The organism is Flavobacterium sp. 140616W15 (genome assembly GCF_003668995.1).
Taxonomy (GTDB): Bacteria; Bacteroidota; Bacteroidia; order Flavobacteriales; family Flavobacteriaceae; genus Flavobacterium.
The window spans coordinates 2479870-2595212 of sequence record NZ_CP033068.1 but is presented as its reverse complement, the minus strand read 5'-3'; the positions used below and the strand labels follow the sequence as shown (position 1 = coordinate 2595212).

The window sequence follows — 115343 nt, the reverse complement described above, 5'->3', positions numbered from 1 at the left end:
CCATTTTTCTGTAAAACTGGTTCTACTACTTTTTTAATGTCAATACAATTTCCACCTGCCGAAATAATAACCGTTCCCGGTGCAATCACTTCATCATTTGGATATTTTTGTTTCATCGAAAGAGAGTCTTTTCCTGTTGGGATATTGATGCCTAATTCGATTGCAAATTCTGAACAGCCTTCAACAGCAGCGTATAAACGAGCGTCTTCACCTTCATTTTTACAAGCCCACATCCAGTTTGCAGATAATGAAATTCCTTTCATTCCATCTTTAATTGGAGCCCAAACAATGTTTGATAATGACTCGGCAATTGCATTTCTGCTTCCTGCCACAGGATCAATTAAAGCAGCAATAGGAGCGTGCCCAATAGAAGTTGCAATTCCTTCTTTACCTAAATAATCTAAAGCCATTACACCAACATTATTTAATGGTAATTGTAATGGACCAGCATTTTGTTGTTTGGCTACTTTTCCACCTACACAACGGTCTACTTTATTAGTTAACCAGTCTTTAGATGCTACAGCTTCTAAACGTAAAACGCTTTGTAGATAATTTTCAAAATCTGTTGCAGAATAAGTAACAGCAGCATAATTTCTATCGATAGTTTTATCGGTCATTATTGTTTTTGGAGAACTTCCGAAGAAATCTTCAAGAGCATAATCCATAGGTTTAGCCCCAGTCGATTTAGATTCAAAAGTAAAACGGTGATCTCCCGTTACATCTCCAACTTGATACATTGGTGAACGCTCTCTGTCAGCGATTCTTTGTAACGTATCAATATCTTTTTGACCAATTACCAATCCCATTCTTTCTTGAGATTCGTTTCCGATAATTTCTTTTGCAGAAAGCGTTGGATCTCCAACAGGTAATTTGTCTAAATCAATTAATCCACCAGTTTCTTCTACTAGTTCAGAAAGACAGTTTAGGTGTCCTCCAGCTCCGTGATCATGAATCGAAACAATTGGGTTGTTATCACTTTCTACTAACCCACGAATGGCATTGGCAGCACGTTTTTGCATTTCAGGGTTAGAACGTTGGATAGCGTTTAATTCAATTCCTGAACCAAAAGCTCCAGTATCTGCAGAAGAAACCGCAGCACCACCCATTCCTATTCTATAATTTTCTCCACCAAGAATAACAATTTTATCTCCTTCTTGTGGTTTCTTTTTTATGGCTTGATCTAATTTACCGTAACCGATTCCACCAGCTTGCATGATTACTTTATCATAACCAATTTTGCGGTTGTCTTCTTCATGTTCAAAAGTTAAAACAGAACCAGTAATTAATGGCTGACCAAATTTATTTCCAAAATCTGAAGCTCCGTTTGAAGCTTTTATCAAGATATCCATTGGAGTTTGATATAGCCATTTTCTTTCGTCCATAGCATTCTCCCATGGCCTGTCATCCTGAGCGGAGTCGAAGGATTTCAAACGAGAGTAAGATGTCATATAAACCGCAGTTCCTGCTAGAGGTAATGAACCTTGTCCTCCTGCAAGACGGTCACGAATTTCTCCTCCTGATCCTGTTGCTGCACCATTAAAAGGCTCAACAGTTGTAGGGAAATTATGTGTTTCGGCTTTTAATGAAATAACAGAATCAAATTCTTTTATTTCGTAAAAGTCTGGTTTGTCTGCTGTTTTAGGAGCAAACTGTTGTACGCGTGGTCCTTTTACAAAAGCCACATTATCTTTGTAAGCCGAAACGATGTCGTTAGGATTTTCCTGAGATGTTTTCTTGATTAATTTAAATAAAGACGTTTCTTTTTCTTCTCCGTCGATTACAAAAGTTCCGTTGAAAATTTTGTGACGACAGTGCTCTGAATTTGCTTGTGAGAAAGCAAAAATTTCAGAGTCGGTTAATTTACGTCCTAGTTTGATAGCAAGATTGTCTAGATAATCTACTTCTTCTTGGCTTAAAGCTAACCCTTCGGTTTTGTTGTAAGCAGCAATATCATCGATATCCAAAATTGCTTCTGGTTGTACGTTGATAGTAAAGATTTCTTGATTCAGTTCAGTATACTTTTGTGAAAGCATCGGGTCAAAATCTGAAAATTCAGTAGTTGCCGGATAAAATTCTTCAATTCTGATAATGCCCGAAATTCCCATATTCTGAGTAATCTCTACAGCATTTGTACTCCAAGGGGTAATCATAGTGGCACGTGGGCCAACAAAAAAATCCGTTAGTACGGATTTTTCTATTTTATTGGAGTTGGCAAAAAGCCAATTTAATTTTGAAATGTCTTGAGCCGAAATTTCGTTTTGCGTTTGTACTGCAAAAACAGTTTTGCTTTGGTTTTCAAAGAAATGAATCATTGTGTTGTGTAGTTTGTTGTATTTTAGTTGCAAATTTAGTGTAAATAAATAGTAAGCGCAAATTTGAAAACGAACTCTTTTAAAAAAAATTACAGTGATTTTTTTTCATCAGAATGACGAGAGTGGCAATGGTAATGTGTAGAGAAGCAGGATAGTACATTTTTTTTAAATTTTGCAAAGACGCAAATATTTTTGTTTCATGCAGATTTGGCTGATTGAGCAGAATTAATTGATTTGAGAATTATTAAATATCTATAAATTATTTAGAGGTTTTGTATCTGCTTTATCTGCAAAATCTGCGTGAAAAATTAATTTTAAAATCTTCAGAAACAAAAAAAAAGCGACAATTGTCGCTTTTAAATTATTGATTGTGTGAATTTTAATTAGTTGATTGCTATCTTTTTAATGAAAGTTTTTTCCTTGTTTGTTACTTTTATTATATATAATCCTTTTGGGAGATTGCTTATACTTATAGCTTCTTGTGTTGTAGCTTGTTTTTTGTATACTTTTTGACCTGATATCGAAACTATTTCAATTGTGTATGGAGTATCTGAACTATTGAAATTAATATTAAAATTTCCATTTGAAGGATTAGGGTATAGCACTATTTCATTTGAATCAGAAAGAATCTTTTCTTTTGCAACGCCAAGGAATTTACTACCTAAGTTATTGCAGGTATCTGTTGTAAATGAATCCCATTGTCCATTTAGGTTAAATGTTGCGCTAGGAGATGTTACGGTCGATTTTCTTCTTAATGTTATATCGACTGCAAAGTTTGCAGACCCGCCGTTATAGGTTCCGATAATATCGATTAGTACGCCGTTTTTGAATAAGCCTACAGGATCATTTCCATTAAAAGTAAGTTCGGCGGCAGTTGTCGAAAGATTTGCTGAGCTTGTAGGGAAACAGCTAGATGCCATTAAGTTGTTTACAATAGTGAATTTGCTTCCTGTATTTATAATGCCACTTAAAGCGAGTCCTGAACTCCATGCGCCAGCTCCATTGGTTTGTCTTTTTATGCTGTAACCAGATAAGTTAATAGCACTTCCAGTTGCATTCATGATTTCTAATGCTTTGTTATTCCCGGAACCTTCTATGTATTCAGAGAATAATAAGTCTGTAGTGGTTCCTGGATCTGGTCCAATACTTGTATCTGTTGTTACTGAGATGGTATTGCTTACTGCTGAAGTATTTCCTGCGGCATCTTTTGCACTTACAGTAATGTTGTAACTTGTTAAAGGCGTTAAGCCAGTAATTGTACCACTTAATCCTGTTACTGTAGTTTTTAAAACGCCATTTGCATAAACATTATAATTTGTTACTGCTACATTGTCTGTAGATGCAGTCCAACTTAAAGAAATAGAAGTGGCAGTTTTTGATGTACTTGCAAGATTTGTAGGTGTTGTTGGTGCTTGCGTGTCAGCAGAAGGATTCCATATCTGATTTACATATTCTGGATGGTCGATATATGGATTTCGGTTATTTTGGCGTGCATAAATAGCATTGTTTCTTGTAATCTCTCTTGGGCTTACTGGATCTTGTGCGTTCCATGCTAAAAGAATATTTAGAAATGCGGCAGAAAAAACTTTATCACCAGAGCCATCAAACATAGGATAGCTATAACCTGCAACGGTATTTTCATACCGTGTTGCAAAATAAAAATACATTCTGGCAATGTCTCCTTTGAATTCATTGATTGGTTCGAAAACAGTTCCTGAATAGCCAGATGTAGAGTTTGCCCCTAACTTTCCTCCGTTTTGAGAAATATAGGTTGGTGTGTTTACAACTCCATGAGGATAATTTGATCGCATTCCGTTTACTTTTCCATCTGTAGGTGTAATAAAATGAGCGTCGGAAACCATTGGTGCTTTTTCGTTAAATACTGATTGCGGAATTATGTGTTCTCTGTTGTAGCAATCTCCTTCTTTTGAATAATTGCCACATCTTTGTGTGGTTGCTATGCTATAATTATAAGGGTCTGTTCCTGATGGATTTTCAGAATACATATCTAAGACACTTCCGTCATTTTCGAAAAAAGCATCAATATCGGATGTTTGATATGTGGTGTATAAGCCAGCATATCCATTATCGGTATGTCCCTTAATAATGTTGTATAATTGGGTTTTTAAGGTGTAACCAGTTCCTGTTGCCGTGTTGTAATATCCAGATGGGATTTGTGCAAAGGTGGCAGTTGTAAATAGTAATAATACAATGTAAGAGTAGGTTTTCTTCATGGATAATAGTTTAAAGTTGAAAAATGGGGCTTTTAAAACTGGTTCAAAAAATTGATTTTGAATAGGTTAGTTTTATTTTAAAACAAATCTACATCTTTTGAAGATATGTTGTATTAAGATATGTTTAATTTATGAAGCATTTTTCTTACTCGCAATTATTGTGAAGATTTAATTTGAAGATGGCTTTGTGCCTTAGCGTCTTTGAGAGCATTATAAAAAAGATGGGTTTTACATATTCAATTTATTTCTCTCTAAGTCGCAGAGATGCCAAGTCTTTTTAATAAAGATAAATAACTGTTTCGATTTTATTTCGATTTTGGAAATGGCATACTTTGGTATGCTCCTAAATCTGGAGGAGAAGTTCTACTATTCCCTATGATATCCAACGAAATGTTATAGGTCTGGTTTCCTTTTGCGAAAGCACCAGAATTGGTATCGATATTAAATTTGTTTTGAGAAACTTTGTAAAACTTTGGATCTTGATTTAGTATGATTCCGTTATAATGCTGGGTATCGGTGTTGAATTGGTAATCTGTATTTGTGCTTGTACTGCTATACTTGATTAAGCAATTATTGAATTGATATACAAAGGTTGCATTGCTTTTTTTGTCTAATAATAACTCGTTTGTATTTGAGCCGTATATAATACAGTTGTTGAAAGTTGCTTGTATTAAATCTCTAGTTTCTGGAGTTGCTCCTGAGAGAGTATTGCTTAGGTAAACTGCGCTTTGCTGAGAACCTTGCCAATTGTTATTGAAGGTACAGTGTGTAAATTGATAGTTTCCACCATATAAGCAAGCTAAACTTGATAATCCAGCGCGATTTATTACAATGTTCTCCCCTTTTATTTTTCCGTTTTGTGCTAAAATACCATGATTAACGGAATTGTAAATTTGTGTGTTTTTAATGCTTACTGTTGTTTGGTCACTATTTTCTATAAACAAACCTGTTGTGGCATTTTTAATAGTTAAATGATTAATGGTGTTATTTGTACTTCCATCGGCAAGCCAGATAGTTCCCCATTGCCCAGGAATATCAGAATATAAAGGTTCTAAACGATCTCCTTCAAAAATGACTTCTTTTTCTAATTTTTCTGTTGAAGATAATGCTCCATTTACATTAAGACTTGCATTTTTACTAACCAATAAGCCTGAGTTTGCATGAAAATAAACTCTTGCGCCAGGATCAAACGTAGCGGTTTTTCCTTCAGGAACGGCCGCGTAACCATATATGACGTATGGTTTTTGATTTGTAAATTGTAATTCGTTATCTTCTAAGAAAAAGCCTTCTACTTCTTTACCATTGATTGGTAATGTTTCTATAGTTCCATCAGAGGATTTTTTTGGATATAAAAAAGTTGCATCTTGTATTAGTGTTACTAATTCTACGTTTTGAAGATTTGCACCACTATCAAATTGAATTTGGTCGGTATATAAAAAATCGGTTGGATTTGCATCGGTAATTGCGGCTGTTGTTTCTATAAAAACATACATGCTGTCTTTTGCTAGAAGCGTTACATTATTAAAGATCTTTCCTTCTGTTCCGTGCATTCCATCAACGGTCATTCTGTATTTAGAACTTAATCCTTTGCCTAATTTGATTGTTGGAATGGTAATGTCTTTTTTTCCTTGATTGTACACTTTTAGTTGGTATGTACTTGAACCGATATTGGTAAAAACGGTATCTAAATATACGGTGTCTTTTGAGAAAACTAAATCTCCAGTACTGGCAACGGTTTCGAAATCACTTCGACATGAACTTGTTGCTAAAAGTATTCCGATAGTAAATAGTATAAAAAAAGTACGCATTTGAATAGAATTTATGTAAAAATAGCAAAAAAGTAATTCGATTAACATATCATTTTTAATTTAGAATTGCATTTGCTACTTTGTGACTTATCTTTTATTTAATTTTACATTTTAAAGCCAAACAAATGAATTTTAGTAAAGAACAAATATTAGAGCATTGCAATCAGTTTTCACAAAATACCTTGATGCAAACGCTAAAAATTGAATATATAGATGCTGGAGAAGATTTTTTAGTAGCCAAAATGCCAGTAAATCCAGCTGTTCATCAGCCAATGGGATTATTGCACGGAGGTGCATCTGTGGCACTTGCAGAAAGTGTAGGTAGTGCAGCATCATTTTTTTATATAAATCCTGAATTACAAGAAGTACGCGGAATTGAAATTTCAGCAAATCATTTAAAAAGCATTCGTGAGGGGTTTGTTTATGGAACGGCACGAATTATCCATAAAGGAAGAAGCTTGCATCTTTGGGAAATTAAAATTACTGATGAAGAAGGTAATTTGGTTTCGCTATGTAAATTGACGAATATGGTTTTGGATAGAAAGAAAAGCTAATTATAATGAATGAATTTTTTTCTAAAATAAAAAAACACAAAGAGCAGAATTTGCCTTTTGTACTTTATAAAAAACCTAAGTCGGATACAATTATTGCTTTGTTGCAACAAAATAACACGTTACATAAAGTTATTGATTATAAAGAAAAAGGGTTTGTACTAGCTTCTTTTGATAAGAAACAAATTGTTCTTATTCCTGAAAATGAATCTCAAATTTGCACTAGTGAATTAGAAACAAGATCAGTAAGTCTAGTTGATATAGTTGGTTTGAACGTTGATGTTAATGCTGAAAAACAATTTGAAACATTAGTAGCAAATGGAGTTGGAGCGATTGTAAATAACGAATTCCAAAAAGTAGTTTTATCACGAAGCGAAATTGTTCCTTTGAAAGATTTTGATTTTATTGAAACATTTCAAAATTTAGCAAATTTATACCCAACAACGTTAGCATATTGTTTCTTTCATCCCGAAGTTGGTTTTTGGATGGGAGCAACGCCAGAACAATTACTTAAAGCAAACGGAAATGTTTTTGAAACTACTGCTTTGGCAGGAACTCAAAAGGCAGCTTCGGCATCTGATGTTGTGTGGCAACAAAAAGAAAAAGACGAACAGCAATATGTTACTGATTTTATTGTAAAAAGATTAGGAGATGTAGCTTCATCTGTTGAAGTTACTGAGCCGTATAGTGCTAATGCAGGAAGTATCTGGCATATAAAAACCGATATTTCGGGAGTTTTAAATGCAGATTCTAGTTTAGATGAGGTGATTGATTTATTGCATCCGACACCTGCGGTTTGTGGTTATCCTAAAAAGAAATCTAGAGCATTTATTCTGGAAAATGAAAATTACGATAGAACTTTCTATTCTGGTTTTCTAGGTGAGTTAAATAGTAGTTTTGCTTCTAATTCGATAAGCTCTGATTTATTTGTGAATTTACGTAGCATGCAAATTCGTAATTCTGAGGCTATTTTGTATATGGGATGTGGAATTACAAAAGAAAGTATTCCTGAAAAGGAGTGGGAGGAAAGTGTGAATAAATCAATGACGATGAAAAGAGTTTTGAATATAAAATAAAAAATTAGTTTTCAGTTGCAGCGTCATCTTGAGCGGAGTCGAAGGATAATTTAGTATTCAGTCGCAAAGAAACCTGAAACAAAGAAAACTTTAAATAAAAAAAAATAGAAGAATGAAATTAGATATATTAGCTTTTGGAGCACATCCGGATGATGTAGAATTAGGTTGCGCTGGAACAATTTTAAAAGAGATTTCTTTAGGGAAAAAAGTGGGAATTGTTGATTTAACCCGAGGTGAATTAGGAACACGTGGATCTGCTGAACTTAGAGATTTAGAAGCCGCCGCCGCCGCAAAGATATTAGGAGTCTCTGTACGAGAGAATTTAGCAATGCGTGATGGTTTTTTTGTAAATGACGAAGCGCATCAATTAGAAGTGATAAAAATGATTCGTAAGTATAAACCAGAGATTGTATTGTGTAATGCAATCGATGATCGTCATATAGATCATGGGAAAGGAAGTAAATTAGTTTCTGATGCTTGTTTTTTATCAGGGTTGATGAAGATAGAGACTACTCTTAATGGAGAGCAACAAACTGCATGGCGTCCTAAGTTAGTTTATCACTATATTCAATGGAAAAATATAGAGCCAGACTTTGTTGTAGATATCACAGGATTCACTGAAAAGAAAATAGAATCGATTTTAGCATACGGTTCGCAGTTTTATGATGCGAATTCTAAAGAACCAGCTACACCAATAACGAGTAAAAACTTTCTTGAAAGTCTAAATTATCGTGCGCAAGACTTAGGGAGGTTAGTTGGGGTAGATTTTGCTGAAGGTTTTACTATTGAAAGATGTTTGGCTATCAATAGTTTAGGAGATTTGATGTAAAAAAGATGAAAATTTTTTGTTTTTTTGTTTGCAGAACTCAACTTTAGTTGTATCTTTGCCACCGCTAAGCACTAGCAAAAATGGTGGTTGTAGCTCAGTTGGTTAGAGCATCGGTTTGTGGTACCGAGGGTCGCCGGTTCGAACCCGGTCATCCACCCAGAAGCAAGAGCCTCGAATTTATTCGAGGCTTTTTTTGTGGAATAAAGTTTCATGAAAATAGCATTTTGCGAAATTTCACAATGACTCAAAAAAACAAAAGCAACTATTTTGTAATAGTTGCTTTTTTAATTTTAATGATTTTAGAAAAAAGAAAGATTATCTAATTTCTGCAAATGTATCTCCTTGTTTGATGTCTCCTGTACTAAATCCTTTTTTGAACCAATACATTCGTTGTTCTGATGTACCGTGTGTAAATGAGTCAGGAACTACTTGTCCTTGCATTTTACTCTGTATTGCATCATCGCCAACTGCATTTGCAGCACTCAAGGCTTCGTCAATATCTCCTTCTTCTAGGTATTGCTGGTTGTAATGTGCCCAAACTCCTGCATAAAAGTCGGCTTGAAGTTCTAGGGCAACAGATAGCTTATTAGCTTGTGCTTCGCTTTTTCCTTCTTGTGCTTTACGCATTTTAGCCGATGTTCCTAATAATGTTTGTATGTGATGTCCTATTTCGTGTGCTATAACGTATGCAATTGCGAAATCCCCACCCTTGGCACCAAATCTAGTTTTTAGTTCCTCAAAGAAGGCTAAATCCATGTATACCTTTTGGTCGGCAGGACAATAAAATGGACCAGATGCCGATGTTGCTCCACCACATTGAGTTTGTACAGAATTTCTAAATAAAACTAATTTAGGATATTTATATGTCATACCGTTTTCGGTAAAAATTTTATCCCAAGTTTCTTCGTTTCTTGCTAGAACTGCTTTAACAAAATGGCCTAATTCTTCATCTTCTTTGCTTAATGGTGCAGTAGCTTCAGTTTGATTGGATTGAGAGCCTTGCATTTGTTCTAATACAGGAGTTATAAATTGTGCATTTTCACCACCAAAAATATTTACTAGTAAAATTATAATACCAATTATTCCACCACCTACAATAGTTTTACCACCAGATGACATGCCTCTTCTGTCTTCAACGTTATCACTTTCTCTTGTACCTTTCCATTTCATAATTATATGGTTTTAACGTTTTTAATCAATTTTATATACACGAATTTATATATATTTTCTGGAATAATGCTTTTATTATTCTATTTCTTTAGTATTTAGATAATAGATTTTATTATGGCTTTTTCAATGCTTCCTTTTATGATTGGTTTTGATATATATCCAGTCATTCCGGCATTAATACAATTCTGTTTTTCGTCTTTTTCTGCTCCTGCTGTAACTGCAATTATAGGTGTGTTTTTGCCTAATTTTAATTTTCGAATTGCTTTAGTAGCTTCGTATCCATTCATAACAGGCATTTGTATGTCCATAAAGATAATGTCTGGATCTATTGCTTTGTATAATTCAACGGCTTCTTTTCCGTTTTTAGCATCATATATGATGGCATTCGTAAATAGGTTTTTTATAGTGGCTCTTAGTAGTAGTCGGTTAACGTTATTGTCTTCTACGATAAGAAATTTTATTTCCTTAGCGAGCTGTTCTTCAGTTAAGACATAAATAGTATTATTGTTTTCGGCAGTGCTTTCAAAAAAAACAGGATCATATACATCGCAACTTTGTATCTTTAAATCAAAATAAAAAGTACTCCCTACATTTATTTTACTTTCTAATTTTAAATAGCTATCCATTAAGCTAAGTAGTTTATTCGAAATGGTTAATCCTAATCCTGTACCTCCAAATTTTCGAGTAGTAGAACTATCCTCTTGTGAAAATGCTTGAAAAATGCGCTTTTTATTTTCTTCAAGTATTCCGATTCCAGTATCAGAAACGGAAAAGCGTATTGTATAGATATTGTTTATTTTATCTAGAATAGTTACGTTGAGTTTTATAGTTCCTTTTTCGGTGAATTTAACTGCGTTTGCAAGTAGATTGATCAGAATCTGTTTTACTCGAACTACATCAATCCAAAAACAACTAGGTATGTCTTTATGGATGTTAAGTTCTAGTTTGAGATTTTTAAGGTTGGATTCGTATAATATTAAATCGATTACTTGATTGAGTACTTCTCTAATGTTATAATGATCAATATTTAACTCCAACTTCCCAGCTTCTATTTTAGAAAAATCTAAAATGTCATTTATTATATTGAGTAATGATTGTGCAGACTGATTGACTGTAATCATGTATTTTTGTTGAATCTCCTGTAGGTTTGTTTTCATTAATAAATTGGTAAAACCAATGATACCGTTTAGGGGAGTTCTTATTTCGTGTGACATATTTGCCAGGAAATCAGATTTTGATTTATTCGCAGCTTCAGCCAGTTGTTTGGCTTTTATGGCATCTTCTGCTTCTTTTTTGCTTGTAATATCAAAATAAATACCACCTACAAAATCAATTGTATTTCCTCTTTTGATCACATCACCAAATTCTTCTATCCAGATATATTCGCCAGACTTTCTTTTTATTCTGTAAACAGAATGTATAGGGATTCCTTTTTTTAAATTACTAACCTGAGTCTTGATGATGTTTTCTTTGTCATCAGGATGTATTAGTGACATGAAAGATAATTTATTCTCTAGAAACTTTGATTTAGGATAACCAGTTAAGTTTTCTATCTCGTCATTTAGAAAAATTTTTGTGACTAATTCATCAAATTTAGACAGGTAAACAGTACCAGGGATGTTATTTGCAATTAGCTTAAATTTTTCCTCACTTTCGTGGATTCTAGTTTCGTTTCTGTTTCTTTCTAAGGTCGAAGAAATATTATTGGCTAGAGATTGTAAAATATAAATTTCATCTTCAGTCCATTTTTTTTCATTAGTGCAGTCGTCAAATCCAATAAAACCTGTGAATTTATCATTGATGTATAAAGGGAGAATTAAAATAGATTTGATTTCGTTGGCGACTAATAGTTCTTTAAAAAAAGAATCTTTAAGTTTAGAAGTGAATGTGTTTAGTGTTTTTTTGTTTTGAGCAAGAGCAAATATCTCGCTTAATTTTTCGGTATTAAAACTTTGTAATTTTGTAATTTGTTTTACAACTCCCTTTCTTGCCCATTTGTGTTTTTGGCTTATAAGTTTTGTATTGTTGTCTTTTTCGTAGTAAAACAGATGATCTGCTTTTGAAGCTTTCCCTATTATATCAAAGGTTTCTTCAAACATTTTAGAGGTGTTTTTACTTAATAAAAACTTTTCAGTACATAATGCCAGTGCAGATAATAGCTGACTCTTGAATTCCAATTTTTTTTCTGCTATTAATCTCATTTGAGATGAAACAGCGAGAGATATAATATCTGAAATTGTTCGACCAAAACTGATGTCTTCATTGTCCCAAATTCGTTTGTTTGGCGTCGATTCAAAACAAAGAATACCAGTAAGTTGTCCGTTTGTAAAGATTGGAAGATCCAACATCGATTTAATATTGTTCTTTAAGAAAGTGTCTTTTGTAAATTCAGATATTTCTAATTGATCAAATACGTTTGGAGCGTTAATTATAGTTTTGTTTATTATAGAGTCAAAATAAATAGGGTAATGTTCTTTTTTTAAGACTCTTTTCTTATCGAGTTTCTGATTGTCTGTGCTGTATAGATTTGTGCAACTAATAGTATCTTCTGTGTATTTCCAATAGCTTACACGCTCAGTTTTTGAAGCAATTGCAGCTTCTTTGATGATTAATTGAACAACACTGTCTGTGTCCTCATAATTACTAAAGTTGGTAGTCGATAATTTTTTGGATACAGTATTGTAATGTTCTGTTTTTTCTTGTCTAATTTTATTTTTTATCTCAATGATTTTCAGTTTGGTGATGTCTCTTGCAATACCTGCATAACCTGTTATTTCTCCCAAGTCATTCTTACGGATAATAACTTTAAGTGAAACCCATAATTCTTCTTGATTTTTTGTCAATAAAGGGATTTCTATAGTAGGGAAATTATTTTCTTTTTTCTTTAGATTTTCTTCTAGATTTTCATAAAACTGCATTGCATTGGTAATGTAATCTAGACGAATGAATTCTAAATAATTATGTGAGATAATCTCTGATTCAGAATAGCCTAATGTTGAAATTGCAAATTCATTGATGAAAATAAAATTACCATCATCGTCAGTTTCAAAAATTAAATCGGTGGCTGTTTGAATTAAGTTTTTATATAAATCACGGGTATTGATTTGTTCTGTAATATCTTGTCCGATTCCAATTATTAGGTTTTCAGAGAATTTTTTGTCTTTCCATTGGATGTGTCTATATTCTCCGTTTTTACACTTTAATTTTCTAATGTAGAGTTTGTTATCTGTGTAATTTAAATGGTATTCTTCGCCAATAAATTCTGGATCTTCGGTAAGGTCCCAAAATGCCATTCCCATGACTTCTTCAGGAGTATATCCGAGGATATCAGTTATGGTTTCGCTACAAAATAAAATTTCACCCTTGCGATTGCTTGCAATAGTGAGCGAATTTCCTTTATGTACTATTTCATTAGAAAAACGAAATTTATCATTTTGGTTTAATAAAACAGCGTATTTTACGTAACTGACAACAAATATAATAAGTGAAAAGTTAATTAAAATTATTGATGTTTTTAAGGGGACTAATTGTGATATTGTTACATCAATTAAAAATAAAAACAAGAAGCCTGAAAAAAACCAATATAATTTTATCGGTTTTAAAATATTGTAAGAGAAGTAAAAAGCAACAATAAAACTAATTATGGGAGTAATATCTTCTGGAATAAGTATCACATTGCGAATTATGTGAAAAAAGAACAGTAAAAATAATGTGATGAAGATATACTGTACATTTTTACGTAAGTATTCAATTTTGGTTGTAATAAAATAGAATAATAAAAAGGATAGACCAATTGAAGTATTTACAACTAGTAAACTTTTAGGTCTTATTTTAAAAATTTCATTGATTATTTCAATTACAATAATGGTGATTCCTAGAAACAAAAAATAGAGTAGATATTCTTTGTCAGAGGTTTTGTTCTCCTTTTCTTTTTCAATAAAATTACCTAATTGCTTTTTTATGTTGAAAAAATGGTAAATCAAGAAAATAACAAAGCCCAATAAAGCAAGCCCTAGAGCTGGAAATTTTGGGCTATTATAAAAAACAAATGATTTACTGCTTACTATGTCGTTATGTAACAATAGCTTATTGATCAAGCCTGTTAGGTTTGACCAAATAGCTATTATTGTTATAAAACTATAGTTAAGAACCATAGATTTTCGAGGTATTTTGTTTTAATTAAATATATTCTGGAGAAATATTTTATTAATTTTTTTATAGAAAGATCTTTGGACCAGAATTTGAGTCTTTAGTTTTTTCTAGTGTGTCTTTACCAACAATTGAAGAATAGATTGCATAGGTCATAGAATATATAAAAGGAATAGTAAAAATTACTCCAATACAACATCCTATAAATCCTACCATTGCAGCCAATGCTGAAACAATTAATAATAAAGCAAGTATAAACGGTTGTTTTGAAACTAACATAAAGCTAGTTTTAATGGCATCTACAGCGTTGAAATTACCAAAAATAATTAATGGTATTGTTAGGTAAGTAAAAAGTGAAATTAGCAATGATATTACTGTTCCTAAGAATGATAAGTTTAGAGTTTGTAGTATTACAGATATAGGCACATTTATAATTGATATAATCAATGTAGCTGTAATAATATTTGTTAAGTAGGGTAATCTGTAGTAATAAAATATGGTCGATACATTAAATTCTTCATCTTTGTCTGCGCAATCGGCCATTTTTAAAAAGCCAGCTGTAAAAGGAGCAATAACTAAAGCTAATACAAGCATACTTGCTACATAAATTACAAGCGATTCTCCAGATAAGTTAAAGTTTTGGAGGTTTTCTAAAGATTCTTTTGAGAAACTCTCGATCCCAAAAATTGAGATTACAAGTCCAGAACCAAAAACACCAAGTATAAAGTAAGAAATAAATATAATTAATCCAGCGTAAAGAGCTATTTTTTTATAATTTTCGAATGCATGATTAAATACATCTGAAAAATCTATTTGATAGCCAATTTTTTTGATTTCTTCAATTCGTTGTTGTGTAAGATTCATATTTTTTAAAGTAGTTATTCGATTATATTTAGTTTTCTAGATTGTCAGTTTGTGAAATATCAGTAGTAAATGTAGTATATTTTTTAAATTGACCAAGTTAAAAATACTTTTTTGGTATAACGATTTAGCATAAGTATCTAGTTTATTAAGAAAGTTAAATGTGCATTAATTAATGTCTAAAATTGGTTTGTTTACATCCAATCTAATAATCTTTTGATCGTAGCCAATTTGTCTTTATATGGAGCATACCGCATAGGTAAGTCGAGCCAGTTTGCTTTTTTTACAATGCTTTTATGGTGCGAGAAAATATCAAAACTTAATTTTCCATGATAAGCTCCAATACCACTATGTCCTACGCCTCCAAACGGAAGTCTTTTATTAGAAAAATGTACAATTGTATCATTAATACATCCTCCACCAAATGAATAACGGGCAATTATTTTTTTTGTGAAATTTCGATTTTCACTAAACACATATAAGGCTAAAGGTTTTTCGTATTGATCAATGCTATTTTTTATATCAGCCTCGGTTTTGTATGTGAGTATAGGTAATATTGGACCGAAAATTTCTTCTTGCATGATGGCACTTTCGATGCTTGGCTCGTCAATAAGTGTAGGGGCAATATAAAGATTTTTAGCATCAGTTTGTCCTCCAAAAACAACTTTTTTTTGCTCAATCATGCTATCTAATCGAACCCAGTTTTTGGTGTTAATTATTCTTGCAAAATCGGGTGATTCTTGTGGGTTGTTACCATAAGCTTTGGTGATTTCATCTTTTAGATATCCTATAAAATGAACTTTCATGTCCTTATGAATTAAAATGTAATCGGGGGCAATACAGGTTTGTCCAGCATTAATAAATTTACCCCAGACAATTCTTTTAGCAGCCAATTTTAAATTCGCAGTTTCATCAATAATGCATGGGTTTTTACCTCCAAGTTCTAGTGTAACTGGAGTAAGATTCTCAGCGGCAGCTTTTGCAACAATTTTTCCAACAGCTACACTTCCTGTAAAAAATATATAATCCCAGCGCTTCTCTAAAAGTTTTTGCGAAACATCGACTCCTCCTTGTACCACTTCGACATGATTGATGTGGAATGTTTTTTGGATGATTTCGGTTATTATTTCTGCTGTTTTTGGAGTCAGTTCAGAAGGCTTTAAAATAACCTTGTTTCCTGCCGCTACAGCCGAAATTAAGGGGCATAATGCCAGTTGAAAAGGATAGTTCCAAGGAGCAAGAATTAATACTTTTCCGTAAGGTTCTTTATAGATATAATCTGTAGAAGGGAAGTTAAGTATTGATGGGAGTATTCGTTGTGGTTTTGCCCAATTTTGAATGTTTTTTATGGTATCTTTTAGTTCAGAAATAACATAATTAGTTTCAGTTAAAACAGCTTCAAAAGCAGGTTTCTTGAAATCATTATGGAGGGCTTTAATAATTAAATCTTCGCTTTTTTGTATGTTGAATAATAGTTTTTTAAGCGTCTCTTTTCTGTAACCGATGTCATTTTTATAGTCCATTTTAAAATCAGCTTAGTTTTACACTATGCAAGTTAATTTTAAAATTTTAAATAAAATAGTTTTTATTCAAAAATCATAAAGCATTCCATATTACTTCATCTGGAGTAGGAGCAATAATGGTAAGTGGTTCTTTTGTTACTGGATGTATGAAGGTTAATTTTCTGGCATGAAGATGAATTCCTCCATCAGGATTACTTCGGTCAAAACCGTATTTTAAATCTCCTTTGATAGGTGATCCAATTGCCGAAAGTTGTGCTCTAATTTGGTGATGTCTGCCTGTATGTAAATTGATTTCTAGCGCTACATAATTCTGAAGTTCTTTAAAAACCGTATAATCCAAACTGGCTAGTTTGCTATCTGGAACTTCTTTTAGATGCGCTTTTGAAGTATTGTTTTTTTCGTTTCGTTTTAAATAATGAACCAATTTAGCACTTGCTTCCAACGGTTTATTTTTAACAACTGCCCAATAGGTTTTTTGAGTTTCACGATTGCTAAATAATTCATTCATACGCGTTAATGCTTTGCTTGTTCTTGCAAAAACAACTATCCCAGTTGTAGGACGATCCAAACGATGTATCACGCCTAAAAATACGTCACCAGGTTTATTATATTTGTCTTTTATGTATTCTTTTACAACATCAGATAGTGGTTTGTCACCCGTTTTATCACCTTGTACAATATCGCCTACGCGTTTATTTACAACAATGATGTGATTGTCTTCGTGGAGAACTTGGAGATTATCTTTGGTTGAAATGATTTTCATATTAGACTTTTTAGATTTTTAGACAGGCTTAGACTTCTTAGATTTTTTAGAATAAAATATTATAATAAAGTAGCTCTAAACCGTGATGTCATTTTAATAATTTCTTCCAATAAATTGGCTAATTCAATTGTGTTTTCTTCTGTAATAAATCCTAAATCTGACGAGATTAGAAGCTGTGTTTCTACTTCATAAGCAGATCCAATGGCAATTTCTAAAAATCGTGCAAAATCTTTATTAGAGTTTCTTGATGAACCTTCGGCAATATTGGATGGAATTGAAACTGATGCTCTTCTGAGTTGATTTGTGATTCCGAATTTTTCTTCACTAGGAAATGTAGCGGTGATATTATAAATTTTAGAACAAAGTAATCTGCTCTTTTTCCATATTCCTAGTTGTTTAAATTGATGCATTTTCAGATTTTTAGATTGGGTTATACTTACTTAGATTATTGAGGTCTGTAAAATTAGCATATAAAATAAGATTTACACTACAAAAAAAACATAATAACTCAATAATCTAAGTAAGTCTAATAATCTAAGAAGTCTAAATTTAGTATTGCTCACTAGTATTAGGGAAATCTCCTGATTTCACATCATCTACATATTGGCTAATTGCTGTAGTCATTCCTTCGTACAAATTCATGTAGCGTCTTAAGAAACGTGGACTAAACTCATTGTTCATTCCTAGCATATCGTGAATTACAAGAACTTGACCATCTACTTGACCACCAGCTCCAATTCCGATAACTGGGATTGAGATACTTTCGGCAACCTTTTGAGCTAAATGTGCAGGGATTTTTTCAAGAACCAAAGCAAAACAACCAATTTTTTCTAGCATTTTTGCATCAGCAATTAGTTTTTCGGCTTCATCCTCTTCTTTTGCACGAACAGTGTATGTTCCGAATTTATATATTGATTGTGGTGTTAAACCTAAGTGTCCCATAACAGGAATTCCAGCGTTTAATATCTTTTTTATAGATTCTTTAATTTCTTTTCCTCCTTCTAGTTTTACAGCATGACCACCGCTTTCTTTCATGATTCTGATAGCAGAACGTAAAGCTTCTTTTGGATCCGATTGGTAGCTTCCAAAAGGTAAATCAACAACTACCAAAGCTCTTTCGATAGCTCTTACTACAGATGATGCATGATATATCATTTGATCCAAAGTAATTGGTAATGTAGTTTCATGACCTGCCATTACATTTGAAGCCGAGTCTCCAACAAGAATTACATCAATTCCAGCAGTATCAACAATTTTGGCCATGGTGTAATCGTAAGCCGTAAGCATTGAAATTTTTTGCCCATTGGCTTTCATTTCAATTAATGATTTAGTCGTAATTCTTTTATAATCTTTTTTTGCTACAGACATTGTGATCTATGATTTAGTTCCGATACAATCGGATTGATTTATATTTTGAATCTGTAAAAGTAATAAATAGAATTTTTTTAAATCTAATTTTGATTGGGAATATAAAAATGGGAGGTAAAAGTTTTGAAGAATTATTATTAATGGAAAGTATTTAGAAGTATTTTATTAACAAATAACTAAAATAACTAATTTTGAAAAATAAATTCACAAATTTCTATTTTGAAAAAGACACTTATTATTGACGATGAAGAAAAATTACGTAATCTTCTCGCTAGAATCATACGCTCAGAAGGTTTCGAAGTCTTTGAAGCACCAGATTTAAAATCGGGTTATAAGAAATTGGAACAAAATGATATTGATGTTGTGCTTTGTGATGTTAAGCTTCCTGATGGAAATGGTGTTGATTTTCTTCAAAAGATAAAATCGGCTTTTCCACTTACAGAAGTTATTTTGTTAACTGCTTTTGGTAATATTCCTGATGGTGTTCAAGCCATGAAAAATGGCGCTTTCGATTATATTGTAAAAGGGGATGATAATGATAAAATTATTCCGCTTTTATATAAGGCTTTAGAGAAAGTACAATTACAGAAGAAAGTCAAACAACTCGAAAAACGTATTTCTGATAAATATTCATTTGATAATATTATTGGAAAATCAAAAGGATTGGAGCAAGTAATTGATTTGGCACGAAGAGTTTCTAAAACGGATTCGACTGTGCTTTTAACTGGTGAAACAGGAACAGGGAAAGAAGTTTTTGCACAGTCTATTCATGAAAATAGTAATAGAGTTGGAAAATCATTCGTGGCATTAAATTGCAGTACTTTTAGTAAAGAAATCCTTGAGAGTGAATTGTTCGGACATAAGCAAGGCGCCTTTACAGGTGCGATTAAAGATAAAAAAGGTTTTATAGAAGAAGCAAACGGAGGGACTTTATTTCTTGACGAAATAGGAGAAATGCCATTAGAATTGCAAGCGAAGTTATTACGTGTGCTAGAAACCAATGAATACATTCAGCTAGGGGACACTACTCCTCGAAAATCTAACTTTAGGTTGATTGCTGCAACTAATAGGGATTTAAAAACAGAAAGTGAAGAACATCGTTTTCGATCAGATTTATATTTTAGGTTGAATATATTTGAAATTAAAATTCCGTCTTTGCGCGAAAGAGTAAAAGATATCGAACCATTGGCACATTATTATGTAAAACAATTTTCGGATAAAACCAATAAAAAAGCGTTGTCTATAGATGAAGGTTTCATGCAAAAAATGGAATCATATCAATGGCCAGGAAATGTTCGTGAATTAAAAAACGTTATAGAACGTTCTGTTATTTTGGTAAATGGTGATGTTTTAACTTTGGATGTTTTGCCTTATGAAATGCAACATCAAGTGGATAAAAGTAGCAAAATAGTTTCTGCATTTTCAATGCAGAGCATCGAAAAACTTCATATTCAGAAAGTACTTAATTATACTAAAGGAAATAAAGCAGAAGCAGCACGATTACTAGAAATAGGAGTTGCAACTCTTTATCGGAAATTAGACGAATATAACATTCATTAGCAGAACATACTATTCTGAGAAAAGCCTATCATTTTGATAGGCTTTTTTTATGGCTTTTTTTAATGTAAATTTGGTATAGCATTGATTTTGAATACTTTGAAGGTTTTTGTTTTTTTTGGAATGTATTTTGGCATAAGGGAAGAGAACATAAAAAATCATTCTTATGAAAAATCAAGTCAGCTCGATCTATAAACAAGCAGAACGCTTTGCAGAAGTTACTAAGACAGCTATCATTACTGGAAATATTATTAGAGCAAAAAAATGTCTAGCACTTGCTGAGCGACTTTATATTACGGGAAGCTACGAAACTAAAAGTGCCATTTCGAATGTGTACGTTTTCTCGGTTTCTTCTTTTATGGAATTGCGTCACTGTACGATTTCTGATTTATTTCCAAAATCGTTGAAGGCAGAATACATAAAACAAATTAATTCTTTGGGAGTATAGTTTGTGAAATGTAAAATGACTCGTGTTTCGCATTTAAAAAAATATCACTTATTACTTCTAACATTTTCACATTTAACCATTTTAATAAAAAAAACCTATGTTAATCACTATTCTTTTACTCGCACTGGCTGTTTTACTCTTTGCGATTTTTTTTAAATCTGTAGAATTCTTTGAAAAAATTTAAATCATGACTGCATTATTTATTATTGCCCTTGCTGTTTTTGGCTATTTGATTTATGTATTAATCAAACCCGAAAAATTTTAAATTACGTAAAATGCTTTCTGTAAAAAAGTAAAAAGTAAAAAGAGAAAAGTAAGAAGGTTAGATGATGTACATCAGTTTGTTTTTACTTCTCATATTTTACAATTAACATTTTGCAATCAACATTTTACAATAAACAAAACACATCTTATGAATACAGAATTATTTGGCATCATCGGTATTTTTATCCTAACGATAGTTTTAGCCATTCCTTTAGGGAAATATATTGCTAAAGTCTATTTGGGCGATAAAACACTATTTGATCCGATTTTCAATCCAATTGAAAAACTTATTTTTAAAATCAGTGGAATTAATTCCACCCAGGAAATGAACTGGAAACAACACTTAAAAGCTCTTTTAAGTATAAATATGGTTTGGTTTTTTCTTTGCTTTTTTATCTTATTGTTTCAAGGGTCATTATTTTTAAACCCCGATAACAATCCATCGATGAGTCCAGATTTAGCATTTAATACAGCTATTTCGTTTCTTGTAAATTGTAATTTACAACATTACTCGGGTGAAAGCGGTGTATCTTATTTATCACAAATGTTCTTGATGTTCTTGCAATTTGTCTCGGCTGGTGTCGGACTGGCTGCTGCCGCAATGGTTTTTACGGCCATGAAAGAGAGAACTACAGATAAGCTAGGTAACTTTTATAATTACTTTATAAAAAGTTGTACTCGTATTTTATTACCACTTTCTGCTATTGTAGCTACTGCTCTTGTATTTAGCGGTTCTCCGATGACTTTTGAGGGTAAAGATGCAATCACTACTTTACAAGGTGATAATGTGGAGGTTTCTCGCGGACCAGCTGCTACTTTTATTGCTATAAAACATATTGGTACAAATGGTGGTGGATTTTTTGGAGCTAACTCAGCTCATCCATTAGAGAATCCTAGTTATTTTTCGAATGCTGTCGAATTATGGGCTCAATTAATTGTTCCGTTTGCAATGATTTTTGCTTTAGGTTTTTATTTAAAGAAAAGAAAATTTTCATATGTAATTTTTGGAGTAATGACGATCGGATTCTTACTTCTGGTTATCCCAACGGTTACGAGCGAAATTAATGGGAATCCTGCTATCGAAAGAATGGGAATTGCTCAAGCAACAGGAGCCATGGAAGGTAAGGAGGTTCGTTTTGGACCAGCTATTTCAGGATTCTGGAGTATTGCCACAACAGTAATTTCTACAGGTTCAGTTAATAGCATGCACGATAGCTCGATGCCTATTTCGGGTGCTATGGAATTACTTGCTATGATGGTCAATGCTTTTTATGGTGGTTGTGGTGTTGGTATCCTTAACTTTTATGTTTTTATTATTCTGGCAGTATTTATTTCTGGATTAATGGTGGGTCGAACTCCTGAATTTTTAGGTAAGAAAATCGAAGCTCGGGAGGTTAAAATTGCTGCTTTTATTGCTATTCTTCATCCTTTATTGATACTATCAGGAACGGCTTTGGCCTCTTATTTTGCTGCTAATGATACTGCAATGGGATTTTGGTTTAGCGGTAATGCAACGGGTTGGTTAAATAATCCAGGGAATCATGGATTTTCGGAAATGTTATATGAATATACCTCGAGTGCTGCAAATAATGGTTCTGGCTTTGAAGGTTTAGGAGATAACAATCCTTTCTGGAATATTACTACTGGTATAGTATTGTTGTTGAGCCGTTTTATTCCTATAATCGGGCCATTGGCTATTGCTGGATTACTTGCTAATAAAAAATATATCCCTGAAAGTGCTGGAACTTTAAAAACGGATACTTCTATTTTTGGAGTTATGGTTTTTGCTGTAATTGCAATTATCGCTGCCTTATCATTCTTCCCAGCGTTGGCTTTAGGTCCATTGGCAGAATATTTTTCGATGTAAAAAGTTTTTGGTAAAATGTAAAAAGCGAATCGAGTGAAATGTATGAAGTGAAATATGAAAAAGTAAAATGTGAAAAGCTAGATGAAAAACTAGGTTTTACAACTAAAAAAAACATTACACACAGAAATATATTTACTGATTTTGCAACCTACTTTCAAGATTTTTAATTAATCCATAAATAAGTTTTCCTATGATGTCTAATTTTCTAATCAGTTGTTCACAGTTTTCATTGTCGATAAAGTTTAATTCTTTACTCAGTAAAATTAATGTGTCAAGTTCTGATAGTGAGCCTAGCGAAATATGCAAAAAATGGTTAAATTCTTTTAGCCCTTTTCTAGCAGCTCCTTCGGCAATATTTACTGGGACAGAAACAGCAGCTCTTCTGATTTGAGATGTTATTCCAAATTTTTCATCAGATGGAAATTGATTTGTAACTAAATAAATTTCTTTGACAAATTCAAAACTTTTAATCCAAGAATTCAAATTTTTATGTGGCTTCATACTTTAAATATTTTTAACGAATTTATTCAAACGTACGACATTTCACATATAACATCTAATATTTAACATAAGAAAATGACTAACAATAAATCCAATTCATTGTTTGAAAGTAAGCAGGTAAAAGATGCCTTGGTGCAATCTTTTGTGAAGCTTAATCCAAAATTGATGATTAAAAATCCGGTAATGTTTACCGTAGAAATAGGAACTGCCATTATGCTTGCCGTTTGTATTTCCATATTAATGGGAGCACAGGACCAAGGTAGTTTTGCTTATAATTTAATTGTATTTTTAATTTTACTAGCAACTCTTTTGTTTGCCAATTTCGCCGAAGCTATTGCCGAAGCAAGAGGTAAAGCGCAAGCGGATAGTTTAAGAAAAACACGAGAAGAAACGCCTGCAAAACAAATCCTGGCTAATGGTGAAATTAAAAACATTAGTTCTTCGGAATTAAAAAAAGGAGATGTTTTTGTTTGTGAGGCAGGAGATTTAATTGCAACTGATGGTGAAATCATCGAAGGTTTGGCTACAATTGACGAAAGTGCGATTACTGGAGAAAGTGCTCCTGTAATTCGAGAAGCTGGTGGAGATAAATCATCAGTAACTGGAGGTACAAAAGTATTGTCGGATAAGATTAAAGTAATTGTAACCTCTGAACCGGGAGAAAGTTTTCTTGATAAAATGATTGCTTTAGTAGAAGGAGCAAGTCGTCAGAAAACTCCAAATGAAATAGCTCTAACTATTTTACTAGCGGCATTTACTCTAATCTTTGTAATTGTTTGTGTTACCTTAAAACCATTTGCTGATTATGCCAACGCACCAATAACAATTGCTGCTTTTATTTCTCTTTTTGTATGCTTAATTCCAACGACAATTGGAGGTTTACTTTCAGCAATCGGAATTGCAGGTATGGACAGAGCATTGCGTGCCAATGTAATTACAAAATCTGGAAAAGCGGTAGAAACTGCTGGAGATATTGATGTATTGCTTTTGGATAAAACAGGAACAATTACAATAGGAAACAGAAAAGCTACTAATTTTTATCCTGCTGAGGGTGTTTCAGAAAAAGATTTTATTGAATCGGCTGTATTAAGTTCTCTTGCTGACGATACTCCAGAAGGAAAAAGTATTATCGAACTAAGTAAAACGTTAGATGTGACAGGAAAAATGGAAGCTGCTATCTCACTTCTTACTGATAACATTTCACAAACTATCAAGTTTACTGCTGAAACCAGAACGAGTGGTGTTGTTTTAAAAGATGGAACCAATATAAGAAAAGGAGCTCAGGATGCTGCGAAAAACATTGCACTTCAAGCAGGGAATACTTTTCCAGCAGATACAGCTCAAAAAGTAATTGATATTTCTTCTAAAGGAGGAACGCCATTGATAGTTATAAAGAATAGTCATGTGCAAGGTGTTATTGAATTACAGGATATTATAAAAACAGGAATGAAAGAACGTTTTGACCGTTTGAGAAAAATGGGTGTAAAAACGGTTATGGTTACTGGAGATAATCCTCTTACAGCTAAGTTTATTGCTGAAGCTGCAGGTGTTGATGATTTTATTGCTGAAGCAAAGCCTGAAGATAAAATGAACTACATTAAGAATGAACAACAAATGGGTAAACTCGTTGCAATGATGGGTGATGGTACTAATGATGCTCCCGCTCTTGCTCAAGCTGATGTAGGTGTTGCAATGAATAGTGGAACTCAAGCAGCTAAGGAAGCTGGAAACATGGTTGATCTTGATAATGACCCAACTAAGTTAATTGAGGTTATTGAAATTGGAAAACAGTTGTTAATGACTAGAGGAACGCTTACTACTTTCTCTATTGCGAATGACGTAGCGAAATATTTTGCAATTGTTCCTGCACTTTTTATCACTGCAATTCCAGCTCTTGAAGGATTGAATATCATGCATTTGCATAGTCCTGAAAGCGCCATTTTATCGGCTGTAATCTTTAATGCAATTATCATTCCGATACTAATTCCTCTAGCATTGAGAGGTGTTGATTATAAACCAATCGGAGCGAGTGCCATCCTAAAACGAAACTTATTGATATATGGTTTAGGTGGATTAATTATTCCTTTTATTGGTATTAAATTAATTGATTTGGTTGTAGCTCTTTTTATGTAATTAAATAAAGGTTCTGAGGTACTAAGTTACTAAGGCTCTAGGGAAAACTTAGAAACTTAGAGACTTAGTCCCTTAGAAACTCAAAAAAAAACTCAAATGAAAAATATATTTTCAATATTAAAATTGACTTTGCTTACGATTGTTTTGTTTGCGGTTATTTATCCTTTGGCAATTTATGGTATTGCGCAGTTTGCGCCTAACCAAGGTAAGGGAGAAACAATTTCGGTTAATGGTAAAGTAGTAGGATATCAAAAAATAGGTCAAAAATTTGACAAGCCTAATTATTTTTGGGGTCGTCCTTCGGCAGTAGATTATAACGCTGCGGGTAGTGGAGGAAGTAATAAAGGACCAAGCAATGTTGATTACTTAGCAGTGGTTCAAAAAAGAATTGATACTTTCTTAATCGTTCATCCTTATTTAAAAAAATCCGAAATTCCTGCCGATATGGTTACTGCTTCGGGTAGTGGTTTAGATCCGAATATTTCACCACAAGGTGCTTTGGTTCAGGTGAAACGTGTTGCCAAAGAAAGAAAATTAGATGAAGATAAAGTTAAAGCTTTGGTTGAATCTAAAATCAGTACTCCAAAGTTTGCAGGTACTGCAATGGTGAATGTTTTAGAATTGAATATTGCTCTTGACGAACTTTCTAAAAAAGGATCTTAGGTTTTTGCTCCTGCATTTTATGTCATTTTAACGAAGGGAATTCGAGTGGTAGAGAACAGACGAATTAAATTACCCAATATTAAACGAATGTACTTTTAACAATATGTGCCAGCATATGTGATTTTTCCTTCGTCGAAATGACAAATTTGGAATAAAAAACTAAATTTTTTAATGAGAATGCCTAACCTGTTAGGATAAAAAACTTTTAAATATGATGATTAATACTAAATCTAACAGGTTTTAAAAATCTGTTAGCAAGGTTTCTAGTGCCTTGTGTGTATGAAAATTTACGGACAAAATAGAGATAAGCTTGTAGTTACTTTATCTGAATTTGCCCTTTATGACCTAATAGGTTTTGGATGCCTGTTAGGATAACTAAAGCCCTTGTTGCCCCAAGTGTTTTAGCCCAGTTCTGATATTTATCGGAAGAAGCGATATCCTTTTCTGGCTTCTTTAGCCAGGAAAAGATATAGCGGATAGCTGGTCCCGATAGTTATCGGGATACCTCCAAAAAAACGAATAGATAAATTTTAATTATACTCGATAGGTTATAGAAACTTGTTGGGTTTGGATCCCTTATAAAATGAAAAAAATAATACTTACAGCTTTAATAGCTTTCGGATACACAACAGTTAATGCTCAAGAAGAATCTAAAAGTCCGTTTACTTTTACGGGCTATATAGATACTTATTATAGTTATGATTTTGGGAAACCAGATAATCATACTCGTCCAGGTTTTCTTTATAATTATAACAAGCATAATGAGGTAAACCTGAATTTAGGTTTGGCAAAAGTGAATTATGCTAAAGATAATGTTCGAGGGAATTTTGCTCTTATGGCTGGAACTTATGCTGAGTATAATTTGGCCGCCGAGCAAGGTTTATTAAAAAATGTATATGAGGCTAATGTGGGAGTGAAAATTTCGCAAGAACATAACCTTTGGATTGATGCGGGAATTATGCCTTCGCACATTGGTTTTGAAAGTGCAATAGGAAAGGATTGTATGACTTTGACCAGAAGTATCCTGGCTGAAAATTCTCCGTATTATGAAGCGGGTGTGAAATTAGGATATACATCTAAGAGCGAAAAATGGTATTTGGCAGTTATGTATTTAAATGGATGGCAGCGCATTCAGAAGGTTGAAGGGAATCAGACTCCTGCCTTTGGATCACAGGTTACTTATAAACCAAATTCAGGAGTTACATTAAACTGGAGTACTTATGTTGGGAATGAGTATCCTGATGTGGATAGAAAATGGAGGTATTTTAATGATTTCTTCGGACAGTTTAGAGTGTCTGAAAAAGTAAATTTAATTGCTGGTTTTGATATCGGTGCGCAACAAGCTACAAACGGTAGTTCGAATTATGATATTTGGTACACTCCAATTGTTATGGCGCAGTATAAACCAACTAATAAAATTCAGTTAGCGGCTCGAGGCGAATATTACCAAGATAAAAAAGGTGTTATTATAGCTACTGGAACTCCAAATGGTTTTAAAACATACGGTTTCTCAGCCAATTTTGATTATTTGGCTACAGAAAATGTGATATTTAGATTAGAAGCACGAACTTTGAATAGTAAAGACAATATCTTTTTGAAAAATAATAATCCAACAGATAGTAACGTGTTCATAACGACTTCTTTGGCAATTTCTCTTTAACTTTAGGCTATAAGCTTTAAGCGATAGGCTTTTTTAGAGTCGCATTGCTTAAAGCTTACTGCTTATAGCATAATGCAATAAAATATGGATAGCGAAAAGGAAAATAATGTTAAGCACTTTCTCGATTTAATTCAGAAATCCCGTAAAGGTAAGTTTAAGGTCTACATTGGTATGAGTGCTGGCGTAGGCAAAACTTTTCGTATGCTACAGGAAGCTCATACGCTGTTAAAAAATGGAATTGATGTAAAAATCGGATATATAGAAACGCATAATCGTAAGGAAACGCATGAATTGCTGGATGGTTTACCTGTGATTCCGCGTCGTTCTATTTTTTATAAAGGAAAGCAACTGGAAGAAATGGATGTGCAGGCTATAATTAACCTGCGACCTGAGGTGGTTATTGTAGATGAACTAGCGCATACAAACATTGAAGGAAGTAAGAATGAAAAACGCTGGCAAGATGTTCTTGAGATTTTAGAATCTGGAATAAATGTAATTTCGGCAGTTAACATTCAGCATATCGAGAGTTTAAATCAAGATGTAAAACGCATTACAAATGTAGATGTTAAAGAACGTATTCCGGATAATGTATTACGATTGGCAGATGAGGTTGTAAATATCGATTTGACATCGGAGGATTTAATTGACAGATTGAAGGAAGGGAAAATTTATACTGCTGATAAAATTCAGACGGCATTGAATAATTTTTTTAAGTCTGATCAGATCTTGCAGTTACGAGAATTGGCTCTAAAAGAAGTTGCAAGTCAGGTAGTGCGAAAAGTAGAAAATGAGGTGCCTAAAACGCAAGCGTTGCGACATGAAAAATTATTGGCTTGTATAAGCAGTAATGAAAAAACAGCAAAGAATATTATTAGAAAAACAGCTCGATTGGCTAGTTATTATAATAGTGACTGGTATGTATTGTATGTTCAATTACCAAAGGAAAGTAGTGATAAAATTGCTCTTGATAAGCAACGTCATTTAATTAATAATTTTAAATTAGCTACAGAACTCGGTGCTGAGGTAATTAAAATAGAAGGTACTAATATTACCAATACAATACTTACTATTGTAGAACAAAAACAAATTACAACTGTTTGTATCGGGAAACCCCATTTTAACTTATTTAAAGTAATTTTGTCAACTTCGATTTTTAGACGATTATTAAATCGCCTTTCTTTATCGAATGTTGACCTTGTTGTTTTATCTTAAAAAATGTAAATTATAATTTTAAAACATATTAGTAATTTAAGTTCGTGTAAGTTTTGTTTTTATGTAACGACTTGTATTTTCTCGAAAAACTTATGTGGTTTAAGTAATAAATAAAAAAAACTTGTTTTTAAAACATGCGTGATGAAAATTAAAACAAAATTAAATCTGGGTGTTGGATTGTTATTCTTAATGATAATTATTCTTTCATTAGTAAGTGCCTTTTATATTTTTTTGATAAAAGAGGACACCGAAAATATCTTGAAAGCAAATTATAATACATTAGAATATTCTAGGAATATGCTGACTTCGCTTGATACAGCAAATGATACTGATAATAAAGCAATTGTTTTTTTTAGAGATAATTTGAAAAAACAACTTATTAATGTAACAGAAAATGGGGAAGACAAAGCGACAAATAATTTGCAAGAAAGTTTTAATAAATTAGAGCATAATTGGAATAATGAAGCATTAAAAAGTCAGGTACGCCAAGATATTTTTGCAATCATGAAACTCAATATGGATGCAATGAAACTGAAAGGGGATATTGCAAAAAAAACTGCAGAAACGGCTAATTTTTCGATTGCAATTGTTGGTACACTTTGTTTTTTAATTGCGTTTAATTTATTAATTAATCTACCCAATAATATTGCAAATCCAATCAAAGAATTGACAGAAAGTATTAGGCAAATCGCTAATAAAAACTATTCAGAACGTGTTCATTTTATGAATCATAACGAATTTGGTGATTTGGCAAAATCATTTAATACAATGGCAGAGAAGCTCAAAGAATATCATGATAGTAATTTATATAAATTATCATTCGAGAAGAAACGCTTAGAGACTTTAATAAACAATATGCATGATCCGATAATTGGGCTAGATAATCAAGGAAAAGTTTTATTTGTAAATGATGAAGCACTTAAGATTATTGGAATGAAATCGGAAGAAGTAATTGGCGAATTGGCTACAACTTTGGCTTTAAAAAACGATTTGATGAAATCTTTAATCATTAATGATCTTGAAAGTACAAAAGCACATCCTATGAAAATTTTTGCCGATGGAAAAGAAAGTTATTTTGATAAGGAGAAGGTTACTATTGCAATTACACCAACAGGAGAGGATGAAGCTATTAATATAGGGGAAGTAATTATTTTACGAAATATTACACTGTTTAAAGAACTTGACTTTGCTAAAACTAATTTTATAGCAACAGTTTCACATGAGTTAAAAACTCCTATTTCGTCAATTAAATTAAGTCTTCAATTATTAGAAAAGCCTAATACAGGTGCCATTAATGAAGAACAGAAACAATTAATTGATAGTATTAAGGATGATAGCCAGCGTTTGTTGAAAATTACGGGTGAATTACTTGATTTGGCACAACTAGAAACGGGTAATATCAAACTTAATATTGGACAATGTAGTCCGTATAAAGTGATAGAATACGCTCTGGAAGCTGTAAAAGTTCAAGCAGAACAAAAACAAATTGAATTGATTGTCGAAAGTGAATCTAATCTTGCAGATATTAAAGCCGACTCGGAGAAAACGACTTGGGTGATGATTAATTTCTTAACGAATGCTATCAGATATTCTTATGAAAAAAGTAGTATAACAGTTAAACTTAAAAAAGAGAAAAATCAGATTGTTTTTGAGGTAGTCGATACTGGAAAAGGTATTGATAGTCATTATAAGTCGAAAGTATTTGATAAATTTTTCCAGATACCAGGAAGCCATAAATCAGGAACAGGACTTGGCTTGTCGATTAGTAAAGAATTTATCGAAGCACAAAACGGAACTATTGGTGTAGAAAGTGAGTTGGGATTAGGAAGTTCTTTTTGGTTTAAACTGTTGAAAGCCTAGCTTTCAGTATTTAGTACCAGTCGCAGTTTTTAAGTGATTGAAATCTATAAAATAAAAAGTGTTCAGTACAATCTTGTAGTTTTTAAACTGCGACTGTGACTGAACACTTTTTTTATAACTGAAATCTATTACTGCGACTGGTACTGAAAACTACAACTGAATACTAGCAATCCGCCATATTCACGGCAATTGCTAATCCTCCTTCGGAGGTTTCTTTGTATTTAGAATTCATATCTTTTGCAGTTTGCCACATAGTATCGATGACTTTATCTAGTGGTACTTTTGCATTTTTCGAATCGGTTTCTAAAGCTAATTCAGCTGCATTGATCGCTTTTATAGCTCCCATAGTATTTCTTTCGATACAAGGTATTTGTACTAATCCTCCAATTGGGTCACAGGTTAATCCTAAGTGATGTTCCATGGCGATTTCGGCAGCCATTAAAACTTGTGCAGGAGTTCCGCCCATTAATTCGCAAAGTGCTGCTGCTGCCATAGATGATGAAACACCTATTTCGGCTTGACAGCCTCCCATTGCTGCAGAAATTGTAGAACCTTTTTTGAAGATACTTCCTATTTCGCCTGCAACCATCAGGAATTGTTTGATTTCTTTTTCGCCTGCATTATGGTTCTCGATTACTAGATAATACATTAAAACGGCAGGAATTACTCCAGCACTACCATTGGTAGGAGCAGTAACCACTCGTCCTAAAGCTGCATTAACTTCATTTACCGCAAGTGCAAAACAACTTACCCATTTTAGGATTTGACGAAATTTTACTTCGGTTTTTCTTATTTCTTCTAGCCATGTTTGTGGAGAATTATAATTAGATAAACCGATGAGGTTTTGGTGCATATCAAATGCTCTACGACGCACATTTAGTCCACCAGGAAGTATTCCTTCAGAGTGACAACCGATGTACATACATTCTAGCATTGTATTCCAAATGCGCATTAATTCGTTATTAATGAATTCTTCAGAACGCATCGATTTTTCATTCTCATAAACTATTTCCGAAATGGATTTGTTTTGAGCAATGGTATAATTTAAAAGTTCTGCTGCGTTTTGTATAGGAAACGGAAAAGCACATTTGATCTCCGATTTTATTTTGGCATTTTCACGCTCTTCTTTGACTACAAATCCTCCACCAATAGAGTAGAAGATAGACTCGTATTCAGAATCATCTTTGGCATAGGCCGTAAATTTTAAACCATTGGCATGAAACGGCAAGAATTCTTTATTGAAAATAATATCTTGTAAAAAGAAAAACGGAATCGTTATCTCATTTCCAAGGATAATTGTATTAGTTTCTTCGATAGATTTGATAATTCCTGCAATGTCATTTATAGGAATATATTCGGGATCTTGACCGCTTAATCCTAACATAACTGCCAAATCGGTAGCATGACCTTTTCCCGTTAAAGAAAGAGAGCCATACAAATCGACTTTGACACGAGTGATTTGAGAAAACAGATTTTCACTTTTTAACTCAGCTAGAAAACGTTCTGCTGCACGCCAAGGTCCAAGGGTGTGTGAGCTTGAAGGTCCTACACCAATCTTAAGCATATCAAAAACCGATATACATTCTTCCATTATACTATAATTTTGTTATCACAAAGATAATTGAATAATGCAATGAAATTAAAAGAAGAATTGTTAATGTTGCGTATTTATTAAAATTTTTATTTAATATTAATAATTTGGCAATAAAATAATAATGTAAAAAATATTGATTATAATTTTCTGGTTATCTAAAAATTAGGGTTTTAGTTTTAATTAATAAAAAAAGTATCAGAAAAACTAGCGAAAATTATTATGAACCATTAAGATATTAAGAACTATTAAGTTTTAGTGCTTAATATCTTAATGATTAAAATTTTTATTTTTTAGCGAGTTAGAGCTGGTTTCATTTCGGTTGTAACCCCAATTCTGTTCCAGGCATTTATTGTAATAATAGCCATTATGATATTTGACAAATAGTTTTCATCAAATAAACTAGCAGCTTTTTGATAGGTTTCGTCTGAAACTCCTCCGTTACTGATTAATGTAATTTCTTCGGTCAGAGCTAAAATTGCTCTTTCTTCTTCTGAGTAAAAATCAACTTCTCTCCAAGCATTCAATAAATAAATACGTTGTTCGGTTTCGCCATATTTGCGGGCATCTTTTGTATGTAAATCGATGCAATACGCACAGCCGTTTATTTGTGATGTTCTAATTTTTATTAATTCGTGATGTGTGTGGGTTAAAGGAGTTGAATCTAAGTAGGTATTCAAATCCAATAATGGTTTTATTGCTGTTGGTTGGGTTTGTGCAATTTTAATTCTCTTACTCATGATTTCTTTGTTTTAGATTATTAGGCAAAGGTATTTATAGCAATTATCAAAAATCTTAAGCTGGTTTAAGAAATGAAATTAAAAGGTGTTTTTTCTTATTTCGCTTAAATATTCTGGAGTAAGATTTAGGTAGGATGCCAACATATATTGCGGGATACGCTGTACAAACTCAGGAAATCGGGTGATAAAATGCTGATAACTCTCTTCTTTTGTAAAATCGTATAAATACTTCATTCGCAATTGAGCAGCCGAATAAGCTCTATGTAAAACAAGACGGAAGTAACGTTCGAGTTGTGGTAATTGGCTAAATACTTTTTCCTGATTGTGATAATCAAAAGCATATACTTCAGTGTTTTCGATTGCCTGAATGTAAAATTGTGATGGCGATTGTGTATCAAAACTCATATAATCGGCAATCCACCAGTTTTCGATTGCAAATTGTGTGATTTGTTCGGTTCCTTTATCATTGATAAAGAAGAAACGCAAACATCCTTTTTCCACAAAATAAAGTGAAGAACATATTTGTCCTTCTTCTAGTAAATAGCTTTTCTTTTTTAGGGCAATAGGCTTGATATTAGCCAAAACCAATTGAGTTTGTTCATCGTTTAGTTCGACGTACTTTTTTATATGTTCAATTAGGTTTGGTTGCATTATTGTTTTTATTTTAATATATAAATGTTGTAATTATAAATTCTCGCAAAGTAGCAAAGTTTTAGTTTATATAATTTGTTTTCTTTGTGACTCAGTGATTTTGCGAGAGAATCTAAAAACAACTAAAGAGCTATGAAAATAGGCACTTCAGCATTTTCAGGGTTGGATGCTTTTTCTCCATATATCTCAAAATCGGCAGTGTATTTTCTGTTGAGGTCAGTATTCCAAATTTCTATCCATTTCTGGATTACTATACCATCTGCTAAATTCCCTTTGGCTGTAAATTGTTTGTAGGTTTCTTTTGCAATAGTTTTTCCTGTCATTCCAGCTGGGATATTGTCTAAACTTGAAACTTTACAACCTAAAATTGTAGTGTATGGTTTGGTATAATCTTTTTCATATTCGGTGTAGACAGAATAGATAGAGCTGTCTATTTTATTCGGGATATTTTCGATTGTATTTTCAGTCATGAATTTATTCCAAAGTGCAGGAATATCCGTTGCTGATTGTTCATTTTCATTGGTAGTTCTTATCGATAAACCTATAATGAAAAACTCTTCGATAGTAATTAATTCCATTTTTTTGATTTCAATTTATAATGTTATTGTATGTAAAAGTAGTTCAAATAATCATGTTGTAAATGCTAACGTCATTGCTAAAAAAGAAATTAATAAACATAATGGTGAGAAGTATTTTGTGTCCATTTGTGCAAATTTTGTGGTCTTGACTTTTTTGAAAAATCCCACATATTTGAATTCGCCAATTGCCCTCACAATAAACAATATCGAAATAATCCAAAGCCCATATTCTTGCAGCCAATTAGGTAAACTAAAAGCTATTATTTCGGATTTTACTAAAACGATAACCGAAAGACTAAGTAGTGCAATTGCAACTACCAAGCATTCTTTTAGTTTTGGATCGATTACTTTTTTGTTGTTTTCGGTTGTTGGTATTGCGGCATCATTTCCCCATTTTCCGCCAAATCCCCAATAAATATGGATTCCAGCCAGGAATAGAAAAATGGAAACGAGAATAAATCCAATTGTTGTTTGCATAATGTAATGAGTTATGTTTTTGAGCTTGCTATTTTTTTGTTGCAGCTATTGAATACACCATTGGTATTTTATTTTCCAGATGTTTTATTCTGTATTTTTTTGGTTCAAATTCTATGGTGTTATTGAAGCAATTGTATGGCGAATAATCAAATTCATTTAAGGAATTTAGCTCCAGCCCGTTTTTAATTAGGCTATTTATTACCTCACTCATGCTATGATTCCAGCATACATATTCTAGTTGTATTGGAGCATTTTTATCGGCGTAGGTTCCTTCTTGAGTTTCTATTATTGCTCCCGAGTTGAAATAATTATATCCTACTTTTTCAAAATTATCATCAAACATCCAAACGACTGGATGAAATTCTGCAAAGATTAATTTTCCATTTGGCTTAAGGAAATCAGAGATTAATTTTGCCCATTTATCGAGGTCTGGTAGCCATGGAATCGCTCCGTAACTTGTAAAGATAATATCGAATTTCTGGTTTAGATGGTTTGGTAAGTCGTAGATGTCACAACATATAAATGATGCTTCAACATTTGCTTCTTTTGCTAGTTTGTTTGCGCCATCTATTGCTTTGTCTGATAAATCGACACCCGTAACAGTTGCGCCAAGTCTTGCTAAAGAAATGGTGTCTTGACCAAAATGACATTGCAAATGCAGGATTGATTTTCTTTTTATATCACCTAGTAATTCTAATTCGATACTGTTTAATGAAGTATTTCCTTTTAGGAAACCTTTTAAATCATAAAAATCAGATTTAAGATGTGACTCAACCCGACTGTTCCATGATTCTTTATTCACTTCTATATAATTGTTTTCTGAGCTCATTTTTTTAATATGATTTGAGAATGTCTTTTTTTATTTGTTAAAAGCTTCTTTAGGGAATTTATCGGCTATAAGGTTCAGGTTGATATTATGCTCTAAATAGGCTTTTAATCCATCGAGAACTGTAGTAAATCCGCCAGTAGCATCTTTGATTATATTTAAGAGTTCGTCGCCTTCTTTATCAAAGCCATAGTTTTTGATAACTACATAAGTGGTATCGTCTGTTATTTTTTTGAATTCGAAATCAACGGTTGTTTTAGGTTCATTCCATTCAATAGAAATTTTTTCGTTTTCGATAATCTCTTTTACAAAAACAGTCGTTGATACGTTATACATTTCCCATTCCCAGATTATGTTTTTGCCTACAGTCAGTTTATCACTTCCTTTTGTAAACCAAAAGTTCTTTGTTACATTTGGGTCAATAAATGCATTAAAAACAATTGCAGCTGGTTTTCTTATCAGCATTTGAGCTTCAACAGATTTTGGATTGCTACTCATAGAGATTTTTTTTTAGTTAGATTTAGAATTTTGCATATAAGAGGATTCTTTTGAATGCGTATAATGATGGTGTTTTACTAAACCTTTTGGCGATTCTTATTTTAAATTCTTTGATGAATTGTTCTTTAATTTCGCCTTTTAATCTTTCGAAATACGGAACTAATGTTGAACCTAGAATGAACTCATATAATTCGTCATGAGAGCTAGCTATCATGGGATATACTTTTTGGTAAATTAGTATATCGGTACCGTTATTTTCGAATAAAATTTGTGCGTAATCATCCATTGAGAGCACTGGAGAAAGTCGTTTCCAATTATTCAATGCACTTTTATACGGTTCTTCCTGAACCAATTCGATTACAATCTGATTGAGTAAATTTTCGTTTTGACAAGGCATTTGGATTGCCAATTGTCCATCGGAATTTAATAATGATATAATTTTAGGAAATAATTCTTCATGATTATCTACCCATTGAATAGATGCATTTGCAAAAATTAAATCCCATTTTTCTCCCGTATTGATTTGTTCTTCAATTGTTTTTTGATCAAATTGTATCGAGGTAATTTTTTTGGCCTTTTCCAGCATTTCTTTCGAGGAATCGATGCCTTTTACTGATGGATTAGTTAGTCTTTCGGATAGCATATGGGTTAACTCTCCAGTTCCACAACCTAAATCAATGACTTTCATATTTGGTTTATCCACAATATGGGCAACCAAATCAAAGAAAGGTTTGTAGCGAAGTGCTTTAAACTCGTTGTATTTTTCAGGATTCCATGCCATAATTTGCAGAGGTTTTATGTGGAAAACGAAGTTAAGGAAATTAAAGCTTTTTATTTAGTTAAAAACAGGAATCTGTAGTTTAAAAATTAACTGCAAAGGCGCAAAGATTTTCGCAGAGTTAACAAGGTTTTTTATAGCGATTGTATGTTTTGTGATCTGGTTTTAATCTTTAATTTTTAATAAAAGTGTATAATAATAACAACAGCCTCTGTAATAAGAATCCAAAACAATTTATTGGTAAAAAACTATGACAATTTTGTCGTTTTGTTTTAAGATTAAAAGATACTATTTCTAAACAAACACGCTATAATTAATAAGAGGAATGATAGAGTTGATGTTATAGTTCGAACCAGATGTAGATTATTCCATTTAAGTTCGAATTTGTCTCTTAAACTTCTTGCCTCTTCTAGTGATATATTGGTTAAATCGGTTTTGTCTAAAAGGTTATTTAACGGAATATTCCCAATGATTGTTACTAGAAAAACGCCTACAAAATATAGTATTGTGGCAAGGAGTAATAGCCATAAAATATTGGAATGATTGGATTTATACAGATATGCTGTAACAAAAGATAAAAATACTGGTCCCATAAATATAATTAAGAATAATGGGTTTACAATAGTCCTGTTCATGTTCTGGAATGCACTGAGATAATTTATATCATCAAGTCTGCCAATACCTGGAGTTATAGCATTTGACCAAGTGAAAAATATTCCAGCCAAAAGCCCAGTTAATAATGTAGTAAGTAATAAAACAATAGTTTTTGCGTCGACAATAAATGGTTCCATGATTATGATGTTTAATTAGCATGATAAAATTAGAACTATTGATTATAAGTTGTTTGTTTTAAGTGGATTAAAATTTGTTCGAAAAGATTTTTTTTTAATTCGTTTGTTCGATTAAAACGACGAAGTTGTTTATTTCTATGATATCTGTTGTCATGAAATATGGATTAACTCTATTCTGAAAATTTATTTAAAATAGTCATGGCGTTGTCTGTGTCTTTTTTGTTTACAAAAATGTGGTCGTGATAAAATGCAGCTACAACATTACAACTAATGTTATTATCGGATAACGCTTTCGCGAAAGCGGCAGTTAAACCTACAGCTTCTAATGAGGAATGCACAGTAAGTGTTATCCACGACATTACAACTGAATAATCAAGTTTTAGCTCGTCGGCAATTTCTTTTTTTAAGATTAAAGTAATGCCTTCACTTTCTGTAAATGACATTACAATATCTTTGATAGCTATATTTTCAAGACTTTGTGCGGTGCAAAAAACATAATCGCCAACATTATGTTTTGGTTTCATGCTTTTGAGTAATTTGTCTAAATCTTTTTCTCCTGACATTTTAATGGATTGTTTTTATTTTAAATTATGCTAGATACAATTTTAATGTTTAATTTGTTTTTTTCTTCTATTTCATTTTTTAATTTATCATATTCAACCGAATTGGTCAATTTTTTTAAAGAATTTAATGTTATTGAATGTTGACTTCGCTTGTAATTATTCAATTCTTCAGTTGACAAGACATAAAACTCCCAATGATTTAAATTAAGAGGATTTATTGTTGGTTTGTTTAAATGATGTAAAAGGCAAAAAACATATACATCAGCACTTCTAATTGGTATTGTTGAACGTTTATCAATTTCTGAATTCCAAGGCTGGGATAGTTTTGTACTGAAACTAATTGACGATAGTTTCTTTTGTTCCCATGATTGTATATATGCAGCAGATTTTATTTCAATTTTTATTTTGTCAGGTGTTTCTAAATCATAGGCGCCCCATTCATCTCGAATTTCTTTTATATCAATATTTACAGCTGTTGCAACAATAAATTCTGCTAAACGGCCACGTGTTGCATTACTAACAATATCTGAAACACTCCAACGCCAAAAATCAAGTAATGAGAAATTTAAAGACTTTTCATTATACATAAGTTTTTCTTCTCCAGTTTTCAAAACAGCTTTGGTAGCTTCTAATGAACTCATAATAATTTATTTATTAGCCATATGTAATGCAATTCTGTTTCCTTCGCAATCTTTAAATTCGGCTACAGAACCATATTCTCCGTTTGATGTTATTGGAAATAAAACTTCGGCACCATTTTTTACAGCAAGATTTAAAGTTGCATCAATATCTTCGGTATTAAAATATATAAGCGTTCCGTTTATAGTAGGGTTGTATATTTCTCCTTTAGCCAAAGCACCCGAAATTCCATTATTACCTTCGATAAGAGGGAAAAATGCCATTTCGTTACCATGAATAATATCTCGCTCAAAATCGAAGTTAAATACTGCTGCATAAAATCGGATGGCTCTTTCTATATCGGTTACAGGAATTTCAAAATAGACAACTGGATTTGATTTGTTTTTCATATTCAATTTAAGTGCATTCTTTTTTTGTTTATTTCACTTTGGTCATGTACATATACCAATTCCATTCCCAGGTTTCTCCATTATTGGCTGACATTGCCTGACTCCAAATAGGATTTTTTTTGTCTCTGGCATCCCAACGAAATAACTGAATTACTTTCTTGCCTTCGTAAATATCTCTTGAAAAGAAATGACCTACTTTTTTTTCGAATGATCCTATAACTGGTTTATCTAAAACACCTGTATTAGAATCTGACCAATAAATACTCCATAATTTTGTTTCAGGATTAAAGAGTCGCACCGTCATTCCTTCAAAAGGAACACCATCAAATTCGGCTAGATAATTATCAATATTGCCAATTCCGTTTAGAACTTTATACATTTCCTGAGTCGATGGAAATTCAATCCATTCTGTACAATCAGAGAATCGGTATTTTAGTTTTTTATTTATAATGTTAGTTTTCCCTTGAAAAAAATCAAAATCATCTTTGGATGAAGTAGGGGAAGGAAGGATTATTAACTCTCCGCTTGCATTAAAAATCAATTTTGGAATTTCTAAATTTAAATTATCTAAAGGCATGTTTTTTGATTTTAAATGATTTATTCATTTCCTTTTTTAATCCATTTCCCAACTTCTGGTGCTACGTAACTTTTCATTTTGAGGAGTAAATCCTGTGAATCTGTACTTACGATTATCATTTGTTGGTTGATCTCTTTTAAGAAACCTTCATTTACCATTTTTAGTATAAATTCTAGTAATAAATCGTAAAATCCATCGATATTTAAAATTCCTATTGGTTTTTTATGAAGTCCGAGTTGCGCCCATGTAAGCATTTCAAAAAACTCTTCCAGCGTTCCGAATCCACCTGGTAAAGCAATTACGCCATCACTTAATTCGTTCATTTTGGTTTTTCTTTCATGCATACTTTTTACGATAATTAATTCGGTTAAATTATCGTGAGCAATTTCTTTTTTCATTAAAAAGTCTGGCAGGACACCAATTACTTTCCCGTTTTTATTCAAAACTCCATCAGCAACGGCTCCCATAAGACCAACTTTGGCTCCACCATAAACTAAATCAATATTATTTTCAGACATTATTTGTCCAAGTTGAAAGGCTTGAGTTTCATATTCTTTTTTGTTTCCGAAACTTGATCCGCAAAAAACTGTAATTCGGTTCATTTGTTTAATTGTAAAATGTATTATGTAATCGGTAATTAGTTTTCTTGAGTAATTAAATCTACAAAGTCTGCCTTTGTAAATAATTCGATTATGTACTGAAAATTTTCCTTGCCAAATATTTTGTTTAAATTTTCTGTTCCTGTTATTTCTATAGTACATTCTCCCGGATATCCTGGACCAGCGGCTGAAATGGCATCATTAAAAGCATCTAAGTTTTTTCCAAAATGTTTTGCTGATTCAGGATCGATTTCTTTTGCATAGGCATTCCAGAAATCTTCTCGACTTTGGCAAATATTTCCGTTAATGAATATTTTTAGTTTGCTATTTTGAGATGTCGATTTATCGTTCATTGTTACAGCTTGATTAAATTTTATTTAGTCTGTATTTTTATCCAATCTAGAATTTCGTTCAGAGCTATTGGCGCAAATGTTTGTTCTATAGTTGCATATTCTTGGGGTAAACCAGTTTTGCATTCCTGAAATAAATGATTCAGGTTTGGTAATTCTTTGATTGTAATGTTTTTATTTCCTCCTTTTAAAAGGGCTTCTTTTATAGTGGTTAGATTTTCTTTTGGTGCAACTTGTAAATCTTTGGCTCCATTAAGTGCTAAAACAGGACATTTTACCTTCTCTAATGTTGGGGCTGGGTTAAAGGTAAGGAAAGTTACCATCCAAGGAGTTAGAATCTTGTCTGTTTGCATTTTAATATATTCTGCCTCAGTCATTCCTGCTGGTTTGTTAGGATCTGTTTTAGAAACTTGAGTCATGTAAGCTGTTATATCGGTTTTTAATTGTTCTGGGCTTTTAGATTTAGCAATAATATTAAAAGCTGTTTTGTTTATTTCTTGTGCTTTCTGAATAGCAGCATCACTCATTCCTGCTGCTTCTGCAATTGTTTTTTGTTGTAATAAAAGCAATTGGTTCCCAGGAAGTCCAGGGCCTGCAAGCAATACAATAAAACTAATGTTCTTAGAATTTGTAGCAACAATTGGAGCAATTAAACCTCCTTCGCTATGACCGATTAAACCAATTTTTTGTTTGTTAATTTCTTTTCTGGTTAGTAAATAGTTTACTGCTGCCAGAGCATCTGTGGCAAAATCTAAAGAAGTTGAGTTCTTAAAGTTACCTGTAGATTGTGCTGTTCCTCTATCATCATATCGTAAAACTGCAATTCCGTTTCTAGTTAAAAAGTCTGATAATACTAAGAATGGTTTATGCCCTACAAGTTCTTCATCGCGGTTTTGTGGGCCGCTTCCGCTTATTAAATTAAAATAACAACAGGGAAAACACCTTCTTTTTTAGGAAGCGTTAATGTTCCAGCCAGAGTTATTCCTGCTTTTTCATTTTTAAAAGTGACATCTTCGGAGTAATAAGGATACGGTTTAGTCGGCTCTTGCGGACGTATTAGTTTTTCTTTTTCAATTTTTTCTCGCGATAAATTCATCGGAAATGAATGACCTGCTTGTTTAAAATTACCAACTATTTTATTGTCTTTGTCAAGAATGCCTTCATATTCGATTTTAGCACTTTCAATGGTAAGTTTTAAAGTTGAGTTCTCAAAACTTGTTGTAGTTACTGGAATATCTTTTGCGCCTTGATCAGGACTGTCCATTGTTGATTTAAAACCAGTGTCTACTTTTTTGATATTAAAGACAATACTTAATTGTTTTCCCGGAACATTTAAAAGACCATTCCATTCTCCTGAAATGTCTTGTCCGAAAACAGTTAATGTGGTTAAAATTGTTAGTATTGATACTATAGTTTGTTTCATTTGGTTCGTTTTTAAATTATATAATGGTAACAGAATAGTCTCACAAAACGTATTTTGTTACAGAAATTATATAAAATTGTCTATTCTTTTTTGTTTCCGAAACTTGATCTACAAAAAACTGTAATTCGGTTCATATTCAGTTTTATATTATTGTTATAATTTGGGGCTATATGAAATTATAAGTAATTGATTTTAATAATATAAGATGTGTTTTTTTTCGTTAAGAAAGGCTGGGTATTTACTGTCTAAGTATGTTAAATTCTATCGTTTCTTAATATGATCTGACCTCGTGAGATTTTGACCATTTGCAAGTTAATGACTTTGTTATTTGATATGTTAATACTATCTTGATTCATTAACAATTGGTTGTTTTTCTTTATAGTAAACGAAGTTATGAAAAATATAGATGTACATCTAAAAGAAAACAGGCAATGACTAGAAACTAGTATTGCCTGTTTATATTTTGAAATGAGATTTGAGTTAGTTCTTAGATTTTACTCGGCTTAATGTTTCCTGAGAGATGTTGAGGTAGGAAGAAACTATTTTGTTAGACAAGCGTTGTGCTACTTTTGGATTAGTATCTAATAAATGTTTATACCTTTCGGTTGCATTTTGTGTTAAGAACGACATGAGTCTTTTGGTATTGGTAACATATGCCATTTCCATATAATGCCTGTAAAAACTACCCCAATTAGGGATGCTTTCCAGCAAGTGATAAAAGTCTTTACGTGAAATATAAAGTAATTCTGTTGGTTCTAAGGCTTGAACAAATTCTAAAGAGGGTTCATTTAATACAAAGCTAGATAGAGCAGTTACAAAATTACTTTCGAAACCCAAATAGCGTGTTGCTTCTTGCCCTTCTTCGGTTATAAAAAAGATGCGTAAGCAACCATTGCAAATAAAATACATTCGTTGAGTGGTTTGCCCAGGAAGAACCAAGAGCTCATTCTTTTCGACATCTAAAGAATTAAAGTAGCTTATTATTTTTTCTAGTTCTTCGTCTGTAACCGTTGATACTTCTTTTATGTATTTGATTAATTGCTCTTTCATGGTTTAAATAAAATCTTTAACAAATTTACGATAATGTATAATATCAGCTATTGTTAAAACAAGCAATTGGTGCTTTTTGGCAAATGATAAAATTTCGGGTAATCTTGCCATTGTCCCATCTGAGTTCATTAATTCGCATAATACAGCCTCTGGTTTTAAACCTGATAATTTCATTAAATCTACACTTCCTTCAGTATGTCCGTTTCTTTCTAGAACACCATTGTCATTTGCTCTTAATGGAAAAATATGTCCTGGTTTTACTAAGTCTGAAGCTTTTGCATCAGCTGCAGAAGCTGTTTTTATGGTTTGAATTCTATCTGATGCGGAAAGCCCTGTTGTAACCCCTTCTTTTGCTTCTATAGAAACTGTAAAAGGAGTTTGAAAGAGACTAGTATTTTCTTTTACCATATAAGGCAATTCTAATTCATCTGCTTTTTTGTTGGTAAGGCAAAGACATACAATTCCGCTGCATTCACGTATCATTAATGCCATATCTTCGACTGACATATGTTGAGCCGAAAAAACTAAATCGCCTTCATTTTCACGGTCTTTATCATCAATTAATAAAATTCCTTTTCCTTTTTTAAGTTCTTTAATTGCATTCTCAACCCGCTCTTGACTATTTGTACCAAATAATAATAACGGATTTTCATTTTCTATTGCAGTATTCATTTTGAAGTTGTTTTTTGAACTAGTTTTTTAGTATTAAGAATAATTTGCGTAACCCCATGAATACTGTGATAATCATTTGGCTGATTACGATAAAAAAAAATCACGTATTCGAAATACTTTTTTGTTCATTATTAAATTTTTATGTGACAAAATTGTTTAAATAATAAAGGAAAAACATTGATGTATGTCAAAAAAAAATCCCAAACTAATTCATATAGGTTTGGGATTTTAATGTTTTAAAGTAAGTTATTTTCTTTTTTCCATTTTCTTATTCTGGCTCTGGCATTTTTGTATGGGGATGAGGTATTGAATTGTATCATTCTTCCCATTGTCCACTTTTCATACCACTCTTGCTCATAAAGTGTGTTGTTATCGTAGCTTTTAATCAAGGTTTGTAATTCATCTACAGTAGTATCTAATTTTTCCTGAAGTGCTATAAAATCTAAATCTTGATAATCGGTATAAAATTTCTGGGCAAGTTTGCCTAACTCGTTCCATTTATAACCAGTTTCGGGAAAATCTACAGGATCATTATTGTTCTTTTTATGATGCCATTTTAAAACTAATTCTCCCCAGCCAATTAAGTATGAAACTAAATTATTTACAGTCATTAGGGTATTTTTAGAATGACCTTCAAGTGTTTTTTCGTTTGTTAGTTCAACGGGAATAGTTTTTAAATCCTCTTTAAGTTTTGTGTATGTTATTTCAATCTCTTTTAAAAGTTCTGTCTTATTTTGTGGTACAGCCATGTTTAAAATTTTAGTATAAAATCAATTGTTTTCCATATAATTATTCCCATCGAAAAGCCTCCAATTGTACCTGTCATTAGTCTCATGAAGTTACTATGGTATTTGTGTAATGAATTTTGAAAATACCAATCAGCGAGCATTAGTGTTAAACCAATTATCGAAAAGTAAAAGGGGGGGAGGAAATAAAAAAAGTAACAAATGGCGCAAAAGATATGTCCTATACTTGCGCCTAAGCACCTTGCACAAAAAGGCATGTGTTTGTTGTTAATTTTATAGCCCCTTTCGGGGATTCCGTGACAGCCTAAAGTAAAATCATCTAGTTTCATTTACCAGCTACGTTTACAATTTAAACAAGTCATTCTAATTTTATTTGATTTATGAGTACCGCATAAGAGACCTAAGGGACCAGCGAGGATTGCTCCACAACATGCTTTTTTTCCGCTGAAGCCTTTTTTGTCTACATATATTTGTGTTGAATGACATTTTGGACATCTAATTTGGTTATCTTGATTAATAGTATTCATAGTTTTTATTTCGAATTAGTTTTTGGTTTCGATTTCGAATATTTTTTTTCCGTTATCTCCTAAATAATGAAAAAGTAGTTTTTGATATACTTTATATCCATCATCAACATTAGTAAAAATTAGTATTCCTTGTTTTGTTTTTGGAAGTATAAAAAAGATTGTTTGCACTCCTTGGTCTGCGCCACCATGGGATAAGGCTATTTCTCCGTTTCCTAAATCGTAGATAACAAGACCTAAGCCATAATATTCTTTGGCTTTCATTTCTACCTGATTTGTTTTCATGTCATCAAAAACTTTTTGGGATAACCCATCACCATTCATAACACTAACCAAAAAATTTCCATAATCTTCAATAGTTGTCAATAGATCATCGGCTGCATTTGCAGTTTTTCTTTTCTCCGTTTCGTATGTATTTCCTTTTGGATCATACCCAATTGCAAAACGTGATTCGTCTGTTTTTTTGTCCCAGATATAATTGGTGTCATTCATTTGCAAAGGACTAAAAATTAATTCTTTGGCTAATTGATCAAGGGTTTTATTGAATTTTTTTTCTAATGCTTTTCGTAAATATTCAAAACCTTCACCTGAATATTGGTATTTTGTTCCGGGTTCAAAATCAAAGCGTAACTTTTTGTCTGGATTATTCCAACGCCAATTAGGAAAACCAGTTTGATGGCTTAAGATATATCTTGTAGTAATTTTTTTTGTTCTTGGGTCATTTACAATATCTGGATCAGTCCAATATTTGTTAAGAGGTTCATCTAAGTCCCATTTGCCTAAGCTAACTAATTTAAGAGTTACCATAGCCGTAATTGGTTTAGTGAGCGAGGCAACATTAAAAATGGTATTGTATGGTGCTGCTATTCCTTTTTTTAGTTCACCAAATACTTTAATCTGCTGTAGTTTTCCAGCATTGATTATTCCAAGACCTAGAGTTGGGACGTTATTTTCTTTAAGCCATTTTTCAATTTCGACATCATTGTCAAAAAATGTAGTTTTATTTGTTACAGCACTATTATTTTTATGGTCGTAACTAAGTGATCGTGATAGTTTCCAAGTTCCTTTTTGTAGCAGCCATAAGTGTGTAAAACGGCCAATACTCCCAGGAGTTTCTTTTTTGTCAGTAGTTATCCTGTAAAATTGATGCATTCCTATTTGTATTGCACCATAGAGTACTTTGTTTTTATAAAGTGGATAAATTTCGGTAGTTCCAGGAATTAAATCTCTTCTTAATTTATAGGTTTTAGAAGGAGTACACAATCCGTTACGAAGGTTATATAAGAACTTTTTTTTGTTTGATATGCTGTCTTCGTCATGGAAAAATTCGAAATCTTCGGTTAGTAATGTTTCAAATTGATTGATGTTGCAAGTATTAAAGCCCACTTTAAAGAGCAAACTATCTCTGGAAATAATAGTTTTATATAAATCGGATTTTTTGTCAACTTGAGCTGATAATGAGAGCGATGCTAGAAAAAATAACAGTAATAAATAATGATTGATTGTTTTGATTGTCATGATTGATGATTTTTTATATGACGTAATATGAATTCTTTTGTTACAAAAATCATTTTATCAATGTCTTACTATTCAGATAATTATTTTATTTAAATAGTAAGTTTAATTCTTAACCGCCGAAATCAATATAAAAATGGGTCTTCTGGCTTCGTCAATCATTTCAGGATATTTCTCCAGTATTTCCTCTGAAGGTTTTGGTTCTGATATTTGTTTAATTGTAAAACCTGCATTGATTAAGGTGTTTACAATAGTTTCAAAAGTTCGATGGTATTTAATCACCTCATGACCTAAAAAATGTGTGTGCCTTATTCCTTCATCTTGGTAATTATCTATTGGCCAGTGCAGGCGATTTCCATCTGAGTCAGTAAACCAATCTTGCTCTGGACGAGAGGTAAATGCAGGGTGTTCCATTGAAAAAACAAAGCTTCCTCCTTTTTTTAGATAGGTATTGATTCTATCAAAAATGTCTTTTATATTTTCTACATAATGAAAAGCAAGTGAGCTAATCACAATGTCAAATTCTTCTGATTTAAAGTCGATATCCTCAATTGCCATTTGTCTGTAATCTATTGCTAAGTCTTTTGAATTCTCTTTAGCTTTTTCAATCATTTTTTGAGACAAATCGACGCCAACGACTTTTTCGGCGCCTTGTTGTTTGGCATAAATACAATGCCAGCCATATCCGCATCCTAGATCAAGAACATTTTTGGATTTAAATTCAGGTAACATTTCGCGTAAAATATACCATTCGCCAGCGGCATTTAATCCTTCAGCAGAACGGGGCATTTTACCATAATTTTCGAAAAAGGATTCGTCGTCGTATTTATTCTGTTTCATGTGCGGTATTGTTTTTTGTAGCAGAGGTTTTTCTTATACGTTTCTCAATGTATACGTTACCAAATTCGCTATATCTTGATGTGTATTATTATAGGGTTTATCTTCGTATACAAAATTAAGTTTTTTTAAAATTGATACTGAATTGATATTGTCTGAGGAAGGAAATGCAGTTATTATAGCCGAGTTTATTTCTTCAAAAGCATGTTTTACAACTTCTTTTAAAGCTTCTGTCATAAAACCTTTTCCTTGGTATTGTGATAACATTTCGTAACCAATTTCGACAATTTTATTCTCAAGATCAAAATTCCAAAGACAAATAGAGCCTATTAAATCATTTTTTTCTTTTGTTGTGATTACCCAATAAAGACATTCATTGTTTGCAATCAAATTATTCATTCGAATGATATAAGTCTTTGCTTTTTCTAAATTAGAAGAATTGTCTCTGCCTACAAATGAGTTTACAATTGGATCAGAATGTAATTTATGGATGCGTTCGAAATCCTGATTTTCGAGATTCCTCAAAATTAATCTTTGAGTTTTGAGTTTTGGGAATTTATTAAAATCTAATTTCATAACATTTTGGTTTTAAAAGAAGAGTGAAATTATGAAAATAAATTAATACTTATCCTAATACTTTAATTTTAGATAGTTGAAAACTAATCAGATAAGTTATCAATGTTTTCTATATTCGATTCTATGAATATGTTTTAATAATTTTTTCTGTTCTAAATCTTCAAATAAATCCAACATATCTTTAAAAGGACTTTCAAAGTGCTTGGTAAGATGTGCAAGATGCTTGGTTGTTTTAAGGAAATTATAGAAAAAATAAGGATCTAAATTTGCAATATGTTCTTTATGACCAAGAGAAACTTCTAACGTTTGTCCGGTTATTGTGTTTTCAAACATACAATGTTCCCCATGAACATCATAATACCAATTATCAGATAATATCTTTTCTCCGTTTAAGAAATCGGCATTTTCGATTTCGTCATAATTCCCTTTCTCGATTGCTTCAATTTCAGGTTGCTTCGTTTCAGTGATTACTTTATTAATTAGTTGTCCTGCTGTGGCCACAAATTCATCCATGGCATTTAACAACTCAATTATTATTTCATTTTGAAATGTTTTCATAGTTCATTATATGAATGGTATCTATTGCTTTTGAAAATTTAAAATGTCTATTTTCGTATCAAGTCCATTCGTGTTATTTTTTGATTATTTACTTCAAAAATAACGATTTGTTCTGTTTTATCATCACTACCATTTCGACCATATACGTATTCGTGAACAATTACTTTATTATCAAAAGTTATGGTGTTAATTATTTCTGCATAAAGCTTTGGTGAATTATCGAATAATGTGATAAACATTTTTTTGCATTCATTTATACCATCTATGGTTATTGTATTGTCTGGAAAATTGAAGACTTTGATTTCGTCACTATATAAAGACATCATGTTTTTTATGTCTCTATTATTAAAAGCCAACATTTGATCATCAATAATTTGGTCTATTGTCATTTTTAAGGGAATTTAATTTGCCCTTGAGCAGTTAAGATATTACTCATGAAGAGTTTTTACTCCACACCAAGAACATATATTTACAGGATTAAAATCTAGACAGTCTTTTATTTTTTTCTTAGATATTGAAATAACATCTTCAGATTTTAATCCTCCGTTGTAGTAATAATTATTATAATCTTCTCCATATATCCAAGCGTCACTAGAACCATTTTGCATGACAGTAGCGTTAAAAATAAATAAGTTAGATTCTTTAGGAATGTGGTAATTTTTATCAATTATGTACCCCCACGAATTTATTAAGAAGGGAGAGATAAATATTACATAAAACATAATGAATATCAGAAACGTAATTAAAATTTTTTTGTATTTCATAAATAATATAATTTTTTGATTTTTCTTTATGTCTATTTGCTATGGAGCGGATTATAAGACTGAAAAATCTAAGTTACTAATCTATAAATTATGGCTTTACTTAGTCGAGATTAACCAATGTAAAATTAAATGTTTGCAGAATTATAAGTGTTTTTTGTTAGAAAAGAGTAGAGTCAAGATGATGTTATTCTACATTTTTTAATAATTGAAATAGAATATATGTTCCTTGTTCAGATTGTCCTCTCTCTTTTTCGATAAAACCTTTATTCTTATAAAAATTTATAGCTTGTGTATTATTCTCCAAACATTTTAAAGTAACAGGAAAATCAGATCTATTAAGAACTGCTTTCAATAACTGAGTTCCTATGCCTTTACCATGGTACTTTTGCTCTACATACAAATGATGAATAAAATTGTCTTCGGCCCACACTGAAATAAATCCTATTGCAATATTATCAGAAATTGCGGTTAGGATGCATTCACCTTTTGTTTCTATATCAAAATCTTGTAAGCTATATGTAGCCGAGTCTACCCAAGAAAATGTTGTTTGTCTTTCTTTTAAAAATATATTTCTTAAAGAGTCAAGGTCACTTTTTCTGATCTCTCTGATTTTCATTATAAATTATTATTGTACCTTATTTTTACGTTTTCTTTTAATTTTTCGGACAATATATACGATACCAGTTATTAGGATGATAAATGGCCAAATTGCAATAGTCCAAAGTAAAAAATCAATGATTGAGGTCCATCCTTCACTAATAGAATTTTTAATTCTTTCCGAAAATTTGTCTTGCGCTTGTGGCTTGTAGACATATTCTTTTTCTTTATATAAGTTCAAAGCCAAAGTACTAAATGACACTTGATCGCTAAGGTATTTCAAACGTCCTTCTTTACTTTCTATTTCTTCTTCGATTACTCGAATGTTCTCCTCAATTGCAAGAATATCTTTTACAGTTGAAGCCTTCGAAAGCAACTCTTTATAGCGTTTTAAATATTCTCTTTTATTGGCCAAACGAGTTGTAATATCAACAAATTCTTCCGTTACATCTCTAGCTTGTATATTTTTGCTCGTAAGTTCATCTTTGCCATTTTCTATACTAGAAATTAATTTTTCAAAGTTAGCAGCTGGAACTCTTATTTTTAAATTATAAGAGATTGCCTGATCGTTATTTTGAAGATCTTCAGTTTCATAATAGGCGTTTAGTTTTTTCAACAATTCGTCTATGTTCTTTTTGCTTATTGCAATATCATTTGTTTTAACTGAAATGTTTCCATCTTTTATTATTTTCTTTTTAATCAATACAGGTTCAACAGTTTTAAGTTCTGTATCATCTTTATCCGTTGCTTTGTTTTTTTCAGACATTGAGAGCTCCGCTACAGACTCTACAGCTGCAGGTTCTTCAGACAATGTAGCATCTGCTATAACAGCATATTTAGCATCATTGTTGTTAGAGTTACAAGAAAATAAAACTATCAATAAAAGAAATAGTATGCTAAAAGATGTTGGTTTCATGTATGATTGATTTTGGCGTTGATGATAAAAAATGATCAACTAATATAGTTTTTTATATTTTAAAAAAATAATATATTGTAAGATTAGATAAATTTTATACAAAAATAAAAGGTATTAAGGGGGTTATAGGCTATCCCTAAATTTCTATTTCAGTTCTAAATACAACTACAGCATCTCCCTTTATTTGGATTAATGAAGGTTTGTTATTTTCAATCTTAACTTTAACATTTATTACGCCAAGTCTGTCGATTTTTTCACCTTGTCGACCATTAAATTCAAATGTATTGTCTTTAAAATCAACAATTCTATTCTGAATCAAATATCCTCCCAATGGTCCGTTTGCATTACCTGTAACAGGATCTTCATTTATACCAATTGAAGGTGCAAACATTCGTCCATAGGTTAAAATGTCTTTACTGTCTGAATCAAAAGTAAAGACAAAATAACCGTTGCAGTTAATAATAGTACTTAAATCGGCTAATGCATTGTAGTCTGGTGATAGACTGTTCAGCTTTTCTCGACTTTTAATTCCTATCATAACTTTAGAATGTCCTGTAGATGCTATCTGAATAGGGCAATTTTTATCAGTATCAGATTCTTCTAGGCCTAATGCAGTTAGCATTTTGATGATGATGTCTTTATCGAATGTTGGACTTAATTCAAAAGTTCCTTGTGTCATTACAACTTGATAATCTCCATTATTTTTGATAATTTCAAAAGGAAGAATACCAACCTTGGTTTTAAATTTTAATACACAAGAATCTAAATTATCTTCAATTGCTTTTGCATACATTGCTGCAATTGTAGCATGTCCGCAAATTGGAACTTCGGTACTTGGTGTAAAGTATCGTATTATTCCATCGCAATCATCATTATCAGGAGGGAACAGAAAGGCTGTTTCTGAGTTGTTTAATTCTCTTGCTATTTGTTGCATTTGGTAATCATTCAGTCCTTCTGCATTTACAATTACTCCTGCCGGATTTCCTTTGAACTTTTCTTTTGTGAAAGAATCAATTTGGTATGCTATTCTTTTTTTCATTGTTACTTTTTTTGACCCACAAATCGTATTACGGAACCTTTTCCGTTATGAAAAAGACCTTCGTTTAATTCTATTTCTTTCTCTGTTAATTCGATGATATCATAATCCGGAAAGTCAGCTTTTATCTCATCAATAGAAAATAGCATGTCCAGTTCTTTTGGCCCGCCAATTTTTTCGTTTTTTGAATTGTATTCGATATGTTTCTTACTAAATGCTTCAAAAATTAGTAATCCTCCTTTGCGTAAATAGCTGCTAAGTGTTTTATGGTACAATGATTTAATATTACCAGGAAAGTGCGCATAAATTAAGGCAATTGCATCAAATTGTTCAGAAGTATAATTTAATGTTTGTAATTCGCCAACTTGATAGTCAATGCTTACATCGTTTGCATTGGCAAGTCGTAAGGCTTTATTTTTTCCTTCGATACTAATATCAAATGCCGAAACTGTCCAGCCAAGTTTGGCTGCAAAAACAGCATTTCGACCTTCGCCTTCAGCAGGGAAAAGGATTGTTCCCGTGTTTAGTTTTTCTAATTGTTCTTTTAAATAGTTGTTTGGATGTTCACCATAAGCAAATTCATCTGTACTATATCGGTCATTCCATCTTTCGGTCCAAGAATCATTCATAATTTCTGTAGGGGTTATTGCTTTTATAACTACATGTAACATTCTTATTATAGGAGTTATTAGGCCATTTTTAGCTTAACGAAAATACGAATTTTAAAGGGAATTAAACTATAGTTTATATATTGTAAAGCTTGTTTTGTGAGATGTTTTTTATTTATTGTTAGTTTCTTTTATTTTAAAATAGCATTGCTCACAGGCTAATTTTATTTTAGCTATTTTCATGTTTTTTTGATTCCATCCATCATCTTTTATTCTAGCTTCCTCACATTTATTACACCAAGCAGATAAATCATCATCTTCTTCTAAATGCATTCCAATTTCTGTTTCAAATGCTTCTTCAAAACCAGTTTTATCATTTTCATTAAGATGCTGACAAATAAAAGCAGGTCTGCTAAAGCCATGCTTCTTACATTGAATTAATTTTTTCGTTTTGTTTTTATTTATTTTCTTTAGTTCTTCAACAAAATTATTATCAATTTCATCAGTTAGTAAAAAATAAATTTCAAGGTTATCTTCATTAATAATTCTATATGAACCAATCGCTTTAATAAGATCATAAGCTATAGCAGTTAATTCCCAACCAATATTTTTATCAGCATCAAAGGAAGCTTGTGTTAATCTTGAATAATTATTTTCTTTTCCAAACTGTTTTATCAATATTGTTTTAAGTTTATTGTTATGAAGTAATTCTTTATTATTCCATGCCCATAGCCAAGTTTTGCTTGAATTAGAATAACTACCAATTGGGATGTATTCAAAATTTAATTCGGTCTGTCCTTTTTTAAATGTAATTAACGATGTTTCTTCATCGTAAAACCATTCTGTAAAATCGTTTAAGTTATATTTTTCTACAAACTTTTCTTGGATTTCTTTAAATTTATTGCAAGTACTCATTGCAAAATCAGAATATTTTTTCATTAGTTTTTTTAAATCATTTATTTCTTTTGGATATTTTTTGTTCTTCTGATTTTAAAGATTTACTCATGAACAGACCAATTACAAAACCGCTGATAAGTCCTCCGATATGTGCCGCATTATCAATTCCTCCAGTAAGCCCCATTACTAGATTATATCCTATAAAGATGAGTGTTGTAACCAGAAAAATGTTATTGATTTGAGGAGGGAAAACTTTTGTCAATAACAAACTTAGGAATAATCCATAAAGTCCAAAAATTGCACCCGATGCGCCTACACTTATTGTTGCGTCATGCCACCATATACTCGCTAAGCTGGCAATAGTTCCTGTAATGAGGTAAATTGTTAGGTATTTCTCTCGTCCTAATAGGGGTTCGAGAAACAATCCGACAAATAAAAGCCCAAACATATTCGATAGCAAATGCATGAAACCACCATGAAGAAATACACTTGTAATAAGTCGCCACCATTGGCCATTGGTTGTATAAGGTTGGTAGTTTGCGCCCCAGTTTAATAAGTCCTGACCTCCAAATGATACAAAGCCTAACCCAGATAGAAACATGACTAGAAATATTGCAATATTTATGTATATTAAAATTGGTGTGACAAAATAGCCTTCTCTTGGTTTTATAAATTCCAGGAATTCTTTTAAATCTTTATTTTCTTGGGGTTTTCCGCTTTCTAGGTTCTTTAATTCTCTTTGGTTAAATTTTGGAATTAAAATCGCAATTAGAGATATAACTATTCCTCCTAATAATGTGCAGATAAACCATAGAAAGGAATTTCCATTTCTATTTTCAAATGGTTCTTTGCTAGCAATAAAAATGGTTGAATCTGTAGTATTTAATTTGGTAGAATTCTTTAAAGCTTCTTTATAACCATCACCACTTTCAGAGTTACCAACTCTTTCCAGATATACAAAATCATTTAAATCGGTTTTGTTAAATTCGGTTTCACTAAAGTTTGCAAAGGTTTGGTATTCGCTTTCTTTTCTAGACTGGCTAAGACTATTGCTAACCTGATTATGGTATCTTACTCCTAACCAATACTTACAACTAGAGGCTTTTGATGCTTCTTGTTTTTTATCAAAAACAGGAACAACAACATATAGATACATGTTAAAATTGGTATCGTTTTTACCACTAAGTTTAAATAAAGTATGAGAGGAAGCCTTAGATTTGTCTATGAACAATCTGTTTATTTTGTAATACTTTGTTTGTTCTTGTTTAGAAATTGCAGAAACATTCTCGACCTGAGTTAATTTTCCAGTTGCTGTTTTAAGATAGTTTTGAGCAATTATTGTTGGAACCGAAAAGGAAAGCCAAAGAATAAATATATAAAAGTCTGTGTAAGTCTTTCCGTTTTTTGCTTTTAGGTTTAAAATCTTTAATCTCTGGCGTAAATAAAATATGATGGGTATTGCAGGAAATATTAATGGAATTACAAAATCGACTATCATTTCTTTGACTGAAAAGAGTTGTAATTTGATTAAAAGTAGCCAGTTTAAAAAAGTATAAATAATACAAAAACTTAGCATCATAATTAAAAATGGAACAAAAATTAATTTAAGTTTCTTGGTAAGATTAGGATTCATGCCTTAGGTATATCTATTATAAGGTGCGTGTATGTTGTTTGTTTTTCTTCTAAAGTTTCGTAGCCTATTGGTAATATTAGCCACATTTTTTTTATTAAACGACTAATATATAGTTTTTTTATTATTAATTTTTAATTAGGCAGTTTAAAAATTATAGAGAAAATTTACTCAACTTAATTCGGGAATTTTTGAATCAGTTTGCTTATGGAGTGGTTGCTTTTACAGAGTTATTTGTGAAGATTTTCGTTCCTCAAAATTACAAGTTTGAGGGAATTTGGCAAGCTCCTGATCCGTTTTTTGTGGATACATCATAATACCATCCGACTTGTTTTCACAAATCGGATGGCATTGTATTATTTAATATTTTTTTAAAAGTGTTATTTCAACTTTTTTATTATCTGATTTACAGTTTCTTCTAAGCCTTTATGGTAATCTCCTTTTTTGAATTCGGGTATTGCAGTACTAGAAATGATACTCTTAATTTCATCGTAGTTAAGCTTATTACTTATTTGCTCGCTGTCCTGAATCTGAATTTGTCTTAATTCTTTACTTAGGATAACTAAAACGGCAGTATTTAGTTTTAATTGATTGGCCAGATAGGTATTTAGGCCTATTGAATATTCGGGGATAGAGGTATAAGGTTGGATAGAAGAAGTTGTTACAACTATAATTTTATGTCCCGAACTTGTTTCGTATGATTTTAGAGTATTTTTTAAAGCTTCTATTTGATTTGGCGCTAATATTTTTTCGAAATCATTTACGTAATTGTATGTCTTAGAAAAAATATTTTGTGCTTCCGAATTTGGGATGACTGTTTTATTTGTTTGTGCAAAAAAAATATTTAATGAAAATAAGGTAATTGTAATAATGAAGAATGTCTTTTTCATTTTAGTGCTGGTAGGTTAGATTTGGTGTCGCGAAAATAAGACATTATTGTAATAAAATATTCTCTAATTTCATGTAAAACAGGTATCATTTTATTGTTTTAATGTAAAGTGTTTGGATGGATTATGAAAGGAGTTAATTCTTCTTTTTTTAGTAGAAAGACATAAAAAAATCCGACTTGCTTTCACAAATCGGATTTTAAATTGAAAATTATATATAACTATAAAAATGTATTATTGTACATTTTTACGTTAGTTCTTATAAGTGAATTACTTCGCCATATGCATCTGCAACAGCTTCCATAACAGCTTCGCTCATTGTTGGGTGAGGGTGGATAGATTTTAGGATTTCATGTCCTGTAGTTTCTAGTTTACGTGCTACAACTGCTTCAGCAATCATATCAGTAACACCAGCACCAATCATGTGACATCCTAACCATTCGCCATATTTAGCATCGAAGATTACTTTTACAAAACCATCTGGAGTTCCAGCAGCTTTTGCTTTTCCTGATGCAGAGAATGGGAATTTACCAATTTTTAATTCGTATCCTTTTTCTTTAGCTTGTTTTTCTGTTAAACCTACAGAAGCAATTTCTGGAGTTGCATACGTACATCCAGGTACGTTTCCGTAATCAATTGGATCTACGTGTAAACCAGCAATTTTTTCTACACAGTTAATTCCTTCAGCAGAAGCTACGTGAGCTAATGCTTGACCTGGAGTAACATCACCAATAGCATAATATCCAGGGATATTTGTTTGGTTGTAAGCGTTTACTAAGATTTTATCTCTGTCTACAGCAATTCCTACTTCTTCAAGACCGATATTTTCGATGTTAGTTTTGATTCCAACAGCCGAAAGTACGATATCAGCCTCAAGAACTTCTTCACCTTTTGCAGTTTTAACAAATGCTTTTACACCAGCACCAGTTGTATCAATACGCTCTACAGAAGAGTTAGTCATGATTTTTATACCTGCTTTTTTCAATGAACGCTCAAATTGTTTTGAGATATCTTCGTCTTCAACAGGAACTACGTTTGGCATGAATTCTACAATAGTAACTTGTGTTCCCATTGAGTTGTAAAAGTGTGCAAATTCAACTCCAATAGCTCCTGAACCAACGATGATCATTGATTTTGGTTGTGTTGGTAATGTCATTGCCTGACGGTATCCTATTACTTTTACTCCATCTTGAGGTAAGTTTGGTAACTCACGAGAACGAGCTCCAGTTGCAATAATGATATGGTCAGCACTATATTCTGTAACTTTATTATCTTTATCTGTAACGTCAAGTTTTTTTCCTGGTTTTAATTTTCCAAAACCATCGATAACGTCGATTTTATTTTTCTTCATCAAGAATTGAACACCTTTGCTCATTCCTTCAGCAACACCACGACTACGTTGTACAACCGCTGGGAAATCTTTATCGAATTCAGAAACAGTCAATCCGTAATCGGAAGCGTGTTTTAGATAATCAAAAACCTGTGCTGATTTTAGCAATGCTTTTGTTGGTATACAACCCCAGTTTAAGCATACACCACCTAAGTTTTCTTTTTCAACTACAGCTACTTTAAAGCCTAATTGTGATGCTCTAATGGCAGTTACATATCCGCCTGGACCACTTCCTAAAACAATAACGTCGTATTTCATTTTTTTAAGTATTTATTTTATTTTTAAAATTGAAAGCTGTAAAAACGCATTTCATTTTCTATTTTTCAACAATGAATAGAGATTGCGAATTTAAGGATTTATTTTAAAAAAAGGTTTAATTTTTATTTCAAGGTCGATTTACATTGACTATTTCACAGAGATTAAAATAAAAGAGATATAATTTGCTAAAATTAAGCGAATAATCAACTTTTTTTGAGAAAACAGCAGTAAATCTACGGCTCAAATAACAAGGAGCTTTCTTAATTTGCAACCACAAATTGTGAGTCGTATAAATTTTTATAATACCCATTGGCACGATTAATCAATTCCTGATGTGTTCCTTGTTCTACAATAAGACCTTTATCCATAACCACAATTTTGTCTGCATTAACAATTGTTGCCAGTCGATGTGCAATAACAATCGAAGTTCTGCCTTTGGTAATAGTTTCGGTAGCACGCTGAATCATTTCTTCTGAGTAGGTATCTATAGATGAAGTTGCTTCATCCAAAATTAAAATACTAGGATTACTTACATAGGAGCGCAAGAATGCAATAAGCTGACGTTGACCTGAAGACAGCATAACTCCACGTTCTTTCACATCAAAATCATAATTATCAGGCAAACTCATAATAAAATCATGAACACCAATTACTTTAGCAGCTTCCAGAACCTGAGCTTTTGTTATTTCGGGATTATTAAGCGTAATATTATTGTAAATTGTATCGGCAAATAAAAATACATCTTGTAGAACTACAGCAATTTGTTTGCGTAACGAAGCCAAAGTGTAATTCTCAATATTATGTCCGTCGATACAAATAGTACCGCTATTTATTTCATAAAAACGATTCAATAAGTTTATTATAGTGGATTTACCTGCTCCTGTTGAGCCTACAATTGCTACTGTTTGACCAGCCTCGACTGATAAATCAATTCCTTTAATAACTTCTTCTTCTGGGATATAACCAAAACGAACCTCTTTAAATTCGATAGTTCCATTAAAAATAGGTGCTTCGATAGTTCCTGTATCCTGAATATGATCCTGAGTGTCAATAATATCAAAAACACGATTGGCAGCTATCATTCCTAATTGCATCTCATTAAATTTATCTGCAATCTGTCGTAATGGGTTAAACAGCATTCCGATAAACATGGTGTAAGAGAATAAATCTCCAAATGTGGTAAAATTATCGCCGTTAAGAATTTTAAAACCTCCAAAAACAACAATACAACCTAATGTAAGCGAAGAAATAATGTCGGCAATAGGGAAGAAGATAGAGTTGTATAAAATGGTTTTTATCCATGCTTTTTTATGTTTTCCGTTTATTTCTTTGAAACTTTCATATTCGGTATTTTCACGATTAAAAAGCTGAACAATTTTCATACCCGTAACACGCTCTTGTACAAAGGAGTTCATGTTTGCAATTTGGGCACGAACTTCCTCAAAAGCGACTTGCATTTTGCGCTGAAAAATTCGAGTAATATAAACAAGAATAGGCATTGCAATAACAACAATCCACGTCAGTTTCCAATTCATGTAGAACATAAAAATCAAGACTACAAGCATTTTCATCAAGTCACTAATAATCATGAATAAACCTTGGCTGAAAATTCGGGCAATCGACTCAATATCTGAAACAGAACGAGTAACCAATTGTCCTACGGGAACTAGGTCGAAGTATTTCATCCTGAAGCTTAAGATATGCTTGAATAACTTCGTACGAATATCTTTTACAATATCCTGCCCGAGCCAGTTTGCCCAGTATACGAAATAAAACTGTGAGAACACTTCTAGTAAAAGTACAATTCCCATTAAAGTTATATAAAAAAGTAATCCTAATTGATCTTGTGTTTTTATATACCCATCTACAGTTTCTTTAAGTAAATAGGGGCGAAGGGCAGCAAAAATAGAAAGCGAAACAGCGAAGATAATCACTCCATTGTAACGCCATTTATAAGGCTTTGTATAAGTAAGAATTCGTTTGAATAAACCGGTATCAAATGCTTTTGCTTTCATTTTATTTAGGAGCTGTTTCCTGCTTTTCATTGCAATCTTTATTGTTTTTAAAGGAAAAACAATAAAGGATTTACATTTCAATCAGGGCTATTAGGAAATATAATCGTACTCAACCTTAGTTAAGTACAATCCGTGAGCCGGAACCGAAAAACCTGCTTTGTCTCGGCTTTTACTGGCGATAATATTTTCAAAATCGACCAGTGTAATTTTGTGCAAACCTATATTTATTAACGTACCTACAATGGCACGTACCATATTACGTAAAAAACGATTAGCCGAGATTGTAAAAATCAGCTTATTATTTTCAGTTTTCCAATACGCTTCAAAAATACTACAATCAAATGTATTTACATCTGTATTGACCTTTGAAAAGCATTGGAAATCGGTGTGATTTAACAAAATTTTAGCAGCTTCGTTCATTAGGGATACATCTAAATATTGATGAAAATACCAACTTAGCTCTTCAAGAAATGGGTCTTTTACAATATTGATATGATATTCATAGGTGCGTTTAGTTGCATCAAAACGACAATGTGCTTCGTTCTCAACCAAAATAATATCATAAATAGCAATGTCTTTTGGTAAATAGGAGTTGAGTTTGTGTATTAAATTTGGTACTTCAATAGGAGAATCGTAATCAAAATGGGCATACATTTCTTTAGCATGAACACCAGTATCAGTACGTCCAGCACCCATTAAATTAATAGGTGTATTTAATAAAATCGAAAATGCTTTGTTAAGGGTTTCTTGAACAGAGGATGCATTAGGTTGGTATTGCCAACCGTGATAATGTGTGCCGTTGTATGCAAATTGTATAAAATATCTCAAGGTAAAAGTACAAAGGTTTTGAGGCGTAAAGGTACAAAGGTTTTTTCTTTTTTAGGTTCAAAGTTTTTTTGAAGGTTCTGAGTTCCGATAGCTATCGGAACAAAGGTGCAAAGGTTCAAAGGATTTTTTACATAGCGTTATTCGTAGAGACGCACTGCGGTGCGTCTCTATATAAAAAAAACCTTAGAATCTTAGTCCTTCAGAACCTTAGTAGCTTTAAGAAAACCTTTGTACCTTTGTATCTCTCAACCTTTGAATCTCCTTAAAAAATTGAAAAAAATCCTTTTACTTTCCGATACTCATAGTCATATTGACGATACTATTTTAAAATATGTGGCACAAGCTGATGAAGTGTGGCATGCAGGTGATATTGGTGATTTGTTGGTTACTGATGCTATAAAAGAACTAAAACCACTACGTTGTGTTTATGGCAATATAGATGATGCTAAGGCGCGTTTAGAATTCCCTTTGAATAACCGATTTATGTGTGAAGGAGTTTCGGTTTGGATTACACACATTGGCGGGTATCCAGGGAAATATAGCCCAGCAATTAAGGAAGAAATGGCATCCAATCCGCCTAAATTATTTATATGTGGACATTCACACATTCTTAAAGTTATGTTCGATAAAAAGAACAATTTACTACATATGAATCCTGGTGCCGCAGGAAAAAGTGGCTTTCATCAAGTGCGCACGATGCTTCGTTTTGTAATTGAAGGTGATAAAATAAAGGATTTGGAAATTATCGAAATCGAAAAGCGTAATTAATTTACGGCTGACGCATTATAGGAACTTCAATTTTAATAGAGGTACCCATATCAATTATTGATTTAACAGTAATTTCCCCTTTTAGGTTTTTTATTCTTGCTCTAATCTGATTTAAGCCAAAACCTTCGATGATATGAAACTTATTGGTTTTGTAACCTTTACCATTATCATTTACGTTAATAATCAAATTGGAGTTGTTCTCTACCAATGAAATACTAGCAATGTTAGCTTCACTATGCTTAATAATGTTATTTAAAAGTTCTGAAATAATAAAATAGATTCTCATTTCAAATTTTTCATGATAGCGAGTTTTGGAAGGAATTGTACATTGATATTCGAACATTATTGTCGAGTTGGAGTTTTTTTCGCATAAATCTTCCAACGCATAAAACAATCCAAATCGGACCAATAAGGTAGGTAAAAGCTCATGAGATAAATCACGGACTTTGTCATGAGCTTCTTCGAGAATAAACTTTGTTTTTAGGATTTCTTCAGAGACAGGTTCGTTTTGAGTTGAAAAAACGTTTAAATGCATTCCTGCGGAGGATAATAATGCACTAATATTATCATGCAAGAACAAAGCAATCTTTTTACGTTCGCTTTCTTGTCCATCAATACTGGCGTTTATTATGTTTTGCTGTATTTTACCTTGTATGTCTTTTAATCTGTTTTTTTGTTTTAGTTTGGTATTTTGGTAGAAGAAATAAAATAAGATGATACTAATAACAAATAGTGAAATCATAATACTGACTACTTTTTTGTTTCTTGATTGTTCTAATAACAATGATTGCTGATTGGATTTGTATTGATTTCCAATTTTATCAATATCTCTTTTGTATTCGTCAACTTCTAGATTAAGTCCTGCAACATCTACCTTTCGTAATTTGTCTTCATTGTTTAATTCTTCATTTAGGACATGGTACAAGGCGAGGTTTTTATATGCATCTTTATCGTTTCCAATTTTTGATAAAAACTTGGAGTATTCTAGATATGTAAAGGATAAATCTGATTTTTCATTTCCCTGATGGCCGTATTCTATTGCTTTTTTGAAAAATAAATCAGCTTTTTGATTTTTATTAGCATGATTGTAATACATACCATTAAGCATATTTAAAACGACAAGAGTAGATTGATCACCATGCCTTGAGTGGTATTTGTTTATATAGTTTAAATAGGGGTAGCCATCGTTATAGCCACCAATATCAAAATATGCCCAAGCGATATTTAATTTTGTAAATGCAATTTGTACCGAGTCTTTTATCTTAGTGCTATAGTAAAGTGATTTTTTGTAATATGAAATTCCTTTTTCGTACTCTTTCTTGTTAAAACAGTAAATGTTACCTAAGTTATTATAGAGCCAGTTTTTAAGTTCTCCGTTAGTAGTTTTTTCTGCATAGATTAAACCTTTGTTATAATAAAATAAGGCTTTGTCGGGTTCGGTTAGCTCGTCAAAATTAGCAGCTATTGTGTTGTACGATTTTGCAATAAGATTTGCGTCTTTGGCGGTTAGCGCATAGTTTAATGTGATTCTGGACAGTGTTAGTGATTTTTCATGATGACCTTCACGCATCAATTTTACCGCATCGTCAGAAAGTTTGAGTATCTCTTTTTTGGAAATAGGTTTAGTTTGAGAGTAAAATTTATTACTCAAACAAAGTAGCAAGATAACGAGTAATAAAATAATTCGGTTTTTATGCATTTAATACAATGATTATTATATATAAATTTTAAAGATTATCTCCCAAATTTAATAATTAATTCATAGCGTTATTGATATCTAACAGATGTTCAAAAATGCCATGTATGAATTTGGGAATACAATAGTAAGTAATTTAATGTTTGATAATTTATATATAAGTAAGTTTTTTATGGATAAATTATGATTGATTCATTATCGGAACTTCAATTTTAATTGCGGTTCCTATATCAATTTTGGATATAACTTCGATTTTGCCTTTCAAATTTTTTATTCTTGCTCTAATCTGATTTAGACCAAAACCTTCGGCAATGTTAAATTCATTGGTCTTATAGCCTTTTCCGTTATCGGTTACATTAATAATAAGATTTGAATTGTTTTCTACCAATGAAACATTGGCAATGGTCGCTTCACTGTGTTTTATGATATTGTTTAAAAGTTCTGAAATTATAAAATAGATTCTTATTTCGAATTTTTCATGATAGCGTGTTTTAGGCGGAATAGTACAAGAATATTTGAAAAGGAGAGTCGAGTTTGAGTTTTTTTCACACAAATCTTCCAGCGCATAAAACAAACCAAAACGAACTAGCAATGTTGGTAAGAGTTCATGAGACAAATCTCGTACTTTATCATGAGCTTCTTCTAGAATAAATTTTGTTTTAAGAATTTCTTCAGATACAGGTTCATTTTGTGTCGAAAATACGTTTAGATGCATTCCTGCCGAAGACAATAATGCACTAATGTTATCATGCAAAAACAAGGCTATTTTTTTACGTTCGCTTTCCTGACCGTCGATACTTGCATTAATGATGTTTTGTTGTATTTTACTTTGTACATCTTTAAGCCTGTTTTTCTGTTTAAGTTTGGTGTTTTGGTAGAAAAAATAAAACAAGATGATGATAACAAAGAACAGTGCAACTATAATGCTAAAAATCTTTTTGTTGCGGGACTGTTCCCGCATTAAAGATTGTTGCTTCGTTTTATATTGAGATTCTATTTTATCAACTTCTCTTTTATATTCATCTAATTCAAGATTAACACCTACAAGTTTTGGCTTTTTTAATTCTATAGATTCCGTAAGTTCTTTTTCCAGAGTATTAAGTCGGATTATGTTCTGGTAAGCTTTTTTGTAATCATGTTTTCTGAATAAGAAGTCTGCATATTTTTCATGTGTTTTGGCTAAATCAAATTTTTCATAGCTTTCATTTCCTAGAGAAATTGCTTTCTTAAAAAAGGCATCAGCTTTTATAGTGTCATTTTTATGGTCGCTATATAAAGCATTTAACATATTGAGAGCAACCTTTGTAGATTCATCTCCATATTGTTTAAATTCATTTACAAAATTTAAATAATCTAAACCTTTATCAAAATTTTTAATCTCAAAATAAGCCCAGGTAATATTTAATTTTTTAAGGTATATTCTTGCTTTATCGGGGGATTTCTGGCTATATTCCAGTGATTTTTCGTAATGATTGATTCCTTTTTGATATTCTTTTTTATAAAAAAAATAGGTGTTCCCCAGATTGTTATGAATTTTGGCTTTTAATAAACTGTTGTCGATTTTATCACCATAATATAGTGCTTTTTGATAAAATATTAAAGCTTTGTCGAGCATGATCAAATCATCAAAATTTAATCCTATTGTATTGTAACTGTATGCGATAAGGTAATTGTCATTGATTTCGATTGCTTGTTTTAATGCAATTCGGGATTGTTTTAACGATTTCTCATAATCGTTAATTTTCCAGTTTTCGACAGCTTCCTTTATTAATTTTTCAATTTCGTTTTTTTGAAGCGATTTTTTTTGAGGATAAGAATTGGTGCTAAAACATATTAGTACTATAAAAAGAAAGGAGAATAATCGAGTTTTGTGCATCTAATACAATTGTTATTTTTAGATAAAAATTCTTAAAATTTTGTTCCAAATTTAATAATTAAATCTCTTTCTGTTTGAAAAAAAAAAGTTATTATTGTGTAAGTAATGTTCCTAATTGTTCTTGTTTTTATGGGTTAATTAATTTGTATTTTATTAATTATTAAACAAGTAAAGTGTGAGTGTCTTGAGAATTATTATGATGTTTGTTTAAGTATAAACACGTCATTAGATAATTTTTAAAAGGCTTTAGAATTCAGGAAATTACGACAAAATAATCAAAGGCTATCCTGGTTAAGTGAAGTTAAAAGCTAAGACAAAGACAAGTAAAAAGATGTAATTCATTAAACGATAATGACAGAATCCAAAGTGTCTTAAAATGATTTGGGAAATAACTAATTTAAATAAAATAACAAATGTCAAAACAATTTTTAGAAGAAGAAATTTACAATTTAGCTGGAGAAGATCTTAACAGTAATCTTGGAGGTGAAGTACCTGAAGATGATGAGCAACTGGGAGAAGAAAAAGAAGAGAAAATTGTTGATATTGATAAAGGAGGAAAAGGAGAAGGTTATTCAGCCTTTTAAAATGAATCTATCTAATTAACTTAAATAAAAAGGCATAAATTAATTTAGTGAAGAATAAAAAAAAGTGCTTCAGGAAACTGAAGCACTTTTTTATGTTTATGATTTTATCAAATTATTTTTAATTGCATATTTTACCAGACCAATAGTATTTTTGGTCTTTAGTTTTTTCATGATATTTTTGCGATGTGTTTCTACAGTATTGGTACTAATAAAAAGTAATTCACTAATTTCTTTCCCACTATATTCAAGTGAAATTAATGTGATTATTTCTAATTCTCGTGAACTCAAAATGGAATTTTCTTCTCTAGTTCGTTCATTAAGTTTAGGATTTCCTTTTGTAAATGTGGTAAATATTTTCTCTCTTACGGAGTCACAAAAATATTCTTCGCCTTTGTTTACAGCTTCAATTGCTTCGATGATGTTTTCACCTGCACATTTTTTGGTTAGGTAGCCACTGGCTCCAAGATTCATTACTTCTTTGATGATTTTTAAATCGTCGTAGCTAGAAAGTATTATTACTTTACAAGGGAACCCTTTTTCTGAGAACTCCTTAAGAACCTCTATTCCATCTTTTTGAGGCATGCTTATATCTAAAACTAAGATGCTAGTATTATTTGTGGTGACATCATTGTAAATATTCATTCCGTTTAAAGATGATCCTACAACTTCAAAGTCAGAAACAGTATGCAATAAATTAGTAAGCCCGTCGATAAGTACTTGATGATCGTCGGCTAGGTGTACTCGTATTTTGTTTTTCATAAAAATGATGACTATATAATTTCAAATTTAGGTAAAAATAAAAGAATGCGAGTGTTCATAAGGGTTTATTTTATTAGTAATTGTATTAATAAGGATACTGTTTTCCACAAAAAAACCCGAATTGTAAAATTCGGGTTTTCTTCGCACAAAATAAATTAAATTTATAGGTTTACCTCAATCGATCCACAGATTTTACAAGATCCTCGTCCTTCTTGATGGCCTTATTAGCTAATACTAATAATACGATAGCAACTATAGGTAGAAACATCCCAATACCTTTCTCCGAAACAGCAGGTGTTTCTCCAGATAAGTTTAGTGAGTGATATACAAATAATCCTAATAAAATTAAATTTAATATGATATTCAGTCTGCCCATGACAAACTGGTTTTGTCTTTTTTTGTATGAAATGATACTTACTATAGTAAGCATAGTGCTTAAACCTAGCAAAATAACATAAAGTTGATTTTGCATAAAATAATATGGTTTAGCATCAGCAGTGATCCATAAAGGAACAAAAAACATTAAAATGCCTGTCACTGCAAATGTTAAAATTAAATATATAGTCTGAACTCTTTGTATCATTATATCTGGTAATTGTTTTACAAAAATATATTTTCTTTTTTTAAAATACTATTGTATGATAAAATTTTATTCGTATTATTGCATCATAATACCGTAAGCACTTCATACTGCGGTTGATTCAACTAAAAAAATAAAGATACTACCTATTCTTTTACAGTATTTCTGAAAATTAATTAAATTCATAGAACATTCATGTTTGATATTTCTGCATTAAAAGAAATGAAGCTTTCCGAGCTTCAAGAAATAGCTAAATTAGCTAAAACCATAAAAGTTAACGGTGTAAAAAAGGAGACATTGATAGGTCTTATTTTATCACATCAAGAAGAAACTGTCAAGCCAGCAGTAGAACAAAAAGTTAATGATGTTGAAGATGATAAGCCTAAAAGAGCTCGAATCGTTCCTGTAAAAAAAGCAGCTATACAAAAGAATACAGTTCAAAAGAATATAGTTTTTGAAGAAGAAAAAGAAAATAAAACAAGCGAAATTCTTGATACACCAATAATTCCAGCAGTTCCAGTAGTAGAAGCAGAAACTATTCAATCTGATGAATCTCCTGAAAAAAGTGCTCCTGAAAAAAGCCATCAAAAATTATAAAATTCAATAAATCGGCCTATGAAAAAAAGGTCGCTTTACAAAAAGAAAAAGAAGCAGTAAAAGAAAATGCTTTAGCAACTGAAACTCCAAGTGAAACTTCAGTTGAAACTCCAGAAAATTCAACATCGGAAAAAGTCGAAGCGCCAGTTCAGACAAAAAGATAAATCCGAACCAGAATAAACAAAATCAAAACCCGAACCAAAATCAAAACCCGAACCAAAATCAAAACCCGAATCAGAATCAAAATCAAAACGGGAATAACGGGAATCAGAATCCAAATTTTAAAAATAAAAAGAATAATTTCAGAGACTCTGATTTTGAGTTTGATGGAATTATCGAAAGTGAAGGAGTTTTGGAAATGATGCCAGATGGATATGGTTTCTTACGCTCTTCAGATTATAATTATTTAGCTTCTCCAGATGATATTTATTTATCAACTTCACAAATCAGATTGTTTGGTCTTAAAACAGGTGATACAGTAAAAGGAGTAGTGCGACCTCCTAAAGAAGGAGAAAAGTTTTTTCCATTAGTTCGTGTTTTAAAAATAAACGGACATGATCCACAAGTAGTTCGTGATCGTGTTTCTTTCGAACATTTAACACCAGTTTTTCCTTCTGAAAAATTTAAATTAGCCGAAAAACAAAGTACAATTTCAACTCGTATTATTGATTTGTTCTCTCCAATAGGAAAAGGACAGCGTGGTATGATTGTAGCACAGCCAAAAACTGGTAAAACAATGTTACTAAAAGACATTGCAAATGCTATTGCAGCAAATCACCCAGAAGTATATTTAATTGTTCTTCTTATAGATGAGCGCCCAGAAGAGGTTACTGATATGCAACGTAGTGTGCGTGGAGAAGTAATTGCTTCTACTTTTGATAGAGAGCCTCAAGAACATGTTAAAATAGCAAATATAGTACTAGAAAAAGCAAAACGTTTGGTTGAATGCGGGCATGATGTGGTGATTTTATTAGACTCAATTACGCGTTTGGCAAGAGCTTATAATACAGTTCAACCAGCTTCAGGTAAAGTATTAAGTGGTGGTGTTGATGCAAATGCATTGCAAAAACCAAAAAGATTCTTTGGAGCAGCTCGTAATGTAGAAAACGGTGGTTCATTAAGTATCATTGCTACTGCATTAACAGAAACAGGATCAAAAATGGACGAAGTTATTTTTGAAGAATTCAAAGGAACAGGTAACATGGAATTACAGTTGGATCGTAAGATTGCTAACAAACGTATTTTCCCTGCAATTGACTTAACTTCTTCAAGTACGCGTCGTGATGACATGTTATTAGATGAAAAGACATTACAAAGAATGTGGATCATGAGAAAATACCTTTCAGATATGAATCCTGTTGAAGCAATGGACTTTATCAATGATCGTTTTAAGAAAACTAAAAATAATGAAGAGTTTTTAATCTCTATGAATGACTAAAAAAGGAACTAAGGTTCTGAGATGTTAAGACACTAAGATATATAACAAAAAGGTTGTTTGAAAAGTAATTTTTCAGACAGCCTTTTTTGCTTTTTTAGATTGCTATACATGTCACCCCAATGGGGTTTGTAAAACGGTTTTGTGAATTTTTATAAATATTTGCATCCCTCTGGGATTTAAAAGGAATAAATTAGGGGATCTGATTATTGACCTTTTTTTAATTTACTTAAAGTATTTTCTATAAGTTCCATTCTGGTTTTTATCTTTTCTGCAGCTGCATCAAGCGTATAACCTTCGTCTAAAAGCTCTTTTATAAGTAACATTTTTTTGATGTTCTCATAGTTATATCTCCTGTTTTTTCCTTCTTCTTCGGTTAAGCTGCTAATAATGGCTTTGTCTTCCCAATAGCGAATTTGTCTTGTTGGGATTCCTGTAATTTGTGAGACTTCACCAATTCCAACGATCAACTTATCCAAAAAATTAAAGTCAAATGACAAGGCTTTATTTGTATCTGATTTCCCCATTTTGTAATTTATTTACAATTAATGTTGCAAATATAGAATATTAGCTGTTAGTTTGCAATTGTAAGTTATTTACAATTATTGATAATTAAATACAATTTATGACATGAAAAAATTATTATTAATTACAGTTACTATGATTATGATCAGTTCAAAACCTATGGCACAGGATAGTATTCCTGGACAAAAAGATTATTTAAACGAATTTCAGAAACAAGTAGTTATTCCCTCTGGATATCATTTTTATTCTGTCAAAAAAGTGGTTGCTGATAATGAATCGGCATTGTTGTTTCGTTATCAGAAAGATAGGAATGAAAATAAGAATGGAGAGCATTTTTCTTTTATCATATCTGAAAATGAAAAACAGATTTTAGGGTTTACTTATATGGATAAGAAGTTCTCTAATTCAAAAATGATATCGAAGGCTGAAGCAAAAAAGATTGCTGAAACGTTTTTGAGACAATTAGATAATTCTTTAGCTAAGGAACTTAAGAATCTTTGGATTGAGCAACATGATGAGCAGATTATTGCGAATGATAAAGAGGCGATAATTAGCGGAATAAAATATAAATGCTACCGTGCTGCTACGAACGACTATTGTTGGGTTATTGTAGGTTTTGATGGGGCGATTGTTACTTTTGAACGCAACATCAAGTGGGATAACACCGCTGGAAAGCGGATTACAGAAAAGTGGTTACACGATAGTTGGGTAATTGAAAAAGACAAAATTGATGTCAGTTCCGAGCAGGAAGTTTTAAAAACACTTCTTGAAACTACTTTTTTAAATGGAGCGCTAAACGATTTAAATACTGAACAAATGTCTAATGGGTTTCATCCTGATTTTGCAATCCTTATAGCTGATAATACTAACTTAAAAAGACTAGAATTACCAGTTTGGATTAAAATAGTTGAGGAGTATAAAAATGATGTTAAAAAAGTAAAGTCGGGTGATAGAAATCTAGAGTATAAATTTGATTTGATAGATGTTACTGGAAATGCCGCAGTTGTAAAGACTCAGCTTTTTAGAAAAGGAGAGCATGTAATAACGGATTATATCTCACTTTTAAAGTTTGAGAATGGTTGGCAAGCAGTTGCAAAAGTTTCTAATGAACATATACGAAATCCTTTAAAAATGTAAATGATGAAAATAATAATTCTGATACTACTAATAATAAATACAAATTTGATGAATAGCCAGACAAAAGAAAAATCTGCATTGGTTTTAATTGAAACTCAAAATGAATGGATGCATCCAGAAGGGAAATTGAGAAAAAACCTGGTCAAAGATGATAAGATGATGTTGAGTTCTATTGCTAATATTGAAAAAGCACTTCAATATGCGAGAGAAAATGATTTTAGCGTGATTCACGTTGGATTGCGTTTTGAAAAGGGGTATCCAGAGCTTGCAAATGGGAAAAGTGGTTTACGCAAGGCAATTCCAATAGCTGGAACTTTTCCGATAGATGAATTTGGATCACAATTTTATGAAACTGTAAAACCCATTGAAAAAGAGTTTATTGCTACTGGTAGAGTAGGAGCAAGTGGATTTGCAGGTTCAAACCTGGATGCCTATTTAAGAAATAATAAAATTGAGAATTTATATTTAGTTGGCTATGCTACTCACGTTTGTGTAGAAAGTACAATGAGGGAAGCTCACGATATTGGTTACAATACTTATATTATTTCAGATGCTTCCTCTGCGTTCAATAAAGAACAGCAAAATTATTTCCTTAAAGAAATTGTACACCATTTTGCTGATCAGCTTACAACTGAAGAATTTGTGAAGAAATAGATGTTTCTCCAATTAATATTCTAAAAAGATTATAACAAAAAAAGGATGAGTATTTACTCATCCTTTTTTTTGTTAAGCTCATTAAGTCTTTGAATATCAAAAGAAACTTACTTCTTGTCAACTACAGGTCTGTTACTTCTATTTGCCAAATCCCAAGCTATTACAAATGCCAATTGGGTTCTTTTTGTTAAAGCATCGTATTCGATTTTTTCAGGCTTATCTCCCTTTTTATGATAATCTTCATGAACGCCATTAAAAAAGAATACTGATGGAATACCAAGCTTAGCAAAATTATAATGATCTGAACGCTCATAAAAATGATTTGGATCTTTTGGATCATTAAATTTAAAATCTAAATCGATTTTAGTATATTTTTCGTTTTGAGCTACTACGATATTATGTAAATCGCTAGATAATCTATCAGCACCAATTACATATACATAATTATTGGTATTTGCATGTTCTACATCGCGACGTCCAATCATATCGATATTAATATCGGCTATTGTGTTTGCAATAGGGAACAATGGATTTTCTGAGTAAAAACGGGAACCATGTAGGCCGTGTTCTTCTCCAGTTACATGCAAGAAAAGAATAGAACGTTTTGGTCCATGTCCTTCTTTCTTTGCTTTTGCAAATGCCTGAGCCATTTCTAACAAGGCAACAGTTCCTGATCCATCATCATCGGCACCATTATAGACTTCGCCATTTTTTACTCCTACGTGGTCGTAATGAGCCGAAATAACTAGTACTTCATCTGGTTTTTCAGTACCTTCAATATACGCCCATATGTTTTCTGAATCTGGTAGATTCTGATTTCTTTTGGCATTTAAGTAAGATGCTGGAACGTGTTGGTAGTAATCGGTTGCGCTTTTAGGGAAAGGGACTTTATCTTTTTTGTATTGATCAATAAGATAAACACCTGCTTTTTTTTGTCCTTTTGAGCCAGTTTCTCTTCCTTCCATTTCATCTGATGCTACGATATAAAGATGCTTTTTTAATTCGGCAGCTGTTATGGTATTCATGTATTTGGTTGGATCCGAATTGTCTTTAGCAGTTACACTTTGGGTGTTTTTGCATGAAAATGCTGAAGCAATTAACAATAAAATTATAATTTTTTTCATTTCTTGTTTAGTGTAAATTGATGAATGTGTAAAAAGCGAATACAATTAGTAAAAATAATATAAAAAATGAATTTACGAAGAGCAATGTTATACTTTTAATAAATGATACTATTCTCGATTCTCCATAAAAACGATGGTGAGCTGGGAAAAAATAATAAAACATCCATACCATTCCAATAAATGTGAAATAATTAATTATGGTAGAAATAAGAGGATAGTTTATTAGATCACCTATTTTTCCAATTGAGAACAGAATTAAAAATGTTAGCAATAGAAATGAAAAATAATGAAGGGTAAATATACCGTGATCAAAATAATACCAACGTTTTTTATTATGAAAGATCCATAAGAAGAAAGCGAAAAAAGGCATGATAATAAATAAAACTTTAGGTAAATTGTGTATAAATGACTCTATAAATTTCTCGATTACTTCCCGACCTGTATTTTTATCTTTTATAACTTGAACTTTTCTGTTTAGCCAATAACTAAAGTCAGAAAGTTTTTTTGATTTAGGGCCATATTTTTGAATTGAATCTAGTTCATTAACAGATTTATATCCAAATTTTATTAAGCTTCTTTCTTGTGATTTGGGATTATTTAAAGCATCCTGAATAGCTTTTTTGTCTTCATTAGATATTGATTTAGAATCTAATAAGGCTTTTACATCTTTGTTCTCTTTTAGCGAATTGGTAATGGTTGTAGTTTGTTTTTCTATGTTTTCTGTTTTAAGAGACTCATTTTTATCTTCATCTACATGAATAGGAAACATTGCAATTAAAAGAAAAGTAATAAAACTGATGAAAATATATAATCGAACTGGTGCTAAATAAGACAAGCGTTTTCCCGAAAGATATTCTTTGGTAAGAGCTGACGGTTTAAATAAAAGATTTATAATTGTACGCCAAAAAGCATTCTCATAATGCGTTAGATCTTCGAAAAAATGGATAAATAAATGGTGGAATGTTTTTCGAGTATCTGTATTTTCTTGCCCACAATTGGGACAAAATTTTTGTTCAACAACGTGTCTGCAATTCAGGCATGTTTTGTCTTTTCTTAAAGCGCTTTTTGACATAAAAAATTTGGTTTGGTATTTTTTGGTTTGAGATAGTTATAATTATTTTTTCAAGACTTCATTTAAGAAAAGTTTTAAATGTTCAAATGAACGTTTTGTGGCTTTTTCATTGTATGCAGCTCCTTTTGAATTATCATTTCCTGCTTCGGGATTGGTAAACGAGTGTACAGCATTTGCATAATAAATCATTTGCCAATCGGCTCTGGTATCACGCATTTCTTGTTGAAAAGAGTTAATTTCTTCTTTTGATTCATATGGGTCATCCGCACCGTGACATACTAAAACTTTTGCAGTAATAGGTTGCGCTGGTCGCTTAATATTTTTCCCTAAGCCACCATGAAAGGAAACAACTCCTTGTACATTAAGATGACCTCTTGCAGCTTCAAGAGCACCTGTTCCTCCAAAACAATACCCAATTATAACAGTGTTATTAACATTGGCTCCTGATTTTACTAATTGTTGTAAAGCTAGATTAATTCTGTTTTGGTAAATACTAAAATTACTCTTATAATATCCAGATAGCTTACCTGCTTCAGTATTATCATTTGGATAGTTCCCTTGTCCGTATATATCTGCAATAAAAACATGATATCCCAGATTGGCTAAATTTTCAGCAATTTCTTTAGATGCATTATCAATACCTTTCCAAGCAGGAAGGATTAATATTCCAGGATTTTCATTGCTTTTTGTTGTAGGGTTAATGGCAAGCCCGTTTAAAACCTGACTTCCATCAGTATACTTTACTGGTTTTAATTGTGCGCTCATAGTGTTGCAAAAAAGTATAATAGTAAATAAGAGAAGGGGCAATTTTTTCATAGTTTCATAAATTTAAACAAATATTAGAAATTTTATGTTACAAAAAAATTTCAAAATGTATTTCTTCTAAGTTTTTTGCATGCTGATTATTAGGATAAAAATTATTTACCAGGGTGATAGGTTTTTTCTGCATTTTTAATGACATCTTCTTTATAAAACAAGACTTCTTTAAATGCTCCTTTTTGATACATTTCGGCTTGGTCTGCAAAATGTTTCGAGCTTAGATCACCACTGTTTCCTCCTGCTAATAATGATTTTGCCTTTATTTTTGAACCAAATTCTACAGCGCAAACAAAACTATTACCATTGTATCCGTAACGTTTTTTAGAATCATTTTGGTAACTGCTTTTAAAAGAAGGCAAACTTCCCCACGAACCTGGACCAAAAGCAATTGGTAAACTTGGTTTTGAATCGTCATATTTTAAATCGATGTCACCGTTAGAACGTTGAAAGCGGTTAATTTCGCCCCAAGCTACTTTCCATGTTCCCCATTTTGATTTCAGATCTTTTAAGACAGATTGCAATTGTGGTATTAGTTGAGCAGCGGTTGCATTTTTTGTGAAATTTTTAGTGTTTTCAACCTGATCCAATTCGCCTTCATCGATATATGCTTTTAAGATTATTGGATCTAATTTATACGCCCATTCAACAGCTAATGTTGTTGCTACAGAATTTTCTTTGGCATAATAATCCCAGTTTTTTAGTATAGCAATTGATTCAGCTAAATCAGCATATTCAGGATCTGAAGGTTTTATGTTTTTTTCAAATACAGTAATTAAGCTTGGAATTAAAATTTCAAAAATGGATAATTTAGTGTCATATCCATCAGCAATTACTTTGTCTAAGGTATAATTATCTCCTTTACTAAATATGCGGACAGCATTTATTCCTCTGAAATTTTCCCCATCCGGTGCCATATACGGTAGGTAGTTTTCTTTTTTTGGACTGTTTTCTCCTGCTACTGAATAAGGAGTAGAATTGCAATTCTGTAACCACCCATTTACCGGATTATATACATGTACTGTTTCATTTACGTCATGAAGGCCTTTCCATTGTGTTGACGAAACGGAACCATCAACGACTTTTGCCCAATTGAGGTTTTTGTCTCTTATAGGGATAAAATTTCCGTGCCAATAGGCGATGTTTCCTTTGTTATCTGCATAAACAGTATTATTAGAAGTATTGGCTTTTAAATCCATCGCTTTTTTATACTCCTCAAAATTGGTTGATTTTGTTCTCACCCAGCTCTGAATTAGACTTGTCATCGATCGATTATTCGATTTTAAACTAATCCATTTCCCATCACGTTTGGCCATAATTGGTCCGTTATTGGTAAAGTAAGTTTTGAATTTTTTAGGAATTAATTTTCCATTTTCAGTATAGTGTATTGTAATTTCTTTTTCGATAACAGGCAGTAGATTTTTATCAAATTCATAAAATAGTTTATTGTTTTTAGTAATGATTTTTTCGGCATACATATCAGCAACATCTACATTTGATGATGTGTGCATCCAACCACAATTGTCATTAAAACCTTGGTAAACAAAAAACTGTCCCCAAGTTACTGCTCCGTATGCATTTAGTCCTTCTTCACTTGTTACCTGTACTTCAGGTCTAAAGTAAAAAGTGGTATGGGGATTAATGTATAAAATAGCATTTCCATCAGCTGTTTTTGATGGTGAAAAGGCAAAACCATTTGAACCAGTTTGGACATTTTTTTCTCTTTCTACATAAGCTACTTTGTCATTGTTTCCAGAATAGAATGCTTTTAATTCGCCTGTTGTAAGATCAGCAGTGCTTATGGCTCCAATGCTTCCATCTGTCCAAAGCAAAGGAAACCATGGTTCAAAATGAGTTAAAAGAGCTGGTTTTACTTCTGGATGTTTGTATAAATAAAAATTGATTGCATCAGCATAGCTATTTAAAAGTTTTTTGAGCCAGACAGGTGCTTTTTTATAATCTGATTTTGCTTCTTGTGTATCAATTAAAAGGCGTATTTCTAGATCATTGTATAAAACAGATTGTCCTTTTATTTCTGAAAGGCGCCCTAGTTTCTCAATATAATTCATTTCAATTCGCTTAAAATCATCTTCGCATTGTGCATATAGTAATCCAAACACAGCATCGGCATCAGTTTTCCCATAAACATGTGGAATTCCCCAATTATCTCTAATTATAGTGACTTGCTGTGCTAATTTCTCAAGACGATTAATCTCTTTTGTGTTTATTTTCTGCGCAGAAATTTGAAAACTTATGCAAGAAAGAACAAAGCTTAGTTTTATTATTTGAAGGTAATTGAACATAGTTATTTGATATTAAATTTTTGACCAGGCGTATAAATGCTCATTTGTAAACTTTCTATGGATATCAGGTTGTTATTTTTAGCTTTTAAAATTCCTTTAGGATTTCTAACTACAATAACTTCGCTATCGCCTGCAACTTCAACTTGATTATTTCGAACAATAATTGCGGTAGCTTCATCAATTCCAATTCCGGTTAAAGTTGGAAACTCGACTAAAGCTGTTAGGAGTCGATTGTAACGATTTCTCTTTAAAAAATGCTGATCGATAATGGCCGTTTTTATTAATCCTAGACCTTCAGAGGTTTCTAGATTATCATATCTAATATTATCAAAAGTTCCGGAATATTCTTTTTGTAACTTTTGATTTCCAGTTATCATTTTCTCCGACATAACTGCTGCACCTGCACTTGTACCCGAAATTGTACTTCCGTTTTCATATGCTTTTTTTATAGCAGTCTTTATTGGAGTATTTTGGACAATATTCATAAAACGTGTTTGGTCGCCTCCGCTTATGAAAATTAGTTTTGCCTTCTGTAGCGAGTCAGTTAATGTTTTATTTTGTGCAGTTTCTTTATTAAAATTGAACATTACAATTGGATTTGTTGTCAATTTTAGCATTTGTGTTTTAAAAAAGATAAAGGAGCTATCTGGTTCTTCACTAGACATTGGTAAAACGACGATGTAATCTTTTTTGTTAAGTCGGCAACACTTAAGACTTGTTTCATCAAATTATCGGATCGGTCTCCACCGCCAATTATAAATAGTTTTCCTTTAGGTGTTTGTGCCTGAAGAAGGCAACTCATGAATAAGAGTGAAATCAATAGTTGTTTTTTTGACAAGCATTTGAATAGTAGCTGGTTTTTCATGGTTTTATTTGGTTTAGTTAAGGCATATTTGCAATAAATCTTAAGAGAGATGTATTTACTATAAAAAGAACATCTTTTATTTTGTCTAAGTCTACTTTTGAAGCTACATCCCGCATGGAGTGGTAATCATCATGGAAACCACTAAAATAAGTCATAACAGGAATTCCTTTAGCTGCAAAAGAGGCATAATCACTTCCAGTATGTCCATTGGTTTCCCAAAGATCGAGTGTAAAAGGTTTAGAAAGTTTGCTATTGCTAAAAGTAACTATTTCTTTTAAACTATCGCTTCCTTCCTGTGTTCCAATGCTTAAAACTCGATGGGTTTTATCTTCTGGAGCGCTTCTCGATATCATGTCCATATTAATAGCGAGTAGTATTTTTTGTTTCTCTAGATCGAAATTCTGGATGAAATATTGGCTCCCTAAAAGTCCCATTTCTTCTGCAGTCCAAGAAGTAAATAAGATATTGCACGGTGGTTTTATTTTTGATTCAGACCAGTTCTTGGCTAATGCCAACATTCCCGAAACTCCCGAAGCGTTATCGTCGGCACCATTATAGATTGTGTCATTTATGATTCCTAAATGATCGTAATGTGCCCCTACAATAATAGTTTTAGTAGTGTCTTTTCCTCGAATCATTCCTATAACATTTCGAACAGGAAAGGTTTCGGATTCTAAATTTATTGTAAAATTAATTTTTGTCTTTTTTAATAGAGTAGAAGAGGATTTTATTTTTTTTGTAGAATCCTTTTCAAATGATTCTAATGAAATGCCACTTCCAGAAAAGAGTTTTTCGGCGGCTGATTTACTTAACTTAAAAATTGGAATTGATGTTGTAGTTGGGTTTTCTAATGAATGAAAAATTTCGTTTTCTTTAGCGTTTTTAGGTTTATAATCCCCGTTTTCATTTATGATAATTAAAGCAATTGCATTTTTATTGATAGCTGTTTGTAACTTGATTTCTTCTAGATTATTTTCTTCTGGGAATAATTTTTTAAATTTCTGATATGTTGCAGAAGTACTATCCTGATGTCCTGGAAACCCTTTTAAAACAATAACAATTTTTCCTTTTACATTTTGGTTTTTATAATCATCATAGCCCTCTTTGGTTAGACTTAATCCGTAGCCAGCAAAAACTATTGGAGCTTCTTTTTGTAATGATTGTGCTATTGGTGTAACTTGAAAATCATTTTCTGGAGAAAGCACAAACCTTTCTCTGTTTTCTTTTATTATTTCAAAAGAAGTTTTTTTTACGGTATGTTCACGAATTCTGAAATTTTGAAAATATCCAGATTTTACACTATAAGGAACTAATTGGTATAATTCCATCATTGAAGCAATATATTCAGAAGCCATAACGCCTCCTTTTTGAGTAGCTCCCCGGCCTTCCATCCAGTCAGAAGCCAAGATAGATAGCGTTCCTGAGAAATCACTTTTGGATGGATTTGAAAGATTAGTTTGCGAAAACAAGACTGAATTACAGAATAATAAAATAACTGATAAAAGGAATTGTAATCGCATATTTTTTAGTTTATAAGGTTGATTATAAAGTAATATTTCGCTTAAAAGCACAACCTAATTCTATAATAGAATCAGTTTTAGCTATGCCAGGAATACTATCAACTTTTTCGTAGAGTATTTTTCTCATGTGTTCATGATTCGTAGCTATAATTTTTATGTAAAGCGTAAATGAACCTGTTACAAAATAACATTCAGTAATTTCAGGGATTTCCTTTAAGGCTTGTATTACGCGATCTGAGTCTGAATCTTTGTTAAGTGTAATTCCTGTAAATGATGCCCAATCGTATCCAATTTTTTTCTCATTAACAACAGGTTTAATTCCGGTTAAAATACCGTGATCAATTAGTCGGTTAACTCGTTGATGTACCATCGTGTTCGAAATTTTCAGAGTTGAAGCGATAGAGGAGAAGGCCATTCTGCCATCTTTTTCTAACTCTTTTATGATGCTAATATCGAATTCGTCTAATATATCCATTGTTTTCTTTTGAATTAAAAATGATTGTTTCTGTTAGTTATAAAAGTAATTATTTTTTATGATTTTCAAATAAGAGAATCTAGAATAGTTGTGTTTAAATATGACTTAATTAGGTATTGATAAAGTTTATATTTTTGTAAAATAAATAAATTATGAGTCATAATAACTTTTTGTTGTTGTAAAATATATAAAAATGGTTATTTTTGTAGATAAAGTTTTAAAAAATAAATTATCATGCAAACAAAACAAGACCTTTCATCAAAATCAGAAATCTTGATTGAAAAAGAAAATAAGTATGGAGCTCATAATTATCACCCTCTTCCAGTTGTTATAGAAAGAGGTGAAGGTGTTTATGTTTGGGATGTAGATGGAAAGAAATATTATGACTTTTTATCTGCTTATTCAGCAGTTAACCAAGGACATTGTCATCCGAAAATTGTGAAAGCCATGGTTGATCAAGCTCAAAAACTTACATTGACTTCGCGTGCTTTTTATAATGATCAATTAGGTCCTTATGAAGAATATGTAACCAAATATTTTGGTTTTGATAAAGTTTTACCAATGAATACTGGTGCTGAGGCTGTAGAAACTGCACTTAAAGTGTGTAGAAAATGGGCTTATGAAGTGAAAGGTATTCCTGAAAATCAAGCACAAATTATTGTTTGTGAGAATAATTTTCATGGAAGAACAACTACAATCATTTCATTCTCTAATGATGAAACTGCTCGTAAAAACTTCGGACCATTTACAGATGGATTTATAAAAATAGAATATGACAATCTTGAAGCTCTTAAAAAAGCTTTAGAATCATCAACAAATATTGCTGGATTTTTGGTTGAACCAATTCAAGGTGAAGCAGGAGTTTATGTTCCTTCTGAAGGGTATTTAGCAAAAGCAAAAGAATTGTGTGCAGCACATAATGTATTATTTATTGCAGATGAAGTTCAGACTGGAATTGCACGTACAGGAAAATTATTGGCGGTTCATCATGAAAATGTACAACCAGATATTTTAATTTTAGGTAAAGCAATTTCTGGTGGAGTTTATCCAGTTTCTGCTGTTTTGTGTAATGACGAAATTATGAATGTTATTAAACCTGGACAACACGGATCTACTTTTGGAGGAAATCCTGTTGCTGCTGCAGTTGCAATTGCAGCACTTGAAGTAATTAAAGATGAAAACCTAGCTGAAAATGCAGAGCGTTTGGGAATTATTTTAAGAAAAGGTCTAAACGAAATTGCTGAAAGAAATAATTTAATCACACTAGTTCGTGGTAAAGGATTATTGAATGCAATTGTAATAAATTGTGGTGAGGATTCTGACTTGGCTTGGGATATTTGTCTTAAATTTAGAGATAATGGATTATTAGCAAAACCGACTCATGGAAATAAAATTAGACTAGCACCACCATTAGTAATGACAGAATCTCAAATTAAAGAGTGTCTGGAAATTATCGAGAAATCATTGAATGATTTTAGAAACTAAATCTATAATTTACAAAATTGATATAAAAAAACCATTCGTTTAACGAATGGTTTTTTAGGTTTATAGTGGTTTTACTTAGAAATTATATCCTGGATTCTGAGTAATTTTTTTATTAGTATCCATTTCTTTTAGTGGAATTGGGAACACTAAATTAGCAGCGTTATAAAGGATTAAATCTGATCCATCTCCACTTTCGCTTATATCGATAGAACGTTTTGTTCTTCTGATATCATGAATTAAGAATCCTTCCATTCCTAGTTCTAGTTCTCTTTCGAGTAAAATATCATCTATAGTTACCGAAGGTAAATCACCTGCATTCGCTCTTGCTCTGATAAAATTTATATCATCAAGAGGAGTATTACCAACATTTGTAGCTTCTTGAAAGTTGGCTTCAGCTCTTATTAAATACATTTCAGCTAAACGAATAGTAGTAACATTTGCAAATTGATCAGTGAATTTTGATGTTAGCACTGTTTCGCTTGCTTCATCAAAATAATTAAAAGTGCTCCTTTCATCATTAGGGTCTGTAAATTTTTCTAAATAATGATCTCTAATAGAGAAATCACCTCCACGTCCGCCATTATTCTGAGAAGCATAAAAAGTATTTAAATCGTTTAAGCCTGTCTGTTTTGTAATTTGAATAGCAAAGACATCTTCTGTCTGATCTGTGTCATGATTAAAAGCAGCAGCATAATTTGTAGATAAACGATGGCCACTATTTTCAATTACATCATTTGCAGCGTCTCTGGCACCAGCATAGTTACTTTGTTGTAGATAGACTCTAGCTAGTAACGCTTTTGCCGCATATTTGTCTGCATAAAAAGTATTATCTGCTGGTAGATTAGTATAAGCAAGATTTAAACCGTCGATGATTACTTTGTATACCTCTTCAACTGTACTTCTTTCCTTAGATAAATCGACGTTAAAATCGTATATCGCTTTTTCTCTAATAACAACACCTAATTGGCTATTCGTCTGTCCTTTTTCATAAGGTTTTGCAAAGAAACGAACGAGATCAAAATAAGCCAATGATCTTAAAAAGTTAGCCTCTCCAATCATAACAGCTCGTTTGTTTGGATCTTTTACTTTATCGATGTTATCGATAACTGTGTTTGTCGCATTGATGATTTCGTAACATCTAGAATAAGTTCCTTGGATAATTACATTGTCAGCTAGCATTGATTTGTAATACATTTGTTCTAATTCACCGAAGGTACCAGTCCATTCCAGGTCTGTTGTTTCATCAGATGCACTAACTCCTAGTAAATCAGCATATAATAAAATTCTTCCGCCATATGCGTTACCATTGGCAGCTAAGGCATATGCTCCTGTCAAAATTTGAGTTATACCTTCTTCTGTGTTTAGTGTTTGATCAGCATCTTCTGTCTGTTTGGGATCAAGATCTAATTCGTTTTCACAACTTGTAAGTAAGATTGCAAAAAGCATAAATAGTATTAATTTATATGATTTCATCTTTGTTGTATTAAAAATTAATATTTATTCCCATTGCGATTGTTCTTGCAGGAGGAGCTGAGTAAAATTCTTGGCCAATAGATTGATTATCATCTCGTCTAGCTTCAGGATCATAACCTTCGTAATTTGTAAAGGTTAGCAAATTAACTCCTGTAAAATAGACTCTTAAACTACTCATTCCAAGATCTTTTGTTACATCTTTAGGAAGAGTATATCCAAAAGTTAGGTTTCTTAAACGAACAAAATCTGCTTTGTCTAAATAACGAGTAGAATTTTCAATTCCGTTTCCTTGACCATATCTAGCTTGAGGAACATTTGTGATATCTCCAGGTTTTTGCCAACGATTTAATTGATCAATTGTTTGATTATCAAAGTAATCTCCTGCTGTTGACATATACTGCCCAGCTGAATTATAGATACTAGCTCCCCATTCTCCTTGAAATGTAAATGTAAAGTCAAATCCTTTATAGTTTATTGTATTGGTTAAACCAGCCATTAATGTAGGAAAAGGGTTTCCTGCTATAATTCTAGATGCCTCGCTGTAGTTGTTTGTGGTGCTTTTATCGATGCTTCCATCTGCATTCACAGTATTTTTTACAAAAAGAGCATCACCATTTTGAACATCTACACCACCATATTCTACTAAGTAAAAAGAAGAAATGTTTTCTCCAACTCTATTTATAGTTGGTGTTGATATAATATCAGTATTGTTATTAGGTAAAGATTTTACTTTAGACTCATTTGTAGTGATATTGAAACTTGTATTCCATTTGAAATTTTCTGTTTCAATGTTTTTTGTATTCAAAGTAAATTCGAAACCTTTACTTTCTACTTCACCAATATTTTTATTAATTGAAGGTGTAGTACCTGCTCCTGAACTTAAAGACAATGGTACTTCAAAAAGAAGACCATCAGTGTTTTTTTGGTAATAATCTACTTCAAGATTGATTCGGTTTATAAATCCTAGTTCAACACCTACATCAGTTTGTGTTGATTTTTCCCACGTAAGATTTTTGTTTCCTGGTTGTTGAAATGTAAGACCTGATTTTAAGTTATACGGATTTGTTTGGTACAATTGACGAGAAGCAAAATTCCCGATCTCTGCATTTCCTACTTTACCCCAACTTCCTTTTAATTTTAAATAGGTTAAAATAGTATTGTCTTTTAAGAAATTTTCCTGTGACATAACCCAACCTGCTGAGAATGCTGGGAATATTCCAAATCTCTCATTTTCTCCAAAACGAGAGGAACCATCACGACGGATACTTGCCTTGAATAAATATTTATTGGCATACGAGTAATTGACTCTTACGAATTGAGAAAGAAAAACAAAATCAGTTTCACGACCATGTCCTTCATTAACTTCTGCACCACCATCTACAGTTTGAAAGCCATCATTAGGGAAATAAATACTACCAACATCTTGATAACGACGATTGTATTTGTTAAATTCCATACCTACTAGTGCATTCACAACATGATTTTCTCCAAATACTTTATCATAGGTAAGATAATTACTTGAAACATAATTTTCAGTATTTACAGATGTAGCAAATACAGCCCCATCAGTGGCCATAAAAGGAGCATTTTTTCCTTGCCAATAATCTTCAGTTTGAGATAAAAGATCATATGAAAAATCAGAATTAAATTTTAAAGAAGGTAAAATTTTATATTCTCCATATACTTTTCCGATAACTCTTCTCATGATAGTTTTCCAGAATGAATTGTCTTTAACTAACAAATAATTCGCATATTCTGTATTTGGATTTGCAGTTCCGTCTGGTAATCTTGCAGGCGAAATTGGTGCTTGTGCAACAGATTGTAGTGGAGTAGCAAATGCATTGTCATCTTGAACTCTATGAATTATAGATCTAGAAAATCCGATATTCATACCAGCAGTAAAACGATCTGATACTTTATGCGATACATTAGTTCTAGCAGTAATTCTTTCTAAATTATTACTGTCAACAATTCCGATAGTGTTGTTATATGCTCCTGAAAAGTAGTATTTAGTTTTGTCATCACCACCAGAAACAGAGAAATCAGCGTCGGTAGTATAACCCGTTTTAATGGCTTCTTTTTGCCAGTCGGTGTTTACTTCTCCATTTCTCCAATCAGTTCCTTGTGATAAAAACTCTAATTCTCTTTCAACTCTTGCTAATCTGCCTACGTTTGTACCAGCTTCTCGTAATAATTCTACATATTGTGTTGCGTTTAACCATTTTCTTGTATGAGTAGCTTCACTTACTCCTTGAGAAAGATTTATAGAAAAATTTCCTTTACCTTCTTTACCCTTTTTAGTTGTTATAATAATAACTCCATTGGCACCTCTAGCACCATAAATAGCTGCAGAAGAAGCGTCTTTAAGTACATCAATAGATTCTATCTCGTTTGTACTTAAGGTTAAAAGCGGGTTTGTTGGTGATCCATTTCCTGATTCATCATCAGTAATTAAAGGAATTCCATCCAATACATACAAAGGTTGTGTACTAGCACTAATACTGGCAGCCCCACGTACTCTAATGTTCATTCCACCATCTACTTTACCATTGGTTTGAGTAATTTGTACTCCTGCTAATTTACCAACCAAGGCATTTTGAAAATTGGAAACAGGGACTTGTTGAATGTCTTTTGCGGTAACACGCGCAATGTTATCTGTTAAATTCTTTTTAGTCTGTGTTCCGTAACCTACAACTACCACAGCATCAAGTTCATTTTGGGTCTCGGTTAATTCAATTGTCATTAAATTTGATGCAGGTGCCTGAACAGTGGTAAAACTTACATAGCTAGCAATTAAAATATCTCCCTTTTTTGCTGCTATTTTAAATTTTCCGTCAAAATCAGTTTGAGTACTGATCTTCGTTCCTTTTACGAGGACATTTACTCCAGGAATAGGAATTTTTTTAACATCGGTAACTTTGCCAGATATGAATCCTTCTTGTGCATTGGCTATTTGCATAATTAATACCGACAAAAGCCACAAATAATACTTTAAGTTAATTTTCATTTTTTTAAAGTTTAAGGTTAATACTCAAATGTCTTAATTATATGTTAATTTATAATTTTTTTTAACATAAAAAATCACAAATAATTTTGTTTTTGTGTAAATCGTAACAATATTGATTTGATTTGTGCAATTTTGTTAAAATTAGTTAAAGATATTATTAATAATTTAATTTTTGTTTCCTTTTTATTGTTTTTACTGTTGCTATTTAACCTTATTGTTGTTTTATTTGCGTGTATTTTCTTTATATATCTATTATTTGTTAGTTTAATATAAAAAGCGATAGCTGTTAGACTATCGCTTTTTGTCTATAATTGCTTAAAATATCAAAAAAAGCAACTATTTCTTTAAAGGATTTCCACCTGGCATTACCTCTGTTTTTAGTTTGAACTTGCTATATTCGACTACTCCAGTTTTAGCTGCCCAATCAAAATATTTTTCTGATAGTTGATTTACAACAGCAGGGTTTTGTTGCGCTACATTAGAAGTTTCTCCTCTGTCTGTGTCTAAATTATAAAGTAACCATTCGTAGGATGGATATATCGAGACTAGTTTCCATTTGCCATCTCGTACAGCTCTGTTTCCTGCTCTTTCCCAAAACAATGGTGCGCCTCTGTCAACCTGTGAAACATTATTAAATAAAACAGATAATAAACTCTTCCCAACCAAAGGATTTGAGGCAACACCATTGTATTCTTTTGGGTATTCTATTCCAGCCAATTCGTAAAAGGTAGGAGCGAGGTCTATAATATGACCAGTTCCTTTATCAATTCTTCCTGCTTTTATTTGCGATGGGTACCATGCTATAAACGGAGAGCTAAAACCTCCTTCGTGCATATTATTTTATATTGTTGTAATGGAGTATTAGATAAATAAGCCCAGTTTTGTTCTTGATAATCAAATGATCCTGATGTTCCTACTGGCCCAGTATTTCTTACAAGACCTCTGTTTAATTGATTGTAGCTATTAAAACCGCCTTGCGCACCATTATCAGAAATGAAAATAATCAACGTATTTTTGTCTTTTTTAAGTGCTTTTAACTCATTTAAAACTTTTCCAACATTCTGGTCCATATTATCGACCATAGCTGCATAAACCTCCATTTTAGCTTTCCAAAACTGCTTCTCGTCATAAGTTAGTTTATTCCATTCTGGAACTTCGGGATCTCTTGGACCAATAGTTTGATCAGCCTGAAGGATTCCGTTCTCTTTTAGTTTTTCAATTCTTCTTTCTCTTAATATATCCCAACCTTCATCAAACTTCCCTCTGTATTTAGCAATATCTACTGGTTTCGCCTGTAATGGCCAATGTGGAGCGGTAAATGCTAAATACAAGAAAAAAGGTTTGTTTTCTTTATTTTGTTCTTCTAAAAATGTTACTGCATTATTCCCTATTTCGTCTGTGAAATAATACGAATCATCTTTTGGATGTAATTCGACATTGTTTTTTATCAATTTTACTGGGTAAGGTGTTTTCCCAAATGGCAAGGGTTTGGTGTCAAAATAGTTTGAAGCCCCTTTTAAGATTCCGTAAAATTTATCAAATCCTCTTTGGTTTGGCCATTGTGCTTGATCTTCAGAACCTACATGCCATTTTCCTGATAATAAAGTGCTGTAGCCTCCAGAGCGGAAAACTTCTCCCAGAGTTAATGATTCTTTGTTTAAATACCCTTGATATGCTGGCAATCCAAGATTTACATCAAAGAATCCAACACCAGCTTTATGCTGATATTGTCCTGTTAATAAGGAAGCTCTGGTTGGAGCACAAATAGAGTTGTTATAAAATTCTCTTAAACGCAATCCTTCTTTGGCTAGTTTGTCGAGATTTGGTGTTTTTATTTCTGAACCATAATTCCCTAAATCCGAATACCCCATATCATCAACCATAATGAGGATGATGTTTGGTTTTGAAGTTTCAGGAGTTATTTTATTTTGTGCGTTAACTATAACAACTGCCGAAAGCAAGAGGTTTAGTGTAATAAATGTTTTCTTCATTTTATTTTAAATTTTTGTTGGCAAACTCTTGCCTGTAATTTTAATTACTAAATAACAATAAGGCTATTATCAGTGTAATAATTACATTGAATAACTGTGCTATTAAAAAGGCATATAATGGTTTTTTACTGTTGTTGCTTAGTAAATCTTTAAAATTGGTTTCTAAACCTATACTTGTAAAAGCCAGAGCAAACCAAATGCCTTGTAAATTCTTTAAACTGTCCTTAACTTCTTCACGAACTTCAGATGTAAGCAGGAACGAAAAAACTAAGGAAGCGGCTATGAAACCAATGACAAACTTTGGAAAACGTTCCCAAATAACTCCTAATGTAGGTTTTGATGCAACAGCTTCGGCCGATTTATTATGTGTATAGGTCCAATAAACGGATATGGCAAAAGCGGCTAATCCTAATAATACATTTTGAGAGAATTTTACAATCGTACTTATTTTTAGTGCCGTTTCTCCTACTAGTGAGCCCGATGCAACAACAGCTCCTGAGGTATCTATACTTCCGCCTAACCAAGCTCCAGTTACCTCTTCGGGGAAGTTGAAATATTTAGCAATAATAGGCATGAAAATCATCATAGGAATTGCAGTCACCAATACCATCGAAATAACATAAGAAAGTTTCTTGGAATCTCCTTTGATAGCACCTGAAGTTGCAATAGCTGCCGATACTCCGCAGATGGAAACTGCGCTGGAAATCATCATGGTTAACTCATCATCGATTTTTAATTTTTTGCACAGCCAAAAAGCAAAGTACCAAACTGATACTACTACTACCAGAGCCTGGGCTAATCCTAAAGTGCCTGCTTTAAGGATATCTGAAAAGATGACACTGGTTCCTAATAAGACCAATCCTATTTTTACAAATATTTCTGTAGAAAGAGCGGAACGAAACCATTCTGGAAGTTTAAATAAATTACCAATAGCTAAACCAATAATCAAACTAAAAATTACAGCTTCTAGATTGAATCCTTTTATCGTAGTATTCCCAGCAATAATCAATGCACTTACGGTTAATATATAAACGATTGGAAAGCCAAATAGAAAATTTTTGACCGACTTTCCAGTTAAAAAAGCACCGATTGTACCTATTGAAATGAGGTATATAAATTGCAATCCAATGATTTGTAGATTTCCGGAATTGAATACACTATTTAGCAAATCTGTTCCATCCGACCACTTGAATACAGGTACAGAAGGAAGAAAAATAAAAAGCGATATCCCTATTATTAAAAATCCTAAAAGAACTACTGTCCAATCTTCGTGAATGATATATTGTTTTGTTTTAATTGACATTTTAATATTTTTATTTATTTTCCTGCAAGGTCTTTTTTGAACTTGCAGGTATGATAATCTTGCGTAAGACCTTTGCTTCTTTTTCTGCCACAGATTAAAAGGATTTGAAGGATTATTTATTTCTATAAAGCCTTTGTATCGTTAGACGAACTGTGGTTCGCCTCTACAGGAAACCTTTGAACTTCAGAACCTCAGTACCTTTTTTCAAATCCTTGAATGGTTAAACGCATTGGGGTGCGTCTCTACAGGAAATCTTTGAACCTTTGTTCCGATAGCTATCGGAACTCAGAACCTTAGTACCTTTTTTTAAACCTTAATTCAAAGCCACATCAAGATCATTTTTTAAATCGCTAATACCTTCTTTTTTGAATATGATTTTTCCTTTTTTGTATAAAAGCAAGGTTGGGAAAACGTTTATGGTTTTTAAATCTGCAATTACCTGTGGACTGTCTTCGAGTTCGATTTCAACAATTTTTAAATTGCTACCATATTGCGCTCGAATTGTTTCTAAAATAGGTTTTACTTTTTTACATGGAGCACAGTATTTAGATCCAATATCTACTAAAACAGTATTATTATCGGCAATAATTTTATTGTATTCAGTTAAGGATAATTTACTTTTATCCCGATAGCTATCGGGATTAGCATAAAATGGTTTTCCATTTCCAATCCAGTTTGCAATTCCCCCTTCTAAACTGTAGGCCTCTTTGAAGCCATTCTTTAATAATTCTTTTTCTAAGGCTACACTTCGCCCAGCTCCAATTGAATAGATAAACACAGGTTTTGATTTGTCTAATGAAGCTATATGCTTGGCATAATTTTCGGATTGTAAATTAAAATTGACAGCGCCATTAATATGGTTCAGAGCAAATTCATCAGCACCTCGTGCATCAATTATTTGAGGTTTTTTTTGACTTTTTATTTTTGTATAAAATACTTCCAATGGTACTACATTCGGGTTTTTATCTTGTGAAAAACCGATTAGTGTAAATAGCAAGACGAGTGCTGTGAGGCTATTTTTAAGTTTTGAATTTTTCATAGTTTTAAGATTGAGTTTGTTGTTCAAAATAAACAGGACTTTGCGAAGGAGTATTGTTTGCTTTTTGTGTTAATGGAACTGCAAGCACTCCTTCAACTAAGGCACTTCCTTCTTTTTTAGATTTGAATATTGGCCAAAGAAATTGTGCATACCATTCTTCTTGTTTGTATGATTTCATTCCATATGATTTTGGAAATTTGCGTGTTATTAAACCAGTTCCAAAAATCATATCCCAAATAAAAAACATATTACCAAAGTTGCCTTTAAAATGTCCAATTCCGTCTCCGCTAGTATCAGCATGATGTGCATGATGAGTGGCTGGAGTCGAAATTAATCGTTCTAATACCCACGCAATTGGATGTAAAACTTTGTATTTGTAAAATGGTTTGTCCCAAGCAATACTTGAATGTGCTCCCAAAGTGATAAAACTTTTTATCACCAAAACAAATAAAGCAGGTAATCCTAATCCTAAATAAGTTAGGGTTGCTGTTAAGTATATTTGAGAAAAGAATACAGTATAGATAAAATTTTGTCTAGAAGCCATTGCCATTCCCATGTATGGAGCCGAATGGTGTGTTCTATGAAAACGCCATAAAAAGGGTACTTGATGATGCAAGCGATGGTACCAATATTGAGTTAAATCATCGGCTATAGCAATTAAGAAAAAACCTCCCCAAAAAGGAACCCACGAAAGTGAATTTTCTAGATTCGGAATTACATATGGTAAAACTGTTAAACTAAAAAAAGCAATAACAGGAGGCAAAAGTAATTTTGGAGCAAGAAAACAAACGATATCTATTTTTCGTTCTTCGCCAGTCCATTGATCATCATATAAGCCAGCTGCAAATTCTATGATACCTAAAACTAACATAAATGCAATTAATCCCCAACTGCGGATATTCTGAAATGCAGGTTTTACAAATTCTAAAAAGGATGGTAATGTAATATGTGATTCACTTACGATCCCATTACTCAGTTTAAAATATAAGTAAATTGCTAATACAGGCAATGAGTATATTAAAAGACTAATTCCTAAATCTCTTGTTAGTTTGCTATTTGAGTTATGAGTTGTTGCCATGATTTTTTATTTTAAGAGTTGATTTATTAAGGTTAAACCTCCAGCTAAAATGATTAGTGGAACTAAAAAGAGTATTGCACCAACAAAAATCTTTTTTACTATTATTTCAAAGTCTACTCGTTTCATATTATGTGGAATTTATTTAAAAATATTCAGGTCTTTTTGGCTTTTGTAAAAGACCTGAATTGATTTATTATTAGTTAGCTGCTCCAGATTGTGTTGCTTTTCTAGCTAATTCCTGAAGCGTTTTTTCTTTATCGGCTCCAAGATTATGTATTCTTCTATTAAATACATCTTGCCAGTCGATTAATGGATAAAGGTTGTTTTCTTTTGCTTGTTCATCAAACACCTTTTTTAGTTCTGCTAATTTCTCTGGATACTTTTTTGCTAAGTTTATACGTTCGTTAAAATCTTCGTTTAGATTGTACAATTCCCAAACATCAGTATCAAAATTGCTAGGTGCAGGAGCTTCGTTTTTTCCTAATGAGTTTTTTATAGCAAATGAATCTGGAAGATGTGCCGCAGCAGCTTTCCAACCGTCTTTGTAAATAGCTCTGTTACCAAAAATATAGTAGTACTGTACTTTGTGTAAGGATTCAGCTTTTGCATTATTCAGTGAAGCATATAAAGTAGAACCTTGTATAATGTCCTGTTTAATTTCGCGTATATATTCTGGTGCTTTAATTCCAGCAATATCCAAGGTAGTAGGGAGTAGATCAGTTACATGACTGTATTGATTTCTTATTCCTCCTTTTTCACTGATTCCTTTTGGGTAATAAACAATCAAAGGATTACGAGTTCCGCCTTCTGATTGGGCGTCTTGTTTCCAATTTTTAAAAGGTGAATTTGTAGCTTGTGCCCAACCTAATGGATAATTAGTGTTTAAACCTTGTGCAGTTCCAATTTCTCCAATATTGTTTAAATTATTCTGAAGGTTTTGCTCGTCAGATACCGTTTTAGAAAAAAGAGATTGATTAATTGTACCTTGTAAAGTACCTTCTTTACTCGCTCCATTATCACCAATTGCAACAAAAATTAATGTGTTTTCTAATTGGTTGGTTTCCTTTAAATGGTTTACAATTCTACCTATTTCATGATCAGTATAGGTAAGATATCCTGCATATACTTCCATAAATCGGGCATATACTTTTTTTTGATCAGCACTTAATTTTTTCCAATCGGTAATAAGCGGATTGCGTTCTGGTAATATCGCATTGGCAGGAATTACACCTAATTTTTTCTGATTAGCTAATACTTTCTCACGATATACATCCCAACCTTCATCAAATTTTCCTTTGTATTGATCGCTCCAAGATTCGGCTACCTGATGAGGTGCATGAACAGCTCCGGGAGCATAGTATAAAAAGAATGGTTTGTTGGGAGCGGCTTTATGTTGCTTGGTGATATAACTAATGGCTTTATCGGTAATCTGATCTGTTAAATGTCTGCCATCTGGAGTAACATGAGCATTATCTTCTACTAAATCGGGTTTGTATTGATCGGTTTGTGATCCTAAGAAACCAAAAAAGTGCTCAAAACCTTTACCAGTTGGCCATCTGTCAAACGGTCCAGCATCTGTAGCTTCTTCATCAGGAGTCAATCCGTATTTACCTACTGCAAAAGTATTGTATCCTTTATCTCTTAAAATTTCAGCAATGGTTCCTTTGTCAGATGGAATTCTTCCGTCCCAACCAGGAAAACCTGCAGACATAACAGTATGTGAAAATCCACTAACATGTACTCTTCCTGAATTTCTTCCAGTTAATAGAGCAGCGCGGGTTGGCGCACAAATAGCTGTTGTGTGAAAGTTGGTGTAACGTAAACCATTATTTGCTAAATTATCAAAAGTTGGAGTCTGTATCAAACCACCGAAAGAACTTGAAGCACCAAATCCTACATCATCAAGTAAAATCCAAACAATATTTGGAGCTCCTTTAGGTGCCGTAACTGGTTCTGGCCAATATTCTTTTGAATCAGCTAAGGTTTTACCAATTACACCCTTAAAGCTGGCATCTGGATTTGTTTGTGCAAATAGTTGTACTGCTCCTAACTGAGTAACGAGTAAAGCAGTAATCAAAAGCCCTTTTTTTGGACTTTTGAGTGTGCTGTTATTTTTAATTTTTTTCATTTTAAATAGTTTTATTTATGGTTTGTAGTTAATATCCTGTGTTTTGAGGTAATCCTATCGGATCGATATTTCGTTCGCTTTGCGGAATTGGGTATAAATTATTTCTTTCGGAAACAGAAGCCTTAGCAGTTACTTTTTTTACTTCGGTAACCAAAGTTCCCCAGCGTACTAAATCATACCAACGTTGTCCTTCCTGAACAAATTCTTTTTTACGTTCTTCCTGAATGGCGGCTCTAAATGTTGAAGGAGTTAATCCTGATAAATCGATTGTAGGATCGGGAGTATTAATTGGTTTTCCATATGCTCTTCTTCTTACTTGGTTCAAAGCTTCATAGGCTTCAGCTGTTGGTGCTCCTTGTTCGTTTATTGCTTCTGCTAAAGACAATAAAATATCGGCATAACGAATAATAGGAAAGTTAATTGCGACATTACCCGGTGTTGCTAAGTTGGTAAGATCCAGATATTTTTTAAATATTGGCTTCGGAAAAGTATAAACTGTACCTGTTGCAGGATTGAGTAATTGCTTTGCATAACTTACATCTCTTCTGGTATCACCTGCTGTATAGGTATCATAAAACAACGCTACATCCGAGATAATATCTGCTGGTTCAGTGGCAGTAAATCCTGTAAAAGAGGTTCCTTGAAAAGTACTTCCACTAGATCCGTTTCCTGCTTGGTTTGGTTCAAATTGTACAGAAAAAATATGCTCTTTACCATTCTTTTTTGTTTTATTAAATACATCGGCAAAATTTTCAAAAAGAGCATATCCATAGCCTCCATTAATAACTTCTTTAGATTTAAGGATGGCATTTGGCCAATCTTTTCTTGTCAAATATACTTTAGCCAAAATAGCTTTTGCAGCTCCCGATGTAGCACGCCCAGCATCATTTGCAGGATAAGTAGGAGGTAGGTTTTCAGCATCTTTTAAATCTGAAATAATTTGAAGATAGACGGCATCTACTGTTTCTCTTCTTGACTTTAGACTCTCTAATTGGATTGATTTAGGTTCATGTAAAACAATCGGTACATCACCCCAAAGACGAACTGCTTGAAAATATAATAAAGCTCTAATGAATTTTGCTTCATTAATTAATCTTGTTTTTACAACTTCTGAGCCTGATACTTTAGGGATATTGTCAATAGACACATTGGCTCTGTTTATCCCGCTATAAATTTGGCGCCAAGCTACCTGAACGCGATCGTTAGTTGCATCGTGAGTCAAACTGCTCATTGCTCTAACTTGTGGATTAGTTGCCGAAACTCCTGCAGCAGCATAATCAGAACCCATATCGGTTAAAAAATAAAGGTTTCTTCCAAATAAACTTTGTTCGCCTGGATCTAGGCTTAACGAAGCATATACAGCATTTACGCTTGCAACTGCATCATCTTGTGTTTTAAAGTATTTATCTTCGGTTACAAAAGAGGTAGGTGTAACCTCAAGTTCTGTGCACGATACAAATAGATTGGCACTTACTAGTAATGTTATTATTATTTTTTTCATCGTTTATTTTTTACTTAGAAAGTTACGTTCAAGCCAGAAATGAATGTTTTAGAGTTTGGATAAGCTCCAAAGTCAATTCCGGGATATAAGTTGTTTTGTTCATATGAGCTCACCTCTGGATCATAACCAGTGTATTTAGTCCATGTAATTAAGTTTTCGGCAGAGACATAAAATTTAATGCTCTTTGTTCCTAGTTTAGACGAAAGACTCTTAGGTAGTGTATATCCTAAGGTGATTAGTTTTAATCTTAGGAAAGAAGCGTCTTCTACATAGCGTTCTGAAACTATTCCTAATGGAGAACTCGATGCTCTAGGAATTTCATTACTCGGATTTGTTGGCGTCCAGCGATCCTCTAGGGTAGCCGCTGCATTAGTTCCAAGAGTCGAAATTTCTAATTGTTGGTTAAGGGCATTAAAAATTTTACCTCCATAAGATCCTTGTAATGAGAAATTCAAATCGAAGTCGCGGTAAGAAATTGTATTGCTAAAACTTCCCACAAATTTGGGCTGAGAACTTCCGAGATCCCCTTTGTCAGCAGCCGAAATAACCCCATCGCCATTAGTATCTACATACTTTCGATCTCCAACTTTTGTATTGGCAAGACTATTTATTTTAGGTTGTGTATTGACTTCTTCCTGAGTTTGAAAAATACCATTGGTTTTGTACCCCCAAAATGTTCCAAGTGGTAATCCAACTTTTACAATTACAGGCTGTTGCTGTAATAAAGAACCATTTGGAACTACCGGAAAAAATTGATTAACGCCGTTTCCTATTGCAACCACTTTGTTTTTATTGGCAGAGAATACGAAGTTTGAATTCCATGAGAAGTTATCCGTTTTTAAGTTTTCGGTTATTAACCCAATTTCGATACCTTTATTTTCAACACCTCCAATGTTTTGAAGTACAGTCACATATCCTGAAGTAAGAGGAATAGGTACATTAATAAGTAAATCTTTTGTTTTTTTGTAATAGACATCAAAAACAAAATTTATTTTTCGATCTAATAATGACAAATCTAAACCTACATTATATTGATTGGTTTTTTCCCATCTTAAATCTGGATTTGCCAAGCGGGTAGGAGCCAATCCGGTTTGTAATGTACCCCCAAAAGCATAGTTAACAGAACCCATTGATGCTAAAGAAAGGTAGTTTCCAATTTCTTGATTTCCTGTTGTTCCAGCAGTCAATCGCAGTTTTGCTTCAGTTACCCCCTTGATATTTTTGGCAAATTCTTCGTCAGTAATATTCCATGAGAAACCTGCTGATGGAAAATATCCCCAAAGTGATTCCGAACCAAATCTTGAAGAACCATCAGCACGTGCAGATAACGTAAAATTATATTTGCCTTTATAAGAATAATTTACTCTGGTTAACCATGATTTCAATACACTTTCGAATGCATCACTATATGGTTTTACACCTACACCATCTTGTAAAGCATTATAAGTATTAGCATCGTTCACAAATGAATTGGCACCTGCATTCACAACTTCACCTTGAGTATACTGGAGCGTATATCCTGCCAAAGCAGAGAATTTATGGTTTTCTCCAAAATTGGTATTGTAGTTTAGGGTATTTTCATTTAATACAGAACTTACTAATCTATCTCCAACAGAAGCTAATCCTTTAGTCCCTGCGCCATTTGATGTATGTGATGGAGCGTAATAATTTTGTTTGGTGTTAATTATATCTCCACTAACGGCTACTTTAGCGGTTAGTTTTTTAGCTATCTTATATTCACCAAATAAGCTGGTTAATATTCTATTAATTTTTGTTTGATTAACTGTATTTTCTAAATCATTAATAGGATTCGAAATAAAACCATTGACAGAGGTTGCGTATGGATTATTAGTTACATTATAACTTCCATCGTCATTTTTAATAGAAACTACTGGGGCGGTTAGCAAGGCAGCAACTAATGGATTAGGTTGACGGCTACTAGAATTAGTACCTACGCCATTTGATACTGAATTACTATAATTAGCATTTACACCAAATTTAAAAGCCTGCGAATAATTTTTTTCATAATTGACACGAAGCGAAATTCGTTTAAAATCAGATCCAATTACAACTCCTTCTTGATCAAAATAACCAGCAGAAATTGCATATCTTGATCTTTCATCTCCACCAGAAAAAGAGAGTTGATGATTCTGAACAGGAGCAGCAGTTCTAAAGGCTGCCGATTGCCAGTCATATCCTCCTGAAGTTTTAAGGGCTTCTATTTGGGCTAGAGAAAAAGAAGGAGCTTGCCCAATACTTGCTTGAACATCATTACGTAAACTTGCCCATTGGCTAGCATTTAATAATTTTATTTTTTTTGAAACATTCTGAAAACCAAAATAGCCTTGATATGATATGTTATCCTGTCCTTTAGTTCCTTTTTTTGTGGTAATAATTACAACACCATTAGCACCACGAGATCCATAGATTGCTGTTGCAGAAGCATCTTTAAGTACTTCAATAGACTCAATATCACTCGGATTAATTGTTGATAATACATTAATTGTTGCTCCAGAATTTGCCACTCCAGCTGTACTATTATTATTGTCATTATAAATCAATATTCCATCTAGAACATAAAGAGGCTCATTACCTGCTGTTATAGAGTTTCCTCCTCTAATACGTACACTTGAAGATGCTCCAGGCCGACCTGAACTTTGAGTAACAACTACTCCCGGAATTGCTCCTCTTAATAAATTATCTGCAGATGAGGTTACTTGAGTGAGGTTAGCTTTTGGAACTGAAGATACCGAACCTGTAATATCTTTTCTCTTTTGAGTTCCATACCCTACAACTACTAATTCATCTAGTTCCTGACGCTCTTCTTTTAAGTTGATGATGACTGGGTTTTTATCAACTACTACTTCAATTTTTTTGTACCCTATGTAACTTACGATTAAAGTATATGGGAATTTTTGACCAGTCTGAAAATAAAATTTTCCCTCTGTATCTGTAACAACTCCGTGAGTAGTTCCCTTAATATTTACGGAAGCTCCTATAATAGGTTGGTTTGTAATATCATCGACTACCGTTCCATCAAGTTTAGATTGTATAAGAGGGGTTGTATTTTGTGCTTTAATTCCTGCTGATACAAACAGAAGGAATAGCAATGAGTATATGTTTAATTTTTTTTTCATTTCTTTGTGTTGGTTTAAATAGTAAAGGCATAGCGAGAGCTGAGAAATCAACAATCGTTTCCTTTATAAAGAGATTCACATTTTTTTTTAAGCCTGCCATTTCTGTTGCCGCAGAAATGGCTTTTTTTATTTACAGCAACTTCTATACATAGTTTTCATTTTTCTTTTTTAGTTAATTATTTATTTTAGTTTTTTACATAATTTTCCACCAAGCTGTTCCTTACGGTTGAGGTAAAGAATAGGTTTGCACTTTCAGAAAGATAATTGTGGGAAGAGGTTTAATACAATTCGTTTGGTTCAAACTATATAGTTATAACTTAATAGATAAACACAAACAGAAATAGTCCAATGAGAATTAGCAACACATACACATATAACAGAAGGTGTTATAAGTGTATTTTTTAGGAAGGATGTAGTTCGATATTCTCTCGATTGTTTTCAAAGTATAGATTGTTTTTATTTAAACTATACTAATTCTATAGACAAAGTTAAATTATATATAATAAAAACCAAAAATTTAGATAATTATTTTTAAAAATAAATAGGATAGAACAATTTTTAAGCTTTGTTTTAGTATTTAATGTGTTGATTTTTAGTTGTTTGTTTTGTATTTTGTAATGTTTAAAAAAAATGTGATTACTAATGATAAAAAGTTTTTTTAATACATTTTTAATTGTAAAAATGGAAAATACGTTTAAAAAGGGATCAATAATATTGCTAATGATTGTTTTTTTGATCGAATAGTTTTAAGGATTTATCATTCGAATATCAATTAACTCTTTGGTGTGTACCAAAGTTAATTTCAAATGCTATTTGATCACTTTTTGTATGAGAGTATAAAGAATTAAGCTTAAATTTATATGTTTTATTGCTCATTTATAATTACTTAGTTTTTTGGTAGCAGATGCAAAAGGAATGTTTTTATGAATAAAATATATTTTTGATATGAAAGATCTTGCAGTTTTTATTCTGTGTGGAGGAAAAAGTTCCCAAATGCAATCAGAAAAAGGATTAGTCTTATTTAAAGACAAGCCTTTTATTGAACACATCATCAAGGCAATATTGCCAATTACAACTAATATACAGTTAGTTACAAATGGGAATGATTATGACTATTTAGAGTATAAAAAAATTAGTGATATCGAAATTGATAAAGGGCCTTTGGGAGGTATATATACAGCCTTATATTATTCTGATACTGAATTTAATATGATTTTAAGTTGTGATATTCCTTTAATTTCTACTGAATTATTATCAGAGTTGATAGAGAAGCATGATGAGGAAGCTTCAATTACTGTTTTATCATCAGAGAGCCGTATGCATCCTTTGATTGGGATTTATGCAAAAAAAATCCTTCCAGATATTAAAGAAGCAATTAATCAGGGAGATTTGAAATTAATGAATCTAATTGCCAAAGTACCGCATCAAATTATAACTTTTGACGAAACTCAAAGTTTAAATTTTACCAATATAAATTCACCAGATGAGTTAAATGATCTTGATGCCAATATGAATACAATGATGTAAAAGCTTGCTGTATATTCTATTGAGAAGAGATGAATTTTTTGGAAATAAAAAAGGTTTAACTTTTTAAAGTTAAACCCAAATTTTAATTTATTTTTTCTTTTTCGATTTTGACTTCGATTTTTTTGCCTTTTTCTTGGCTATTTTTTTGCTTTAGCTTTTTCCTTTGCCTTTTTAGCTTTTTCTTTCTTTTTTGTTTTTGCTTTAAGCTTAGCTTTTTAGCTTTCTCTTTCTTTTATCCTTTTTAGCTTTTTCTTTTTCTTGGCTAATTTCTTTTTCTCTTTCTCTTTATCCTTGTCTTTTTCTTTCATCTTTTTCTTCTTTTTATCTTTTGATTTGTCCTTTATAATTTCGTCTATCGCACCAACAATTGTACCTGTGCTAGGTGCTATAACTTTCTTTTCTTTTGTTGCAACAATTGTTTTTTCAGTTGTTACAGCTTCTTTGGTTTTTGGAAGAGTTACTGGTGGGGTAGCTACTTTTTTTGCAGGAACACTTTGCGGTTTTTTTTCTGCTACTGTGGTTTCTGTTTTAGCAGTTGGTTTAACTGGTGCTACTTTTTTCACAGGAGCTTTTTGTGCAACTTTTGTAGCGGTAGTAGTTTTTGTTTGTGTTTTTGCAACAGTTGTTCTTTTAACTGGAGCTTTGGTCGGCGTTTTTACTATTGGAGTAGTTTCTGTTTTCTTATCTTCTACAATTGGCTGAACGGTATCAGCTACAGGTAAGTCAGTATTTTGAGGAGTACCCTCTGTTGCTTTTTTTTCCATATGATGTTGGCTTTATAATTGAAAAGTTCTGAAGTTAGTAATGATGAAAGATTAATAATATATTTAAAATGTTAGCTTTCAGTTAAGTAAATGTAAACAATAAAAATACATGCCAATGTTAAGTTTTTCCTCAATCTTATGATTAATCAATTATTTTATGAATAATATGAAAAAAAATACCCTTTGATTTTAAGCAAAGGGTAAATATGAAAATTGTATAGTTTACTATAAACAAGCTATTTTTTTGAAGTAAAAATTCGTGGATTTATAGCAATCATTAACCAAGCCCAGTTGTTAATATGACCAGCATCTCCGTTTTTCAAAAACTCTAAAGTTTCAGATCCAAACATTTGAGAGTAGCCTCCGCTAACTGTTATGTCTTTCTTAAAAGCATATCCAAAAGTTAAATCAACTTCAGTACCTAAATAAGAATCTAGTTTTTCATTTGTAGGGGTTATAACTTTATTAGGAGCATTAAATACATGCGGAATTAAAGCAAATTGCCACTTGTTGATAGTATAACTTAACTTCAAGTAGGCATCTTGTAAACCTACACTGTTTTGATGATTACCAACATAAAAATAATCCATAAAACCATTAAATCCATGATTTGTTCCAAAAAGTGGATTGAATGATTTTACAGCAGTACTTCCATCATTTGTGTCTTTTCCAGATAAGAATTCATATCCTAACGAAGCTTTAAATGCATCAGTTATTGCATAACCAAGATTTGCTCCTGCATACCATGCACTAACATTTTTGTCTGTACTCTTACCTGTTTGCCCATAAATGCCAAGATTAGCATCAAGTTTTTTAGTTTTATAAGTTAGATAAGTTCCAAAGGTTTGTTTGTAATCTACTAATAATTTGTTTTCTAGATTCGCATATTCATAACCCGTATTAAGCATTAATAAGCTTATGCCCAATGCATCAACATTTGTATGATACCAAGCATATTGCATGGATTTATAATTAGAAATGGTATAGGGAGTTTCGATTAAGTTTTCTGCGTTAGAGTTGTAAGCTACTCCTAAGTCCAATTGATGGTTTTTAGGATGGAAACTTACTAATACTGCATCATGGCTTTGTCCTTGTTGTGCCCAGTCTATTTCTCCAAGAATACGTTGGTTGTCATACGAGATAACTTGGCGACCAACACGAGTACTCCATTTTTGATCAAAGTCATATTGTGCCCAACCTTCAAATACTGCCACTCCATTTTTGTCGGAAACATTTGCATTTGCAACATCTCCCCAAGTTCTTACGTTTTGAAGAGTTAATTTGACTTTTAGTTGATCTTGCGCAAAGTTTAAGTTTAATCTTGAACGTTGTGAGACAAATGATGTTCCTGCTTGACCTTCAGGTAAAAGTGTTTTGTAGCCGTTTCTATATTCGTAACGGGGTCTGAGTTGTAAATTAGCATCAAATTCTTGTGCCTGCAAACCAATGCTTATTCCTCCAAATAGCAATAAAGCAATATTTTTTATTTTTTTCATGAGTGAGTTATTTATATAGTACAAATTTAAAAGACAAAAAAGTCTTTTATTGTGATAAAAGTCATGAAACCAGTATTCTATACTAAAATAGTACTATTAATTATTTTTGATAAATGAAGTGCATCTTATTTTTGTTTGGAACAATAAGAGTATTAAATATTTGGGATATTTAATATTAACTAAAAAATAGAGGTAAGAAAGTATGTTGCAGAAAAAATATATGTTGATACAAGTTTTTGGCTTTGCGAAATACTTATATTATATTTAGAAATTAGAATAGTACTAAGTATAAATACGTGTTTTTAGGACTGTGAAATAGTATCTGTTTTAATCTGCACCAAAGAATATTCAGTAGCTTTATTAGACAGCTCCATTAGGTTTTTTACTTTGAGTTTTTTCATCAAATTAAAACGATGAACCTCGGCAGTTCTTTTGCTAATACTAAGAGTTTCGGCAATTTCTTTGTTTCCTTTTCCGGATAATAATAGTCTAAGGATTTCTTTTTCTCTTTTGGTTATTATGATTTCTTCGTTTAAAGATTGTTTTAAATCGTTATTAAAATCATTACAGAGTAGTTGTTTTATTAATATTGAAGATATGTCGCCGCTATAGTATTTACTTCCTTGAAGGACTGTATGTAGTGCTTTTAAAAACTCTTCTTTACTTGATCCTTTTAGTATATAACCATCAGCACCGGCTTTAATTGATTTTAATACATATTCTTCAGATTCATACATAGTTAGTATGATTATTTTAACAAGTTGATTTTGTTCTCTAAGTTTTTCTACTACTTCAATGCCAGTTAAGAATGGCATGCGAATATCTACTATAAGTAAATCGGGTTGTTTATTAGTAACAACTTCTAGAGTTTCTATGCCATCAGCAGCTTCACCAACAACTTCAATATTAGGTTCGTTATTTAATAATGATTTAATTCCATCTCTTACAAATACATGGTCATCTGCTAGAACAACACGAATAATATCTGCCATTTTACTTAATTTTTAAATTAAATGTTACGTATAAACTGCTAGGTTATTATGCTAATATACGTAATTCTTAATTTTTATCAGATTTTTTTTAGGTCGTTATTTATAAGTTTTATTTTATTTTTTAGATGCTATTGATTTTAATAGAAAAATTCGTGAAGGACTGGGAATAAATTACAATCCTAAAGAAGCTTTTATTAATTCAAGATTTTCTGCACTATATTTTATTTTAAGCGCTTCTTGGTGACCTTTATCAGACATTTTATCCCAGGTTTTTTTGATGATATTTTTGAGCTTTTCTTCATCGTGTTTATGTACAAATGGGTCAAGGTAATATTCTAGAAAGACAAGACAGATGACATCCTCAAGTAATTGGGTTTCAGCATCTTTTTTAAGTAATTTTTTTTCTATCAAAAAAGAAACACGAGTAATAAATTCAGCATTATAACCTGCTTTTTCTAGAATTACCGCTGTTGTTTTTGCATGAAATTTTTTTAATTCTTCTCTCCATTTTAAATATCCTACGCGATCCATTGGATACGATTCACGTGCTACTTTCCATCTGCAGATGTGTTGGGCTTTGGAGGCAATTTGCACTTCTTCTGAAGCTTCAGGATAAAAATCCATCAATTTAGTGTACATTCTGTTAGAGTATAATAGCTCTTTAGGATATGTACTGTTTTTATAAGATTCCTGATTTGGATCTTGAGCATTTTCGGCATCAATCCATTCACTTGCTTTTTGAAAAGGTGTTGTCATTTATAAGAAGATATATACAATCAAAGATACATAATTTAAGAGATATAAATAATCTAAATGGCAATAGGAATCGTACCAGCACAGTACAAATGAGTTAGCGCAAATTACTGCTGATTGTTGCACTTATTTTTTTATTGTAAATTAGCTAAAAATTTATTTTATTTATTAAAGAAGTTAATGTATTGAAAATCAAAATGTTAATTTTAAAATTACACACATGAAAAAACTATTTTTATTAGTCTCGGTCGCAATTTTGTCATTCAGCTGTAAAACGACAGTAAAACCTTTAACTCAACCAAAGGAGGATAATCCGGCATCTATGAATACAAATAATGCAGACGAATACGATGGTTCGACATTTTTTAAGGCTACTGGCAACGAGCCTTTTTGGGGTTTAAAAATTGGTAAAGAAACAATTAGGTTTACCTCGCTGATTGAAGGATTAGAAGAGATTAGTGCTCCTTACGTTGATCCAATAAGAGCAATGGATGCCAATGTTAAGTTGTATCGTTTTACTACTAAAACAGGAAGTATGAGTATTACTATTCAACAAATGGATTGTACTGATACTATGTCTGGAGACAAATCACCTTACAATGTTAAAATCGAAATTACCAATAATAGTGATGCAAGCGTAAAGAAGATCGAAGGTTGCGGAAGATACATCACTGATTATCGTTTACATGATATCTGGGTTTTAGAGCAATTGAAAGGAAAAAAAGTTACAATAGCCGATTTTCAACGTGAATTACCTAGAATTGAAATTTATAGTGCCGAGAACAGATTTTCAGGATTTGGAGGATGCAATCAGATTAATGGAGGTATTTTTTATGAGAATGATGTATTGCGTTTTACAAATGTAGCTTCAACATTAATGGCTTGTGGAGGTAATAATAACAAAGAAGATGAGTTTTTGCAAGCGCTTCAGAGTACAACAACTTACACTGTTGCTAATAACAGATTATCCTTGTCAAACCCATCAGGATTACTTTTAGTTTTTAAGAAGGTAGATTAAATTTCTTTAGGTTCAAAGGTTCTGAGGTTCTGAGGTTCAAAGTTTTTAGTTTGTTCACACAGCCTCTGAAGTAAGTTACAAAGAGTTTGTAGCGTATTTACTCTATCTTACAGATAATGAATAAAAAGACAAGCCATATAATTTAGTACTTATATGGCTTGTCTTTTTTAGTGCTTTTAAGAAAAAAACTATTCTAATTCCTCTGTTTGGTCATCAATAAAATCGAGTTCTAAAGCTCTTACGGTTTGAACTGCGTTTCCTGCTATTCCACGTATAGATCCGTACATTCCTAAGGTATTATTGACTACTTTCTCTATTTGTTTTTCGCGTTGTTTCCAGATACGTTGCATGGCTCTTTTTTCTGAATCTAAGTCGGTTTGCATTTGTGTAAAACCTTCTACGATACCTTCAATCTGTAAACGGAATTCGTTACTGGTTAAGAAATCGTATAACATTGCCATTTTATCGCCTTTGTTTTCTTGTGCCTGTACTGCTTGACTTACTTGTATTAATGATTGGCGTAAAACAGCGCTTAGTCCTTTAAATTCTTCATAAGTACATATCCAGATACCGTCACGCATTCCCATACGATCCATTCCAGCAGGCATAACTTCAGTAACAAGCACTCCAATGTTGGCTTTTTTATCACGAATATCATTTTTAAATTTTTCAATCCAAGCAGGTTGGAAAGCCTTGGTACGTTTGCTTTCGTAATAAATAGATCCGCAATTTTGTAATTCGCGGGTGTTTACAATCTGTAAGCAATCGGCTCCATTAGCTCCCTTTTTAACTTCATCGATACTATCTAACGGAAAATTAGAAGCAAGCCATTCTTCAATAGCCAGTTCCATTACTTCGCCTTGCAATTGCATAGAACCTTGTTCCTGCTTGCGTTTCATTTCTTCGATAAGCTTCTTTTGATCGTCGGATTGTTTTTGGTATTCTTTTATTTTTAACTCATTTTTTTCTTCTTCTTGTTTTCGAATTTTATCACGTTCAAGAACTAAAGCGGCATTGAGTTGTTTTTGAGATTCGGCTTCAATTGCTTCTTTCATTTCCAGTTTCTCACGTTGGAGTTTTGCAATCTCACCTTCCATTTTATTTAATTCTCGTAACTTTTCAGATTTCTCCGAAAGTTCTTTTTCCATCGAAAGCAAACGGTCTTTATTTTCTTCGGCGAGTTTTGTTTTAAGTTTTTCGGTAATTTCTTTTTCAGCTACTTTTTTCTCTCGATCTAAGCGTTCTGTGAAAAGTTCATTTTCTTGTTTCTTTTTGGCTTCAAATTCAGCTTTGGCTTTTTCAAATTGCTCGTTTTTAAGCTCTAACTCTTTTGCCTGAGCAGTAGCCTTTTGCTGAAATTCTTTACGGATGCTATCCTCTAATTGGTGTTTTAGGATATCATTTACATCGATTATTGTTCCGCAATTTGGACACTGAATTGAAGATTGCTCAGCCATTTTGATAGTTTTATGGGTAATGATTATTTTTTGCTAAGGTATTTAAAAGTTAGCTATAAGCATAATGTTTTCTCCCTTCGGATTTTTGTTTTTGATAAATAAACATGCTTGTGTTTCGTATTATAATAGTATGGTTTCATGATTCTAAGCTCAAGTAAAGCAATGTTTTTGGGTTAATTTGATAGCATTTAATTCATTGTCTTGAGTCAAAAAAAAGTTTAGATAACGTAGTTTTATAAATTTGGGGTGCATTGATGAATTATGAAACAAGTATTTTTGAAGTATATATCAAAAGGATACTTTTGAAAAAAATGTATCACGCAGATTTGGCAGATTGAGCACATCATTTTTTGACCACTCCTGATTGCGGATCGGATCATTTTTTTGAATAGCTATGATTATCTGTTTAATCTGCGTGAAAACCTAAAACAAATAACTATGGAAAAATCAACTATTGCAGAAATAAAGGAACGTTTTGATAATGATGTCGAGCGATTTTCTAATTTAGATACGGGGCAATTGTCAACTATTGATGCGAAAATTTCGTTAGAACTTATTACCGAAGCTTCAAAGAGGATTGTACCTCATGCAAAAAATGTATTAGACATTGGTTGTGGCGCCGGTAATTATACGTTGATGATGCTTTCTAAAGTTCCAGATTTAAATTGCACATTGGTTGATTTAAGTAAACCAATGTTGGATAAAGCCTTTGAGAGGGTTTCGGAGGCAACCAATAATAGGGTAGAAGTAAAGCAAGGCGATATTCGTGATGTAGAATTGTTAGAAAATCATTATGATATTATTTTAGCTGGAGCGGTTTTACATCATTTGCGAGATGATGCTGATTGGGAGACAACTTTTACTAAGATATATAGATTATTAAAACCTGGTGGCTGCTTTATGATTTCGGATTTGATTACTCAAGACACGGAATTATTAAATGAGTATACTTGGGAACGATATGGCGATTATTTAGAAGGGCTAGGAGGCAAGGAATACCGTAAAAATGTACTGGATTATGTCGCCAAAGAAGATTCGCCACGATCTATGAATTACCAATTGGATTTGATGAAAAAAATTGGCTTTACCAGTGTCGAAATTTTACATAAAAACATGTGTTTTGGTGCTTTTGGTGGGATAAAGTAATGATAGGTTGTTGGCTTGAGATAGGATATTTAAAAGGCTTTAGCTAAATCTATCATCGATTTAACTAAAGCCTTTTTTATTTTTTTTACAAAGGATATTTGTAGGTCGGAAAATTTATTAGTTTAAAAACTTAAATAATATCTACTACAATTTTTCCAATAGCAGAACCATCACTTACAGCTTTATGCGCTTCGATGGCATTGTCTAATGTAAATTTTCTAGAATCTAAAATTGGTTTTAATTTTCCTTCTTCAATTAGTTTTGTAGCCTGTTTAAGAATATCTCCATGATGTTTTCTTCCTTCTCCGCTTAACATTGGATGTAGAACAAATACTCCGTGTAAGTTAGATGATCGAAGTGATCCTATTGCTAAATTATGTGTTCCAAAGGCAGCACAGCTGCTTATGTGTCCATAATGACGTATTGCTTTAAATGAATCATCTAATGATTGACCTCCAACGGTGTCATAAATAATATCAAAACCAATTCCTTGCGTATGCTGATTAACATAATCTTCTACTTCTACAGATTTGTAATCAATAGGTGTTGCTCCTAATGATTTTGCAATAGCTGTTTTATTAGAAGAAACTGTTGTATATACATCGCCACCAAAAATTTTAGCTAGCTGAATCGCCATATGACCAACACCACCTGCACCTCCATGAACGAGGACTTTGTCTCCTTTTTTATAGTTACTCTATCTGCCAAACCTTCCCAAGCTGTAAGTAGAACTAAAGGCACGGCAGCGGCTTCTCTCATTGTTAAGTTTGTTGGTTTTTTTGCTACCAAATTAGCATCTACAGCGGTGTATTCTGCCAATGTTCCTTGAAGACCTAAAACGCCTCCTGTAAGCCCATAAACTTCATCTCCAACTGCAAAATCGGTGACATCTGGGCCAATTTCTTCAATAACTCCTGCAAGATCTGTTCCTAGAATTGCGGGTAGTACTGGTGTTGCATAAGGTGCTTTACCAATTCTTATTTTATTATCAATTGGATTAACTCCGCTTGCATGTATTTTAATTAAAACTTCTCCAGCTTTTAAAGTAGGTTTGTCAATTTGAGCACTTACAAAATCTGATTCGTAAGTATGTATAAGAAGTGCTTTCATTGTCATTTTTGTATTTATAATATTTGTGCTGTCTTATATACCTGAATTGGTGATGCGAGAAAGGTTTCGCTATTGGTAACAAATTCTTGTAAATAAGGCTGATTATTGTGTTGGTCGAGTCCAGTCTGATCTGTCCATTCTTCCCAGATGATAAAAACATTTTCAGAAGCATGTAAATCATAACGAATACAAGCGGTTTCTTTTCTGGTTTGATTCACCAGATTTTCAACCATGATTTTTACTTGTTCGCTGTTTTCTTTTTTACTTTTAATAATGGCTGTTATCGAGATCATGTTTATATAGTTTTAAAAAGTTGTTCTAAATGTGTAGTATATTCCTGCTTAAAGATAACAATATTTTCTGGAGTTGCCCCTTTCTCAACATCGTGAAAATGAAAACTGTCTAATTTTTCCATTCCTGTAAATTTATTCATTTTATGAAAACCAAATAATGCTCCGTCATCAACAGAAGTTTGTTCGAAGAATTCTCCTGGCAGAGTGAATGCTGTCTTAGGCGCATTCCAGCTTGTAGTAAGCATGTATTTACGTCCGTGTAAAAGTCCGCCTGTTCCATAATTGATATCTGGGTTTACACGGCTTCTTCCGTCGCTTTTGTATATCCCATTATTATGTCCAGCTGTAAAAACATCATCGATATATTTTTTGAAACCATTAGGTAATTGAAACCACCAAATTGGTGTGTGATAGATAATTAAATCTGCCCAAACAAATTTATCTACTTCTTCTTGTAAATTAATTTCGTTGTTTATATTGGTTGTTTTTATTTCGTATTTGTCGTTTTGAGATAAAAAATCAGTCGTCCAGTTTTGTATGGTTTGATTAAATTTCCCTCCTGAGTGAGCAAATTGTTGTCCACCGTTTATTATAAATATTTTTTTCATCATTTTATATTCTAATATATTAGTAACTCTTTTGTGTGAGGGGGAGCAGCGGTATCCTTTTATTTTTTTCTTTTAAAAAAATAAAAGATTTAGCGAATGACCCGACCCGCATTTTTAGCGGGTCACACCCTAAAGATTCTTATTTTGTTTTTGATATTGCCTGATTAATGAAATCGAGTTCTGATGCTGATAAATCGAAATCCATTGCTTTTGCATTAGAAATTGCTTGTTCTGCATTTCGAGCTCCTGCCAAAACAATTGTAATTCCTTTTTGTAAAGTTGTCCAACGCAAGACTAATTGGGCTAAGGTTGCATTTTTGGAATTGGCAAGAGAACTTAGTTCTTCTACTAATGTTTTTACTTTTGGAAGATCGAATTGACTAAAATAACCATTACGGTGATCGTTATCTTTTAATTTACTATCAGTAAAATATTTACCAGTTAGTAAACCTCTTTCCATTGGGCTGTATGCAATTATGCCAATGTTTTGTGCTATTGTAAGCGGAACTAAATCAGCTTCGATACTACGATTTAGCATGCTGTATGATACTTGATTGGATGCTAATTGGATCGTTTTTTGTGCTTCTTGTATTTGTGCTGCATTATAATTGCAAACTCCAGCTGCTTTTATTTTTCCTTGTTGGATTAATAATTCCATAGCTTCCATCGTTTCGCTTATGGGTGTAGTTGCATCTGGCCAGTGTATTTGTAGTAAATCGATATAATCGGTTTGTAGCCGCTTTAAGCTTTCTTCGACTTCTTTGATGATATTAGCTTTAGAAGCGAATTTATATACTGGTATATTTTTACCATTGTCTTCGGCATCAAAAAAGAATTCTCCTTTACCTTGATTACTGCCATCCCAAACTAATCCAAATTTAGAAAGGATTTGTACTTTTGATCGGTTTTGAGATTTAAGTGCTTCTCCAATCATTTCTTCGCTTAATCCAAAGCCATAAAAAGGAGCTGTATCGAGTGTTGTTACTCCATTGTCGATTGATGCGTGTATTGATGCTATTGAATCTTTCTTTTCGTTTCCTCCCCACATTGTGCCTCCTATGGCAAATGCACCGTATGTAATTGCTGATAATTCGAGTTCTGTATTACCTAATTTTCTATATTCCATAATTGTATGTTTTTGTGCTTTAAAAATTATTCAGCAAAATTATACCTAATTTAAGAGTTTTAATTGGTATATGTTTTCGTTTATTAGGTATATTTGCAGCATGAAAAAAGAAAACTTATACGAGCCTTTTACAGTTTCATTTGAAACACTAACTGAATATCCCGATGTGGGTGACCGTCATAATTTTTTTGAATTGGTTTATGTCTTGTCTGGAACAGGTTCACAATGCATTAATAAAAATGTATTTGAATATGAGCGAGGGCATTTGTTTTTGTTAACGCCTAAAGATTGTCACAACTTTACTATTGAGACTGAAACGCAGTTTTTTTTCTTAAGATTTAATGATATTTATTTGAAGAATTCGAGTTTACAGAATGAAAATATTCAGCGATTAGAATATATTCTTCAAAATGCCAATCATCAGCCAGGTTGTATCTTAAAAAATTATTCGGACAAAGTTTTGATTAAAACGATGATCGAAGCCATTATGCGTGAGCATCAGGATAAAGATATTTACAATAAAGAATTAATTCAGCAATTGGTAAATACTCTGATTATTGTTGTTGCCCGAAATATTGCGAAGTATTTGCCTGAGCAGGTAAATATTGGTTGTGAAGCAAAAGCGATGGATATTCTGCAATACATCCAGAATAATATTTATTATCCTGAGAAAATAAAAGCGGAATCGATTAGTGAGCATTTTGGAATTTCTGGTACTTATTTAGGACGTTATTTTAAGAAACACGCTAATGAAACGATGCAACAATACATTAGTAATTATAAAACAAAACTAATTGAGCATCGCTTACAGTTTAGTGAAAAACGGATCAATGAGATTTCTTATGAATTTGGATTTACAGATGAAAGCCATTTTAATAAATTCTTCAAAAAACAAAAAGGAAACAGTCCTTCGGAGTTTAGAAAAACGGTGCGTCTTAATTAAATATGATTTGTACTAAATGGTTTTACCACAGATTAGAGGATCGAAAAAAAACTTAGTTTTTGTTTAAATCTTCTTCTGCTGACCAAGTTGAGAATGCAGTATCTGCTCCGCCAATTTCTATTATTTGGTTTTTATAAGTCATTATACCTAATCCGTGTTCTGCGTCCCATGAACAGGAAAATAGGTAACCAATATAAGGAATGTTGTCTTTGAATACCGATGTTATATAGATTACTCCTGGTGATAATAAATTTGCAAAACCTTTTATCTCTGAGATGTCCGGCATGAAATCTTCTTTTTCATCTTGTGGATAATCATAGATTTCTTGTAATTTGGGATATTTGTTTAGAAGCTCAGACAGGATGCTTTCTAGGATTGCTGTCTGATTGTTTTGTAAATATTGAATTCCGTTATTGTGTTCGATAGAAGGTTCTTCGATTTCATCTGAATCGTCGTCTAATATGATGTATTCTATAGATTCTTCTTTTTCTTTAAAGAATAATTGCCAATCTTTTAGGCTAATTGTATTGTAATCATCATTGTCTTGTTCTCTATCTGGAAGTTCTTTAGGGTTTTTAAGATGTTTATTAAAGAATTCAAAACAAAATGGAGCTCTAGTAAAGATGTATTCTGGGTTTTCTGTATAGGATAAATGAAAATATTCTAATGCTTTTTCTTCGTTTCCACATTCTAAACAGCATTCGCCACTGTAATAATTATTGATGTAATCGGGGTGATTTTGAGATAGTGAATGAAGATTCATTATATCCAGCCACCTTTTCATATTGTTGTAGTCTTTCAGTTTTATATATTCATTAATCATTCGACCAATAAAAATACTTGCCTGATGGATTTTGTATTTTTCATCATCGGCCTGATGCCATTTATCTTCAATATAATTGATTAAGTCATGAGGTGTTAATGTGCTCTTTTTGAGTGCGTATTTATCTAAAAAAATATCAATTTCTGCAATTGTTTCTGATGTGTTTGCCATTTAAATTGGTTTTTAGATTTTGTCTGACTTTTATCGATATGAGATAGGTTGGCTAGTACTAACGAATAGGGGGTATGCTCAAAAAATGATTAAATAATCTTCTTAATCACGCGTAACTTATGAGTATGTCTGTTTGTTTCGGGATTGTAAATTCCTAAATGATCCAGACGATCAATTCTTACTTTTCCACTAGCGTGAATGATGTAATTGTTGTCCATTATAATCCCAACGTGGATAATATTTCCTTCTTCATTATCAAAAAAGGCTAAATCGCCTGCTTCACTTTCTTCGATAAAACTTAAAGGATCTCCTTGCATTGCTTGCTGTGAGGCATCACGGTGGATTTTATATCCGTTTAGTTTATAAACCATTTGTGTGAAACCTGAGCAATCCAGTCCAAAAGGAGTTTTTCCTCCCCAAAGATAGGGAGCGTTTAAATACATATAGGCTGTATTTATTAAATTTATTTTTGGTTTCATTCCACTTGTTTTTGTGCCTTCGAACTCAAAATTTGAAGTGTTTATTTCGCTATTGTTTAAAAACGTTAGCGATGCACCAAGAGGAATTGGTAGTAATAAATTATCTGGAGATGTAATATAATCGATTAAATCGGCATTTAAAATTTGTGCGTCTGATGACAACAAATTATAATTTGCCTCTGATATTATTTGGTATTGTTTGGAATCGACCCAACCTTCGTAATCGTCGAATTGGATTTTAATTTTAGACCATTGATTTTGCTGTTCTAGAATTTCAAAATGTTCGCCAAATAATACTTGGGTAACAATTTCGCTTCTATCACTTGGTTCAAATCGAACAGGCACTATGGCTAGATTACAAATTCCGAACATTTAGTGTATTTTATGAGTTAAGAATCAGGAGCTGTTATTTGTAAACAACTCCTGATTTATTATTATTTAGGCTCTTTCGATAACAATTGCCGAAGCTCCACCACCGCCATTACATATAGCTGCAGCACCAATTTTGGCATTGTTTTGTTCTAAAACATTAATTAAAGTTACGATAATTCGAACACCTGAACAACCTAGCGGATGTCCTAATGAAACGGCACCACCATTTACATTTACTTTATCATTATCTAGACCTAGTATTTTTGAATTTGCTAATCCAACTACAGCAAAGGCTTCGTTGAATTCAAAATAATCTACATCATCAATTGAGATTCCAGCTTTATCCAATGCTTTTGGTAATGCTTTTGCTGGACTTGTTGTAAACCATTTTGGTTCTTGTGCAGCGTCGGCATAACTTTTTATGTAAGCAAGTGGTTTTAATCCTAAAGCAATGGCTTTTTCTTCTGACATCAATATTACAGCAGCAGCACCATCATTTATTGTCGATGCGTTTGCAGCAGTTACTGTTCCGTCTTTAGTAAAAACAGCATTTAATGAAGGTATTTTGTCTAATTTTACATTAGTGTACTCTTCATCTTTTGATACGATTATCGGGTCTCCTTTTCGTTGTGGTACTGCAACTGGAACGATTTCTGAATCAAATTTTCCTGCTTCCCAAGCTTTTGCACTTCTCTCGTAGGATTGAATAGCAAAATTATCTTGTTCTTCACGGCTGATGTTATATTCAGTTGCACATAAATCAGCGCAAACTCCCATTGCGTTGTTATCGTAAGCATCTGTCAAACCATCTTTTTGCATTCCGTCAACCATTGTAGTTGGACCAAATTTAGTACCATTACGCATTTGTACATAATGTGGAATCAAACTCATGTTTTCCATTCCACCAGCAACTACGATTTCGGCATCACCACAAGCAATTGCCTGAGCGCCGAACATTACTGCTTTCATTCCCGATGCGCAAACTTTATTTACTGTTGTGCAAGTAACTTTCTCGGATAATCCAGCAAATAATGCTGCCTGACGTGCTGGAGCCTGACCAACTCCTGCTTGTACTACGTTACCCATGAATACTTCATCAACTAAATTGGGGTCTAATTGTATTTTCTCTAAAGCTCCTTTAATAGCTACAGCACCTAATTTTGGGGCTGAGACTGTAGATAATCCTCCCATGAAACTTCCGATAGGGGTTCTAACGGCAGAAACAATAACAACTCTTTTGTTCATTTTCTGTGTGATTTAGTTAATGAAGCAAATTTAATGTTTATTTAAACAAATTCAAATTTTGAGTGTTTTGATTCTGTTTTTAAATTATTAGTAAAAAATATTTTTTTGTATTTGTTTGATAGTGAAGTCTTTTTAAAAAAACATGAAAAAATATTGAAAAAAGTCTCCAAAATAGTTGTGAGATATATAATGTTGTCTTAGATTTGCAACCGCAAAACGAGACACGTTCTCTGAGCTTGGAGAGGTGCCAGAGCGGTAATGGAGCAGATTGCTAATCTGTCGACGGGTAACTGTCGCCAGGGTTCGAGTCCCTGTCTCTCCGCTTATTAAGATTTTGCCTCGGGGTGTAGCGTAGCCCGGTTATCGCGCCTGCTTTGGGAGCAGGAGGCCGCAGGTTCGAATCCTGCCACCCCGACAAACTTTCCATAAGTTTTAAAAGAAATGGACGCATAGCTCAGTTGGATAGAGCACCTGCCTTCTAAGCAGGCGGTCGAAGGTTCGAATCCTTCTGCGTTCACTTTAAAACCACTCAAATCGGGTGGTTTTTTTATTTATATCCAAGGACGCATAGCTCAGTTGGATAGAGCACCTGCCTTCTAAGCAGGCGGTCGAAGGTTCGAATCCTTCTGCGTTCACTTAAAGCCACTCAAATCGAGTGGCTTTTTTGTTTTTAGTTAGTTTGATTATTTAAATTTATCTAACTCCTTTTGGAAATTCTTACTTCAATAAAATTGATACTATAGGTAGTATTTTAATGTAATTTTGGTTTTTTTGTGTTTTATGTGGTAGTAGCTTTATAAAATGTTGGTATAACTTCATTAAATAATTTAAATTTTTTATTGTAATTTTAATAACCCTTTTAGGTTGTAATGGCGAGATGGTTACTGTTTTAGTGTTGTCTATAGAATTGCTTAGCGCAGAAATGTTTATGTTTTGAATTATTGGAAATAGTATTTTGAAAGCCTATAAGTAATTTTAGATTTCGGCTGTTTTTTGTCTGTTTATAGGCTGTTCTTGAAAGCTAATAATTTCTTTAAAAAACAAAGTTCCTTTAGAATGGCACAATTAATGCAAGCGAAATAAAAGAATAATCAAATACTTCATGGAGTATTATAAAATTTAAAAAGAATGAAAAATTTAAAATGCATGTTTGTTTTTATGATGGTGACTGTAGTATCATCATTGAGTTATGGACAAGAAACCTTAAAAATGTTTGTTAAAGAAAATAAAGTGCCTTGTCAAGGTGTTGCTCCTATGGAATGCTTGCAAGTAAAGTATAATAATAAGGGTGATTGGCAGTTTTTTTACGATCATATCGAAGGTTTTAATTTTGAAAAAGGAAACCGATATGAACTTATGGTTGTTAGAACTAAAAGGCAAGGTGTTATTCCAGCAGATGCATCTTCTTACGAGTATAAATTAAAAAGTATTATTTCTAAAACACCTGTAGTAAAGGAAAAAGGTATTTATGATACAAAAATGATATTAACACGTTTAAATGGTAAAGAA

Annotated in this window: 105 protein-coding genes, 5 tRNA genes and 1 pseudogene (2 of these 111 only partly in view); 28 read left to right on the top strand and 83 right to left on the bottom strand. The window is 32.3% G+C overall.

What is annotated here, in order from left to right:
- The 3 genes from purL to EAG11_RS11050 all read right to left on the bottom strand — a co-directional run.
- A protein-coding gene (gene purL, locus EAG11_RS11060) for a phosphoribosylformylglycinamidine synthase (protein WP_129539230.1) crosses the window boundary here: on the bottom strand, positions 1-2312 show its 5' portion. 1360 nt of this gene lie to the left of the window's left edge; 2312 of the gene's 3672 nt are visible here — the first part of the coding sequence; it begins with the start codon at positions 2310-2312; the stop codon falls past the left edge of the window.
- Positions 2313-2695: 383 nt separating this feature from the next.
- Positions 2696-4546: an endonuclease gene (locus EAG11_RS11055; RefSeq protein WP_129539229.1), complete on the bottom strand. Its 1851-nt coding sequence runs from the start codon at positions 4544-4546 to the stop codon at positions 2696-2698.
- 305 nt (positions 4547-4851) lie between these two features.
- Complete coding sequence (locus tag EAG11_RS11050; RefSeq protein ID WP_129539228.1) at positions 4852-6354, bottom strand: right-handed parallel beta-helix repeat-containing protein; 1503 nt, start codon at positions 6352-6354, stop codon at positions 4852-4854.
- Between the two features lie 125 nt (positions 6355-6479).
- Here EAG11_RS11050 and EAG11_RS11045 point away from each other — a divergent pair, with 125 nt between their 5' ends.
- The 4 genes from EAG11_RS11045 to EAG11_RS11030 all read left to right on the top strand — a co-directional run bounded on the left by EAG11_RS11045 (position 6480) and on the right by EAG11_RS11030 (position 8967).
- Positions 6480-6908, top strand: coding sequence for a PaaI family thioesterase (locus tag EAG11_RS11045; protein ID WP_129539227.1), 429 nt, complete (start codon positions 6480-6482; stop codon positions 6906-6908).
- A gap of 5 nt (positions 6909-6913) precedes the next feature.
- Positions 6914-7981: a chorismate-binding protein gene (locus EAG11_RS11040; protein WP_129539226.1), complete on the top strand. Its 1068-nt coding sequence runs from the start codon at positions 6914-6916 to the stop codon at positions 7979-7981.
- A gap of 112 nt (positions 7982-8093) precedes the next feature.
- Positions 8094-8810: a bacillithiol biosynthesis deacetylase BshB1 gene (gene bshB1 / locus EAG11_RS11035; protein WP_129539225.1), complete on the top strand. Its 717-nt coding sequence runs from the start codon at positions 8094-8096 to the stop codon at positions 8808-8810.
- An 83-nt stretch (positions 8811-8893) separates the two neighbouring features.
- A tRNA-His gene (locus EAG11_RS11030) sits at positions 8894-8967 on the top strand.
- Between the two features lie 158 nt (positions 8968-9125).
- Here EAG11_RS11030 and EAG11_RS11025 read toward each other — a convergent pair.
- The 7 genes from EAG11_RS11025 to panB form a co-directional block, all read right to left on the bottom strand.
- The gene (locus tag EAG11_RS11025; protein WP_129539224.1) at positions 9126-9980 is read right to left on the bottom strand and encodes a neutral zinc metallopeptidase; all 855 of its coding nucleotides are present in this window, start codon (positions 9978-9980) and stop codon (positions 9126-9128) included.
- Positions 9981-10075: 95 nt separating this feature from the next.
- Entirely contained in the window at positions 10076-14134 is a 4059-nt protein-coding gene (locus EAG11_RS11020) for a PAS domain S-box protein (protein ID WP_129539223.1), read from the bottom strand.
- 61 nt (positions 14135-14195) lie between these two features.
- Positions 14196-14993 carry a hypothetical protein gene (locus EAG11_RS11015; RefSeq protein WP_129539222.1) on the bottom strand — a complete coding sequence of 266 codons (798 nt, stop codon included), beginning with the start codon at positions 14991-14993 and terminating at the stop codon, positions 14196-14198.
- Between the two features lie 191 nt (positions 14994-15184).
- Positions 15185-16513, bottom strand: a complete 1329-nt coding sequence (locus tag EAG11_RS11010; RefSeq protein ID WP_129539221.1) for an aldehyde dehydrogenase — start codon at positions 16511-16513, stop codon at positions 15185-15187.
- 73 nt (positions 16514-16586) lie between these two features.
- Positions 16587-17276, bottom strand: a complete 690-nt coding sequence (locus tag EAG11_RS11005) for an RluA family pseudouridine synthase (RefSeq protein ID WP_129539220.1) — start codon at positions 17274-17276, stop codon at positions 16587-16589.
- 59 nt (positions 17277-17335) lie between these two features.
- Positions 17336-17686, bottom strand: coding sequence for a four helix bundle protein (locus EAG11_RS11000; RefSeq protein ID WP_129539219.1), 351 nt, complete (start codon positions 17684-17686; stop codon positions 17336-17338).
- Positions 17687-17825: 139 nt separating this feature from the next.
- Positions 17826-18644, bottom strand: coding sequence for a 3-methyl-2-oxobutanoate hydroxymethyltransferase (gene panB, locus EAG11_RS10995; protein ID WP_129539218.1), 819 nt, complete (start codon positions 18642-18644; stop codon positions 17826-17828).
- Between the two features lie 216 nt (positions 18645-18860).
- Between panB and EAG11_RS10990 the strand changes: the two genes are divergently transcribed.
- The 4 genes from EAG11_RS10990 to kdpA all read left to right on the top strand — a co-directional run bounded on the left by EAG11_RS10990 (position 18861) and on the right by kdpA (position 22780).
- On the top strand, positions 18861-20204 hold the full coding sequence (locus EAG11_RS10990) for a sigma-54 dependent transcriptional regulator (protein ID WP_164998757.1): 1344 nt from the start codon (positions 18861-18863) through the stop codon (positions 20202-20204).
- A gap of 163 nt (positions 20205-20367) precedes the next feature.
- The gene (locus EAG11_RS10985; protein ID WP_129539216.1) at positions 20368-20649 is read left to right on the top strand and encodes a hypothetical protein; all 282 of its coding nucleotides are present in this window, start codon (positions 20368-20370) and stop codon (positions 20647-20649) included.
- A gap of 187 nt (positions 20650-20836) precedes the next feature.
- Entirely contained in the window at positions 20837-20914 is a 78-nt protein-coding gene (kdpF, locus tag EAG11_RS10980; protein ID WP_129541086.1) for a K(+)-transporting ATPase subunit F, read from the top strand.
- Between the two features lie 147 nt (positions 20915-21061).
- Positions 21062-22780 carry a potassium-transporting ATPase subunit KdpA gene (gene kdpA, locus EAG11_RS10975; protein WP_129539215.1) on the top strand — a complete coding sequence of 573 codons (1719 nt, stop codon included), beginning with the start codon at positions 21062-21064 and terminating at the stop codon, positions 22778-22780.
- Between the two features lie 132 nt (positions 22781-22912).
- Here the strand turns inward: kdpA and EAG11_RS10970 are convergent, their stop codons facing one another.
- Positions 22913-23281 (bottom strand): four helix bundle protein, encoded by a 369-nt coding sequence (locus EAG11_RS10970; protein ID WP_129539214.1) that lies wholly within the window; start codon positions 23279-23281, stop codon positions 22913-22915.
- Positions 23282-23356: 75 nt separating this feature from the next.
- Between EAG11_RS10970 and kdpB the strand changes: the two genes are divergently transcribed.
- From kdpB to EAG11_RS10945, 5 genes are all read left to right on the top strand, one after another.
- Positions 23357-25414 carry a potassium-transporting ATPase subunit KdpB gene (kdpB, locus tag EAG11_RS10965; protein ID WP_129539213.1) on the top strand — a complete coding sequence of 686 codons (2058 nt, stop codon included), beginning with the start codon at positions 23357-23359 and terminating at the stop codon, positions 25412-25414.
- Between the two features lie 96 nt (positions 25415-25510).
- The gene (locus tag EAG11_RS10960; RefSeq protein WP_129539212.1) at positions 25511-26077 is read left to right on the top strand and encodes a K(+)-transporting ATPase subunit C; all 567 of its coding nucleotides are present in this window, start codon (positions 25511-25513) and stop codon (positions 26075-26077) included.
- Between the two features lie 583 nt (positions 26078-26660).
- A complete protein-coding gene (locus EAG11_RS10955; RefSeq protein WP_129539211.1) occupies positions 26661-27737 on the top strand; it encodes a porin in 1077 nt (358 codons plus the stop codon).
- Positions 27738-27821: 84 nt separating this feature from the next.
- On the top strand, positions 27822-28949 hold the full coding sequence (locus tag EAG11_RS10950; RefSeq protein ID WP_129539210.1) for a sensor protein KdpD: 1128 nt from the start codon (positions 27822-27824) through the stop codon (positions 28947-28949).
- A 141-nt stretch (positions 28950-29090) separates the two neighbouring features.
- Positions 29091-30809 carry an ATP-binding protein gene (locus EAG11_RS10945; protein WP_129539209.1) on the top strand — a complete coding sequence of 573 codons (1719 nt, stop codon included), beginning with the start codon at positions 29091-29093 and terminating at the stop codon, positions 30807-30809.
- 163 nt (positions 30810-30972) lie between these two features.
- Here EAG11_RS10945 and EAG11_RS10940 read toward each other — a convergent pair whose 3' ends face one another.
- From EAG11_RS10940 to truA, 37 genes are all read right to left on the bottom strand, one after another.
- Entirely contained in the window at positions 30973-32400 is a 1428-nt protein-coding gene (locus EAG11_RS10940; protein WP_129539208.1) for an L-serine ammonia-lyase, read from the bottom strand.
- Positions 32401-32693: 293 nt separating this feature from the next.
- Complete coding sequence (locus EAG11_RS10935) at positions 32694-33140, bottom strand: carboxymuconolactone decarboxylase family protein (protein ID WP_129539207.1); 447 nt, start codon at positions 33138-33140, stop codon at positions 32694-32696.
- A gap of 78 nt (positions 33141-33218) precedes the next feature.
- Complete coding sequence (locus tag EAG11_RS10930) at positions 33219-33791, bottom strand: Crp/Fnr family transcriptional regulator (RefSeq protein WP_129539206.1); 573 nt, start codon at positions 33789-33791, stop codon at positions 33219-33221.
- Between the two features lie 122 nt (positions 33792-33913).
- Positions 33914-34369, bottom strand: coding sequence for a GyrI-like domain-containing protein (locus EAG11_RS10925; RefSeq protein WP_129539205.1), 456 nt, complete (start codon positions 34367-34369; stop codon positions 33914-33916).
- 51 nt (positions 34370-34420) lie between these two features.
- Entirely contained in the window at positions 34421-34846 is a 426-nt protein-coding gene (locus EAG11_RS10920; RefSeq protein WP_129539204.1) for a DUF3995 domain-containing protein, read from the bottom strand.
- A gap of 28 nt (positions 34847-34874) precedes the next feature.
- Positions 34875-35675, bottom strand: a complete 801-nt coding sequence (locus EAG11_RS10915) for a bifunctional 2-polyprenyl-6-hydroxyphenol methylase/3-demethylubiquinol 3-O-methyltransferase UbiG (protein WP_129539203.1) — start codon at positions 35673-35675, stop codon at positions 34875-34877.
- Between the two features lie 30 nt (positions 35676-35705).
- The gene (locus EAG11_RS10910) at positions 35706-36170 is read right to left on the bottom strand and encodes an SRPBCC family protein (RefSeq protein ID WP_129539202.1); all 465 of its coding nucleotides are present in this window, start codon (positions 36168-36170) and stop codon (positions 35706-35708) included.
- Between the two features lie 22 nt (positions 36171-36192).
- On the bottom strand, positions 36193-36951 hold the full coding sequence (locus EAG11_RS10905; protein WP_129539201.1) for a methyltransferase domain-containing protein: 759 nt from the start codon (positions 36949-36951) through the stop codon (positions 36193-36195).
- A gap of 275 nt (positions 36952-37226) precedes the next feature.
- Positions 37227-37739 (bottom strand): DUF1772 domain-containing protein, encoded by a 513-nt coding sequence (locus tag EAG11_RS10900; protein WP_129539200.1) that lies wholly within the window; start codon positions 37737-37739, stop codon positions 37227-37229.
- Positions 37740-37909: 170 nt separating this feature from the next.
- Positions 37910-38302, bottom strand: coding sequence for an ACT domain-containing protein (locus tag EAG11_RS10895; RefSeq protein WP_129539199.1), 393 nt, complete (start codon positions 38300-38302; stop codon positions 37910-37912).
- Positions 38303-38322: 20 nt separating this feature from the next.
- Positions 38323-38943, bottom strand: a complete 621-nt coding sequence (locus EAG11_RS10890; protein ID WP_129539198.1) for a hypothetical protein — start codon at positions 38941-38943, stop codon at positions 38323-38325.
- Positions 38944-38949: 6 nt separating this feature from the next.
- Positions 38950-39330, bottom strand: coding sequence for a VOC family protein (locus EAG11_RS10885; RefSeq protein WP_129539197.1), 381 nt, complete (start codon positions 39328-39330; stop codon positions 38950-38952).
- A 28-nt stretch (positions 39331-39358) separates the two neighbouring features.
- On the bottom strand, positions 39359-39907 hold the full coding sequence (locus EAG11_RS21935) for a hypothetical protein (RefSeq protein WP_129539196.1): 549 nt from the start codon (positions 39905-39907) through the stop codon (positions 39359-39361).
- A 20-nt stretch (positions 39908-39927) separates the two neighbouring features.
- Positions 39928-40509 carry a TIGR00730 family Rossman fold protein gene (locus tag EAG11_RS10875; RefSeq protein ID WP_129539195.1) on the bottom strand — a complete coding sequence of 194 codons (582 nt, stop codon included), beginning with the start codon at positions 40507-40509 and terminating at the stop codon, positions 39928-39930.
- A gap of 35 nt (positions 40510-40544) precedes the next feature.
- Positions 40545-40859 carry a barstar family protein gene (locus tag EAG11_RS10870; protein ID WP_129539194.1) on the bottom strand — a complete coding sequence of 105 codons (315 nt, stop codon included), beginning with the start codon at positions 40857-40859 and terminating at the stop codon, positions 40545-40547.
- A 20-nt stretch (positions 40860-40879) separates the two neighbouring features.
- Positions 40880-41680, bottom strand: a complete 801-nt coding sequence (locus EAG11_RS22320) for a S9 family peptidase (protein ID WP_242499365.1) — start codon at positions 41678-41680, stop codon at positions 40880-40882.
- A gap of 89 nt (positions 41681-41769) precedes the next feature.
- Positions 41770-42279, bottom strand: coding sequence for a hypothetical protein (locus tag EAG11_RS22315; RefSeq protein WP_242499147.1), 510 nt, complete (start codon positions 42277-42279; stop codon positions 41770-41772).
- 480 nt (positions 42280-42759) lie between these two features.
- On the bottom strand, positions 42760-43329 hold the full coding sequence (locus EAG11_RS10860) for a Crp/Fnr family transcriptional regulator (protein ID WP_129539193.1): 570 nt from the start codon (positions 43327-43329) through the stop codon (positions 42760-42762).
- Between the two features lie 3 nt (positions 43330-43332).
- Positions 43333-44001 carry a 3,4-dihydroxy-2-butanone-4-phosphate synthase gene (gene ribB, locus EAG11_RS10855; protein WP_129539192.1) on the bottom strand — a complete coding sequence of 223 codons (669 nt, stop codon included), beginning with the start codon at positions 43999-44001 and terminating at the stop codon, positions 43333-43335.
- A gap of 236 nt (positions 44002-44237) precedes the next feature.
- Entirely contained in the window at positions 44238-44750 is a 513-nt protein-coding gene (locus tag EAG11_RS10850; RefSeq protein WP_129539191.1) for a ClbS/DfsB family four-helix bundle protein, read from the bottom strand.
- Positions 44751-44752: 2 nt separating this feature from the next.
- On the bottom strand, positions 44753-45004 hold the full coding sequence (locus EAG11_RS22840) for a DUF2085 domain-containing protein (RefSeq protein ID WP_371414641.1): 252 nt from the start codon (positions 45002-45004) through the stop codon (positions 44753-44755).
- Between the two features lie 285 nt (positions 45005-45289).
- Positions 45290-46789: a serine hydrolase gene (locus EAG11_RS10840; RefSeq protein ID WP_129539189.1), complete on the bottom strand. Its 1500-nt coding sequence runs from the start codon at positions 46787-46789 to the stop codon at positions 45290-45292.
- Positions 46790-46891: 102 nt separating this feature from the next.
- Positions 46892-47626: a bifunctional 2-polyprenyl-6-hydroxyphenol methylase/3-demethylubiquinol 3-O-methyltransferase UbiG gene (locus tag EAG11_RS10835; protein ID WP_129539188.1), complete on the bottom strand. Its 735-nt coding sequence runs from the start codon at positions 47624-47626 to the stop codon at positions 46892-46894.
- 33 nt (positions 47627-47659) lie between these two features.
- Positions 47660-48199 carry a GNAT family N-acetyltransferase gene (locus EAG11_RS10830; RefSeq protein ID WP_129539187.1) on the bottom strand — a complete coding sequence of 180 codons (540 nt, stop codon included), beginning with the start codon at positions 48197-48199 and terminating at the stop codon, positions 47660-47662.
- A 99-nt stretch (positions 48200-48298) separates the two neighbouring features.
- Entirely contained in the window at positions 48299-48757 is a 459-nt protein-coding gene (locus tag EAG11_RS10825; protein ID WP_129539186.1) for a hypothetical protein, read from the bottom strand.
- Positions 48758-48804: 47 nt separating this feature from the next.
- A complete protein-coding gene (locus EAG11_RS10820) occupies positions 48805-49146 on the bottom strand; it encodes a nuclear transport factor 2 family protein (protein WP_129539185.1) in 342 nt (113 codons plus the stop codon).
- A 39-nt stretch (positions 49147-49185) separates the two neighbouring features.
- Entirely contained in the window at positions 49186-49365 is a 180-nt protein-coding gene (locus EAG11_RS10815; protein WP_129539184.1) for a hypothetical protein, read from the bottom strand.
- 340 nt (positions 49366-49705) lie between these two features.
- Complete coding sequence (locus EAG11_RS10810) at positions 49706-50137, bottom strand: GNAT family N-acetyltransferase (RefSeq protein WP_129539183.1); 432 nt, start codon at positions 50135-50137, stop codon at positions 49706-49708.
- A gap of 9 nt (positions 50138-50146) precedes the next feature.
- On the bottom strand, positions 50147-51034 hold the full coding sequence (locus tag EAG11_RS10805) for a DUF4349 domain-containing protein (protein WP_129539182.1): 888 nt from the start codon (positions 51032-51034) through the stop codon (positions 50147-50149).
- Between the two features lie 136 nt (positions 51035-51170).
- A complete protein-coding gene (locus EAG11_RS10800; protein ID WP_129539181.1) occupies positions 51171-52073 on the bottom strand; it encodes a PhzF family isomerase in 903 nt (300 codons plus the stop codon).
- Between the two features lie 2 nt (positions 52074-52075).
- On the bottom strand, positions 52076-52699 hold the full coding sequence (locus EAG11_RS10795; protein ID WP_129541085.1) for a bifunctional 2-polyprenyl-6-hydroxyphenol methylase/3-demethylubiquinol 3-O-methyltransferase UbiG: 624 nt from the start codon (positions 52697-52699) through the stop codon (positions 52076-52078).
- Between the two features lie 150 nt (positions 52700-52849).
- Positions 52850-53617 carry a DUF6882 domain-containing protein gene (locus EAG11_RS10790; RefSeq protein ID WP_129539180.1) on the bottom strand — a complete coding sequence of 256 codons (768 nt, stop codon included), beginning with the start codon at positions 53615-53617 and terminating at the stop codon, positions 52850-52852.
- Positions 53618-53630: 13 nt separating this feature from the next.
- A complete protein-coding gene (locus EAG11_RS10785) occupies positions 53631-55073 on the bottom strand; it encodes a rhomboid family intramembrane serine protease (protein ID WP_164998696.1) in 1443 nt (480 codons plus the stop codon).
- A gap of 512 nt (positions 55074-55585) precedes the next feature.
- A complete protein-coding gene (locus EAG11_RS10780; RefSeq protein WP_129539178.1) occupies positions 55586-56095 on the bottom strand; it encodes a YgcG family protein in 510 nt (169 codons plus the stop codon).
- A gap of 256 nt (positions 56096-56351) precedes the next feature.
- The gene (lpdA, locus tag EAG11_RS10775) at positions 56352-57740 is read right to left on the bottom strand and encodes a dihydrolipoyl dehydrogenase (protein WP_129539177.1); all 1389 of its coding nucleotides are present in this window, start codon (positions 57738-57740) and stop codon (positions 56352-56354) included.
- Between the two features lie 260 nt (positions 57741-58000).
- A complete protein-coding gene (locus tag EAG11_RS10770) occupies positions 58001-59755 on the bottom strand; it encodes an ABC transporter ATP-binding protein (RefSeq protein ID WP_129539176.1) in 1755 nt (584 codons plus the stop codon).
- Positions 59756-59845: 90 nt separating this feature from the next.
- Positions 59846-60583 (bottom strand): tRNA pseudouridine(38-40) synthase TruA, encoded by a 738-nt coding sequence (gene truA, locus EAG11_RS10765; protein ID WP_129539175.1) that lies wholly within the window; start codon positions 60581-60583, stop codon positions 59846-59848.
- Positions 60584-60853: 270 nt separating this feature from the next.
- On the opposite strand from truA, the gene EAG11_RS10760 reads away from it, so the two are divergent.
- Positions 60854-61351, top strand: a complete 498-nt coding sequence (locus tag EAG11_RS10760) for a metallophosphoesterase (RefSeq protein ID WP_129539174.1) — start codon at positions 60854-60856, stop codon at positions 61349-61351.
- A 1-nt stretch (position 61352) separates the two neighbouring features.
- Here EAG11_RS10760 and EAG11_RS10755 read toward each other — a convergent pair whose 3' ends face one another.
- Entirely contained in the window at positions 61353-63002 is a 1650-nt protein-coding gene (locus EAG11_RS10755) for an ATP-binding protein (RefSeq protein WP_230727739.1), read from the bottom strand.
- 226 nt (positions 63003-63228) lie between these two features.
- Positions 63229-64923, bottom strand: coding sequence for a tetratricopeptide repeat-containing sensor histidine kinase (locus EAG11_RS10750; protein WP_129539172.1), 1695 nt, complete (start codon positions 64921-64923; stop codon positions 63229-63231).
- A gap of 413 nt (positions 64924-65336) precedes the next feature.
- On the opposite strand from EAG11_RS10750, the gene EAG11_RS21715 reads away from it, so the two are divergent.
- Positions 65337-65507 (top strand): hypothetical protein, encoded by a 171-nt coding sequence (locus tag EAG11_RS21715; protein WP_164998695.1) that lies wholly within the window; start codon positions 65337-65339, stop codon positions 65505-65507.
- Positions 65508-65603: 96 nt separating this feature from the next.
- Here EAG11_RS21715 and EAG11_RS10745 read toward each other — a convergent pair whose 3' ends face one another.
- Both EAG11_RS10745 and EAG11_RS10740 read right to left on the bottom strand, forming a co-directional pair.
- Positions 65604-66266 (bottom strand): response regulator transcription factor, encoded by a 663-nt coding sequence (locus EAG11_RS10745; RefSeq protein WP_129539171.1) that lies wholly within the window; start codon positions 66264-66266, stop codon positions 65604-65606.
- Positions 66267-66435: 169 nt separating this feature from the next.
- Positions 66436-66849, bottom strand: a complete 414-nt coding sequence (locus tag EAG11_RS10740) for a DUF4293 domain-containing protein (protein WP_129539170.1) — start codon at positions 66847-66849, stop codon at positions 66436-66438.
- Positions 66850-67041: 192 nt separating this feature from the next.
- Here EAG11_RS10740 and rho point away from each other — a divergent pair.
- Positions 67042-68881 (top strand): annotated as a pseudogene (rho, locus tag EAG11_RS10735) (transcription termination factor Rho).
- A gap of 203 nt (positions 68882-69084) precedes the next feature.
- Here the strand turns inward: rho and EAG11_RS10730 are convergent.
- Entirely contained in the window at positions 69085-69405 is a 321-nt protein-coding gene (locus tag EAG11_RS10730) for a MerR family transcriptional regulator (RefSeq protein WP_129539169.1), read from the bottom strand.
- A gap of 103 nt (positions 69406-69508) precedes the next feature.
- On the opposite strand from EAG11_RS10730, the gene EAG11_RS10725 reads away from it, so the two are divergent.
- Both EAG11_RS10725 and EAG11_RS10720 read left to right on the top strand, forming a co-directional pair.
- Positions 69509-70540, top strand: coding sequence for a nuclear transport factor 2 family protein (locus tag EAG11_RS10725; RefSeq protein WP_129539168.1), 1032 nt, complete (start codon positions 69509-69511; stop codon positions 70538-70540).
- Positions 70541-71194, top strand: a complete 654-nt coding sequence (locus tag EAG11_RS10720) for a cysteine hydrolase (RefSeq protein WP_129539167.1) — start codon at positions 70541-70543, stop codon at positions 71192-71194.
- 107 nt (positions 71195-71301) lie between these two features.
- Here the strand turns inward: EAG11_RS10720 and EAG11_RS10715 are convergent, their stop codons facing one another.
- The 7 genes from EAG11_RS10715 to EAG11_RS10685 all read right to left on the bottom strand — a co-directional run bounded on the left by EAG11_RS10715 (position 71302) and on the right by EAG11_RS10685 (position 79369).
- A complete protein-coding gene (locus EAG11_RS10715; protein WP_129539166.1) occupies positions 71302-72318 on the bottom strand; it encodes a M28 family peptidase in 1017 nt (338 codons plus the stop codon).
- Between the two features lie 7 nt (positions 72319-72325).
- Entirely contained in the window at positions 72326-73390 is a 1065-nt protein-coding gene (locus tag EAG11_RS10710; RefSeq protein ID WP_129539165.1) for a DUF3667 domain-containing protein, read from the bottom strand.
- Between the two features lie 42 nt (positions 73391-73432).
- A complete protein-coding gene (locus EAG11_RS10705) occupies positions 73433-74206 on the bottom strand; it encodes a dienelactone hydrolase family protein (protein ID WP_129539164.1) in 774 nt (257 codons plus the stop codon).
- A 101-nt stretch (positions 74207-74307) separates the two neighbouring features.
- On the bottom strand, positions 74308-76509 hold the full coding sequence (locus EAG11_RS10700) for a penicillin acylase family protein (protein ID WP_129539163.1): 2202 nt from the start codon (positions 76507-76509) through the stop codon (positions 74308-74310).
- 2 nt (positions 76510-76511) lie between these two features.
- Positions 76512-77174 (bottom strand): cyanophycinase, encoded by a 663-nt coding sequence (locus EAG11_RS10695; protein ID WP_242499146.1) that lies wholly within the window; start codon positions 77172-77174, stop codon positions 76512-76514.
- Between the two features lie 217 nt (positions 77175-77391).
- Positions 77392-78894, bottom strand: coding sequence for a M20/M25/M40 family metallo-hydrolase (locus tag EAG11_RS10690; protein WP_129539162.1), 1503 nt, complete (start codon positions 78892-78894; stop codon positions 77392-77394).
- A gap of 22 nt (positions 78895-78916) precedes the next feature.
- Positions 78917-79369 (bottom strand): Lrp/AsnC family transcriptional regulator, encoded by a 453-nt coding sequence (locus EAG11_RS10685; protein WP_129539161.1) that lies wholly within the window; start codon positions 79367-79369, stop codon positions 78917-78919.
- Between the two features lie 234 nt (positions 79370-79603).
- On the opposite strand from EAG11_RS10685, the gene rocD reads away from it, so the two are divergent.
- The gene (gene rocD / locus EAG11_RS10680) at positions 79604-80854 is read left to right on the top strand and encodes an ornithine--oxo-acid transaminase (RefSeq protein ID WP_129539160.1); all 1251 of its coding nucleotides are present in this window, start codon (positions 79604-79606) and stop codon (positions 80852-80854) included.
- 75 nt (positions 80855-80929) lie between these two features.
- On the opposite strand, the gene EAG11_RS10675 is transcribed toward rocD, so the two are convergent.
- The 10 genes from EAG11_RS10675 to EAG11_RS10635 form a co-directional block, all read right to left on the bottom strand.
- Entirely contained in the window at positions 80930-82327 is a 1398-nt protein-coding gene (locus EAG11_RS10675) for a RagB/SusD family nutrient uptake outer membrane protein (protein WP_129539159.1), read from the bottom strand.
- 10 nt (positions 82328-82337) lie between these two features.
- Positions 82338-85334, bottom strand: coding sequence for a TonB-dependent receptor (locus tag EAG11_RS10670; RefSeq protein ID WP_129539158.1), 2997 nt, complete (start codon positions 85332-85334; stop codon positions 82338-82340).
- Between the two features lie 336 nt (positions 85335-85670).
- Positions 85671-86168 (bottom strand): sulfatase/phosphatase domain-containing protein, encoded by a 498-nt coding sequence (locus EAG11_RS22630; RefSeq protein ID WP_256387058.1) that lies wholly within the window; start codon positions 86166-86168, stop codon positions 85671-85673.
- Complete coding sequence (locus EAG11_RS22625; protein WP_256387057.1) at positions 86135-87325, bottom strand: sulfatase-like hydrolase/transferase; 1191 nt, start codon at positions 87323-87325, stop codon at positions 86135-86137. Before EAG11_RS22625 ends, EAG11_RS22630 begins: the two co-directional genes overlap by 34 nt.
- Before the next feature lie 40 nt (positions 87326-87365).
- Positions 87366-88628: a YeiH family protein gene (locus tag EAG11_RS10660; protein WP_129539157.1), complete on the bottom strand. Its 1263-nt coding sequence runs from the start codon at positions 88626-88628 to the stop codon at positions 87366-87368.
- Positions 88629-88941: 313 nt separating this feature from the next.
- On the bottom strand, positions 88942-89667 hold the full coding sequence (locus EAG11_RS10655; RefSeq protein WP_129539156.1) for a thioredoxin domain-containing protein: 726 nt from the start codon (positions 89665-89667) through the stop codon (positions 88942-88944).
- Positions 89668-89671: 4 nt separating this feature from the next.
- Positions 89672-90745, bottom strand: a complete 1074-nt coding sequence (locus tag EAG11_RS10650) for a sterol desaturase family protein (protein WP_129539155.1) — start codon at positions 90743-90745, stop codon at positions 89672-89674.
- A 196-nt stretch (positions 90746-90941) separates the two neighbouring features.
- Positions 90942-92873, bottom strand: a complete 1932-nt coding sequence (locus EAG11_RS10645) for an arylsulfatase (protein ID WP_129539154.1) — start codon at positions 92871-92873, stop codon at positions 90942-90944.
- Between the two features lie 28 nt (positions 92874-92901).
- Entirely contained in the window at positions 92902-94374 is a 1473-nt protein-coding gene (locus tag EAG11_RS10640) for a RagB/SusD family nutrient uptake outer membrane protein (protein WP_129539153.1), read from the bottom strand.
- Between the two features lie 14 nt (positions 94375-94388).
- Entirely contained in the window at positions 94389-97511 is a 3123-nt protein-coding gene (locus EAG11_RS10635) for a TonB-dependent receptor (protein ID WP_129539152.1), read from the bottom strand.
- Positions 97512-98456: 945 nt separating this feature from the next.
- On the opposite strand from EAG11_RS10635, the gene EAG11_RS10630 reads away from it, so the two are divergent.
- On the top strand, positions 98457-99038 hold the full coding sequence (locus tag EAG11_RS10630; protein WP_129539151.1) for a molybdenum cofactor guanylyltransferase: 582 nt from the start codon (positions 98457-98459) through the stop codon (positions 99036-99038).
- Between the two features lie 215 nt (positions 99039-99253).
- Here EAG11_RS10630 and EAG11_RS10625 read toward each other — a convergent pair whose 3' ends face one another.
- The 4 genes from EAG11_RS10625 to EAG11_RS10610 all read right to left on the bottom strand — a co-directional run bounded on the left by EAG11_RS10625 (position 99254) and on the right by EAG11_RS10610 (position 103046).
- On the bottom strand, positions 99254-99802 hold the full coding sequence (locus tag EAG11_RS10625; RefSeq protein ID WP_129539150.1) for a hypothetical protein: 549 nt from the start codon (positions 99800-99802) through the stop codon (positions 99254-99256).
- A gap of 236 nt (positions 99803-100038) precedes the next feature.
- On the bottom strand, positions 100039-101298 hold the full coding sequence (locus tag EAG11_RS10620; RefSeq protein ID WP_129539149.1) for an alginate export family protein: 1260 nt from the start codon (positions 101296-101298) through the stop codon (positions 100039-100041).
- A 302-nt stretch (positions 101299-101600) separates the two neighbouring features.
- Positions 101601-102290 carry a response regulator transcription factor gene (locus tag EAG11_RS10615; protein ID WP_129539148.1) on the bottom strand — a complete coding sequence of 230 codons (690 nt, stop codon included), beginning with the start codon at positions 102288-102290 and terminating at the stop codon, positions 101601-101603.
- Positions 102291-102461: 171 nt separating this feature from the next.
- Positions 102462-103046, bottom strand: a complete 585-nt coding sequence (locus tag EAG11_RS10610; protein WP_129539147.1) for a DUF4202 domain-containing protein — start codon at positions 103044-103046, stop codon at positions 102462-102464.
- Positions 103047-103263: 217 nt separating this feature from the next.
- Between EAG11_RS10610 and EAG11_RS10605 the strand changes: the two genes are divergently transcribed.
- Positions 103264-104061 (top strand): META domain-containing protein, encoded by a 798-nt coding sequence (locus tag EAG11_RS10605; RefSeq protein ID WP_129539146.1) that lies wholly within the window; start codon positions 103264-103266, stop codon positions 104059-104061.
- A 188-nt stretch (positions 104062-104249) separates the two neighbouring features.
- Here EAG11_RS10605 and EAG11_RS10600 read toward each other — a convergent pair whose 3' ends face one another.
- On the bottom strand, positions 104250-105518 hold the full coding sequence (locus tag EAG11_RS10600) for a DUF2130 domain-containing protein (protein ID WP_129539145.1): 1269 nt from the start codon (positions 105516-105518) through the stop codon (positions 104250-104252).
- 438 nt (positions 105519-105956) lie between these two features.
- Here EAG11_RS10600 and EAG11_RS10595 point away from each other — a divergent pair, with 438 nt between their 5' ends.
- On the top strand, positions 105957-106664 hold the full coding sequence (locus EAG11_RS10595) for a class I SAM-dependent methyltransferase (RefSeq protein ID WP_129539144.1): 708 nt from the start codon (positions 105957-105959) through the stop codon (positions 106662-106664).
- 130 nt (positions 106665-106794) lie between these two features.
- Here EAG11_RS10595 and EAG11_RS21930 read toward each other — a convergent pair whose 3' ends face one another.
- The 5 genes from EAG11_RS21930 to EAG11_RS10575 form a co-directional block, all read right to left on the bottom strand.
- Complete coding sequence (locus EAG11_RS21930) at positions 106795-107301, bottom strand: zinc-binding dehydrogenase (protein WP_207209592.1); 507 nt, start codon at positions 107299-107301, stop codon at positions 106795-106797.
- Entirely contained in the window at positions 107286-107774 is a 489-nt protein-coding gene (locus EAG11_RS21925; protein ID WP_207209591.1) for an alcohol dehydrogenase catalytic domain-containing protein, read from the bottom strand. Before EAG11_RS21925 ends, EAG11_RS21930 begins: the two co-directional genes overlap by 16 nt.
- A gap of 14 nt (positions 107775-107788) precedes the next feature.
- Entirely contained in the window at positions 107789-108067 is a 279-nt protein-coding gene (locus tag EAG11_RS10585; RefSeq protein ID WP_129539143.1) for a putative quinol monooxygenase, read from the bottom strand.
- A 2-nt stretch (positions 108068-108069) separates the two neighbouring features.
- Positions 108070-108675, bottom strand: a complete 606-nt coding sequence (locus tag EAG11_RS10580) for an NAD(P)H-dependent oxidoreductase (protein ID WP_129541084.1) — start codon at positions 108673-108675, stop codon at positions 108070-108072.
- Positions 108676-108814: 139 nt separating this feature from the next.
- Positions 108815-109801, bottom strand: coding sequence for an aldo/keto reductase (locus tag EAG11_RS10575; protein ID WP_129539142.1), 987 nt, complete (start codon positions 109799-109801; stop codon positions 108815-108817).
- Positions 109802-109901: 100 nt separating this feature from the next.
- On the opposite strand from EAG11_RS10575, the gene EAG11_RS10570 reads away from it, so the two are divergent.
- Positions 109902-110744 (top strand): AraC family transcriptional regulator, encoded by an 843-nt coding sequence (locus EAG11_RS10570; protein WP_129539141.1) that lies wholly within the window; start codon positions 109902-109904, stop codon positions 110742-110744.
- A gap of 52 nt (positions 110745-110796) precedes the next feature.
- On the opposite strand, the gene EAG11_RS21920 is transcribed toward EAG11_RS10570, so the two are convergent.
- The 3 genes from EAG11_RS21920 to EAG11_RS10555 form a co-directional block, all read right to left on the bottom strand.
- Entirely contained in the window at positions 110797-111738 is a 942-nt protein-coding gene (locus tag EAG11_RS21920) for a hypothetical protein (RefSeq protein ID WP_207209590.1), read from the bottom strand.
- Positions 111739-111827: 89 nt separating this feature from the next.
- Positions 111828-112589 (bottom strand): C40 family peptidase, encoded by a 762-nt coding sequence (locus tag EAG11_RS10560; protein ID WP_129539140.1) that lies wholly within the window; start codon positions 112587-112589, stop codon positions 111828-111830.
- 66 nt (positions 112590-112655) lie between these two features.
- Positions 112656-113834: an acetyl-CoA C-acyltransferase gene (locus EAG11_RS10555; protein ID WP_129539139.1), complete on the bottom strand. Its 1179-nt coding sequence runs from the start codon at positions 113832-113834 to the stop codon at positions 112656-112658.
- A 238-nt stretch (positions 113835-114072) separates the two neighbouring features.
- Between EAG11_RS10555 and EAG11_RS10550 the strand changes: the two genes are divergently transcribed.
- From EAG11_RS10550 to EAG11_RS10530, 5 genes are all read left to right on the top strand, one after another.
- A tRNA-Ser gene (locus tag EAG11_RS10550) sits at positions 114073-114156 on the top strand.
- An 18-nt stretch (positions 114157-114174) separates the two neighbouring features.
- Positions 114175-114249 (top strand) — tRNA-Pro (locus EAG11_RS10545).
- A gap of 28 nt (positions 114250-114277) precedes the next feature.
- Positions 114278-114351: transfer RNA gene (locus EAG11_RS10540), tRNA-Arg, on the top strand.
- Positions 114352-114395: 44 nt separating this feature from the next.
- Positions 114396-114469, top strand: a tRNA-Arg gene (locus EAG11_RS10535).
- Between the two features lie 493 nt (positions 114470-114962).
- Positions 114963-115343 carry the 5' end (the start) of an META domain-containing protein gene (locus EAG11_RS10530; protein WP_129539138.1) on the top strand. 648 nt of this gene lie beyond the right edge of the window, so 381 of the gene's 1029 nt are visible here — the first part of the coding sequence; the start codon lies at positions 114963-114965; its stop codon lies beyond the right edge, outside the window.

Coding starts and splice junctions, on each gene's coding strand:
- EAG11_RS11055 (WP_129539229.1), bottom strand. CDS start 4,546: ATGAAGAAAACCTACTCTTACATTGTATTATTACTATTTACAACTGCC.
- EAG11_RS11050 (WP_129539228.1), bottom strand. CDS start 6,354: ATGCGTACTTTTTTTATACTATTTACTATCGGAATACTTTTAGCAACA.
- EAG11_RS11045 (WP_129539227.1), top strand. CDS start 6,480: ATGAATTTTAGTAAAGAACAAATATTAGAGCATTGCAATCAGTTTTCA.
- EAG11_RS11040 (WP_129539226.1), top strand. CDS start 6,914: ATGAATGAATTTTTTTCTAAAATAAAAAAACACAAAGAGCAGAATTTG.
- bshB1 (WP_129539225.1), top strand. CDS start 8,094: ATGAAATTAGATATATTAGCTTTTGGAGCACATCCGGATGATGTAGAA.
- EAG11_RS11025 (WP_129539224.1), bottom strand. CDS start 9,980: ATGAAATGGAAAGGTACAAGAGAAAGTGATAACGTTGAAGACAGAAGA.
- EAG11_RS11020 (WP_129539223.1), bottom strand. CDS start 14,134: ATGGTTCTTAACTATAGTTTTATAACAATAATAGCTATTTGGTCAAAC.
- EAG11_RS11015 (WP_129539222.1), bottom strand. CDS start 14,993: ATGAATCTTACACAACAACGAATTGAAGAAATCAAAAAAATTGGCTAT.
- EAG11_RS11010 (WP_129539221.1), bottom strand. CDS start 16,513: ATGGACTATAAAAATGACATCGGTTACAGAAAAGAGACGCTTAAAAAA.
- EAG11_RS11005 (WP_129539220.1), bottom strand. CDS start 17,276: ATGAAAATCATTTCAACCAAAGATAATCTCCAAGTTCTCCACGAAGAC.
- EAG11_RS11000 (WP_129539219.1), bottom strand. CDS start 17,686: ATGCATCAATTTAAACAACTAGGAATATGGAAAAAGAGCAGATTACTT.
- panB (WP_129539218.1), bottom strand. CDS start 18,644: ATGTCTGTAGCAAAAAAAGATTATAAAAGAATTACGACTAAATCATTA.
- EAG11_RS10985 (WP_129539216.1), top strand. CDS start 20,368: ATGAAAAATCAAGTCAGCTCGATCTATAAACAAGCAGAACGCTTTGCA.
- kdpF (WP_129541086.1), top strand. CDS start 20,837: ATGACTGCATTATTTATTATTGCCCTTGCTGTTTTTGGCTATTTGATT.
- kdpA (WP_129539215.1), top strand. CDS start 21,062: ATGAATACAGAATTATTTGGCATCATCGGTATTTTTATCCTAACGATA.
- EAG11_RS10970 (WP_129539214.1), bottom strand. CDS start 23,281: ATGAAGCCACATAAAAATTTGAATTCTTGGATTAAAAGTTTTGAATTT.
- kdpB (WP_129539213.1), top strand. CDS start 23,357: ATGACTAACAATAAATCCAATTCATTGTTTGAAAGTAAGCAGGTAAAA.
- EAG11_RS10960 (WP_129539212.1), top strand. CDS start 25,511: ATGAAAAATATATTTTCAATATTAAAATTGACTTTGCTTACGATTGTT.
- EAG11_RS10955 (WP_129539211.1), top strand. CDS start 26,661: ATGAAAAAAATAATACTTACAGCTTTAATAGCTTTCGGATACACAACA.
- EAG11_RS10950 (WP_129539210.1), top strand. CDS start 27,822: ATGGATAGCGAAAAGGAAAATAATGTTAAGCACTTTCTCGATTTAATT.
- EAG11_RS10945 (WP_129539209.1), top strand. CDS start 29,091: ATGAAAATTAAAACAAAATTAAATCTGGGTGTTGGATTGTTATTCTTA.
- EAG11_RS10940 (WP_129539208.1), bottom strand. CDS start 32,400: ATGGAAGAATGTATATCGGTTTTTGATATGCTTAAGATTGGTGTAGGA.
- EAG11_RS10935 (WP_129539207.1), bottom strand. CDS start 33,140: ATGAGTAAGAGAATTAAAATTGCACAAACCCAACCAACAGCAATAAAA.
- EAG11_RS10930 (WP_129539206.1), bottom strand. CDS start 33,791: ATGCAACCAAACCTAATTGAACATATAAAAAAGTACGTCGAACTAAAC.
- EAG11_RS10925 (WP_129539205.1), bottom strand. CDS start 34,369: ATGGAATTAATTACTATCGAAGAGTTTTTCATTATAGGTTTATCGATA.
- EAG11_RS10920 (WP_129539204.1), bottom strand. CDS start 34,846: ATGCAAACAACAATTGGATTTATTCTCGTTTCCATTTTTCTATTCCTG.
- EAG11_RS10915 (WP_129539203.1), bottom strand. CDS start 35,675: ATGAGCTCAGAAAACAATTATATAGAAGTGAATAAAGAATCATGGAAC.
- EAG11_RS10910 (WP_129539202.1), bottom strand. CDS start 36,170: ATGAGTAGCAATCCAAAATCTGTTGAAGCTCAAATGCTGATAAGAAAA.
- EAG11_RS10905 (WP_129539201.1), bottom strand. CDS start 36,951: ATGGCATGGAATCCTGAAAAATACAACGAGTTTAAAGCACTTCGCTAC.
- EAG11_RS10900 (WP_129539200.1), bottom strand. CDS start 37,739: ATGGAACCATTTATTGTCGACGCAAAAACTATTGTTTTATTACTTACT.
- EAG11_RS10895 (WP_129539199.1), bottom strand. CDS start 38,302: ATGTCAGGAGAAAAAGATTTAGACAAATTACTCAAAAGCATGAAACCA.
- EAG11_RS10890 (WP_129539198.1), bottom strand. CDS start 38,943: ATGAGTTCATTAGAAGCTACCAAAGCTGTTTTGAAAACTGGAGAAGAA.
- EAG11_RS10885 (WP_129539197.1), bottom strand. CDS start 39,330: ATGAAAAACAAATCAAATCCAGTTGTCTATTTTGAAATTCCTGTAACC.
- EAG11_RS21935 (WP_129539196.1), bottom strand. CDS start 39,907: ATGCCTTTAGATAATTTAAATTTAGAAATTCCAAAATTGATTTTTAAT.
- EAG11_RS10875 (WP_129539195.1), bottom strand. CDS start 40,509: ATGAACCGAATTACAGTTTTTTGCGGATCAAGTTTCGGAAACAAAAAA.
- EAG11_RS10870 (WP_129539194.1), bottom strand. CDS start 40,859: ATGAACGATAAATCGACATCTCAAAATAGCAAACTAAAAATATTCATT.
- EAG11_RS22315 (WP_242499147.1), bottom strand. CDS start 42,279: ATGAAACAAACTATAGTATCAATACTAACAATTTTAACCACATTAACT.
- EAG11_RS10860 (WP_129539193.1), bottom strand. CDS start 43,329: ATGAAAGAGCAATTAATCAAATACATAAAAGAAGTATCAACGGTTACA.
- ribB (WP_129539192.1), bottom strand. CDS start 44,001: ATGAATACTGCAATAGAAAATGAAAATCCGTTATTATTATTTGGTACA.
- EAG11_RS10850 (WP_129539191.1), bottom strand. CDS start 44,750: ATGGCTGTACCACAAAATAAGACAGAACTTTTAAAAGAGATTGAAATA.
- EAG11_RS22840 (WP_371414641.1), bottom strand. CDS start 45,004: ATGCCTTTTTGTGCAAGGTGCTTAGGCGCAAGTATAGGACATATCTTT.
- EAG11_RS10840 (WP_129539189.1), bottom strand. CDS start 46,789: ATGACAATCAAAACAATCAATCATTATTTATTACTGTTATTTTTTCTA.
- EAG11_RS10835 (WP_129539188.1), bottom strand. CDS start 47,626: ATGAAACAGAATAAATACGACGACGAATCCTTTTTCGAAAATTATGGT.
- EAG11_RS10830 (WP_129539187.1), bottom strand. CDS start 48,199: ATGAAATTAGATTTTAATAAATTCCCAAAACTCAAAACTCAAAGATTA.
- EAG11_RS10825 (WP_129539186.1), bottom strand. CDS start 48,757: ATGAAAACATTTCAAAATGAAATAATAATTGAGTTGTTAAATGCCATG.
- EAG11_RS10820 (WP_129539185.1), bottom strand. CDS start 49,146: ATGACAATAGACCAAATTATTGATGATCAAATGTTGGCTTTTAATAAT.
- EAG11_RS10815 (WP_129539184.1), bottom strand. CDS start 49,365: ATGCAAAATGGTTCTAGTGACGCTTGGATATATGGAGAAGATTATAAT.
- EAG11_RS10810 (WP_129539183.1), bottom strand. CDS start 50,137: ATGAAAATCAGAGAGATCAGAAAAAGTGACCTTGACTCTTTAAGAAAT.
- EAG11_RS10805 (WP_129539182.1), bottom strand. CDS start 51,034: ATGAAACCAACATCTTTTAGCATACTATTTCTTTTATTGATAGTTTTA.
- EAG11_RS10800 (WP_129539181.1), bottom strand. CDS start 52,073: ATGAAAAAAAGAATAGCATACCAAATTGATTCTTTCACAAAAGAAAAG.
- EAG11_RS10795 (WP_129541085.1), bottom strand. CDS start 52,699: ATGAATGATTCTTGGACCGAAAGATGGAATGACCGATATAGTACAGAT.
- EAG11_RS10790 (WP_129539180.1), bottom strand. CDS start 53,617: ATGAAAAAATATTCTGATTTTGCAATGAGTACTTGCAATAAATTTAAA.
- EAG11_RS10785 (WP_164998696.1), bottom strand. CDS start 55,073: ATGATAGTCGATTTTGTAATTCCATTAATATTTCCTGCAATACCCATC.
- EAG11_RS10780 (WP_129539178.1), bottom strand. CDS start 56,095: ATGAAAAAGACATTCTTCATTATTACAATTACCTTATTTTCATTAAAT.
- lpdA (WP_129539177.1), bottom strand. CDS start 57,740: ATGAAATACGACGTTATTGTTTTAGGAAGTGGTCCAGGCGGATATGTA.
- EAG11_RS10770 (WP_129539176.1), bottom strand. CDS start 59,755: ATGAAAGCAAAAGCATTTGATACCGGTTTATTCAAACGAATTCTTACT.
- EAG11_RS10750 (WP_129539172.1), bottom strand. CDS start 64,923: ATGCACAAAACTCGATTATTCTCCTTTCTTTTTATAGTACTAATATGT.
- EAG11_RS21715 (WP_164998695.1), top strand. CDS start 65,337: ATGTCAAAACAATTTTTAGAAGAAGAAATTTACAATTTAGCTGGAGAA.
- EAG11_RS10745 (WP_129539171.1), bottom strand. CDS start 66,266: ATGAAAAACAAAATACGAGTACACCTAGCCGACGATCATCAAGTACTT.
- EAG11_RS10740 (WP_129539170.1), bottom strand. CDS start 66,849: ATGATACAAAGAGTTCAGACTATATATTTAATTTTAACATTTGCAGTG.
- EAG11_RS10730 (WP_129539169.1), bottom strand. CDS start 69,405: ATGGGGAAATCAGATACAAATAAAGCCTTGTCATTTGACTTTAATTTT.
- EAG11_RS10725 (WP_129539168.1), top strand. CDS start 69,509: ATGAAAAAATTATTATTAATTACAGTTACTATGATTATGATCAGTTCA.
- EAG11_RS10720 (WP_129539167.1), top strand. CDS start 70,541: ATGATGAAAATAATAATTCTGATACTACTAATAATAAATACAAATTTG.
- EAG11_RS10715 (WP_129539166.1), bottom strand. CDS start 72,318: ATGAAAAAAATTATAATTTTATTGTTAATTGCTTCAGCATTTTCATGC.
- EAG11_RS10710 (WP_129539165.1), bottom strand. CDS start 73,390: ATGTCAAAAAGCGCTTTAAGAAAAGACAAAACATGCCTGAATTGCAGA.
- EAG11_RS10705 (WP_129539164.1), bottom strand. CDS start 74,206: ATGAAAAAATTGCCCCTTCTCTTATTTACTATTATACTTTTTTGCAAC.
- EAG11_RS10700 (WP_129539163.1), bottom strand. CDS start 76,509: ATGTTCAATTACCTTCAAATAATAAAACTAAGCTTTGTTCTTTCTTGC.
- EAG11_RS10695 (WP_242499146.1), bottom strand. CDS start 77,174: ATGTCTAGTGAAGAACCAGATAGCTCCTTTATCTTTTTTAAAACACAA.
- EAG11_RS10690 (WP_129539162.1), bottom strand. CDS start 78,894: ATGCGATTACAATTCCTTTTATCAGTTATTTTATTATTCTGTAATTCA.
- EAG11_RS10685 (WP_129539161.1), bottom strand. CDS start 79,369: ATGGATATATTAGACGAATTCGATATTAGCATCATAAAAGAGTTAGAA.
- rocD (WP_129539160.1), top strand. CDS start 79,604: ATGCAAACAAAACAAGACCTTTCATCAAAATCAGAAATCTTGATTGAA.
- EAG11_RS10675 (WP_129539159.1), bottom strand. CDS start 82,327: ATGAAATCATATAAATTAATACTATTTATGCTTTTTGCAATCTTACTT.
- EAG11_RS10670 (WP_129539158.1), bottom strand. CDS start 85,334: ATGAAAATTAACTTAAAGTATTATTTGTGGCTTTTGTCGGTATTAATT.
- EAG11_RS22630 (WP_256387058.1), bottom strand. CDS start 86,168: ATGCACGAAGGAGGTTTTAGCTCTCCGTTTATAGCATGGTACCCATCG.
- EAG11_RS22625 (WP_256387057.1), bottom strand. CDS start 87,325: ATGAAGAAAACATTTATTACACTAAACCTCTTGCTTTCGGCAGTTGTT.
- EAG11_RS10660 (WP_129539157.1), bottom strand. CDS start 88,628: ATGTCAATTAAAACAAAACAATATATCATTCACGAAGATTGGACAGTA.
- EAG11_RS10655 (WP_129539156.1), bottom strand. CDS start 89,667: ATGAAAAATTCAAAACTTAAAAATAGCCTCACAGCACTCGTCTTGCTA.
- EAG11_RS10650 (WP_129539155.1), bottom strand. CDS start 90,745: ATGGCAACAACTCATAACTCAAATAGCAAACTAACAAGAGATTTAGGA.
- EAG11_RS10645 (WP_129539154.1), bottom strand. CDS start 92,873: ATGAAAAAAATTAAAAATAACAGCACACTCAAAAGTCCAAAAAAAGGG.
- EAG11_RS10640 (WP_129539153.1), bottom strand. CDS start 94,374: ATGAAAAAAATAATAATAACATTACTAGTAAGTGCCAATCTATTTGTA.
- EAG11_RS10635 (WP_129539152.1), bottom strand. CDS start 97,511: ATGAAAAAAAAATTAAACATATACTCATTGCTATTCCTTCTGTTTGTA.
- EAG11_RS10630 (WP_129539151.1), top strand. CDS start 98,457: ATGAAAGATCTTGCAGTTTTTATTCTGTGTGGAGGAAAAAGTTCCCAA.
- EAG11_RS10625 (WP_129539150.1), bottom strand. CDS start 99,802: ATGGAAAAAAAAGCAACAGAGGGTACTCCTCAAAATACTGACTTACCT.
- EAG11_RS10620 (WP_129539149.1), bottom strand. CDS start 101,298: ATGAAAAAAATAAAAAATATTGCTTTATTGCTATTTGGAGGAATAAGC.
- EAG11_RS10615 (WP_129539148.1), bottom strand. CDS start 102,290: ATGGCAGATATTATTCGTGTTGTTCTAGCAGATGACCATGTATTTGTA.
- EAG11_RS10610 (WP_129539147.1), bottom strand. CDS start 103,046: ATGACAACACCTTTTCAAAAAGCAAGTGAATGGATTGATGCCGAAAAT.
- EAG11_RS10605 (WP_129539146.1), top strand. CDS start 103,264: ATGAAAAAACTATTTTTATTAGTCTCGGTCGCAATTTTGTCATTCAGC.
- EAG11_RS10600 (WP_129539145.1), bottom strand. CDS start 105,518: ATGGCTGAGCAATCTTCAATTCAGTGTCCAAATTGCGGAACAATAATC.
- EAG11_RS10595 (WP_129539144.1), top strand. CDS start 105,957: ATGGAAAAATCAACTATTGCAGAAATAAAGGAACGTTTTGATAATGAT.
- EAG11_RS21930 (WP_207209592.1), bottom strand. CDS start 107,301: ATGGCGATTCAGCTAGCTAAAATTTTTGGTGGCGATGTATATACAACA.
- EAG11_RS21925 (WP_207209591.1), bottom strand. CDS start 107,774: ATGAAAGCACTTCTTATACATACTTACGAATCAGATTTTGTAAGTGCT.
- EAG11_RS10585 (WP_129539143.1), bottom strand. CDS start 108,067: ATGATCTCGATAACAGCCATTATTAAAAGTAAAAAAGAAAACAGCGAA.
- EAG11_RS10580 (WP_129541084.1), bottom strand. CDS start 108,675: ATGAAAAAAATATTTATAATAAACGGTGGACAACAATTTGCTCACTCA.
- EAG11_RS10575 (WP_129539142.1), bottom strand. CDS start 109,801: ATGGAATATAGAAAATTAGGTAATACAGAACTCGAATTATCAGCAATT.
- EAG11_RS10570 (WP_129539141.1), top strand. CDS start 109,902: ATGAAAAAAGAAAACTTATACGAGCCTTTTACAGTTTCATTTGAAACA.
- EAG11_RS21920 (WP_207209590.1), bottom strand. CDS start 111,738: ATGGCAAACACATCAGAAACAATTGCAGAAATTGATATTTTTTTAGAT.
- EAG11_RS10560 (WP_129539140.1), bottom strand. CDS start 112,589: ATGTTCGGAATTTGTAATCTAGCCATAGTGCCTGTTCGATTTGAACCA.
- EAG11_RS10555 (WP_129539139.1), bottom strand. CDS start 113,834: ATGAACAAAAGAGTTGTTATTGTTTCTGCCGTTAGAACCCCTATCGGA.